Below are 105,772 nucleotides of genomic sequence, written 5' to 3'. Positions count from 1 at the left end.
CTTGTTCAGGCAGGCAATACATCACTTTTTTACGGAAATATTACCGGAACTTGCCGGGAGTCTGTCACGCCGTATTAATGACAATTTTCAGATTCTGAATCCTGCATCTTCAAGTTAAGTGGGTATATATCCTAATCGATTCAGTCAATTCAGTGTTTTTAATAAGTGATCAAATTAATTTTAATTTGTACTGATCTTTTTTCTATTTACGTTAACAATATTATCTTAATTCTATTAAAATAGTTCCTAATAAATTTTTTTCAACTTAATCTTATGTTTTGTATAATTTGGTGCATTGAATGATTTTGTAAATATTGAATAGGTCACATTTTGGATTAATATCATGTCGATTATTTAGAATAGATAGATAATTTTCATAATATTTTCCAAAATAAAATTTTCTATAATTAAATGTTTTATATTTAAAAATATTTAATGTTTTTAAATAATCTCAATTTGATATTAATATAAAGAAAATAAAATATAGCGTGATTTAATATTTATACATAATAAATACAAATAACGATTTCACTTTTAACAATGAAGTTCAGCGTTTGCCAATGAAAATTGCAGAAAATTAAATGAGATTATTCAATAAATAGGAAAAAGTGAGATTTATTATTTAGAGTGATAAATTGATGATAAAGATTATATCTGTTGTTTCAATCGTAAAGCAGTACCGTATATCAATTCTTTATCAGGTCAGTAAAGTAATTAATTTAAGCTCTGAATAGGGCGTTGGTAATCAGTTGTGATGGAAATGTTTTATAATTCTAATATATTAAAATATAATGAATTGTTTGGCACTGGTATGATGATTTGGGATAAATGGTTTTCTCGAATTTTTCCTGTGTAAAAACAAGATTAAGTAAAGTGATAATCGCTATTGAATAGTTTTCACTTGAAAAGGCTCTACTTGTTTCTCTAATCTAAGTAAATCATTGAGCTAGGGGACAATAAAGTCAATTTGTTACAAATAATCTCAATAGGCAGGGGTATTGTTATTGTCTGAAATTTAAGTGCATTCAGGTATAGTCAATTTTCTTAACTGGATAGTTAATTTTATATTAAGTTATTGTCAGATTGTTCACCTCTTTTGTTGTTTTGGGTTGTCGGTTTACTCTGGTTTTTAAAAGTTAAATTACGTCAAATTTTATTTTACATTTAAGTAAATAAATTTCTAGCGTTATTAATGAATAATTATTTATTTATTCGTTTCATCTATATGCAGCTGATTTAATTTATGCACTTTTTATTCGCTTTTTATTCATTAAAGGTGCATAAACTATGCATAAAAATACTTTTTGGAATTTTGAACGAGATCAAAAAGTGTTTTTTTTGTGTATAACTTGTGTTGACTTTGTTAAGGGTGGACAACAGTATCTGTCTAGTGGCTGTGCTGCCATTTTTGGGGAATGGTCATGGGATCAATAAGAATAATATTAAATAGATCCTGTAATTCTATTATTTTTAAGGATTTTTAGGTTTCAGTTTGGTAAACCTTTTTCTCGGCATACATTAATAAGTTGTGTCAGTGTGAGACGAAAAATGATGCGGGGCATATTACTTTCTCTCGTCCGTGTACTCTCTATTTTAAGGGGAAATGATCTATGTTAGAAAATATCCAAAGAAGTTGGTTTGATCACTATATGGTTCCTTGTTTCTCTCCTGCCAAGTTCATACCTGTTCGGGCCAAAGGTTCAAAAGTATGGGATCAGGATGGCAAGGAATATATCGATTTTTCAGGTGGAATTGCTGTTAATTCATTAGGGCATGCACATCCTGAATTAAAGGATGAATTAATTTCTCAGATTGAGAAAATATGGCATATAGGTAATGGTTATACTAATGAACCTGTCCTAAAGTTAGCAAAAAGACTTGTGGAAAGTACTTTTGCTGATAAAGCATTTTTCTGTAATTCAGGGGCGGAAGCTAACGAAGCAGCATTAAAGTTAGCCAGAAAGTATGCCTCTGATAAATATGGAAAAAATAAGAGTGAGATTATTTCATTTAAAGACTCTTTTCATGGGAGAACATTATTTACCGTTACAGTAGGTGGGCAGCCAAAATATTCACAAGATTATGCCCCCCTTCCGCAAGGAATTACCCATCTTCCTTATAATGATTTATCGGCAATTAGAGAACACATTTCTGAAAATACCTGTGCGGTTATTGTCGAACCTATTATCGGTGAGGCCGGTGTTATTCCCGCAGATCCTGCGTTCTTGCAGGAATTACGTACTTTGTGTGATCGTTTTCAAGCGTTGCTTATTTTTGATGAAGTTCAAACTGGGGTAGGTCGTACAGGATACCTTTATGCTTATCAGGAATATGGTATCGAACCTGATATTCTTACCAGTGCTAAAGGTCTCGGCGGCGGTTTTCCTATCGGCGCTATGTTAACAAAACAGCATATTGCAGAGGTTTTTCAACCTGGCACGCACGGTACCACGTTTGGCGGTAATCCTCTGGCGACAGCAGTTGCTAATAAGGTGCTTTCCATTGTTAATCAGGCGGAACTGCTCACCGGCGTTTTGCAACGTCATGATTACTTCATGGATAAATTATCGAAACTGAATCAGCGTCACCAAATATTCAGTTGTTTGCGGGGTAAAGGGCTGCTTTTAGGCGCTGAATTGGATAAGACTTGGCAGGGTAAGGCGAAGCAATTAACTAATTTGGCCGCAGAGGAGGGGTTAATTGCCTTGATCGCGGGTCCAGATGTATTGCGCTTTGCGCCGGCATTGAATATCGACTTTGCTGATATCGATGAAGGTCTGGTTCGTCTTGAAAGCGCCATCATGCGGTTTGTAGGTTAGTGGTAAGTTGAAGGTGACGTTATGATGCTTTTCCGAGCTGTCCGGCATAGTGACTTAAATGGGGTTCAGTCTTTATCTCAACGCGCGGGTATAGGTTTGACATCTTTTCCCAATAACCTGGAGCAATTACGCTCACGTATTGCGCGTAGCGTTGACACTTTTGATGGAAAGCTGACCAGATCTCAACAGGGATTCCTTTTTGTGCTGGAAGATACCAGTGTGAATCGGGTGGCGGGTGTCAGTGCCATCGAAGTGGCGGTTGGGTTGGAGGAGCCGTTTTATAACTTTCGGGTACAAAAAACCATTCGCTCATCACGTGAATTAGGGATTTATAAGTCTATTGAAGCGTTAACTTTGGAACAAGATCAGACCGGTAACAGTGAATTGTGTACCTTGTTCCTCGATCCAGAATATCAGAAGGGAAAAAATGGAACATTTCTCTCCAAAGCTCGTTTTCTTTTTATCGCCGCATTTAGGGATATTTTTTCTAAAATTATATTCGCTGAAATGCGGGGGGTTGCAGATGAGCAAGGAAATTCCCCTTTCTGGAATTCATTGGGACAACATTTTTTTGGCATTCCTTTTTCCCAGGCAGATTATTTAACCGGTATTGGATCGAAAACTTTTATTGCGGAGCTCATGCCGCTCCACCCTATTTATATATCCTTATTATCGGCTGAAGCGCAGAAGGTGATAGGGCAGGTCCATGAAAAGACCGTACCTGCCCGGGCGATTCTTGAAAAAGAAGGTCTTGCCTATCAAGGCCATATCGATATTTTTGATGGCGGCGCTTTATTACAGGCTGAGATTGATCGGATACGCGCGGTAAAAGAGAGTCGTCTCGTTTCGATTCGTGAAGCCGCATCAGTGACCAGAGATGATGGTGCTCCTTGCATCGTAGCCAATCAGCAGTTTAGTGAGTTTCGAGCGCTTTTATTGAATGTGGCGTGTGACAGTAATGAACTGTTTTTAACAACCGCAGAGATGGATGCACTTCAAGTAAGCGATGGGGAGCAGGTGCGATTGGTTAGTCTCTTTCCAAAGGAGAATTAAACATGAATTATAAAGCACATTACATTGGGGGAAGATGGATTGAGGGGCAGGGTGAGTCAATAACTAAATTTTCCCCAATAGATCAACAGATTCTGTGGCAAGCTAACAGTGCTGATGCTTCTCAAGTCAGAGCCGCTTGTCATGCTGCCCGTGAGGCGTTTTATGCCTGGTCGCATTTGCCCGCCAGTGAGCGGATTAAGGTCGTTCAGACGTTTGCGGCTTTGCTGAATGAGGAGAAAGAGACGCTTGCTCGGATTATCAGTCAGGAAACCAGTAAACCGTTATGGGAAACTCGGACTGAAATACAATCCATGATAGGTAAAGCGGCTATTTCTATCGAAGCGTGGGAACAGCGTACCGGTGAATCAGAAACGATTATGCCAGACGGCCGTGCCTTACTGCGTCACCGTCCTCACGGCGTAATGGCGGTTTTTGGTCCATATAACTTTCCCGGACATTTGCCTAATGGCCATATTATTCCTGCGTTTATTGCAGGTAATACGCTGGTGTTTAAACCGAGTGAATTGACGCCGATAACCGCAGAAGAGACGGTGAAACTATGGGAAAAAGCCGGTTTGCCCGCCGGTGTACTCAATCTGGTTCAGGGAGCGCGCAGTACCGGGACCGCATTGCTGGAGGATAAGCAGATTGATGGCGTACTGTTCACGGGGAGTGCCAATACGGGCTTTCACTTTCACCGTGTGCTTGGCGGTCAGCCAGAGAAGATGTTGGCGCTTGAAATGGGGGGAAACAATGCATTGATCGTTGATGCTTGCGACGATATTGATGCTGCTGTTTACACCATTGTGCAGTCAGCGTTTATCTCCGCCGGCCAACGTTGCACCTGTGCCCGCAGATTGTTGGTCAAAAATGGCGTGCATGGAGATGCGGTGATTAAGCGTTTGGTGGAGGTGACAGAGCGGATCGTACCATCTCATTGGGATGCCCAACCTCAACCGTTCATCGGTGGAGTCATTTCTTTACAGGCTGTGCAAAATCTATTGGAGGCCCAAGATCGGCTGCAAAAACTGGGAGGCATCTCTTTGGTCTCGCTGGAGCAATGTCAGCCGCAATCAACGTTTCTGACTCCAGGAATTATTGATGTTAGCCAAGTCGCTGATGTTCCTGATGAAGAGTATTTCGGGCCGCTGCTCATGCTTATGCGCTATGACACATTTGATGAAGCGCTGGCAATTGCCAATAACACCCGATTCGGCTTGGCTACCGGTTTAATTTCGCCGGATGCTTCCTTGTTCCAACGCCTGTCAGAAGAGGCCAGAGCGGGCATTGTGAACTGGAATAAGCCGTTAACTGGGGCTTCCAGTAAAGCGCCTTTCGGTGGCATTGGCGCGTCAGGAAACCACCGACCTAGTGCTTATTATGCGGCCGATTACTGTGCCTGGCCGATGGCATCTCTGGTTGCCGACGAACTTGTTTTACCTGAAACGCTTGCACCGGGGATTTACTTCCCTGATTAACCGTTTAACGGGAAAGGTTTTCAACTTATTTTTCAGGGGGATTTATGGTTGGTTTTGAAGCAAATTTTGATGGGTTAGTCGGCCTGACCCATCATTATGCGGGGCTTTCTGTAGGGAATAAGGCTTCGATTAATAATAAAGATAGCGTATCTAACCCGCGTAAAGCCGCGCTGCAAGGTGTGATGAAAATGAAAGCGCTGGCTGATGCGGGCTTTATTCAGGGAGTGCTTCCTCCGCAACAACGCCCTAATATCCCTGCCTTACGTAATTTAGGTTTTGTCGGCAGTGATGAGCAGATACTGCATAAAGCAGCCAAGTATTCTCCGGTGTTATTATCAAAACTGAGTTCTGCTTCATCAATGTGGACAGCAAATGCGGCAACCGTGTCGCCTTCGGCGGATAGCGCTGATCAGCGAGTTCATTTCACGGTAGCAAATTTAAATAACAAATTGCACCGTTCGCTGGAAGTAGAAACCACAGCCGCCGCATTAAAAGCTACGTTTGCTGATCAAAATTATTTTGTCCATCATCACGCGCTTCCACAACATGGAGATTTTGGTGATGAAGGAGCGGCAAACCATAATCGCCTTGGCGGTGATTATGATACTCCGGGCGTACAGGTGTTTGTTTATGGCCGTAGTGCATTTCGCGGCGGCCCGGTGCCTAAACGTTATCCTGCGCGGCAAACATTGGAAGCCAGCGAAGCGATTGCGCGGTTGCATCAGCTTAATCCGGCGCAAACCGTTTTTGTTCAGCAAAACCCGGTTGCCATTGATAGTGGTGTTTTCCATAACGATGTGATTGCGGTCAGTAACCGAAATGTCCTTTTTCATCACCAATATGCTTATCTTAATCAATCTCAGGCACTGGCCGAAATTAAGCAGAAACTGGCGGTATTGGGACAGGATTTTGTCTCAATTGAGGTGCTGTCTGAGCAGATCAGCATTAAAGATGCGGTTGATTCTTATCTCTTTAATAGTCAGTTACTGAGTAAAACCGATGGAAAAATGGTGATTGTTGTTCCTGAAGAGTGCCGTCAACACGCTGCCGTTTGGACCTGTTTACAGTCACTGATTACGCAAGCTTCTTCACCGATTAATGAAGTCCGCGTTTTTAATCTGCGGGAAAGTATGCGCAATGGCGGCGGCCCGGCCTGCTTGCGTCTGAGGGTGGTACTAAACGATGCTGAATTTCGTGCTGTTAATCCTGCAACATTGCTGAATACGCTGCTCTACGAGCGCCTGATCAAATGGATAGAGCGCCATTATCGTGATGAATTGTGTGCCAGTGATCTGGCTGATCCCCAATTACTTCGTGAAGTTTATACCGCTCTGGATGAGCTCACGCAGATTCTGAATTTAGGATCAATCTATGAATTTCAGCGCTAAATTGGAGCAGATATGGATCTGTTAACGTTATTGCTCGAAAAAAAACTTGCCGACCACCTGACATTTCCAGAAACCATGAATGCGCATTGGTTGGCAGAAGGGGTACTGCAACTGATTCCCCATGAAAGGGGAAATCGGTCGCTGGTGATTTCTGCCGGTATTCACGGTAATGAAACTGCGCCCATTGAAATATTGATCCAGTTACTCGCTCAGTTGGCGGATGGCACATTAACGCTAAAAAATAACTTGTTGATCATCTTCGGTAATTTGCCTGCAATGCGTGCGAATCGACGTTATTTACATCATGATTTGAATCGCATGTTCGGTGGTCGTTACCTGGGTTTTCCGTTGGGAAATGAGCGATCACGTGCGGCTGAACTTGAAGATGTTGTGAATCGTTTTTTTGCTGAACCTTCGGTGTCGTCGACAAATATTCGCTGGCATATTGATCTACATACCGCTATCCGCGCTTCTCACCATGAGCAATTCGCCTTGCTGCCTGCCAAGAGCACGTCCTTTTCTGCTGAGTTTATGCAATGGTTGCATGACAGCGATATTGATGCGCTGGTTTACCATCGAGAGAAAACCGGGACTTTCAGCCACTTTCTGAGTGAAAAGTTTGGGGCGGATAGCTGTACGATGGAGATGGGTAAAGCACTGCCTTTTGGGGAAAATGATTTAACCAGATTTCAAAAAATTACGGATGCTCTTTATGGTTTAATCTCTTTATCGCAAATAACAGCACGCATTAAATCTGAACTGAAACATTATCAGGTAATTGATTCTATTATTAAGAGTGATAATAGTTTTCAACTTCATATACCCACAGACACCCTGAATTTTACTGAATTGCCAGAAGGATTTGAAATTGCCAGCCAACATGATCGTCATTGGAAAATTAAATTTCCGGCGAAGTTTATTTTATTTCCTAATGCTGAGGTTGCTAATGGATTACGAGCAGGATTGTTACTTGCTTTAAATAAAAAATAATTAAATAAATAAGGCATTATTCCATTTTTTTCCTGAAGCCGTGGTAACTTCTTATTGAGAAAGATTTAGCAGTCAACTGCTGATTTAATGACGGACGGGTACAATCATGATAAAAAATAATAAAACTCAACAAAACCTTTCGGCAGAGAAATTTGCTGATACACAAACGCTTCATAGAGGGCTAAGTGCGCGTCATATTCAATTGATTTCCATTGGTGGTGCTATTGGCACAGGTTTATTTATGGGATCAGGAAAAACCATTGCCGTATCGGGTACATCGATCATTATTACCTATGCGATTGTTGGTTTTTTTGTCTATATGGTAATGCGGGCAATGGGAGAATTGCTCCTGACTAAACTGAATTATCGTTCTTTTGCTGATTTCGTATCCGATTATTTAGGTACCAAAGCCAGTTTTTTTCTCGGTTGGACTTACTGGATGAGTTGGATTGTCTCTTGTATTGCTGATGTTGTTGTGTGTGGCGGGTACATTCAATATTGGTTTCCCGGCGTCTCTCTTTGGGTGCCGGCATTTTTAACACTAGGCTTACTGGGTACTTGTAATCTGCTTTCTGTCCGCTTATTTGGCGAAGCTGAATTCTGGTTCGCTATGATTAAAGTCGTTGCGATTTTAGCGTTGATTATTATTGGTGTTGGTATGGTGATGGTAGGTTGGCAATCACCGGATGGTATGATCGCTTCTGTGAATAATTTAACTGATCCATCGGTATTTCTACCAAATGGTATTTTTGGTTTTTTTGCTGGTTTCCAAATAGCGATTTTTTCTTTTACCGGTGTTGAGTTAGTTGGCACGATGACGGCAGAAACCAAAGATCCGGAAAAGATATTGCCGAAAGCCATTAATAATATCCCGATAAGAATTATTATTTTCTATATTTTCTCTATGTTGAGCATTATTGCGGTCACTTCCTGGGGGCGAATTTCAGCGGAAGTCAGCCCTTTTGTGACGCTATTTGCCTTGGCTGGTCTGCCTGCCGCCGCCGCAGTGGTGAATTTTGTTGCATTAACGTCGGCAATGTCCTCTGCTAATAGTGGATTATATGCTTGTACACGTATGCTTTATGGTTTATCAACGGAAAAGAATGCCCACCGGAAATTTAAAATTCTTTCTCGCAATACCGCGATTCCTGTACATAGTCTGATATTTTCTTGTTTCTGTATGGTGGTCGGTACGTCACTTTTATTTATCGTACCGAATGTCATGCAGCTATTTACTATTGTATCAACCGTTGCTTCGATTATGGTGATTTATAGCTGGTGTGTGATTCTGATTGCCTATTTGGTTTATCGTAAGAATTATCCTGATGTGCATAAACGTTCAATCTTTAAGATGCCTTTAGGGGTGTTAATGACTTGGATAACCCTGACTTTTTTCATTTTTACCATAGTGGTAATGGTTTTTGACCCGGATACATTGGTCGCACTTTGTGGTACGCCTTTATGGTTTATTTTGTTAAGTATTTTATGGCGCGTAAAAAAGAGGAATGAGGCACAGGAAGAACAACGTTATCAGATATCACAAGAGAATTTTCGTTCGTAGGTAGGAATGAAGAAATAACGGATTGAAACAGAGAGAAAAATGGTTTCAATGGTGATCTCATATTAGCTGAAACGGCTCATTTGATTGCATGATATTCAACGGATACCAAACAATTACCTCAGATGATAATCAAATCGTTTAGCGGGCAGGGGGTTGCCTTTGCGGATATTTTAGTCAAAGTTGAGTTATTTCTTTTGACCTATTTCCGATTGAGAATTTGTTAAGCCAATTGGTTTACACCTGCCGAGTGTTTAACCCTTTCAGTGTCAAATAGGCTTCCATGCGACGTGCATTATTTTTAGCATTGGATATTCATCGCCTCGGTGCTTTATATTAAATTTTCAATTAAATTTATTGATGATTTATTTTATTTTTCATCAAATTTTTTAATTTATTTTGAATTCTTCACCGATAATGTTCGATAGATAGGCTGGACGCCTGTCATAAAAAACATCACGCAAAATGATGTCAATAATTAACGTAAGGCAACAGCATGGCGTGGCTTAAATATGAGCATAATAATAGGTTTGTAAAATGTAATTGTTTAGATATAGTTGGCTGTTATTATTGATTTTATTCTGGTGCATAGACTTCTGGCTGAAATAGAATTGATGGGAATCATGATATCGGCAGCATTGATATTTGGCTATTCAATGACCGTTTTAGTCAATGCTTTTGGTCTCTCTACAGCAAGGATATACAACATTAATCTGGACTATTAGTGTATATAAAATAGTACAGGATATAGATTTATAATTAATATTATTAATTGTTGTATGATAGATTGTATGTAAATATATAATCTATTATCAATTGTCAGTCGATAATTGATAACTGTTGTGTGGGAGGATGTTCATAGTGAGTGAAATTCAGCTTTCCACCAGGAAAGTTGAAATGAGTTATACAGTTTCCATAACTATAATACAGCCTTTAAATTTCTTATAAAATCAATAATATAAATATAGGCGCATATGCAGCAAATTAACATCTCAAACAGCCATCGTCTGGTTAAATCCGAGGCTGAGCTACTCGATCTTATTCTCGCCGAAGTCACTAATACTCCACATTCGGATCTTGTCATTATGGCAGGGCATTTCATGCTCTTCCTTGACGAAGACCAGGGACGCCTCGTACCGGGGGTTATTGAAGAAAATAGTTCGCCCATGCGAGAGAAAATTGAGCGACGCGTAGGAATCTTTCCAGGATATACTTGGGAACTTGGCGTTCGAATCGCAGAGCAGCTTGATCCCCAGTTCGAAGCGATTAAATTTCTGTTGCTTATCAACGATTGGCAATATGTTTCGCGCGATAATGGGCCTGCATCCGAATTAAGACGTATCTTCTACGAACAATTCTCCGCGCTTCCGGCCTCATACCAATCTGTCTTGGAGCGCAGCGGACAATTCTCTGAACAAAACATGCTTGCAAGCCGCAAGCACCCTATTGCCTACCCGGAAACTTGGCTGAAATATCGGTTCCAGAAAAGCGCCGATAAGTTGGTCAAAGCGGGGCTTTTAAATCGCCGTGTTCTCGACAACGGTCCTGATGCCGGAACTGAAATTTCTCTTGTGGACGAAAACGGCGACTATCGGCCTCTTATTACCTGTGGTGTTACCGGATGTGCGGGAGAGATCACGGAGATGATCTCCGAGGTCTACAACGCGCAACATCGCCTTCTGGTGATTTTTGCCCCCGGCGAATGTTTCCAACCGGTCAAAACGGGAGTAAGTACCGCTCTCTCTCTGTATGGGCTTTCGGGCATGAAGGTAATTGTTGCAGATCCAGGTGGAAGCGGAGAGATGCAGCAGCAAGAAATCTACTCGAAGCTCGTTAACGTTGCCGTCTTCACTTCCTGATGGGGAGTCGTTATGAATGCCAATGAAAACCCGGCTGGCACAATCTATCTGGATCATTGTGCCACGACACCATGTTTTCCAGAGGTCGTCGACATCATGCGATTCTATATGGAACATGAATTCGGCAATCCTTCTTCTGCCCATGTGATGGGGCGTCGTGCCCGGCATGCGATTGATAACGCAGCCCAACAAGTTGCGTCTCTCATCGGTGCTCGCCCAGAGGAGATCGTCTTCACATCGGGCGCTACAGAAGCCAACAACATCGCTCTTTTTTCGAGTTTTGCTCACAACGAATGCGCTCCTGCGGGGGCGCTACTTTGCCCCATCGACCACAAATCTGTGTTGCTCGTCGGTAAAGAGTTGGCTCGTCGGGGGCTTGCTGTCGAGTATCTTCCGGTTGCCGCCAATGGTCGGGTACAACCGGAAGATATCATGACTAGACTGACCGCCGACACCCGTATCGTCAGCGTTGCCCATGTGAATTCCGAACTAGGCACCGTTCAGCCGGTGGATGAAATCGCCGCGATCACACGACAGTCAGGTGCTTGGCTACATGTGGATGCCGTCCAGTCTGTCGGCAAAATTCCCATGAACGTCAAGAAAGCAGGAATTGATATGCTTTCGTTTTCTGCCCACAAAATGCGGGGACCGAAAGGGATTGGCGCGCTCTTCGTCGATGCACGTATTGCGGCGCGTTTGAGGCCCTTCATCTATGGCGGCGGTCAGAATTATTTGCGTAGCGGCACTTTGCCAACGCCGTTGATTGTAGGATTTGGCTTTGCATGCCAGATGGTTCAGTCAGCCCTCATGCAACGTCAAGCAAAAGTCACTGCATTGAGAGACTATTTCATCACTCGTCTGCATCAAAGAGTGCCGGACGCGGTGTTGAATACCGATCTCTCTTGCAGTTCTCCATACATCGTGAACGTTCAGTTCAAAGGTATCGCTTCGGAGGCGCTAATATCCGGGTTGCATCAGGTGGCTATATCGTCCGGTTCAGCCTGCAACTCCGCGGAACTACAGCCTTCGCACGTGCTCACAGGCATTGGTTTGAGCTCGGCTCAGGCTAATGCGTCGGTTCGGTTCTGTTTTGATCCGGATCTCGATAATGCGATACTGGACACCGCAATTGAACACTTCGTCTTCCGATTAAATTCTATTCGCTAGGAGCATTATCTATGACTATGCAAACTTCCTCCGCAAGCCCTGGCTCTGGTTTTTACGAGCGGGCTTTCGGTAGTTTCTCTGCACAAGCGGTATCAGAGGTACGCAAAGAGACCTATGGCGAAGACCTGGGGCAGAACAACTGGTCCTCTGCTGATGAGTTTAGAAAGTTCTCCCAATGGCTTCAATTATCTGACTGCTCTCATGTGCTGGATGTATGCAGTGGGTCTGGAGGGCCGGCTCTGTTTTTGGCAAGGACCAACGGCTGTAGCGTGACGGGGGTTGACATTAATCCTCAGGGCCTCCTTACCGCCCGGCAACTTGCGGCAGATTTCGGACTGCAAGATCGGAGCAACTTCGTTGACAGTGATGTTCGTCAGCCTCTGCCATTTCCCGACGGCGCCTTTGACGCTCTATGGTGTATTGACTCTGTAATTCATATTCCGGATCGGTTGGCTTTGCTGCGTGAGTGGTACCGGTTACTGAAGCCAGGCGGACGGTTCTTGTATACTGATCCTACCTTGGTAACGGGCATGCTCAGTAAAGAAGAGATAATGATACGTGGCATGCCAGGTTATTTTCTCTATAGCCCAGTTGGATTGAACGAGCGCCTGATCAGTGAGGCGGGTCTTTGCCTCGAAATGCAAGTGGACCTTACACAAAGTGTTGTTGAACTTAGTGAACGCTGGCGTGCTGGGCGTAAGAAACGAAAGGAGCAGTTTATCGCAATAGAGGGTGAAGAGGCGTTTGAACGTATGCAGAACTTCTTATCCACCACTCAGTTAGTCTCAATCGAACGCAGGCTGTCGCGCGTGGCCTTTGTTGGTTATCGTCCGTGACTGTTCCTTGTTTGATTGAGTAGATTAGGTATCCTACCTCTTTTATCTTCACTATTGCCGGGCTGGATGCCCGGTTTAATCGTTCTGATTGGCGCCTGATTTATTTAAATAAAAAAGAATATTTTCGTTGAGAGATATATTATAAAGAGAAATAAATAATTATTGATATTTATTATCAGCGAAACTTTCTTGAATTATGGCGATGTCATTACAATAATCAAAAAATATTCTTTAGATTATTATGGCATAAAAATATAATGATTATTTAATTGTATATATAATATTGTAAGAATTCTCAGGTTGTTAATTATATAGGTGATTGAAATTATTTTATTTTTACTCTCTGCTAACTTATTTTAATGTTTAAACTAAATTTTTATTCATTATATAGGCGTTTGTCTTTTTTGATTTAATAACCTATTTTTATTTAAGTTGGAAAATAACAAGATAAACTTATTAAACCAAATGGTTTATATTGTAATGTTATTTTGTTGTTAAGTTTTTATTTATAGCAGGATTGTGAATTAAGTTATTATTTCCGTTAAGGATTATATATACCTTATAGATTTCAAGATGCATCGCGACGGCAAGGGAACGAGTCCCCGGGAGCATAGATAACTCTGTTACCGGGGTGAGCGAGTGCAGCCAACAAAGAGGCAACTTGAAAGATGACGGGTATATACCAAACTAATCCTTAATATTCACATGGTTGCTCTCTTTTTAGCATCTAAATGTTTTATAGCTTTGGTGTTTTTTCTTGATTAAAGCTTATTGTCTTTGCTGGAGGATATAACGAGTATAACTCGATAGAATGTTAAAGGAATAAATGTAAATTGCATAAAGAACTCTATTAGATAACAAAGAAAATTTTCATTGAGAAATATTTTTCAAAAGAAATATTTTCATATAACTATTGTTTTTTCTTATATGTCGTTACTATATTTTTTTGTAGATATTCTAATGGCATATTTTTTAATTTAATTATATTGGAATTTGTTTTTGTTTTTTATAGTGAAGTAATTTACCTTATTTAAGGCGAGTAATAACAATGAAGATAAATACAACGGGCTAATTTATTATATTATCTGTAATGGTATTCTTTAATCAATATATGATGATAAAATCTATTTCAATTTAATCAGGTACCAAAACCATAAATAAAGCAAGGATAAAAATATGAGTTTTAATAAAAAGGTTTTACTTATTTCCCCGCTTTTATTAGCGATGAGTAGTGTTAGTATGGCATGTATGAAAGATCCGGAGAACATTAGAAATCAGGTAAAAGATGCAATAACTGCAAATGGATTGGCAAAAACCAAAGTAATGTCTTTATACACAAATTGTGTTCTTAGAGTTAAAGACAACACACCAAATAAACTTACGCTAAAGAGTAGTAAAACCTCAAATAGTGATAATGAGGCAGAAAAATCGATGTACTGGTATCGAGGAATGGAGATAAAGGAATATCAAACATTTGATAAGAATAGGAACGAGAAAATTTCTTGCGTTCAAGAAAACAGTTTCTGTGGAATTGCGCCTCAATTCACTTACTCGCAAAGTTATCTAACGAATAAAAAGCCAGGTGTTGTTATTGAATTTAAGACGGAAAAGGCTGGTTGGTTATATAATGACTTTACAACTAAAAATGGATGTAAGACTAAAGCTGAAGGTGGAGGAACATACGGGCTTGGTGTAACAGGAACATCGGCAAGTTGTAATTCTGCATATAAGCAACGCGGAATAGGAAATATATTTAATGGGTGGTTATCAAAGAATAAAGTACAAGCCCAGGTCGCGTATGTATTATTACAGAAAAAGAAAAAATAGGCTTCTATGTGCTGAAACTATACCCTATGGATTTCAAGATGCATTGCGGCGGCAAGGGAGCGAATCCCCGGGAGCATATCCTTACTTTTACTTAAGGAAGGAAATAATAATCGATTGAATTAAATGATTTATATTGTAATGCTCTATTGTTATTAATTTATTGTTTATGCCGTAAATTATATGTTAACTTAATAATAACGAAATTTATTTTTGTTCCATTTATTACAAAATAATAAATAAAACAAGGAGAGAAATATGAGTTTGAATAAAAAAGTTTTCCTTATTGCACCGTTTTTATTAGCAATGAGTAGTTTCAGTATGGCATGTATGCAAGATCCAGAAAATATTAGAAATCAGGTAAAAGACGCAATAGATTATAATGGATTGAGTAAGACTAAAGTGATGTCTATGTATGGAAATTGCAAACTTAAAGCGAATGTGAAAAATTTTGAAAAGAGAAGTGACATTGAGTTAAATAATACTTTTATTAATAATCAGGATGATGAGGCTGCGACAGCAAAGTATTGGTATAGAGGGATGGGAAAAGATGAATATATATTATTAGACCGCAATGGATATAATGCAATCCCTTGTGTTACAGAGGCGAGCTATTGTGGAATTACACCTCAATATACTTATGCAAAAACATATCCGACAAGTGAAAAGCCTAAAATTACTATAGAGTTCAGTACAGAAGGATCTGGTTGGTTATATAACGAATTTACAACTCAACATCAGTGTCAAATTAAAGCGGAAGGGGGAGGTTCATATGGGCTTGGCAGAACAGGAACATCGGGTGATAGAGTGAGTAGCTGTAAGCCTGCTGAATATAGGGTAGGGGTTGAATTTAACAGATGGTTATCAGGACATAAAATACAAGCTCAAGTTTCTTATGTATTGCTACCGAAAAAACCAAAAAAATAGGATTTAACATCTATTCTGTTACCCTGTAATTATCAACCTTAAATTTTTGCAGATAAATATAAAGTGCCGCAATATGCGGCACGATTAAATTTCTGATTTATTTTGCGAAATGTATCTCAATAGCACTTTTAGCATCTTGCCAGGCTTCTTCAAGTGTATCTCCAGCAAAATAACAGCCGGGTACATCAGAAAACCAGCATCTTTCCGGGAATAAAAAGAAAATAAAAAGGCTGAATCCAGTGAAGTACAGGATTCAGCCTTTATCAGTCATTAATCTGCTACGGATAAGAAGCGGTTACGCTTCCCCTTGTGCTGATTGAATCGCAGTCAGTGCGACAGTGTAAACAATATCGTCTACCAAAGCGCCACGGGACAGGTCGTTAACAGGTTTACGCATACCTTGCAGCATTGGTCCGATTGAAACCAGATCCGCAGAACGTTGTACTGCTTTATAGGTGGTGTTGCCGGTGTTCAGATCAGGGAAGATGAACACGGTAGCTTGACCGGCAACCGGTGAGTTTGGTGCTTTGGATTTCGCTACGTCTGCCATGATTGCGGCGTCATATTGCAATGGGCCATCAATGATCAGATCTGGACGTTTTTCCTGCGCCAAACGCGTTGCTTCACGCACTTTCTCAACATCACTGCCTGCACCGGAGTTGCCGGTAGAGTAGGAGATCATGGCAACACGCGGTTCGATACCGAATGCTTTAGCTGAATCCGCCGATTGAATAGCGATTTCAGACAGTTGTTCAGCAGTCGGATCTGGGTTGATTGCACAGTCACCATAAACCAGAACCTGTTCCGGCAGCAGCATAAAGAATACGGATGATACCAATGAGCTACCCGGCGCAGTTTTGATTAACTGCAATGGTGGGCGGATGGTGTTTGCCGTGGTGTGTACCGCACCGGATACCAAACCATCAACTTCGCCCTGTTCCAGCATCAACGTACCCAGAACAACGTTGTCTTCCAGTTGTTCACGTGCAACGACTTCGGTCATGCCTTTGTTTTTACGCAGTTCAACCAGACGTGGGACATAACGCTCACGTACAGCAACGGGATCAACCATTTCAATACCCGCACCCAGCTCTACCCCTTGAGCAGCGGCAACCCGACGAATCTCTTCTGGATCACCCAGTAGAACGCATTGCGCGATACCGCGATCAGCACAGATAGATGCCGCTTTCACAGTACGAGGTTCGTCGCCTTCCGGCAGAACAATGCGTTTGCCTGCTTTACGCGCCAGTTCTGTTAATTGATAACGGAATGCGGGTGGAGAGAGACGGTGTGGGCGTTCAGAGTTCGCTGTCAGGGAGTCGATCCACTCTTTGTTAATATGGTGTGCGACGTAGTTTTGTAGCTTCTCGATGCGTTCATGGTCATCTGCCGGTACTTCCAGACTGAAACTTTGCAGGCTCAGGGAAGTCTGCCAGGTGTTGGTATCAACCATAAAGACTGGCAGGCCAGTGTTGAAAGCACGTTCACACAATTGCTTAATCGGCTCATCGATGGCGTAGCCGCCAGTCAGCAGAATTGCTCCGATTTCAACGCCATTCATCGCCGCCAGACAGGCTGAAACCAGAACATCAGGACGATCAGCAGAAGTGACCAGCAGAGAACCGGGACGGAAGTGCTCTAACATGTGTGGAATGCTGCGTGCACAGAAAGTCACGGATTTCACACGACGAGTTTTGATCGCGCCTTCGTTGATAATACGGGCGTTCAGGTGTTTTGCCATATCGATTGCACGAGTTGCAATCAGGTCAAAACTCCACGGAATGCAACCCAGGATTGGCAATGGGCTATTTTTAAACAGCGTGTTCGGATCGATGTTAGATGTGGTGGCTTTTGAGGATTCATCAAAGATCTCTGACAGATCCGGACGGGTACGGCCTTGATCGTCAACCGGCGCATTCAGTTTGTTAATAATAACACCGGTGATATTCTGGTTTTTGCTGCCGCCAAATTCAGCACGCGCCAGTTCAACACGCTCTTTCAACTGTTCTGGTGAATCGTTACCTAACGCTAATACGAATACGATTTCAGCGTTCAGCGTTTTGGCAATTTCATAGTTGAGAGATTGGGCGAATGAATGCTTGCGGGTTGGAACCAGACCTTCAATCAGAATGACTTCTGCGTCTTTGGTGTTTTCGTGGTAAAGGGCCACGATTTTTTCCATCAGTACATCTTTCTGATTGGTTGTCAGCAAAGATTCCACATGCGCCATGTCCAGCGGTTCAGCGGTCTTTATGCTGGAATGAGAGCGGATGATTGTCGTGGTTTGATCTTGGGTGCCACAGCAACGGGATTGGGCGATGGGTTTGAAAACACTCAGGCTAACGCCTTTTTGCTCCATTGAGCGGATTACACCTAAACTAACACTGGTCAAACCGACGCTGGTGCTAGTAGGGATCAACATAATTGTACGGGACACGGAAACCTCTTTACGGTTGCTCGTTGGTCAAAAAATAGTACCGCCAGCGGTGGCTGGCGGTTGGTCAAATTATTACGCAGTCAGACGCGCTGCATCTTGAGCGATCACTAATTCTTCATTGGTTGGGATCACCAAAGCAAGACGGCTGTTGTCGGTAGTGATAGCACCGGATTTACCGAAGCGAGCGGCCAGGTTACGGTCGTGATCGTATTCGAAACCTAACAGAGCCAGTTTTTTCAGTACCAGCTCACGAACCAGTGCGGAGTTTTCACCAATACCACCGGTAAAGATAATGGCATCCAAACGGCCTTCCATCAGCGCGGAATAAGAGCCAACGTATTTAGCCAGACGGTGGCAGTAAACATCCATAGCGCGTTTAGCGTCGTCTTTGGTTTCATAGTTATCTTCTATGTAACGGCAGTCACTGGTGACTTCGGTCAGACCGAGTAAGCCAGATTCTTTGGTCAACAGTTTGTTGATTTGTTCAACGCTCATGCCCAGTGAATCATGCAGGTGGAAAATGATAGCCGGATCGATGTCACCGCTGCGGGTTCCCATTACCAGACCTTCCAGAGGCGTCAATCCCATAGAGGTGTCAACACACTGACCATTAACAATAGCAGAGATAGAGCCGCCATTACCCAGATGGCAGACGATAACGTTCAGCTCTTCAACTGGTTTGTTGAGCGTTTTTGCCGCTTCACGAGAAACGAAGAAGTGGCTGGTTCCATGTGCGCCATAGCGACGAATACCGTGCTCTTTGTACAGGTTGTATGGCAGGGCATACAGGTAAGCCTCTTCTGGCATGGTCTGATGGAACGCGGTGTCGAATACGGCAACGTTTTTGTCAGCCAGGTGTGGGAACCCTTTTTTCGCTTCTTCGATGCCAATCAGGTGAGCCGGGTTGTGCAATGGGGCGAATGGAACCGCATCTTTAATCCCCTGAATCACTTCATCGTTGATGGTGACGGATGCTGTGAATTTTTCACCGCCGTGAACAATACGGTGGCCGATTGCGGTGATTTGATCAGAAAGTTCTGGTTTTTCCGCCAGAATAGTATTAACAATAAAGTTCAATGCTTCACTGTGGGCTGCACCAGCACCTAAAGCGGCTTCATGTTTTGCGCCATCCATTTTCCACTTAATGCGGGCTTCCGGCAGGTTAAAACATTCAGCTAGACCAGAAAGATATTCTTCACCGTTAGCAGGATCGATGATAGCAAATTTCAGAGAAGAGCTACCGCAATTGAGGACCAGTACCAGCTTACTTGACATGGAAATACCTATATCGTGTTTGTCATTGAGTCTTACAGATAAGACATGTGATTAATAAAACGTCAATTACTTATTAGCGTAGCGCGTAAGGTGATGACATTAAATGATTAACATCATGCTAAATGCAAAGGGCATGATGATAAGGTTTCGATTTTCAAAAACCCTTTTTGCCAGCCATGATGTTAATAGATAGCGTGATTTGTTAACAAAATGAACCTAAATGCAGTAAAAAAGGTAAAATGTGTCGCTTTACTGCTGTGTATAACACAAAAGTGAATGTAGGATACCGATAGCCAGCAGTAAAGACAAAATATACTTAATCCTACAAAAAATATTTTATCATTTACAATGTTTTTTTAAAAAATATGTTTTTAATTGATCGAGGTCATGATGAGCGCAATACCTCCCACCAGTAATGGATGGATGAGAAAGATGCAACTGGGACAGCAATACATGAAAACTTGGCCGATTGAGAAACAATTGGCGCCCATGTTTCCCGAAAACCGAATTATTAAGGCGACCCGTTTTGGTATCCGGTTTATGCCGCCGTTGGCTATTTTTACTTTGACGTGGCAAATCGCACTGGGTGGTCAGCTTGGCCCGGCGGTGGCGACGGCACTGTTTGCCTGTAGTTTACCGATGCAAGGGTTATGGTGGTTGGGGAAACGGGCATCAACGCCGTTACCGGCGGCATTGCTGAAATGGTTTCATGAAATCCGTGATAAATTTGCCGCAGCCGGTATCGCAATGGTACCTGTGCAGCAAACACCAACTTATCAATCTCTCGCAGAATTGTTGAAACGCGCATTTAAACAACTCGATCGTTCGTTTCTCGATGATATCTGAGCCAGGGGAAACTCGTTGTTAGATTATTGCCGTCAATGTACTGGAAAATCAGAAATGATGATTTATGACGAAAAGTGGACACATTGTTGATCGCAACTGGAGATTTTCCCTCAATAAAATGGTCTACTAGCCAAGTTTTCGATACTAACATCTTCTTCTTTGTTGATAGAGGCCATTTTGAATAGCGAACTCTTGTGGGTATTGACCCTGCTGTTGATAGCTATTGTTCTTTTTACCACCAATAAACTACGCATGGATATTGTTGCATTATTGGTGATTATCGCATTTGTCATGAGTGGAACGTTGACGCTTGGTGAAGCGACCAGCGGTTTCAGCGATCCCAATGTGTTGCTGATTGCTGCCCTGTTTGTTATTGGTGAAGGATTGGTAAGGACTGGCGTTGCTTATCAAATGGGGGACTGGTTGGTAAGGGTTGCCGGAAACAGCGAAACCAAAATGTTGGCGTTACTGATGATGACGGTGGCGGGGCTTGGTGCTTTTATGAGTTCTACGGGGGTAGTCGCAATTTTTATTCCTGTGGTGCTTAGTGTGGCGGCAAGAATGAAAATTTCGCCGGGGCGGTTGATGATGCCTTTGAGTTTTGCCGGGCTTATCAGTGGCATGATGACATTGGTAGCGACGCCGCCCAATATGGTGGTTAACAGTGAGTTGATACGGGAAGGGCTTCCCGGTTTCAAATTTTTCTCTATTACTCCGATTGGTATTTTGATTCTGTTCGCCGGTATTGGTTATATGCTGATTGCTCGCCATTGGTTGGGAAATAACCAATCGGATAAAGGTCATGACAAATGGAATCGCCGCACTTTCCGTGACCTTATCCGCGACTATAAATTATCAGGTCGCGCGCGTCGTCTGGCGATCCGCCCAGGTTCCCCGCTGATTGGTCTTTCTCTTGATGAGTCAAATTTGCGTGCCCGCTATGGGGCTAATGTCGTTGGTATTGAGCGTTGGCGACGTTTCCGGCGTGTTATGGTCAGTGCAATGGGCAACACCGAATTGAGAGCACGGGATGTGTTGCTGGTTGATATGTCAGACAGTGAAGTGGATCTGCGTGAGTTTTGCAGTGAGCAATTATTAGAGCCGATGGTGCTGCGCGGAGAGTATTTCTCTGAACAATCTCGTAATGTGGGGATGGCGGAAGTCTCTCTGATCCCGGAGTCAGATTTATTGGGTAAGTCGCTGCGGGAAATATGTTTTCGTACCTGCTATGGCTTGAATGTTGTAGGTATTCGACGTGATGGCCAATCGTTGTCGGGTAAACTGGTCGATGAGCCGCTGCAACTAGGCGACATTTTGCTGGTTATTGGCGACTGGAAACTGATCCGTGTCCTGAAAACCAAAATGCGTGATTTTATTGTCCTTAATTTGCCGGTTGAGATTGAAGAGGTGGCCCCGGCAACGTCTCAAGCGCCACATGCGCTTTTGAGTTTGGCGCTGATGGTAGCCATGATGCTTACCGATGAAGTACCCAATGTGATTGCCGCATTGATAGCTTGTCTGTTGATGGGAAAATTCCGCTGTATTGATATGGAAAGTGCTTACCGCTCTATTCATTGGCCCAGTATTATCCTGATTGTCGGGATGATGCCATTTGCATTGGCATTACAGAAAACCGGCGGGATTGATCTGATTGTTCGTGGCCTGATGGATATTGCCGGTGATATGGGACCGAGAGTAATGCTGGTATGCCTGTTTGTACTTTGTGCGGTAATCGGTTTGTTTATTTCTAATACGGCAACGGCGGTATTAATGGCGCCGATAGCCATTGCTGCCGCCCGTGAAATGGCAGTTTCTCCGATGCCATTTGCTATGATTATTGGCGTGGCGGCTTCCGCCGCATTTATGACCCCGGTTTCATCTCCAGTGAATACGCTGGTTCTTGGCCCCGGTGGTTATAAGTTTTCCGATTTTGTCCGTTTGGGCGTGCCATTTACCCTGCTGGTAATGGTGATAAGTGTGTTGGTCATCCCTTGGTTGTTTCCATTTTAATGTGGAATATCAAGGCTAATTTCATCTAGTGACAAGCTGAACCCCGGTACAAAAACTTTCATAAAGTAATCCATCTCCTGGCTGTGACGATCAGCCAGGGTTTTTTCAAGCCGGGCTTTCGCCAGATTGAATTCATGGTTCCCTGCCGATAACTCTTCCAGACATTTCAGATAAGCGCACAGGGAATCGGCCTGCTTAATGATAAAAGTTTCTTCTGTTGTATGCTGACTGTCATCCAGAATTGGGCGGAAATCCTCTTGCAGCTCTTCGGGCAGCATTTCCAATAATTTCTTCTGCGCGATTCTTTCTATCTTTTTGTATTCCCGTGCGATATGTGGATTGTGATATTTGACCGGGGTGGGTAAATCTCCGGTGATAACTTCGCTGGCGTCGTGATACATAGCCAGCAACGCAATGCGTTCAGCATTCACATTGCCGCCAAATTTGCGGTTTTTGATAATGGCTAAGGCGTGTGCGATAAAAGCGACCTGTAGACTGTGTTCAGACACATTTTCCGTACGTACATTGCGCATCAGAGGCCAACGATTAATCAATTTCAAACGGGAGAGGTGGGCAAAAAAGTGGCTCATAATTATCTCTTACAGTAAACATTGCTGTTATTGTGAGCGGTGGGTGGGGTGAAGTAAACCTTAAAATCGTTTCTTATTTTTAGCCCTTGGTTTTATAGGGAAATCTGCTACTTACCTTGTACACATTAAAATGGGTATCCAAACTGGATAGCTGGGGGGTATATGGTTAATTTACATTTACCATTAACTGGCAATGTTATAATCGTAATGGATATATTTTTTAAAAGAAATTTATTTATCCATTCCATTCTATATACAATTTATATACAAAAATTTCATATAATTTACAATAGCTTATTATTTATTCAGGCGTTCTCTTTTCTCAAGTTTAAGAAATGCAATGTTTAATTCTTTTGTATCTTGCTAGTGCCTTATATAATCACCGCAAGAGTCCCCTCTAAAATAAAAAAATGAGTTTGTGTTACCGGTAAAAAATGAAAATTTATTGGTCTTATTTTGCCGAGAGTCATCATTTGGTATCAATAAAGAAAGCTATGGAAATGGTTATCCAGAGTTTCTCTCTGACAGGTGAGGTTTTCCGCAGTGAGGAAAAAACGGGCAGACTCGGTTTATCGAGCAGGTTAGATTTATCGGGCGGGTTAGATTATCGGGATAGAAGAAATAGGTTTTCTTCTACACCGATAGCACGCATGTATGAATAATCTCCGTTATCAGTAATCTCTTGCTGTGAACGGAGATTATTTTACTGATGATATTTGCCAATAAATCGAGCGAATTTCTGAATTGCCATCTCCAGTTCATCAAGCCTTGGCAGTGTCACGATGCGGAAATGGTCAGGTTCCGGCCAGTTAAATGCGGTTCCTTGCACTAACAAAACCTTCTCTTGTAATAAAAGGTCAAGCACCATCTTTTGGTCATCGTGAACATTAAAGCGCTTCGTATCAATTTTGGGAAACATATATAAAGCGCCTTTAGGTTTTACGCAGGAAACGCCGGGGATTTGATTAATTAATTCCCATGCTCGGTTACGCTGCTCATACAAACGACCACCTGGTAAAATGAATTCACTGATACTTTGATAACCACCTAAGGCAGTTTGAATAGCGTGTTGCATTGGCACATTGGCGCATAAACGCATTGATGCCAGCATCTCTAAACCTTCAATATAGCTCTTAGCGTGTTTCTTCGGGCCGTTTAATACCATCCAGCCTTGACGAAAACCTGCTACCCGATATGTTTTGGATAGCCCGTTAAATGTTACCGTTAACAGATCAGGGGCCAGTGCGGCAATTGAATGATGCTCTGCATCGTCATATAAGATTTTGTCGTAAATCTCATCAGCAAAAATAATCAAATTGTGTTGACGGGCTATTTCAACAACTTCCAATAGCAATTCTTTGCTATATACAGCACCCGTTGGATTATTAGGGTTAATAATCACGATCCCACGTGTACGAGGCGTAATTTTGTTGCGGATATCGTTTAAGTCAGGAAACCAATCTGCCCCTTCATCACACATATAATGTACGGCTTTGCCGCTGGAAAGTGAAACTGCCGCCGTCCAGAGAGGATAATCAGGCGCAGGAACCAGCATTTCATCACCGGTATTCAGCAATGCTTGCATTGCCTGAACGATTAATTCAGAAACGCCATTGCCGATATAAATATCTTCAACGGTTACGTCCATCATATTCCGGGCTTGATAATGTTGCATGATAGCTTTGCGTGCAGAATACAGACCTTTCGAATCTGAATAACCCTGCGCGGTTGGTAAGTTACGGATAACATCTACCAAGATTTCATCTGGCGCTTCAAAACCAAAGGGGGCTGGATTACCAATATTTAATTTGAGGACTTTATTACCTTCTTCTTCAAGGCGTTTCGCTTCCTTGAGTACGGGGCCGCGGATGTCATAACAAACATTATCCAATTTGCTGGATTTTTTAACTGCTAGCATAGAGAGTCTTACCTTATCTTGGCAAAAAAAGGGGGCGCCTGGCACATAGCGTGTAACATTTAATGTACTCTTCCCGCTGAATGTTTTGAAGATGCCTTGATATATTTGGTTAAAATGGTTGTTTTAGTAGGGAAGTTGTTGTTTGAGTGTCTTTTTATGCAAATTATGTTAGCGTTAAATTCTGAATTTAATCATAAGATCAAATTTATAATCTGAATTGTAGGTGTTTTCTAGTGTGGAAATGGAGGGTTTTTAATGCGATAACGGCTTGATGACCCCATTTTGGGGAGAAAGTGAGCATAGTTCAATTTGTCAATAAAAATTGTTGTGTTTGTATAATTTATTCTTATGTATAAGATTTGCCTTGAATTGGCAATTCAGAACTATATATTTTAGAAAGATCGAACAATATTTTTGATCATTTCTGGAAACTAGTTGTAAATTTATCTGAATAGGATTATTAAACATTAGTGATATTGTAGATTTTTACTTTATATTTAGTTTTTCTGATATAACTTATGTTATTCTTTGACGTGAGTCAGAAAACAAAATAACCAAACTAGAAATCACATATAGGGTGTTGTAAATAGGGATTGTCCTCAATTTATTTAGGAATCCGAGTAACTTTTGCTAACGAAGAGGAGAAAATAAAACCCGCAATGGGTTCAATAGGTAAAAAAACAGCAGTAAATCTTTGCCCTATTTAATAGAGTAGAGTACTGTCTAAGCGATGTTAATTTAATTTGATAGTGCTTACGTAAAAACACCAGGTTAGTTAGTAATTAAAATCAAAAAAAAGTGATGAATAAACAATGATAAATGCAAATCGTCCGATAATGAATCTCGATCTCGATCTGCTAAGAACTTTTGTTGCTGTTGCTGATTTAAATACTTTTGCAGCAGCAGCAGCAGCAGTATGCAGAACGCAATCGGCTGTAAGTCAGCAAATGCAACGTTTGGAGCAGTTGGTAGGCAGAGAGCTGTTTGCCCGCCACGGCCGTAATAAGCTTCTTACAGAGCATGGTCTTCAACTTCTTGGTTATGCAAGACAAATTCTGCGCGCTAACGATGATGCCAGCGCATCATTGACCTATAGCGATGCAGAAGGCGAACTAAGAATCGGTGCATCCGACGATACGGTGGATACACTGCTCCCTTTCTTGTTGAATCGCATCGCTTCTGTTTATCCGCGGATGGCAATAGATGTCCGTATAAAGCGTACTCAATTTATTGAAAGTATGCTGGATAGCCATGAGATCGATTTGGCGCTCACAACCGCGAAGATCAGTCATCATCCAAGGACTGTTCTGCGCTCAACACCGGTATTATGGCATTGCGCCCCTGATTTTCAGCTACAACCAAATGAACCTGTGCCACTGGTTGTGATGGATGAAACCAATCCATTCCGCCAGTTGGCATTGGATACGTTGGATGAGGTGGGAGTATCGTGGCGGATTGCTTATGAAGCCGCTTCTCTGTCGGCAGTTCGCACGGCAGTGAATGCAGAAGTCGGTATTACTGCCCGTCCTCTGGAAATGCAAAATGCCGATCTGCGTATTTTAGGGGAGAGTGAAGGGCTTCCTCGTTTGCCTGAAACCCAGTTCTCTCTTTATAGACATAGTAATGAACAAAATGAATCTGTTCTGACGGTTTTTAGTGCTATAGAGAATAAGAAAACGCCATACACGATATCGGGTGTTCCAGAAGAACTTCCTGATGATGACGATATTATTGATGAGTAATATCTGAAACAGTTGTCTTTGCTAATACCTCCATTATGGACGGAAGGAGGTATTAGCTCCCTGGATATATTTATAAGTAATCATCAACTAAATTCATCTTATTTTGTTGTTATCGTAATCATTAAATATACGGTGGCATTTTTCTTAACACCCCCTGATTTGGTTAACAAATTGTTATATTGTTAACAAAGTAATAATTCGCTGAATTGATGAAATAAGAATTTCTGTAGTGAACGGGAACTTTTCTTGTCGCTAATGGATAAAAAATATAATTTCTTCAGATTTGAATGAATTATCATCAGCAGTAAAATTTTTTTCTGTCAAATTGTGTACTTGATCAAAGAAATACTCCCTATGTAGCAGTGGAAAGGCAGGTTTTTCCTGAGATAATGATGTAGTAAAAGCGAGTTATCGGTTAGACTAGTTTCCGCCACTGTTCGCATGCCAGTTAACTGACACGTTTTAGCAGTGTGGCAGCACGATCCGTTAAGACTAAGTTTGTTGTTTGTAAATAAATGTTAGATTAATTTTGTCATAACAGACAAAATATTGTTGAGAGGAGTAAAAACCAAGAAGATTCACTCCATCAATCATTGATTAACAGTGTTTCAGATTTGGTTATTACCCCTTCCCTTGAATCGATGTGGTGCAACACTGCCAGACAAAAGAGCAGACACTTTTGACACCACTTTTGATGAGTAAGCAATGAGTATGTCAACATCCACTGAACTCTTTGCCCATCACTGGGCATTCGCGGTATTTCTTTTAGGTGCTTTCGGTCTGTGTGCTTTGATGCTGTTAGGGGCATTTTTCTTGGGCGGAAGAGCGAAAGCCCGGGCAAAACATGTCCCTTATGAATCCGGTATTGATTCTGTCGGTAGTGCTCGTCTCCGTATGTCGGCCAAGTTCTATCTGGTCGCTATGTTCTTTGTCATCTTCGATGTTGAAGCGTTGTTTTTATATGCATGGTCAGTTTCTATCAAAGAGAGTGGCTGGTTAGGCTTTATCGAAGCAAGCATTTTCATTTTGGTGTTACTCGCAGGCTTGTTTTATCTGGTGCGTATTGGGGCGCTGAATTGGACGCCATCTCGTTCAAGCCGCCAGGTAAGTAAACCAAGTGTTGTGATTAACATTAACAATAGTCATCCGCAGTAATAGCGAGGCATTTAAAGATGGATTATACGCTCACCCGCATAGATCCGAACGGTGAGAATGACCGTTATCCCCTGCAAAAACAGGAAATTGTCGCAGACCCACTGGAGCAGCATGTCCATCGTAGTGTTTACATGGGCAAATTGGAGCATGCTCTGCATGATATGGTGAACTGGGGACGTAAAAACTCCCTTTGGCCCTACAACTTTGGTCTTTCCTGCTGTTATGTGGAAATGGCCACATCATTTACCGCTGTTCATGATGTCGCTCGTTTTGGCGCTGAAGTTTTACGTGCATCACCCCGCCAGGCGGATTTTATGGTGGTTGCTGGAACTTGTTTTACCAAAATGGCGCCGGTTATTCAGCGCCTGTATGACCAGATGCTTGAGCCGAAATGGGTTATCTCTATGGGAGCCTGCGCCAACTCTGGTGGTATGTACGATATTTACTCTGTAGTTCAAGGCGTCGATAAGTTTATCCCCGTTGATGTTTATATTCCTGGCTGTCCTCCCCGTCCTGAAGCTTATATGCAAGCTCTGTTGCTGTTACAGGAATCGATCGGCAAAGAGCGTCGCCCGCTGTCTTGGGTGGTAGGAGATCAAGGGGTTTACCGTGCCAATATGCAGTCAGAAAGAGAACGTAAGCACGGGGAACGTATTGCAGTGAAAAATCTGCGTACGCCAGACGAAGTTTAGAATCTGTCTTTTAGGCAGTAGGCGTGATTCAAAGTAGCCTAATGAATGTAACCAGAGCAATGTGTTGCGATACTAATCCTGATCAAAACGAACACTGATCAAAGCGTTGTGGTGAAAAATGATGATAGATCAGATAGCGCAAGAAAGCGCCCGGCCTGCGTGGCAAACTCACGACCATCTTGATGATCCGGTTGTGGGCGAGCTGCGTAACCACTTTGGCCCGGATGCCTTTACTGTTCAGCCAACCCGTACTGGTATGCCGGTTGTTTGGGTGAAGCGTGAACAATTATTGGAAGTAATGACGTTCCTGAAGAAGCTGCCTAAACCTTATGTCATGCTGTTTGATTTGCATGGCATGGATGAGCGCCAGCGTACTCACCGCCAGGGTCTGCCAGAGGCAGATTTTTCTGTGTTTTATCACCTGCTTTCTATTGAGCGTAACCGCGATGTTATGTTGAAGGTTGCACTGAGTGAAAAAGACCTGAATCTCCCGACTGCAACTCCTCTGTTCCCAAATGCCAACTGGTATGAGCGTGAAACATGGGAAATGTTTGGCATTGTCTTTAACGGCCATCCAAACCTGCGTCGTATTATGTTGCCGCCGACTTGGGAAGGGCATCCGTTGCGGAAGGATTATCCCGCTCGTGCGACGGAATTTGATCCTTTCGAACTGACCAGACAGAAAGAAGATCTGGAAATGGAAGCGCTGACTTTCAAACCAGAAGAGTGGGGAATGAAACGAGGCACCGAGAATGAGGACTTTATGTTCCTTAACCTGGGTCCTAACCATCCCTCTTCTCATGGTGCATTCCGTATCATTCTGCAACTGGATGGCGAAGAGATTGTCGATTGTGTCCCGGATATTGGTTATCACCATCGTGGCGCGGAGAAGATGGGAGAGCGCCAATCTTGGCACAGTTATATTCCCTATACAGACCGTATTGAATACTTAGGCGGTTGTGTTAACGAGATGCCTTATGTGCTGGCGGTGGAGAAACTGGCGGGAATTGAAGTGCCTGACCGGGTAAAAACCATCCGCGTTATGTTGTCGGAATTGTTCCGCATTAACAGCCATCTACTCTACATCTCGACTTTCATTCAGGACGTTGGCGGGATGACGCCGGTATTCTTCGCCTTTACTGACCGCCAGAAAGTGTACGATCTGGTAGAGGCGATTACCGGTTTCCGTATGCACCCGGCGTGGTTCCGCATTGGCGGTGTTGCTCATGACTTGCCGCGTGGTTGGGATAGATTATTGCGCGATTTCCTGAACTGGATGCCTAAACGTCTTGATTCCTACGTGAAAGCAGCGCTGAAAAACAGCATCCTGAAAGGCCGTTCTATCGGGGTTGCCGCGTATAATTCCAAACAAGCCCTTGAGTGGGGCACCACTGGAGCGGGTTTGCGGGCAACAGGTATCGCGTTTGATGTGCGTAAATGGCGCCCATACTCCGGCTATGAAAATTTCGATTTCGACGTGCCGATTGGTAATAACGGCGACTGTTATGACCGCGTGATGTTGAAAGTGGAAGAAGTGCGTCAGAGTTTGCGGATCTTGAAACAGTGTCTGGATAATATGCCTGAAGGTCCATTCAAAGCCGATCACCCACTGACGACGCCACCACCCAAAGAGCGTACTTTGCAGCATATTGAGACCATGATTAACCACTTTTTGCAAGTGTCATGGGGGCCAGTAATGCCGGCAAATGAATCTTTCCAAATGATTGAGGCCACCAAAGGCATCAACAGCTATTACCTCACCAGCGACGGCAGTACTGTGAGTTACCGTACCCGCGTCCGTACACCGAGTTATCCGCATTTGCAGCAGATCCCATCGGTAATCCGCGGTAGCTTGGTTTCTGACCTGATCGTGTATCTGGGCAGTATCGATTTTGTTATGTCTGATGTGGATCGCTAACTATGCAAAGTGAAATTAACGCGAGTGCTCAACAAGCGCGCCTTGATGTGGTTAACGTAACAGAGTCTCAGGCAAAAGCAGATTTTGTGCTGAGTACCGAAGAGCACGATGCTATTGAGCACGAAAAACACCACTACGAAGATCCGCGCGCTGCTTCAATAGAAGCATTGAAAATTGTACAGAAACATCGTGGTTGGGTGCCGGATGGCGCCATTTACGCGATTGCTGATGTGCTTGGTATTCCCGCTAGTGATGTGGAAGGTGTGGCAACATTCTACAGCCAGATTTATCGTCAACCTGTGGGCCGCCATATTATTCGTTATTGTGACAGCGTGGTTTGTCATATTACCGGTTATCAGGATGTCCAGGCTGCGATTGAAAAACATCTGAATATCTGTCCGGGGCAGACGACGAAAGATGGGCGTTTTACGCTGTTGCCAACCTGTTGTCTGGGTAACTGTGATAAAGGCCCGACCATGATGATCGATGACGATACGCACAGTTCTGTCAGACCTGAAGAGATTGAAAAGTTACTGGAGCAGTATCCATGACAGCATATTCAGGAATAAAAGAAATTATTCGGACTGAGGAGAATCATCCTCTTACCTGGCGTTTACGGGATGATAAACAACCGGTATGGCTGGATGAGTACCGTAGTAAAAGTGGTTATCGTGGCGCTGAAAAAGCGTTGAAAAGCATGTCTCCAGATGAAGTGGTTTCTCTGGTCAAAGACGCCGGGTTGAAAGGTCGTGGCGGCGCAGGTTTTTCTACTGGTTTGAAGTGGAGCCTGATGCCCAAAGATGAAAGCATGAATATCCGTTATCTGCTATGTAACGCAGATGAAATGGAGCCGGGTACCTACAAAGATCGTTTGCTGATGGAGCAACTTCCTCACTTGCTGGTGGAAGGGATGTTGATCAGCGCCTTTGCCTTGAAAGCTTATCGTGGCTATATCTTCCTGCGTGGTGAATATGTGGAAGCGGCTGTGCATCTGCGTAAGGCTATCGAAGAAGCTAAGGCAGCGGGTTTGTTGGGTAAAAACATTATGGGCAGCGGCTTTGATTTTGAGTTGTTTGTTCATACCGGCGCAGGGCGTTATATCTGCGGTGAAGAAACCGCGCTGATTAACTCACTGGAAGGCCGTCGAGCAAATCCTCGCTCGAAACCGCCATTTCCAGCCACTTCCGGCGCATGGGGTAAGCCTACTTGCGTCAACAACGTTGAAACCTTGTGCAACGTTCCTTCAATTCTCGAATACGGTAAAGAGTGGTATATCGGCCTGAGTGCAGGCAAGAGTAAAGATGCCGGCACTAAACTGATGGGGTTCTCCGGTCGGGTGAAAAACCCGGGTTTGTGGGAGTTGCCATTTGGTACGACTGCCCGTGAAATTCTTGAAGATTATGCTGGCGGTATGCGTGACGGCTTGAAATTCAAAGCATGGCAGCCAGGTGGGGCGGGGACTGATTTCCTGACCGCTGAGCATTTGGATCTGCCAATGGATTTCGAAAATATCGCTAAAGCGGGCAGCCGCTTGGGTACTGCCTTGGCAATGGCGGTTGACCATGAAATTAATATGGTTTCTTTAACCCGGAATCTTGAAGAGTTCTTTGCCCGTGAATCTTGCGGCTGGTGTACGCCATGCCGTGACGGGTTGCCGTGGAGCGTGAAAATCCTGCGTGCAATAGAGCGTGGGGAAGGGCAACCGGGGGATATTGAAACGTTGGAACAGCTCTGTCGCTTCCTTGGGCCAGGTAATACATTCTGTGCTCACGCACCAGGGGCCGTGGAACCACTACAGAGTGCCATCAAATATTTCCGTGATGAATTCGAAGCTGGAATTGTCACCAAAGACTATGGGAACACCCATTTCATTGCGGGTATCCAGTCAAACCTGTTGAAACAGCGTTGGTAATGGATTCTTCACGAAATTAGCAGAATTTTTGATTAACACTTGCTGAAAAGCAGGTCATTTGGAAGCATGCTGACTATGGCTACGATACATGTAGACGGCAAAAAATATGATGTAGACGGGGCTGATAACCTGTTACAAGCCTGCCTCTCTTTGGGGTTGGATATTCCTTATTTTTGCTGGCATCCAGCGCTTGGAAGCGTTGGCGCTTGCCGCCAGTGTGCGGTGAAGCAATATCAAAATGCGGATGATACGCGCGGTCGTCTGATAATGTCCTGTATGACTCCGGCAGCGGATGGCACTTTCATCTCGATTGATGATGAAGAGGCTAAAAAGTTCCGTGAGAGTGTGGTTGAGTGGTTGATGACTAACCATCCGCACGATTGCCCGGTGTGTGAAGAAGGGGGCAACTGCCACTTGCAGGATATGACCGTGATGACCGGTCATACATTCCGTAAATACCGTTTCACTAAGCGTACTCATAACAATCAGGAATTGGGGCCGTTTATTTCTCATGAAATGAACCGCTGTATTGCCTGTTATCGTTGTGTGCGTTACTACAAAGATTATGCCGACGGCACTGATTTTGGTGTCTATGGCGCTCACGATAATATCTATTTTGGTCGCCCTGAAAGCGGAACGCTGGAAAGTGAGTTCTCCGGTAACTTGGTAGAAATCTGTCCAACTGGGGTATTTACTGATAAAACCCACTCTGAACGTTATAACCGCAAATGGGATATGCAGTTTGCGCCAAGTATTTGCCAACAGTGCAGCATTGGTTGCAACACCAGCCCAGGAGAGCGTTATGGTGAATTACGCCGTATCGAGAACCGTTATAACGGGACAGTAAACCACTACTTTATGTGTGACCGCGGTCGTTTCGGTTACGGTTATGTCAATCGTAAAGATCGCCCTCGTCAGCCACAGCAATTGCGTGGTGATCATTGGATCTCGCTTAACGCTGAACAGGCGATGCAGGGTGGGGCGGATATTTTACGTCAGGCGAAAAATGCCATCGGTATCGGTTCCCCACGCGCCAGCCTGGAAAGTAACTTTGCATTGCGTGAACTGGTGGGCGCGGAAAACTTCTATAGTGGGATTGCCGCGGCTGAACAACAACGCCTTGATATGATGTTGGAAATTCTTCAACAGGGTGGCGTTTATACACCGTCGCTGCGTGAAATTGAAAGCTATGATGCGGTACTGATTTTAGGTGAAGATTTAACGCAAACCGGCGCCCGGATGGCATTGGCGGTTCGTCAGGCGGTGAAGGGCAAAGCCCGCGAAATGGCGGCCGCTCAGAAGGTTGCTGATTGGCAAATTGCTGCGGTGATGAATATTGGTCAGCGTGCGAAATATCCCCTGTTTGTTACCAATGTAGATGATACTCGTCTGGATGATATCGCCGCGTGGAATTATCGAGCGCCGGTTGATGATCAGGCGCGTTTTGGTTTTGCAATCGCTCATGCATTGGATAACACTGCGCCAGCAGTCGAGAATTTGCCTGACGAACTGAAAGCTAAAGTGGAAATGGTGGCGCAAGCATTGATTGGCGCGAAGAAACCACTGATTATCAGCGGCAGTAACGTCGGTAGTGATGCGATTATTCAAGCCGCAGCTAATGTTGCCTGGGCACTGAAAGACCGAGGTTCAGATGTCGGTTTGTCGTTTGTGGCAATCTATGCGAATAGTATTGGATTGGCAATGATGGAAGCTCAGCCGCTGGATGTTGCGCTGCAACGGATAAGCAGTGGTGAATCTGATACGGCTATCGTGATGGAAAATGATCTCTATCGGCATGCCGCGGCAGATAAGGTAGATGATGCACTGAACAAGCTGAAAAACTTGGTTGTAGTTGATCATCAACGCACTGCCATCATGGATAAAGCCCATTTGATTCTTCCAGCTTCCAGCTTTGCAGAAAGTGACGGTACGCTGGTAAATCAGGAAGGCCGGGCGCAGCGTTATTTCCAAGTTTTCGAACCCTCTTTCTATGACAAATCGGTGGTGATGCTGGAGAGTTGGCGTTGGTTGCACTCCTTGCACGCAACTTATACTGAACGCCATTTAGATTGGACGCAGCTTGACCATGTTATTGATGCCTGTGTTGAAACAATGCCGCAGCTTAAAGGCATTGTTGATGCAGCGCCTGATTCCACATTCCGTATTCGTGGTCAGAAACTGGCCCGTTCACCGCACCGTTACAGTGGTCGTACTGCAATGTTGGCTAATCTCAGCGTACATGAGCCACGTCAGCCGCAGGATGTCGATTCGCCATTTGCTTTCTCAATGGAAGGCAACAATAGTCCAAATGCCTATCGTCAGCAGGTGCCGTTTGCATGGGCGCCGGGCTGGAACTCACCGCAAGCTTGGAACAAATTCCAGGCCGAGGTAGGCGGTCATCTGCGCTTTGGCGATCCTGGTGTGCGTCTGATTGAAACCACTGACGGTGGTCTGAACTATTTTGATCAGATCCCGACAGCCTTTACTGCACAAAATAACCAATGGACAGTGGCTCCTTACCACCATTTGTTTGGTAGTGAAGAGTTAACTCAGCGTTCTGATGTGATTCAGGAACGTATGCCGGAGCCTTATGTGATGCTCAATAGCAAAGATGCGGATCAATTGGGTGTGAAAACGGGTTCTGTTCTGGAGTTTGATTGTTTTGGTCAGCAACTGCGTCTGGCGGTTCGTCTGAGTGAAAATCTTGCTCAAGGGCAGATTGGTTTGCCAATGGGAATGCCGGGTATTCCTCCAGTATTGGCCGGTGTTTCCGTGAATAATTTGCGGGAGGTTGCATAATGAGTTGGTTAACCCCCGAAATTATTGATGTGCTGATCGCTGTTCTCAAGGCTGTGGTGATCCTGGTAGTGGTGGTTATCTGTGGGGCATTGATGAGCTTTGGCGAACGTCGTTTGCTAGGGCTGTTTCAAAACCGTTATGGACCAAACCGTGTAGGTTGGGGTGGGTCGTTACAGATCGTCGCTGACATGATCAAAATGTTCTTCAAAGAGGACTGGGTGCCACGGTTTGCCGACAGAATGATCTTTACCTTGGCGCCGGTGATTGGCTTCGTGTCTCTGTTGCTGGCATTTGCCATTGTGCCGATTACGCCGACTTGGATGGCTGCTGATCTGAACATCGGTATTTTGTTCTTTATGATGATGGCGGGTCTGGCTGTCTATGCGGTGCTGTTTGCTGGATGGTCAAGTAACAACAAATACTCGTTACTGGGTGCAATGCGTGCTTCTGCGCAGACACTGAGTTACGAAGTGTTTATTGGCCTCTCTTTTATGGGCGTTGTTGCTCAGGCAGATTCTTTCAATATGGTGGATATCGTCAATGCACAGGAGCATATGTGGAATGTCATTCCTCAGTTCTTTGGCTTCTTGACTTTTGCTATCGCGGGTGTGGCGGTGTGTCACCGTCATCCATTTGACCAGCCGGAAGCAGAACAGGAGCTGGCTGACGGCTATCATATTGAATATTCCGGTATGAAATTCGGTCTGTTCTTCGTTGGTGAATATATCGGTATTGTTACGGTTTCTGCCCTGATTGTGACAATGTTCTTTGGTGGCTGGCATGGTCCGTTCTTGCCGCCGTTTGTCTGGTTTGCGTTGAAAACGGCATTCTTCATGGTGATGTTCATCCTGATACGCGCCTCTTTACCACGTCCGCGTTATGACCAGGTGATGGCGTTTGGCTGGAAAGTCTGTCTGCCGCTGACCTTACTTAACCTGCTGGCGACTGCGGCAGTGATTTTGTACAACGCTCAATAAGGGGGGAATGAACCATGACATTGAAAGAGTTAGTGGTTGGTTTTGCCACCCAGGTACGCAGTATTTGGATGATTGGCTTGCACGCCTTTCATAAGCGCGAAACCCAAATGTATCCAGAGGAACCGGTTTATCTGCCGCCCCGTTACCGTGGCCGTATTGTGCTGACGCGCGATCCGGACGGTGAAGAGCGTTGTGTTGCTTGTAACCTGTGTGCGGCGGTTTGCCCGGTGGGATGTATCTCACTGCAAAAAGCTGAACATAAAGATGGTCGTTGGTATCCAGAATTTTTCCGCGTTAACTTCTCACGTTGTATTTTCTGTGGCTTATGTGAAGAAGCTTGCCCGACTACTGCGATCCAATTAACGCCGGATTTTGAAATGGGGGAATTTAAGCGCCAGGATCTGGTGTATGAAAAAGAGGACCTGACAATTTCAGGTCCGGGTAAATATCCTGATTATAACTTTTACCGTAAGACAGGTATGGCGATTGATGGCAAATCGAAAGGTGAAGCCGACAATGAAGCGAAACCTATCGACGTTAAAAGCCTGTTGCCGTAAGGAGCGATATTCATGGAATTTACGTTTTATACTGCCGGGCTGATTGCCATATTGGCAACTATCAGGGTGATTACCCATACCAATCCGATACACGCGCTTTTGTATCTGATTGTCTCTCTGCTGGCGCTTTCAGCGGTGTTTTTTTCGCTTGGCGCTTATTTTGCCGGTGCGCTAGAGATCATCGTCTACGCCGGGGCCATTATGGTGCTGTTCGTTTTCGTGGTGATGATGCTTAACCTTGGCAAATCTGTTGTTGAACAAGAGCGTGTTTGGTTGAAACCGAGGACTTGGATTGGTCCGGGGATACTGTCAGCCGTGCTACTTGTTGTGCTGGTGTATACCATTATCAATGTTTCTCATGGCGATATTGCTGACAATATCACGGGTGAAGTTATCAGTGCTAAAGAAGTGGGTATCAGTTTGTTTGGCCCGTATGTATTGGCCGTTGAACTGGCTTCTTTGCTATTACTTGCCGGTATGGTGGTGGCGTATCACATAGGCCGTGAGCATAAACAAGGTGAAGTGCTCAGCAACCGAAATGCGGAGGAACAACCATGATACCTCTTCAACATGGACTGATTTTGGCGGCAATTCTATTTGTGTTGGGCCTGACCGGGCTCATCATTCGCCGTAATCTGTTGTTTATGTTAATTGGGCTTGAAGTGATGATTAATGCTGCGGCTTTGGCTTTTGTTGTGGTAGGCAGCTATTGGGGCCAGCCGGATGGTCAGGTGATGTTTATTTTGGCTATCAGCTTGGCGGCGGCAGAGGCGAGTATTGGCTTGGCGCTGTTATTGCAGCTCTATCGTCGTCGCCAGAATCTGAATATTGATACAGTCAGTGAGATGCGCGGATGAACTTACTCTATTTAACAATTCTGCTGCCACTGCTGGGATTTTTGCTGTTGGCATTTTCCCGTGGCCGCTGGTCTGAAAATACATCAGCTACCATCGGGATTAGTTCTGTTGGTTTGGCTGCGTTGGCGACCTTATGGGTTGCTATCGATTTTAACAGTCAGAATGGTGCGGGTGATCTGGTTTACAGTCAGAACTTATGGAACTGGATGGAGGTTGGCAATTTCAGTATCCCATTCACTCTGGTGCTTGATGGTTTATCGCTTACCATGTTGAGTGTGGTGACTGGCGTTGGTTTCCTGATCCATATGTATGCCTCGTGGTATATGCGTGGGGAAGAGGGTTATTCCCGTTTCTTCGCTTATACCAACCTGTTTATTGCCAGCATGGTGATATTGGTTCTGGCAGATAACATGATGCTGATGTATCTCGGTTGGGAAGGGGTAGGGCTGTGCAGTTATCTGCTAATTGGCTTCTATTATACCAACCCGGCGAATGGCGCTGCGGCAATGAAAGCCTTTGTTGTTACCCGTGTGGGTGACGTCTTCCTGGCTATCGGCATGTTCATTCTGTATGACAATCTGGGGACGTTGAACTTCCGCGAGTTGGCGATTTTGGCGCCGCAGCATCTGGAAGCGGGTTCTTCGGTGATTACTTGGGCAACCCTGATGTTGTTGGGGGGAGCGGTAGGTAAATCAGCTCAATTGCCGTTGCAAACTTGGTTGGCCGATGCGATGGCCGGTCCGACGCCGGTTTCCGCGCTGATTCATGCTGCAACGATGGTGACTGCCGGGGTTTACTTGGTTGCACGCAGTCACGGCCTATTCCTGATGGCGCCGGAAATCCTGCAACTGGTTGGCACTATCGGCGCTATCACGCTGGTGTTGGCTGGTTTTGCCGCGTTAGTGCAAACCGATATTAAGCGTGTATTGGCTTACTCAACCATGAGCCAGATTGGCTACATGTTCTTAGCATTGGGGGTTCAGGCGTGGGATGCAGCAATTTTCCACCTGATGACTCACGCTTTCTTTAAGGCGCTGTTGTTCCTGGCATCGGGTTCCGTCATTCTGGCCTGCCACCACGAGCAGAATATTTTCAAAATGGGTGGATTGCGTAAATCCATTCCATTGGTTTATGTCTGCTTTTTGGTGGGCGGCGCGGCGTTATCCGCGTTGCCAATCGTCACTGCGGGTTTCTACAGTAAAGATGAAATTCTGTGGGGAGCGATGTCACATGGTCATATCAACCTAATGCTGGCTGGTCTGGCGGGGGCATTTATGACTTCCTTGTATACCTTCCGCATGATTTTCATCGTATTCCACGGTGAGGCGAAAACAAAAGCCCATCCTGTCAAAGGTATTACCCATCATTTTCCGTTACTGGTATTGCTGGTGCTTTCCACCTTTGTGGGCGCACTGATTGTGCCGCCATTGGCGGGTGTGCTGCCGGGAAGCCATGCAACGGATCACACAGGCAAAATGACCCTGGAAGTGGTTTCTGGCGTGGTCGCTGTAGCGGGTATTTTGTTGGCAATGGCACTGTATCTGGGTAAACGTCAGTTAGTGAATGGTGTGGCACGAAGTGCTCCGGGGCGTTTCTTCTCCGTATGGTGGTTTAATGCTTGGGGTTTTGATGTTCTCTATGACTGGGTATTTGTTAAGCCGTTCAAGAACATTACGCATGTATTGCGAAACGATCCGCTAAATTCACTGATGAATATTCCTGCGGTCTTATCACGCTGGAGTAACAAAGGTCTTAGCCTGAGTGAAAATGGACAGGTCCGTTGGTACGTTGCCTCTATGGGGTTGGGTGCAGTGCTGGTTTTAGCTCTGCTGCTACTGGTTTAATTTAAGGGATACATTGCGCCATGCTATTACCTTGGCTAATTCTTATGCCCTTCATCGGTGGCCTGTTGAGTTGGCAGGCTGAACGCTTCGGTACCCGTGTACCGCGTTGGATCGCGTTAATCTCGATGGGGTTGACTCTGGTGCTCTCTCTGCAACTGTGGTTGCAGGGGGACTACACCTTGGCTAATCCACAAGGGATCCCACAATGGCAAGAGGAATTTCTTATGCCGTGGATCCCACGTTTTGGTATCAGTATTCACCTTGCTTTGGATGGCTTATCACTGCTGATGGTGGTGTTGACCGCACTACTGGGGCTGATGGCTATTCTCTGTTCATGGACGGAAAATCAGCCATATCAGGGCTTTTTCCACTTGAACCTGCTGTGGATCTTGGGTGGTGTGATGGGGGTGTTCCTCGCTATCGACATGTTCCTGTTTTTCTTCTTCTGGGAAATGATGTTGGTACCGATGTACTTCCTGATTGCACTTTGGGGGCACAGAGGCTCAGGCGGTAAGACTCGTATCACTGCGGCTACCAAGTTTTTCATTTACACCCAGGCGAGTGGCTTGGTGATGTTAATTGCGATTATGGCGCTGGTATTGGTTCACTATAACGGGACAGGCGAGTGGACATTCAGCTATCAAAAACTGCTGAATACACCAATGTCACATACCGTCCAATACTTGCTGATGCTCGGTTTCTTCATTGCATTTGCTGTAAAAATGCCGGTTGTGCCTTTACATGGGTGGTTGCCTGATGCGCACAGTCAGGCGCCAACAGCGGGTTCGGTTGATCTGGCGGGTATCTTGCTGAAAACCGCCGGGTATGGTCTGTTGCGTTTCGCTTTGCCACTGTTCCCGGAAGCTTCTCATGAGTTCACGCCGATTGCGATGTGGTTCGGTGTGCTCGGGATCTTCTATGGCGCATGGATGGCATTCAGCCAGACAGATATCAAACGCTTGATTGCTTACACCAGTATCTCCCATATGGGGTTTGTGTTAATCGCGATCTATTCTGGCAGTCAGCTTGCTTACCAAGGGGCAATTATTCAGATGATTGCTCATGGTCTGTCAGCCGCAGGTCTGTTTATTCTCTGTGGACAGCTTTATGAGCGCTTACATACCCGTGATATGAATCTCATGGGCGGCTTATGGAAACGTGTGCAGTTCTTGCCTGCGTTATCGCTCTCCTTTGCTGTTGCGACACTGGGGATGCCGGGGACCGGTAACTTCGTCGGTGAATTTATGATCCTGTTTGGTAGTTTTAGTGAATTTCCGTTAATTATAACGATTTCTGTATTTGGTCTGGTCTTCGCCTCTGTTTATGCCCTGTATATGATGCAGCGTGCTTACTACGGTGAGGCAAAATCAGATGAACCACTAAGACGGATGGATATGCGAGAAGTATCCATTGTAATGGTGCTGTTGATATTACTGGTGGTGATGGGTTTCTACCCACAACCTATCCTTGATACTTCAGCGGCAGCGATGGATAACATCCAGACCTGGTATTCAGCTTCAATTTCAACTACAAGGCCGTAATTCGCCATGACAATAACTCCTCAACAACTGATCGCGCTGTTACCGCTGTTGATCGTCGGATTGACGGTAGTGGTTGTGATGCTGTCCATTGCGTGGCGACGCGATCACTTTATTAACACCACTCTGACCGTGGTAGGTTTGAATCTGGCTCTGCTGTCTCTCTATTTTGTCGGACAGCAAGAAGCGATGGATGTCACTCCACTGGTTCATGTGGATCGCTATGCTATGCTCTATATCGGTCTCGTGCTGGTTGCGAGCCTGGCAACGACGACTTTCGCCTATTCTTGGTTAGAAAATTATCCAGATAACAAAGAAGAGTTCTATTTGCTGGTGCTAATTGCGACAGTGGGCGGGATTCTTCTGGCTTGTGCAAACCACCTGGCATCATTGTTTATCGGTATTGAGTTATTAACTTTGCCGTTGTTTGGTTTGATTGGTTATGCATATCGCCAGAAACGCTCTCTGGAAGCGGCTATTAAGTATATGCTGCTGTCTGCGGCAGCCTCTTCTTTCATGCTGTTTGGTATAGCGTTGTTATATGCGGAATCAGGCGATCTCTCTTTTGCTGCACTGGGGCATCGCTTGTCTGACAGCTATATCTATCAACCTTTGATACTGTCAGGCTTGGGTATGCTGGTTGTTGGCCTTGGCTTCAAATTATCACTGGTGCCTTTCCATCTCTGGACCCCGGACGTTTATCAGGGCGCGCCTGCTCCGGTCTCTACCTTTCTGGCGACAGCTAGCAAGATAGCGATTTTCGCAGTAGTGGTGCGTTTGTTTGTTGAAGCGCCAATGGCGGATAGCGAAGCATTGCGCACGGTATTAACCGTTATTGCGATTGCCTCTATGCTGTTCGGTAACTTGATGGCGCTGACTCAGACAAATATCAAACGTCTGCTTGGTTACTCTTCTATTGCTCACCTGGGTTATTTGCTGGTGGCGCTGGTGGCGGTACAGAATCACCAGCTTTCAGAAGAAACAGTCGGTATCTATCTGGCAGGTTATCTGTTTAGCAGTATCGGCGCATTTGGCGTTGTTAGCCTCATGTCCAGCCCATATAAAGGACCGGATGCAGATTCCCTCTACTCATACCGTGGCCTGTTTTGGCATAAACCGATTCTGTCTGCGGTGATGACCGTGATGATGTTGTCACTGGCGGGGATCCCAATGACGTTTGGCTTTATTGGTAAGTTCTACGTCATTGTGTTGGGTGTAAAAGCGGAACTGTGGTGGCTGACGGGAGCTGTGGTTGTGGGTAGCGCTATCGGTTTGTATTACTACCTGCGAGTGATGGTTAGTCTGTACCTGCCTGCGCCGAAGGCTCTTAACCGTGACACACCAAGGAACTGGGCATCGACTGCCGGCGGGATCGTTGTTCTGGTTTCCGCATTATTGGTATTAGCGCTAGGTATCTGGCCTCAACCGCTGATTGATGTGATACAGCAAGCGAAAATTATTCTCTAAATAGCCAGTCAGTTGTACGGATTATTTGGAATATAAAAACCCGGTAAGATTATCCTTACCGGGTTATTGCAAGCTGTTGATTCAGAGGACAAGCTATATCTATTTCAGCAGAATCCCGTTGTATTGTGATTCCAGATTGTCAAGGTAGCCTAGCTGATCGTGTATGAGTTTAGTCAGGCTTTGCTGACGGGTTTGATCGTCTATGGTCTCCTGTAATTGGCTGGCAAAGATGCTCCATACTTGTTCCAGTTTAGTTGCCTGGAGTAATAGGGTAGTGCGTTCTTTGTCGATTTGATGCACATCAGCGATACCGGCAATCCGTTGTTCTACGCCTTTTAACTGAGTTTTTAAATCGTCGCAATCTTCGGTTAATTGAGCGATCTGTTTATCCAATTTGATTCTGGCATCAGCTAGCTCAACATACTTTAGCCCGGTGGAGATATTGGTCAGAATCTTTTTAGTGATCTCAATTCCTTGTTTGATCGCTTGTTTGATCAATTCTTTTTTAGGGCTAGACAGATTCAGTTTGTCCAGTTCACTGACATCGGGAATATAGTCCTTAAACATATCGGCCAGATTATATTGACGGATAATATTTTGGCTTTCGATGAGCTTGTCGCGATCTGGGATTAATTTGGCCTTATCCTGCTCTTTCTGCGTAATATCGGCTTGCAGCTCTTCTTTTTTTTCCTGTTCTTCTTTCAGGCGCTCTTCCAGACGTTCTAAAATAACAACATTCTGAACATCAGCAATTTTGCTGGTCATTATATTAGCTTCTTCGTGGAAGCTGGAAATGACGTTTTTAACATCTTTATTCAAATTGCGTACTTGTTCTGAACGTGCTTCCAACAGGGTTTTGCGTGTCTCGTCATCCAATTCGGAATTTTCCAGAGCAGCATCAATTTCGATGATGGTCTGGAAATAGTCTTGAGGCGGAAGTTGCCTCAGAACAGTTTGTAGATGAGGTACAGAGGCGCGAGCGGCTTCGTCGATATCTCGACTGTATAAGCTTATGCGCAGAGTTTTTTCCTGGATGATTTCAATGCCTGATTTTTGCTGGTGTGTTAAACGCCAGATGTTTTTCACCGCTTGACTCAAAGTTTTTACGCTAATTTCTGGATAAGTAATAGTTTTCTGAGGGAAAGTAATGACTTCAGTCATTTTAATACTCCTTTTTTCTATAGTCCTATGTAATACGGGGAACGATTAGTTATAGCGATGTTTGTATTCTTTCAATGCTTCATCGAAAACTTTGACTAATTGTCTAGCGGAACCTTCCACCTCTTTCCAAGGGTTTATGACTTGCTGGAATTTAGTGATAAAAGAGGTCAGATTCAGTGCATCATTAATTTGGGTGAATTTGTCTTTAGAAGCGCTGATTTGGGTCAGCATGGATTGCCACATGTAATCCAAATGGTTCAGAGCCACTTCTGCATCCAACAAACGGGTATCAATGTCGCTAAAATCAAGAGATAAATTAGTAATAGATTTTTGTAGTGCGCGTTTACCTTTGATACTCTCTTCCAGGCTGCGTACTTCTTCGATCAGCATATTTTTTCGTTTTCGCACTTCCTCAGCTCTGGAACCAAAGATGCCGCCAGTAATAGCGAGGCCGATCAACCCTCCTGCGATACCGGAGAAAGCCAAGCCTACGAATCTATCGTAGTCTTTCTTGAGTTGAGTAATTTCTTCTTTTTTCTCAGTGATTTTATCGTCCAGATCTCCGATGCTGACCGACATCTTATTGTCTCTCATCAGCTTGCGCTTATTTTCAACTTGTGGTTGTAAACCCAGAGCGATACTGCCGTTTGACAATCTGCCACCAATGAGTTTTAGCTTGAAATCAGATACTTCGGTTTTGACCTTTTCAGTTTTCTCCCGCTGTTTCGTAATATCATTTTTCATAGTGTCAAGGATTTCCCCCAGAACAGATGAGACTTCTCTATCTTCATGGGTATAGGTGATCTCGGCGAGTTGTCTATTCGATATCCCTCCTAATCTCCTCTTTATGCGTGTGATAATTGGCATTTCATTAATGATACTAATGATATTCTCACCCGTTTCGGTGATTTGTTTGCCAACAACTTCTAGGTCCATGCTCTGTTGCAGAATATCGTTTTCCACATCGCTCCAGCTAAACGAGTGAGTGCGGATTTCTTCAAACAAGGAGTGAATATCTTCTGGTTTTAATCCGGCGATATCGATCTTTTGATAACCCAAGTAGCTCTTTACTTCCTCAAGATTGAAAGGGAGTGATAAACCTTTCTTAACATACAATTTGATATTAATCAGGTCTTCTTTAGTAAATATTCCTCCGGGGCGGGCAACACCTTCTTGTTTACCAGTCAGTAATTGCAAGGTAGCCGAGGGAATATCTGTTTCGTTCAGTGTTTTTTCCGCTGGAAGTTGAGCTAATAACATATATTTCTCCATTAATGGTTCTTGCTTTATTGAAAAATTATTAAATACATCAAGGCACAACCGAACGTCATAATACTCATATTGTTAAATTAACGTTGTGTTTTTTATTGAATAATCTGAATTAAAAATACATATATTTCCGCGAGTAATTGTTGAAAAAATAGTTTTATTCATGAGTTTTATTAAATAATTTTTTGCATTGCAATTAATCTTAAATAAAATTATTTATGGTTTTTGTATATCTAATATATGGAATTAAATAATATGAATTTTTATTATTTTAATCATTAAATGTAATAATGATTTTTTATTTCTCTTTTTTATATGGTTTGAAATTTCATTTTTTAATTGATGTTAAGATGGTAAATATAAGTTGCTTTGATATTGTTTTTTTAAAATTTGTTTTAAAACAATTGGTTGTGTTAATTTTTTGGTATGGGATTATATGGTTTTTACCTTATTGATTTAAAAGGTGGATAATATGGTATTTTTATAAAGAATAAGTTAGATGTTTTTTAATTTGTCATTTATGGCATGTTTAAAAAAATAGATGGAATCGTAATCTATTTTTTAATGTCATTGAACAAAGGTTTTTGTTATTTTTAGTTCTATATTTTAATTAAAGTATTAATTGTTTATATGATAATTCAAATTAACAAGCAATGAGATTTTTGAATAGTTCTATTTGGTTGTTGTGAAAATAAGATATGATTTTTTGAAGAATAAGTATTTATTTCTTTGTTTATAATAACGCTATTTATTTAGTAGATTTTTCGTAGTAAATAAAAGAGTCGTTTTTTATAAATTGCATCGTGAAAATTGATCATACTCATGAACTTGGTATTCGTTATCTGAAGGACAAAACTTCTGATTTAGCCTGTTTAAGTATTGAGATAATAGCATTCCGCTAACGGAATCGAACAATCATAGTTACATAAATAATCAGGGCTTTAATTATTATTAATGCTCCGTATAATCCTACTTTTTATCACGTCTTTTGGGGCAGAAGTGGTGAATCGAATTGCTAATGTTGTCGCTGATATATGTAAAACACTGAATAATGAACAAGTTAGCGAAATTGGTATTCAACAGATTTCATTTCCTCTGCCAGCAGGTTGCAGCACCTACTGGCTGGAATGGCTGGCAGTTCAGTCTCATTATCCGCAGTTCTATTGGCATCATAGAGAGGGCCATGAAGAGGTCGCTGCTTGTGGGCAAATCCATCTTTTCAGTGATATCGCTTTAGCCGAAAACTTTTTACACAGAAACAGTCAGTTTCCACAGATACGGATTTGGGGGCTGAATGCCTGGGATCGGATTCAACCCGCTCGTATTACGCAATCCGAAGTAGGAGAAGCGGGTTATCTGTTTTTACCTCGTATCGAATTACGCCGCTGTCGTGACGAAAGCTGGTTGTATTTAAATATAGCTGGCCGACAGGATGTAAGAAATGCACAGGAATTTTTGCAACAGTTAGTTCCGCACCGGGAATTCTCTGCATTACAAGCGGTGGTCGTGAACGCGGAAAATGTGCCAGAGCGTGCTCAATGGTGTGACTTGATTGAGCAGGCTTTGGACACTATCACCCATCGTAAGATGGAAAAGGTAGTGATGGCGCGTAAGACGCAACTAATACTGAGTGAATCTTTAGCGGCTGCACAGTTTATGGCAGCGAGTCGCCAGATAAATCACCGTTGTTATCATTTTATGCTGGCTTTTAATCGGCACGAGGCATTTTTGGCGTCTTCACCAGAACGGCTTTACTACCGTAAGCAGACTCAGCTTTATACAGAAGCGCTGGCGGGGACGGTTGCCAATTCTGATGATGCTCAGCAAGCCGAAAAATTGGGGCAATGGCTGCTAAGTGATAAAAAAAATCAGCATGAAAATTTGCTGGTTGTTGATGATATTTGCCAGCGTCTTCAAGGAGCTGTGGTTTCTGTCGATGTGGCTCCGCCAGATGTGATTCGTTTGCGAAAAGTCCAGCATTTACGCCGCCGGATTCAGGGAAAATTAAAGAATGCCCGTGATAGTGATTGTTTGCATCGTTTACAACCAACGGCGGCTGTTGCTGGATTACCTCGTGAAACGGCACGTGATTTTATTCGTGATAGCGAACCATTCAATCGTGACTGGTATGCGGGTTCCGCAGGATATCTTTCCTGTGAACAGAGTGAATTTGCGGTTTCCCTACGTTGCGCAGAAATTAACGACAATTTACTTTCACTGTATGCTGGTGCCGGGATTGTGATGGGTTCTGATCCACAACAAGAGTGGATAGAAATAGAAAATAAAGCTGCTGGGCTGCGCACTTTACTGAAAGGTGGTTAATGAAAACAATCTCCGATTAAATGGCAATTCATTGAACTAGGATAAAGAAATAATTATTTGTGCCGTTAGGCTAATAGTCAGCTTTTATAGAAATTCTCTGAGTAAACTATGTCAAACAGCGCATTTAACCGCCGCTGGGCGGAACTTTTATTGGAAGCACTTACCCGTCATGGATTACGTCATGTTTGCATTGCACCCGGTTCACGTTCCACGCCTTTGACAATAGCTGCCGCAGCAAATAACAAACTGATTTGTCATACTCATTTTGACGAACGTGGATTAGGGCATCTGGCACTGGGATTATCCAAAGCAAGCAGAGAGCCGGTTGCCGTTGTCGTTACTTCTGGAACCGCAGTGGCGAATCTCTATCCTTCATTAATTGAGGCCAGTTTAACGGGTGAACGAGTGGTTTTCCTTACGGCTGATCGACCGCCAGAATTGATGGACTGTGGCGCGAATCAGGCTATTCGTCAGAATGGTATTTTTGCTTCTCACCCATGCCAAACAATCTCTTTGCCAAGACCGACTGTAGATATACCGGCAAGTTGGTTGGTTTCTGTCATAGATCACAATATGGCGAATTTGCGGCATGGGGCCTTGCATATTAATTGCCCATTTGCTGAACCATTATATGGTAATGAAGAGCCTACTTATGAGGAGTGGCAGCAGCAGTTAGGCGAGTGGTGGAAGAGTAACGAACCTTGGTTGAGCCAGCCAGTCGCTAATGTTGTGGCAGAAGTGCCGGATTGGAACTATTGGCAACAGAAAAAAGGCGTTGTATTGGCTGGTCGAATGAGTGCCGAAGAGGGAGTTAACGTTGCTAAATGGGCAAAAGCATTGGGCTGGCCGCTGATTGGCAATGTGCTTTCACAAACTGGGCAGCCATTGCCTTGTGCCGATTTATGGCTGGATAATCCTCATGTGCAGAAGATCTTAGCGCAGGCGCAACTGGTAGTGCAGTTTGGTTTCAGTCTGGTAGGGAAACGTTTGTTACAGTGGCAGGCGAAATGCCAGCCGCAGGAGTTTTGGATTATTGATCCGATGCCAGGCCGGCTTGATCCTACCAATCATCGTGGCAAAAAATTGACCTGCCATATTGCTGACTGGTTACTGGCTCATCCCGTACAGTCGCGTGTACCGTGGGCACAATCGCATACACCGTGGGCAGAAGAGCTTATTGTCTGGTCAGAAAAAGCGGTTAACTGCGTCAGAACAGAGTTGGCAGGGAAATTCGGTGAAGCAACGGTGGCCTATCGATTGCGTGAATTACTGCCTGAACGGGGGCAGTTGTTTGTCGGTAACAGTCTGATTATTCGTTTGATAGATGCATTGGGGCAACTACCGGCAGGGTATCCAGTTTACAGTAATCGGGGCGCTAGCGGCATTGATGGATTAATCTCCACTGCGGCGGGTGTGCAACGGGCGACAGCAAAACCCACTTTGGTTGTCATCGGTGATTTATCGGCGCTTTATGATCTCAATAGTTTGGCACTGTTGCGTCATCCTTCCTCACCAATCGTGTTAATAGTGGTAAATAATAACGGCGGACAGATTTTCTCTTTACTACCAACCCCGGAAGAAGCGAGACAACGTTTTTACTGTATGCCTCAGCAGGTTAATTTTGAGCATGCTGCGGCGATGTTCGGCTTGAAATATACCAGCCCACAAAGTTGGATGGAGTTACAACAAAATATTGAGCAGGCATGGCAACAAAATGAAACCACACTGATTGAGCTAAAAGTACCGGAGAAAGAAGGGGCTGAATGTTTGCAACAACTGTTAAAACAGGCGGCAATGTTGTGAGTCTGGCTTGTCGCAAGTTCAACGGTTACAACGACCGCCCTTGGCTGGTGTGGTTGCATGGATTATTGGGCTGTGGTGATGAATGGTTGCCGTTAGTGAATCTGTGTGCTCAATATCCCTCATTGGTCATCGATCTGCCCGGTCACGGTGATTCCACTGACATGCAGGTAAAAGATCTTATGGATATGAGTTGCCTTTTATCTGAAACATTAGCAGAACAGCGAATTAGTCAATACTGGCTGATTGGCTACTCCTTAGGGGGCCGTATTGCTATGTATCATGCCTGTTATGGTGATATTCGGGGATTATGCGGGTTACTGATTGAAGGAGGAAATCCTGGGTTATTTTCCCAACAGGATCGGAATAATCGTCTCGAACACGATAGAAATTGGGCCGGACGTTTTCGTTCTCAGCCGATTGAACAGGTTTTATCTGATTGGTATCAGCAGCCGGTTTTTTCTGATCTATTGCCTGAACAGCGTCAGCAACTGATCAAAGTACGCCGTCATAATAATGGCAATGGTGTAGCTAATATGCTGGAAAGTACTTCACTTGGATTTCAACCCTGGTTAGTCCCGGTACTGCAACAATTGAAGTTACCTTTTGTTTATCTGTGTGGTGAAAATGATAAGAAATTTCAGCAATTGGCAAAACATTGCACTTTGCCGCTGCAAACTATTCCAGGTGTTGGGCATAATGCTCACCGGGCGAATGCAGAGGTGTTTGCCACGGTAGTAAACCATTTTTTATCACTCTTTAATAAGGAATACGAATATGATTTACCCGAGCGAAGAAGAACTTTATTCCCCAATCATATGGCAGGATTGCTCCGACGGGTTTGAAGATATTTTTTATCACAAATCCACCGATGGTATGGCTAAAATCACCATTAATCGCCCGCAAGTACGTAATGCGTTCCGGCCATTGACGGTTAAAGAGATGATGCAGGCGCTGGATGATGCCCGTTATGATGACAATATCGGTGTGATTATCCTGACGGGGATGGGTGAAAAAGCTTTTTGTGCTGGTGGTGATCAAAAAGTCCGTGGCGATCATGGTGGTTATAAAGATGACAACGGCATGCATCATCTGAATGTCTTGGATTTCCAGCGCCAGATTCGCACTTGTCCAAAACCTGTCGTTGCTATGGTTGCTGGATATGCGATTGGTGGTGGTCATGTACTGCATTTGGTGTGCGATCTGACTATTGCTGCTGACAACGCTATTTTCGGTCAGACTGGGCCTAAAGTGGGTTCTTTTGACGGCGGTTGGGGGGCATCTTATATGGCTCGAATTGTTGGTCAGAAAAAAGCCCGCGAAATCTGGTTCTTGTGTCGTCAATATGATGCTAAACAAGCGTTGGAAATGGGGTTGGTTAATACAGTTGTGCCTTATGCGGATCTGGAAAAAGAGACCGTTCGCTGGTGTCGTGAAATGCTGAAAAATAGCCCGATGGCTCTGCGTTGCTTAAAAGCGGCTCTAAATGCGGATTGTGATGGCCAATCTGGATTGCAGGAGCTGGCAGGTAACGCCACCATGCTTTTCTATATGACAGAAGAAGGCCAGGAGGGACGTAATGCATTTGTTGAGAAACGCCAGCCTGATTTCAGTAAATTTAAACGTAACCCATAATGCGTACTGCAACTTTATACCGGTTCAGATTGCCAATGGAGGCAGGAGTTATCCTGCGATATCAGCGGCTTAAAACTCGTGATGGTTTTTTGGTTCACTTACAGGAACATGGTCAACAGGGATGGGGTGAAATTGCACCACTACCGGAATTCAGCAAAGAAACGGTTGAACAGGCCGGTGAAGCCGCGGTGACATGGCTTAAACAGTGGCGCCTTGGCGCTGAACCTGATGAAAGTAAATTACCTTCTGTCGCATTTGGGATTAGCTGCGCATTAGCTGAATTGCAGGGTAAATTACCGGAAGAGGCTGACTACCGGAAAGCGCCACTGTGTAATGGCGATCCTGATGAACTGATTGTTCGTCTCAGTAACATGAGTGGTCAAAAAGTTGCCAAAGTGAAAATCGGGCTGTATGAAGCTGTACGTGATGGCATGGTCGTTAACGTTTTGCTGGAAGCGGTGCCGGATTTGTCTTTGCGGCTGGATGCTAACCGCAGTTGGAGCCGTGCTAAAGCGGACAGTTTCGCTAAGTATGTCAATCCTGATTACCGCCACCGAATTGCCTTTTTGGAAGAACCTTGTCAAACCCCGGGAGAATCGCTCTCTTTTGCCCGTGATACAGGGATCGCCATTGCATGGGATGAAAGCGTTCGTGATGAAGGTTTTGAGGTAGAGGCACAAGCAGGGGTGACTGCTATTGTGATTAAACCCACTTTGATAGGAAGCCTTTCCCGTTGCTGTCAGTTGATTTCAGCCGCGCACAATGCTGGATTAGAGGCGGTGATCAGCTCCAGTATTGAAACCAGCTTCGGTTTGACTCAGCTTGCCCGTATTGCTCATTGGCTGACGCCAGCGACTATTCCTGGACTGGATACGCTGGAATTGATTCAGTCTCAGTTGGTGCGCCGTTGGCCGGGCAGCACGATGCCAGTAACAAGATTGGACGAGTTAGAAATCGCATGGCGCAGTTAAATCCATTTTCCCAGTGGCCGTGGCGCTACTGGGCATCGTTTAGCCCTGAAAATATTGCTGTTAAGTTGTGTGATCGTTCCCTAACCTGGCATCAATTAGTTATCTCTTTGGATACCATAGCGGCCAATTTTCGCCAACAGGGGGTAGTTGAAGGTAGTGGCGTAATGCTGCGAGGAAAGAACAGCGAAGAGATGTTGTTTTGTTATCTTGCGGCGCTACAGTGTGGTGCGCGGGTATTGCCACTGAATCCTCAATTGCCTGAAATGCTCTTGGCTGAATTACTGCCGCATTTGAATATCGATTTTGTGGCTGATTTTTGTGGTGACAACTTGCCTGTGGTGGATGCCAGATCCCTCGATTGGCAAAGTGAACCATTAAATTCTGATGATAATTCAGTGGCATGGGATGCTATGCGCCCGGTCAGTATGATACTGACCTCTGGCTCTTCTGGATTGCCTAAAGCGGCTGTTCACTCGATTTATGCTCATCTTGCCAGTGCGCAAGATGTACTTTCAGCAATCAATTTTCAGCAGCAAGATAGCTGGCTGCTCTCATTGCCGTTGTTTCATGTATCGGGCCAGGGGATCATTTGGCGCTGGTTAATGCAAGGGGCCTCCTTGGTGCTAGGAAATAGCAATCTGTTGGATCACGCTTTAGCGGATTATACTCACGCATCATTGGTTCCGACGCAGCTTTGGCGACTACTGGAGCAGTCACAAAATCAGTCACTGAATTTGAAAGAAGTTCTGTTGGGGGGATCAATGATCCCCATTGAATTGACTCAAAGGGCGGAGCAGCAAGGTATTCGTTGTTGGTGTAGTTATGGTTTGACCGAATTGGCTTCAACAGTATGCATTAAACGGGCAGATGATTTTCCCGGTGTCGGTAATCCCTTACCGGGCAAAGAAATTCGGCTGATAAATGAGGAAATTCAGATTCGTTCTGGCAGTCTTGCCAATGGATATTGGCTGGATGGAAAATTACAGCCATTGACTGATAGTGATGGTTGGTTTCATACCCGTGATCGAGGAGTGATACAAAATGGTGAGTTGCGTATCCTTGGTCGGATGGATAATCAATTTTTCAGTGGTGGAGAAGGGATTCAGCCGGAGGATATTGAACGGGTGATTAACACCCATCCGCAGGTTGCACAAAACTTTATTGTTCCCGTCCCCGATTCTGAATTTGGTTATCGCCCTGTCGCGGTGATAGACAGTAATTTATCTGAGGTTATTGATACATTACCTGAATGGTTGATTGGTAAACTGGCTTCTTTCCAGCGTCCGGTAGCTTACTATCTGTTGCCTCAACAATTTAAAAATAACGGCGTTAAAATTTCCCGTCAGCAAATTAAGAAGTGGGTGTTGGATTTGCCAAGTTTATATTGAGTTATTTTGATTTGTTTTCGTACTGCCCATTATTTATCGTGTAATAATGGGCAGAGATGGTTAAAAAACTGTGTTGTTAGACATTATCCTTTCATTTTTTTCAGCGCGTTTTCAACACCGGCGCCATATTCAGGGTGAACTTTTCTAAATAGCTCAACCTGACGACGTTGAGTATCTTCATGTGCGTGTGACAGTTCACTGGCGATACGATCAAACATACGTTGGTGTTCTTTACTGTTTATCAACATAAACAGTTTACGAGGCTGGCTGAAATAATCTTCATCTTGACGATGGTTCCAGTGGTCGGCGTCTCCTTCTAAAGACAATGATGGATGTTTGAATTCAGGTTGTTCCTGGAACAATCCTGCATTGTTTGGTTCATAAGTCACCGTGTTTCCACTGTTGCCATCGACACGCATTGCCCCATCACGGTGGTAATTATGGAACGGACAGCGAGGGGTATTGACCGGAATTTGATGGTGGTTAACGCCAAGACGGTAACGCTGAGCATCACCATAAGAGAACAGACGGCCTTGTAACATCTTATCAGGGGAGAAACTGATGCCTGGCACGACATTAGCGGGGTTGAAAGCAGCCTGTTCAACATCTGAGAAATAGTTATCAGGGTTACGGTTTAGCTCGAAATAACCGACATCAATCATTGGGTAATCGCCGTGAGGCCATACTTTGGTCAAATCAAATGGGTTGTACGGTAACAGATTAGCTTCTTTCTCTGGCATGATTTGGACTTTTAATTTCCAGCGTGGATAATCTCCTTGTTCAATTGCTGTAAACAAGTCACGTTGAGAACTTTCACGATCTTTACCTACCAGCGCTTCTGCCTCTTCGTCCATCAGATTTTTAATGCCTTGCTGACAGCGGAAATGGAATTTCACCCAGAAACGTTCATTATCTGCGTTGATAAAGCTGAAAGCATGGCTACCAAAACCGTGCATATGACGGAAAGATTTAGGTACGCCACGATCACTGAAATCAATGGTTAATTGGTGCAGTGTTTCAGGTTGATGAGAGAAGAAATCCCATTTATAGGCAGGATTACGTAAATTAGTGTGGGGATCGCGTTTAACAACATGGTTAAGATCTGGGAACTTCAGTGGATCGCGAAGATAGAATATAGGGGTGTTATTGCCGACTAAATCCCAGTTACCTTCTTCAGTATAGAACTTAAGCGCAAAACCACGAATGTCACGTTCAGCATCTGCTGCGCCGCGCTCACCGGCGACGGTTGAGAAACGGGCAAACATCTCGGTTTTTTTGCCTATTTCAGAAAAAATCTTAGCTCGGGTGTATTTAGTAATATCGTGAGTCACCACAAAAATGCCATGAGCACCAGAACCTTTGGCATGCATACGGCGTTCTGGGATCACTTCACGATCAAAATGGGCAAGCTTTTCTAAGAACCAAACATCTTGTAACAACATAGGACCACGTTGACCCGCAGTCATGACATTATTGTTGTCAACGACAGGGGCGCCAGCATTCGTTGTAAGTCCTCTCTTTTTCATCACACTTCTCCTGTTTTACATGAAAAAAAACAGCGGAATCGCTGATTAAGAAAAATGTTCTGGTCAAATGGCGAAATGCAAATATTGTGTTTTTTTATAATTTATTTATTATTTTCTGATTTACTATTTAATACGAAATTATTTATATAGCTAATTATTAAGTACATGAAATGAAGAATTCACACATATTTAGTAAGTATAGATGATTCATTTCTTTTTGTTGTCTATCGGTTTAGCTGTATTTGCGTAAGATGTGTAACATTAAGTAAATAAAGAGGAAATGTAATGAAGATTTATCTTGCTGCGGTAGCAACCAGTTTGTTGTTCATGGCTGAGTCTGCGAATGCGATTTCCGTGAATGTTCAGGTTGGTCGTCATTTCACCAACACTTCTGCGGCAATTGGTGATAACAGTGCCGGGTTATCTTTCAATGGCAACTGGGCACGCAGTGATCATAACGGGCAGTTGGGAAGTTTGGGAACCGCATTTAGCCTGCCTGTCGGCCCATTGACGGCCAGCATTGGCGGTAAGGCTCTCTATTTATCCCCTAAAGATGGGAAAAATGGTGAGGCATTAGCAGCGGGTGTGGGGTTGAGTTGGACTGTTATGCCCTCTTTAGCTCTGTACGGTGAAGCTTACGGCGCGCCATCCAGATTAACTTCGGGTATTGATTCTTATGTTGAGGCTGTGGGTGGCTTACGTTTTACCGTATTTAAGCCGTTGACGGTGGATGCTGGTTATCGGGTTATGAACATGAGAGGGAAAGAGGGGAATAGAGATAACAAATTGGCTGATGGATTTTATATCGGTGCCGGTTTGAATTTCTAATTTACTTTTTGCGTGTTGTCCGCACCATTTCTGATGCGGACAGTTTCGACTGCTAATTAACCCACTTCTGGCAGTAAACCACTGACAATACCTATTTGGATGGCAATGACCGTAATTCCGCAAAGAAATATCAGAACCAAAGCGGGTTTTCCGCCTTTTACCCGATAGGCTTTTTGCTCAATTTGACGGCTGCGCCATGCCAGCATGGAAGGCAGTAACAAGGCGAGAATGGACAGTGCTACCGCGGCGAAAGTTAACGCCATAACAAAGTTTGGATAGTACAAGGAGCAAAGTAGTGGTGGAACAAAAGTAATGATGCCGGTTTGCAGGCGGCCTGTCGCGTTATTACGGCGTTTGAACAGATCTGCCATGTAATCAAACAAACCTAAGGAAACGCCAAGAAATGAGGTTGCCAATGCCAAATCGGCAAACAGACGGACAGCAAGCTCTACACGAGGCGTCGCGACAACCTCTCTCACCGCTTTTAACAGCCCATTCAGCCCTGATTGCTCCGCTAAGATCCCGACAAAAGTATGAGAAGAGATAGCGCCCAGAGTGGCTAATTGCCATAAAATATAGGCAGTCAGCGGGATAGCACTGCCGATAACAAATATTTTGCGTAACTTACGGGTATCGCCTCCCATATAATTCACGATACTTGGCACACTGCCGTGAAAACCAAAAGAGGTGAATACCACGGGAATAGCCGATAATACCAAACCTTGTTCCAAAGGCATTGACATCAAGTTAGTACTTTTGATGTGGGGCATCATGACGGTCAGCATAATAACCAGGAAAATGATTTTTGCAGTAAATAGCAGGCGGTTAATCATATCGACAGATTGAGTACCGATAGTGACAACACAACCTGCGACAAGGGTGAAAATCAGTACGCCAAATGAAACAGATATGGGTTTACCCAGCCATGAAGAGAGGCTGTCTGACAGCAACTCACCGGCACCACTGATATAAGCGGTTGTCAGGGCATACATGAGGAAGAGCATACTGAAACCGGTGAGCCATTGGCCTCCTCGACCAAGATAACGTTTTGCCAGCGTTCCCAGACCCGTATCAGCCGGGCTGTATTGATAAACTTCCACCAGCAATAAAGCGGTATAGCTCATCAAAACCCAAAGAGCGACTAACATCACAAAGGTTGTTCCAAAACCGACACCGGCTGCTGCCAGCGGCATCGCCAGCATTCCTGCGCCAATTGTCGTGCCCGCTACGATAAAAATACTGCCAAGAGTACGATTCTTCACGCTTTCCCCTAGTTTCTGAACTGATTGAAATCATTATGGAAAGGCAGGCTAAAGGATTAATTTATTTATGTCAAATTAAGGTTACACTTAGTGTAAATAAATAATTACAATTGTGTTTTTGCATGATCCTAAATTATGCATTTCATTAAATATAAAAAGTTATTTATTCTATTGAGTATTTAAAAAAACAGACTTTATTCACACTTAAATAATATAATTTTTTATTTTCATCTGGATTACCAATTAAAATAAGGCGTTATTCATTATTTTAACAATTAACGCATGGTGAAATAAAAATTATCAATGGAAAAAATAACTGTTTGTTTTAGGAAAATCTGCCTTAAACTCCGACCAATGCGAGTCTGTCACGAAAGTTATCCCTTACTTAGTTAAGATCTGGGTTCCTATTCCAAGCTCAGATCCTCTATAACTACATTCTTACGAATTCCTACGACAACTGATGCTTTCCGTTCACACCGGTCGTCAGTTTGTCACCGCTCAGCACCAACCAACCTGTACTGAGAAACCCTACTACCTGAAATAATTCTGGGAACGCATTGCATTTATTGTTTCTGATATGCTTGATGAGTAGTAGGATTGGGTACCTTTCGAACGTAATTACGTCTCATCAGGCAGAGCCCCGATTCCCTGTGTTTCATGATGGGGATCCTGCTTTATGGAATTATGAGAGGGATCCGTTCTCTTCGAAGATTTGAACGGTTGGTACCTCTGGATTTGGGATGTATCTTTGTGAGTCATGGCATCACATTTGATCACGCCAGACACGGACGTTTCATCTATCAACATCAATTCACGCTGATGGATTGGTTTTTTGAGGAGTTAGCTTCATCCGTGTTATATCACGGTCAATCCAGTGTCTCATGTCTTGCGGGTGATGGAACAGTGATAGAAGCGGCGTGTTTTCATTATCATCTCCTGACTCAGGAAGCGATTTTGCGAGAAAAAAAGACTTGGCTATTGCTCTCGGCAATCACAAAAAGAAGATAAAATAAAACAATTGGAGCAGTCTGCTGTTTTCCTACAAATTCGACAAAAAAATCGTGAAAAAGAAGGAAAAGCAGCCAGTCAATGATGTATCAACCCGACAGAGTAGGAGGCCATGGTTCAGCGACTCAAGCAGGATCGGGGATTTTCCAGTGCGTATAAACCTTCAGTTTTAGTCAGTCAGGCCCGAGTTATTGTTGCTCAGACCGCAGATCCTTCCAATAAAACACGGATTATAGTGGATTGACTGGTTCAACATTATCGGCTATCAGAGGGGTATCCCAAACCCCTTTTACTGGATACGGGTTGTTTTCATGACGAGGTTATTTCTGGGACTGAAAAATATCAAATTCTGTTGTTCTGCCCTGAAGACAATGGGTACCAGAGTCTAGGAAAAATCTCCCCAAAATCGCAGTTTATTTATCACGAGGAAAAAGACCTTTATATCTGCCCAGCCAATGACCGATTACGTCATGTTAGTGCAGTAAAACCTTCCGAAAAGAGCTGTGGGCATTGGGTCTATACCGGACTTGTGCTGATTGCAAGAAAAAAGAAAAATGTACGTAGGTAAAAATGGCAGAAAAATCAAACAATGCCCGAAGGACGAAGCGCGGTATAAACTCCGTACACGTATGACCAGGTCTGAGTCAAAGAAGGTGATTGTAGAGCTGGTGTTTTCTGCATTATGCGGTATCTAGGGACGGATGTGTTTTCGGAGTAGAGGCTTATCAGCAGTTATAGTGGAATTGACCTTGTGTGCCATGGAATATAACTTATCAAGGGCAGTTGCCCTGATATTATGGGTGATTTTTAGCTATTATGGGCTGTCAGTATTAATAACAGGCGATAAATCTCTGTGGGCTTATTTTCACTCTTAAAAGAAATGCCGACCTTTTGCGACAGCCTCGATAGGGGATAGGGAGCAGTCACTTGAGTTCATTGTGGTTAAACATGAAATTACTTAACGTTGATGAAATTTGAAATAATCTATGTAAAGTAGACTATTCCCGCGTGAGAGCATGATAGCCTCTGCAATTATTTATATAATAAAATAAGGAAAAAAGACAATGAAATACAATTTTAAATCTGCCATTTATAATATCCTTAGCCTACTAGCAACAATAATAGTTACATATCTTTCCTCAGTATCATTCATAAACAACAACAACATTGCGGATATTATACTTGCCGTAATGTCCTTTTTCGGGTTTAGATCAATATTAAAATTTTTGTTTACTATCAAATGATAAAGATTTATATTCCAAAATTAGAATAACATAGTAATGGAGGACATTTAGCATGAAAATACTTGATTTTAAAGAAATTGAATTAGTATCAGGAGGCGGGGGAGCTCCAGCATCGGTAGGTAATGCCGCAGGTGTTGCTGCTATTGCTGGTGCTATAGCTGGGATACCTGGAGGGCCTGCTGGTGTTGCCATTGGAGCTGCTATAGGCGCTATAGGGGTAGCAGCTGGCTCTACCGTACCATCAGGAGGCGGTAATACAGGAAGTTTTGATTATGATCCACGATATGATTGGCCTGGGACTGAAAGTAGGTATAATAGATTTAGCTAAACTCTAACAATTAAATGAAGAGTACATATACAATTGTATTCTTCATTTGTGACTTTTCAGACCTCGACTGACAGTTTTATATATATTTAACAGGTATTAGTTGAGGTTAATATGAACAAGTAAAGAAGAACAGGAGACTAGAAGAAAGCTCAAAATATTGGCTCATGCTCAAGAAGGCAATAATGTCAGTAAGACTTGCCGTTATTGTGGGAGCTCTCAGGATAATTTTATAAGTCGGCACTGTACCCAACGCTGAGGCAGATCGATCGCAAACTCGTGTTATGGCTGACCCGCAAACATAAGCGTCTCCATGGCCATCGACGACGTGCCAGCCACTGGCTGGCGAGGGTGGTGTGGAAGGAAACGAAGTTGTTTGCCCACTGGCCGCTACTATGGGGCTGAGGGATCCCCAGAAAAATGAGACAGTCATAGCATGATGTGATCTACTGGTTCTTTCCATAATTCAATGAGATCACCGTTATGTCTGTACATAAAGTATGCCAGAACTTTTTCCAGGACGTTTTAGCTCCGTTTCACAAATATCGGCAACAAGCTCTGCTTGATGCAACAACGGCGTTAATCAATGGGGCATCTCTGACGCTGACCAGTATCGAACGTTTTCTGCCCGGACCGGCTCAGGTCAAAAACAAGATAAAAAGGGTTGATCGCCTATTAGGAAATACATCTCTTCACAACGATATTCCTGAGATTTTTAATAATATTACCGCCATGACAACTCGCCAGTTGCCTCTTTGCGTTATTTCTGTGGACTGGAGTGGTTATCCATCGCAGGAGTATCATGTGCTTCGTGCCAGCCTCCTTTGCGCCGGTCGGGCAATTCCGTTATTGAGTTGGGTTGTATCCTCGGAAAAACAAAATAACACCTTGATACAAAATCAGTTTCTTGATTCCCTCGTTAAAGCCGTCTCTTCCGATGCCAGAGTCATCATCGTCACAGACGCAGGATTTCAGAGTCCATGGTTTCGACATATTGCCTCATTGGGCTGGGATTTTATTGGGCGTATCAGGAATAACGTTCAATTTCACCTGGCAGATAGTCCTGAAATATGGCTGAAAATCTCTGACTGTCCTGGGACAATAACGCCGAAATACATGGGGGCGGGAACGTTGGTCAAAGAAAAGAAAAACCGTATTAATGGTCATTTTTATACATACAAGAAATTACCTAAAGGGCGGAAAAGTCAACGTTCAAAAGGCAGGCCAATGTATACTAAAACAGACAACGAGTATCGGCAGTCAGCAAAAGAAGCTTGGCTTATTTTCAGTAGTACAGACGATTTAAAGCCACGGGAGATCATCAAGTTATACAGTCGTCGCATGCAGATAGAGCAAAACTTCCGCGATGAAAAAAGTGAGCGTTTCGGATTTGGTCTTCGTGCCAGCCATAGTCGCTCTGCGGGTAGAATGTGGGTACTGAGCCTACTGGCAACACTGAGCACAATCGTCCTGTGGCTTATTGGTTATCACGCGGAGAATAAGGGATTACATTTGAGATATCAGGCCAACAGTATCAAATCACGGCGGGTCATCTCATATCTGACGTTAGCGGAGAATGTCTTACGACACTCCCCACTGATTTTAAAGCGAATATCACTGAATGATGCTCTTAACCACTTAACAAGGGTCTACCGCAATATGGTGCTGGTTTATTAGCGCCGATTTGTGGGGATCCCTCAGTACTATGGGGGCGGGCTTCAATGAGAAGAGCCGGATGAGCTGAGAGGTTCACGTCCGATTCCGTGAGCACCTGAGGGGGAGGTTCCCTCGGGTGACTCGACGTCTGGTTCACTGTCAGAATGAAGCTCAGGCCAGAGAAATACGGAAAATACTGGAACGACGTTTCAGTGAGTGTGGACTGGAACTGCACCCGGACAAAACCCGGATTGCCTACTGCAAGGATGGGGACCGAAAAGGCCGGTATGAACACATCAGTTTCGATTTCCTTGGATACACATTCAGGCCAAGATTGGTGAAAAACCGCAAAAGGAGCAGCCTGTTTGTGAGTTTTACGCCAGCAGTCAGCAAAACGGCGCAAAAGGCCATGAGATTCAAAATTCGCAAGTTGAAGATCCGAATGCGGACAGAACTGAACTTAACACAGATGGCAAACTGGCTAAATCCCATGATAAGTGGATGGTTGATCTATTACTTTTATTTGCCGGAAAGTCACTATGTTCATACCTGAGCCTGTCATTAAACGTCTTGATCACCTGGGACTTATCGCCGCTTTCTGTCATGAAGCCGGATTACCCCGTATGATTGATGCCATTATCCCAAAATACGCAGAGCATACTGTTTCTCGCGATGAGCCTCAACGGGCTGGGATTTCACAGCCGGACACTCCATATGTTTTCCGGGTTTTTCAGGCATAAGCCTATTGAACGCTTGATGGGTCCCGGTATTGACGCAGAACATCTCAATGACGATGTCCTCGGCCGTACACTGGATGCTTTATATGAGGCTGGCGTATCGGAGGTTTATCAGGTGCTTGCTGAGCAGGTTATTGATAAATTAGGAATAAAATCGGATTCTGTGCATCTTGATATCACGAGTTTCCACGTGGATGGGGAGTACAAGTCATCGCCCGATGAGGAGACTCAGCGCATTGAACTGACGCGGGGTTACAGTCGTGACCACCGGCCCGACCTCAATCAGGTTATCCTTGAGCTGATTTGTGAAAATCAGGCGGGGATACCGGTTTACATGCAGGCGGTGAGTGGGAATACCAACGATGCCAAAGCGTTCGCAGAAGTCACAAAACACCATATTAGTTGTCTGAAAGCGGCGCAAAACAGCCGCTATTTTGTCGCGGACGCCGCGCTGTATAGTGAAGCGACAATATCTTCTCTTCATCAATAAAAACAACGCCTTATTACCCGCGTACCGTTAACGGTTAAGGAAGCTAAACAGCAGCTGTGGAACGTGAGTACCCGCCAGCTACAGCCTTTTACCGAAGGTTACGCGGGATGCTGGATTGAATCCCATTATGGCGGGGTTCCGCAACACTGGTTACTGCTCAGCAGTACGGCTGCCGCGCAACGTGAAGCACAGGTTTTCGCGAAAAACACCCTGAAATTAACGGAAAAAGAGCTGAAATTGTTTGAAAAATTGTGCAAAAAAGCGTTTGCCTGCAAGGAGGATGCGTTACATGCCCTGCGTGATTTTGAATCCGTCTGCCAGTTTCTCGCTGCTGATGCTCCGGAGGCGAAGGAAATCGTGACTTATCAGGGGTGTGGACGTCCGGCAAAAAATCAACGCGCTCAGATTCATTATCAGCTATCGGGCCGGGCTTACAGCCAGCTGGATAAAGCCACCGATGCCAGACTCCAGGTGGGGATGTTTATTCTCGCCACCAACGACATGGACGAGGAAGCCCTTGATATGGAAACTTTGCTGGCCAATTACAAAGCCCAGCAAAAGGTTGGGCGGGGCTTCCGGTTTCTGAAAAGCCCGGAGTTCCTGACCTCTTCCATGTATCTGAAAAAATCGGAACGCATCGAAGCTTTATTGATGGTGATGACGTGCAGTTTAATGGTTTATGCTGCGCTGGAACATAAAATTCGCAGCGGATTGAAACAAAATGAAAATGCGGCATTTTACCCGGATATGAAAAACCGGCAGACACAATCGCCCACCGCCCGTTGGGTATTTTTAACCTTTGAAGGGATTAATACCTTCGAATTTCAAGAGAATCGAAGGGTAACGGGTATACAACCGTACCAAAGTGACCTGTTGAAAATATTGGGTCAATTGTATGAGTCTTTTTATTCCTGAATTGGGTGCGGAATGTCGGGTATAAGGTATTCAGGTAACTCAACAAAGCATTAGTGCGCTGGGCCAGACGAAAGTACAAGGCATTGAGAGGCATAAAACCCAGGCTTCAAAACTGCTTCAAAGGATTGCAAAGCAGCATCAGGGGTTGTTTGCCCATTGGCGGGCAGGAATGACAGGCACGTTTGCTTGATGGGAGCGGTATGAGTCGAGAGGCTCACGTACCGTTCTGCGAGAAGCTGCGGGGGCAGTTCCCGCGGTCTACTCAACCGATTAATGGGCAATTAAAAACCTTTTCTCCAATAGAGCATTCTCACCACCGAAGTATAAAAGGATTTATGTTGACTGTTTTAAGCGGTTTGATTGCTTATTGTCTTAAATGGAAGAAGCCATCACTGAAAGTTTTTTGTTCGGAAGACGATTTTTCAGTGACGGCTTAAACAGAATTCGGATTAATTAACCTCAGCTTCGTTTAAAAATAGCGATATCACAATCCCGTAAATTCAAGCTCGGTTTTTTAGGTTAGAATGTATAAGCAATTAGGCCAGCGACGATTTCCAATAAAAAACCGAGCTGACTGCGGTGTCTTGAATGCGCTATTTGAGAAATATTTTTAAGCTGATCCATGACCGTTTCTATCAAAAATCGCCTTCTTAACATCAGCTTATCCCAGAGAGATGATTCTTTTGCCTTCATGTCATTACGGACATGAGTGATTAACGTTATTCCTTCTGCTTCCAGTTCATCGCACAAAGCCTGCGACAAATATCCTTTATCGCCATATAAACATCCGGTTAACCCTTGTACCAGCGCTTTGACGGGATGGCGATCATACTTATTTCCTGAGGTCAACTTCACTGCCAGAAGTTCACCACAATCATTGATAACCCGATGAAGTTTAAAGCCATAAAACCATATATGGACGCCCCCGGTTGTGCAAGCATTGAATCGATACGGTTTGCTACCATATATCCGGCGTCATAAAGGACTTATTTGCCTGCGCCATGATGTCATCCGCACCCTGTTTCCTTATCATCCAGCATCGGTATGTGACTACCTGGGTTTTACTCAGGTTATTGCAGGGTCGATAGCCGTTTTTTCATCAGTGTTTGCAAACTCGGTTAAAGCGTCTGTTTCGATTTACTTCATTCAATTAATGGATAGCAAAAGCTTTTTTCATATTAAAATCAACCTCATCCGTCAGAATGCGCCAAATAATTCGGGTCAGCTTGTTAGCTAAAGCAACCACAGCTTTCATGGCGCCACATCGGGTAATCAACGTTCTTAGCCACTCGCCTAAAGGGTCATCCCGTTTTTGTACGCCCTGCATCATCGCGCGGGCACCATGAATAATTAACGTTCGGAGATGACGGTTGCCCTGTTTGTTCAGGGAAGAGAGACGGCTTTTCCCGCCCGAACTGTGTTGCTGGGGAACCAAACCACACCAGGCTGATAGTTGCCGGCCATTAGCAAATTGGGATGCGTTGACGTCACTCACGAAAGCCGCCGCAATAAGGGGACCGACACCGGGAATAGTCAGCAAGTGCCCATACCCTGGTTGCTGACGGGACAGTGCCATAATTTCGTTATCCATTTCATGAATGCTGACGTTTAAATCCCGCAGATCTTCCCACAGCGTATGCAATAAACGGCGCAACACACAAGACAGGGGGTTATCGCCTTCCTCCAGAATATCAGGCAGGTGCTGTTGGAGTTTCTGAATACCCACCGGCACAATGATTCCCTGTTCAGCGAGAAAGGCCCTGATTTGATTAGCAAGGGCGGTACGCTGTTCCACCATGAGCTGCCGGGCACTGCGCAGTGCTTTGATATCTTGCTGTTCTACGGTTTTGATGGGAACAAAATGGAGACCGGGTCGACAGCCGTTTCACAGATAGCCAGCGCATCATTAGCATCGTTTTTTTGATGATGGCTGAAAGCTTTTACATGCTGGGTGGGAATAATCCGGACATGATAGCCCATAGATTGTAACGTCCGGCCCCAATAATGAGAAGTAGCACAGGCTTCCATAGCTATGAGCGTTTCAGGTGGAAAAGTCCGTATGGTATCAAGAAATTTTTGTCGGGGAATTTTTCGATTCGAAGCAATAGACCCGTCTTCCATCCAGACACAAACTTGAAAAACGTTTTTAGCGAGGTCAATCCCCACCACTTTGATCATATTCATGAGATGTTCTCCCAAAATTCAGTGTATCGGAAAAAAATGACACTCTTTACCGCTGAAAAAGGGGACGTCCATCACATCAGCCAGTACTCGTTTTCCCTCGCTGTGCGACGCCCTGAAATACGCGATGACGGGGAATACGGAGATTGTGGCAAACAGCAATTTGGGTTGAATCAATAAAAGCGATCCCCTGGGTTTCAGCCTTGCGTGACGAAAGAAAAGCACAGAGAGGAATGAGAGCGCCCTTTGCTTCAAGGTTAACATCCGGGTGTAGCTGACCAACTGGGGAAAATCGGCTTGAAGATAGTGTTTAACATGCTGAATATAAAACGTTTTAAAATCATGATAATGGCTCGTGTGGAATAAAATGAGTATCGTCATGACTTCACTGAGAGAAAGGGAAGCTTCGCGGCAATGTTTGAACAAGTCATTTTCAATTAACTGTTGATGCCAGAGAGGAATAAATTTTTGGCAAAAATCATCGACGCAGCAGTAAAGTTCTTCTAAATTAAACAGGCCTGAGGATCTCCACGATTTTGTTTTCTTTGATAAAAACTTTGATCGTGCCTCAGGCACTTAGTTCCCTTCTTAAGCAAACCTCAGGTTAATTATATCGTAAAAAAATTCCCTTTCAGAATCAAAATAATCTGTACAGATAATGGTCACGAATTTCAATCTAAATTCCATTGGCATCGTGAGTATTTGGAGCTTGAACTCGTGTATATCAGATCTGCCTGCACCAATTTAAATGGGAAATTTGAGCGTTTCCATCTTACCAATAACCGACAAGCAAGAGTTTTACCCATTACTGAACTATAAGAGGATGTAGATTTAGAAGCCAAATTGGCTGAATGGGAGGCGTTTTACAACTATCACAGGCCATACAATGGCTTGAAATGTAAAACGCCTTATTAGACCCTTGTTGAGAAAATGACTTAAAAATGCTCTGTCAATCGAACGCAGAGATTACACACTTAAATTCATAATCTGATAACTTTATCAGCCGAATTTATCGTCGAATCCCTGTGTGCAATTATTACTCTTGTTATATTCATTTTGCTTATTGCTTGGTTTACAAAGAACTCACTTTCTTTATCAAGATGACTTGTCGCTTCATCCATGAAAAGAATTCTTGGTCTTCTGTACAGCGCTCTTGCAATAAAAATACGTTGCCTTTGACCACCTGAAAGGCCTTCTCCCAGTTCTCCGATAATCGTTTCGAATCCCATCGGCATTTTAATAATATCATTGTGAATATAACTTGCTTTTGTACATTCTATAAGCCATTCTTCATCTGTTACTGATTGAAACCCGCAGATATTTTCTTTGATTGAACCAGAAAAAAGTTTATCTTCTTGCATAACACAGGATATCATACGTTGGTAGTTATTAATTCCAAGTGAAAATATATCAGAGCCGTCCACTAAGACTTTACCAGATGACGGTTCAAATAATCCGCAAAGCACTTTCATTAAAGTTGTCTTTCCTACTCCTGAAGGACCGGTAATAGCCACACTTTCACCGGGCGCTATAGAGATGTTTAGGTCCGTAAATACTGGGTATGACTGGCGGTCATATCGGTAGCTTAACCCCTTTATTTCAAGAGATACTGGTTGCATCATGGAGACATATGGTACTTCCGGTTTCCTTTTTTCCTTTCTGCTCAGAGCAATATCAGATATACGTTCATTATGCATGTTCAGCATCCTTAACTGAAGCAACATTCCGGTCAACGAGGCTATCCGCTCGGAGAATTGGCTTCTAAATGTCCCAAAAGCTACAAACATACCTATTGTCATCTGGTTATCGATGATGAGGTTGGCACCTAGCCATAAAATTATCACTTGGTCGCAGGCTGAGATGAATGTGTTCAAACCGCCGAATAGCATATCCATCTTTGTGAGCTTTATGCTTGAATTTGCCTTATCTATTATTAGGTTAAGCCAATTATTTCCTCTTAATTCTGCCATTCCCTGCGTTTTTACTGTAGATATCCCGTAAAGAGTTTCCATAAAATACGAATTGGCTCTGGCATCTCGGACTAATACTTCTTCTGACAGCTGACGATAATATGTGTAAGTAGATAGACGAATAATCACATACAGTGCTGTAAAACCAATAACAAACCAAGTCAGATAACCACCGTATAATATCATCATAATCAACACACCGGTGACCATAATGCTGTCCATAATAACTCCAACAACATTAGTAGTGAATGTGGATCTCAGAACCTCAAGAGAACCGAACCGAGATTGAATATCACCCAGCTTTCGCTTTTCAAAATAGTCTAGAGGAAGACGCATCAAGTGTGAGAAAAGCCCGGATTTCCACTGGATATCAATCAGTGTTCCCATTACAAGCAATGACCAAGCTCTCCCCATACTTACCACCGCCCGTAGTAGAATAAAAAACAATAATCCAATACAAATCAGTGTTAGCAGTCCATTGTCTTCTGAGGGGATAACATGATCCATAACCAGCTGTGTACTTACAGGCATCAGTAGATTTATAGATTCGATAATTAAAGACAGACAAAAGATTTTCACCAAGGAACTTTGTATGCCTTGAACTCCTCGGATGAGCTTCCTTAAATTCACCCTCTTCCGAACGGTTTGTACCTTAAAATCGTTTCCGGGCCATACTTCCATTGCTACCCCAGTGAAGTGCCGGGATATTTCAGCTAGACTGATAATTCGATGTCCTTGAGCTGGATCGTGAATTATAAAGCGGTTGGTTTTTATGCCGACTAATACTACGAAATGGTTAAAATTCCAGTGAAGAATACACGGGGTTTTTAGGGAACTTAGTTCGTCTATATCTAGAGACAGAGGTCTTGTCATCATGTCAAGTTGGGCTGCAATTTCTGCTATACCACGAAGAGTTGCACCACGCGGTGAGATGTTAAATCTTTGTCGGAGAGAAAACAGATCAATATTCTTCCCGTAGAAAGCGCATATCATCGATAGACAGGCTAATCCGCATTCCGCAGATTCAGTCTGAAGTATCTGTGGGACGCGTTTTTTTGATGATACGTTGAGATTTTTTATGATGTGTCTGAAGGTATTTTTAATCACGGATCGATCCTGCGATACTGTTTTTCATATCGTAAAATGGAGAAAACATCCACTGGTATAACTTTCTGTTTTCGAGAAAAATAGTAACTTTCGCTTTCATCCCACTTTCTATTCTCAATACCTTACCATTATAGAATAAGTTGTTTTTTTTCGGTCGCACTAAAACCTTATAATAAGTAGAGTTATTTGTTGATAAACTTTTTGGTGCCCCTGGGTAAGTCATCATTTCCTGAACTGATGCAGGAGTCTTGGATATAACCTCTATTTCACCTGAGAATTGACCAAATTTTTCAACAGGAAAAGCCTCATATCTTATATTAACATTACCTCCCGGTGATATATAAGGAACAGCATCATTAGGAACCCAGATAACAAGATAATGTTTCTTCACATCGTTTGGCCTAATTTGCATTAGGCTGTCACCTAAATTTACCATCTGTCCTTCAGTCACACTTAATGAATCCACTTTGCCATCTGAAGGAGATTTAACAACAATATACTCACCTGCATCAGTATTAGTTAATTCTTTCTGTAACTCATATTTTTGCAACTCCATTTGATAAATACGACTATCAAATTCTGCTGACTGTGTCTGAATTTGTCCATCAATATTGATAATTTGAAGTGCATTCTGTTCGTTCTGGCTACCCAAACTTAACAGATTATTTTGCTGTTGGTAATAGAGGGCTACTTGGTTAGTTAGTTGATCTTTGGTTATCAGCCCCTTTTTCTGATAAACTTCATAATGTTCCATGTTACTTTTCATTAAGTTAACACCCTCCGTGGCTTTTTTAATAATTTCAGAAGATCTATTAAAAGCCTTAATATACTGGCTTTTCTGTTTTTCTAGGTATCCTATTGTATTTTCCTTGTTGACTTCTAACTTGGATATAATTTTCTCTATGTTCTCAATCTGACTTTTGATGTCTCTACGTTGGTTATTGCTAACAACTCCTTTTTTAGTAGTTTTACTTACATCAATCTGATAGATTTCCTGCCCTTTTTTTACAACCTGTCCTTCAGATAGAAACTTATTTATAACGAACCCTTGCGACGTAGAATAAACACTTATAGCTCTAGGATATGTGATTATTTCGCCATTAACATTGATTCTTCTGGTATAGCTTCCTAAAATAATAAAGGCAAGGATAATGGTGATGAAAAAAATACAAATTGCTACAATTAGCCAAGCAGGGATCCCGGGGAGCAGAAGAGCTCGACCGTTCCATTTAGCTTTTTGATTATCAATCGCTTCCTGTCGAAAAATCATCTGCACATCCATCTCTAAAATCTATATACTATATAAAGAATAAAATTTACCATAACATTCATTTTACTACACTATCGGACAGGGTTTTAATCCCAGTTTTAGGGTGTAAATGTTAAGACCCTTGCAGAACCCGCCCTTGAAACTGGGCAGATAATCTTACGTGTTGCTTATCTACAGAAATCCAAGATAATCGTAGGTGGTGATCGGAGACGCAAATTTTTGCGGTGTTGTGAGGAGCTGAACAAGCCGCTCTAGGCACACTAGGTGTTTAGTCCCAGATTTTTTTGTCACCAGAAATTTGGTGAATTGATCATCAAACACACAACATTTATAATCAATATATATCAACATTAAAGGCATTAAGAATATGAAGAGGCAGGTTTGATATCTACATTGACATTTAACCTGAAAGATAAGCAGGTTTTTCTGCCTTTGTTGAAAGCAACTGCTTACTTGCAAAGTCTGAATGAGTACACGCGAAAGTTGTTATCTGAAGCTATCGCTCATCGTGTTGCTAAGGGGAGTGGTGAATTGTTTTCAAATTCAGTACGCATAAGAGAATTAGCCAATGACAACATTAAATATTGCATGAGGATAAAAGAAGCAATACGTATCGTTCTGTCATCTGATAATCTGAGTAAGAATTTTCCAGATCCGTCTGAGCGAGAAATATTTCGGGTGAATATTGTGAAGTTCGGTCGAGAAATAGCGAACTCTGAATATACTGCGTGTGATATTCTTTCGGCTATTGAACAAAGCCTGCCTCCGACAAAGACATATCATCCTGATAATTTACCTACTTCTAGAGAAATTAAATTGATGATATCGGCAGAACATAAAAACCTTGGTCTGCTTTAAAAATAAATACTAAAGCTCAATCTCAATATCACTGAGTGGATGACAGCAGCAGGGTAAAATTTCGCCTTCATTAACAAAAGCCAGCGGTTTGCGCCGATAACCGACTTTTCCTTTTATCAATCTGACACGGCAAGAGCCGCAATAACCTTCGCGGCACTGGTATTCAGCTTGAACTCTGCCTTGTTCCAGCGCCTCTAGCAGACTGTTATGCAACTTGGGAGAGCTGTAGATATGATAACCCTGCATACCATGCAGGGTTACTTTATAGCTTGTCATCAGAGTTCAAAATCACTCAGGTCATCAGGGTTAACTTCAGCATCAATCTGACCAACCAGATAGGAACTGACTTCAACTTCTTGCGGCGCGACTTGAACGTTATCAGACACCAGCCAGGCGTTAATCCACGGAATCGGGTTAGAGCGCGTTTCAAATGGCAGTTTCAGCCCGACAGCCTGCATACGGATGTTGGTAATGTACTCAACATATTGACACAGAATATCTTTGTTCAAGCCAATCATGGAACCTTCGCTGAACAGGTAGTCTGCCCACTCTTTTTCTTGTTCCGCCGCCTGAACGAACAGGTCATAGCACTGTTGTTCACACTCTTTGGCGATTTCTGCCATTTCTGGATCGTCTTGACCAGAGCGCAGCAGATTCAGCATATGTTGTGTGCCGGTCAGATGTAGTGCTTCGTCACGGGCGATCAATTTGATGATTTTTGCATTACCTTCCATCAATTCGCGTTCAGCAAAGGCAAATGAACAGGCAAAACTGACGTAAAAGCGGATCGCTTCCAGCGCGTTAACGCTCATCAGGCACAGATACAATTGCTTTTTCAGTTCACGCAGGCTAACGGTGATGGTTTTACCGGCAATTTGATGCGTGCCTTCACCAAATAGCTGGTAGTGATTAGTCATCTCAATCAGATCATCGTAATAAGCGGAAATGTCTTTCGCCCGTTTTAGAATCTCTTCATTGGTGACAATATCATCAAACACAACCGCCGGATCGTTGACGATATTCCGAATGATGTGAGTGTAAGAACGTGAATGAATCGTTTCAGAAAAAGACCAAGTTTCAACCCAGGTTTCCAGCTCAGGGATGGAGATCAAGGGCAGAAAAGCCACGTTCGGGCTGCGGCCCTGAATAGAGTCCAGCAGCGTTTGATATTTTAAGTTACTGATAAAAATATGCTTTTCATGGTCAGGCAGCGCATTGTAGTCAATGCGGTCGCGAGACACGTCAACTTCTTCCGGGCGCCAGAAGAAAGAGAGCTGTTTTTCGATCAATTTCTCAAAAATCGGATACTTTTGTTGGTCATAACGGGCTACGTTTACTGGCTGACCAAAAAACATTGGTTCCTGTAACTGATCGTTTTTGACTTGTGAAAAAGTGGTATAGGCCATAACTTCCTCAAATTAAATCTTACACGCGCCGCCTTCACAATCGGAATCAGCAGATTCCACGACTTCTTCCAGGTCATCCTGAACGTCTTCCGCACCATCACGGGTATTGTGGTAATACAGAGTTTTCACGCCATATTTGTAAGCGAGCAGCAAATCTTTCAGCAGTTGATTCATCGGCACTTTTCCGCTTGGGAAATGTGTCGGATCGTAGTTGGTGTTGGCAGAGATCGACTGGTCGATAAATTTCTGCATGATGCCAACCAACTGCAAGTAGCCGTCATTGCCCGGCATTTGCCACAAGAGTTCGTAAGCGCTTTTCAGACGCTCATATTCCGGGACAACTTGGCGTAAAATGCCATCTTTTGATGCTTTGATGCTGATGTAGCCACGAGGCGGTTCAATACCGTTGGTGGCGTTAGAGATCTGGGAAGAGGTCTCTGACGGCATCAAAGAAGATAAGGTTGAGTTGCGCAGACCATACTGTTTGATCTCGTTGCGCAATGTTTCCCAGTCATAGTGCAGCGGTTCATTGGTCAATGTATCCAGCGCTTTTTTATAGGTATCGATAGGTAGGATACCTTTAGAATAGGTGGTTTCTTTAAACCACGGGCAAGCGCCTTGCTCTTTCGCCAGTTCATTAGAGGCTTTCAACAGGTAATACTGAATAGCTTCAAATGTTTTGTGAGTCAGGTTGTTCGCGCTGCCATCGGAATAACGCACGCCATTTTTTGCCAGATAGTAAGCATAGTTGATAACACCAATGCCTAATGTACGGCGACCCATTGCCCCTTGTTTCGCTGCAAGGATAGGGTAGTCCTGATAATCGAGCAGGGCATCAAGGGCACGGACCGCCAGAATCGCCAGTTCTTCCAGCTCATCAAGATTTTCAATTGCCCCCAGGTTGAATGCGGACAAGGTACACAGCGCGATTTCACCATTTTTATCATTGATATCATTTAATGGCTTGGTTGGCAGTGCAATTTCCAGACACAGATTTGATTGGCGCACTGGGGCGACTAAAGGATCAAATGGGCTGTGCGTGTTGCAGTGGTCTACGTTCTGAATATAGATACGGCCGGTAGAAGCACGTTCTTGCATCATCAGGGAGAAGAGCTCAACCGCTTTCAGACGTTGCTGACGGATATTGCTGTCTTGCTCATATTTGGTGTACAAGCGCTCAAATTCATCCTGATCGGCAAAGAAGGCATCATATAGCCCTGGAACATCGGATGGGCTGAACAGGGTAATCTCTTCACCTTTGATCAGACGCTCGTACATCAGTTTGTTAAGTTGTACGCCGTAGTCCATGTGACGAACTCGGTTCCCTTCAACGCCACGGTTGTTTTTCAGTACCAACAGGCTTTCAACTTCCAGATGCCACAATGGGTAGAACAGTGTAGCGGCACCACCACGAACGCCTCCTTGAGAACAGGATTTGACAGCGGTTTGGAAATGCTTATAAAAAGGAATACAGCCGGTATGGAAGGCTTCGCCATTACGGATTGGGCTTCCCAGGGCGCGAATACGGCCCGCATTGATACCAATGCCAGCACGTTGAGAAACGTATTTCACAATAGCGCTAGAAGTCGCGTTAATGGAATCTAGGCTATCGTCACATTCAATCAGCACGCAGGAGCTGAATTGACGGGTAGGGGTGCGTACACCTGCCATGATCGGGGTTGGCAGAGAAATTTTAAACGTCGAAGCTGCGTCGTAAAAACGGCGAATGTAGTCCAGACGCGTCTCTTTCGGATAACCGGAGAATAGGCAAGCCGCTACCAGAATATAGAGAAATTGGGCGCTTTCATAAATTTCACCGGTAACACGATTTTGAACCAGATATTTACCTTCAAGCTGTTTGACCGCCGCATAAGAAAAGTTCATATCACGCCAATGGTCAATAAAATCGTCCATTTGCTCGAATTCTTCTTGCGAGTAGTCTGCAAGCAAGTGCTTATCATATTTGCCCATTTCTACCATGCGGGATACATGGTCATAGAGTGCCGGCGGCTCGAATTGACCATAGGCTTTTTTACGCAGATTGAAAATTGCCAAACGGGCGGCTAGATATTGATAGTCAGGCGCGTCACCGGAGATAAGATCAGCGGCAGCTTTAATCATTGTCTCATGAATATCTGAGGTTCTGATGCCATCGTAAAATTGGATTTGGGACCGCAGTTCTACTTGTGATACCGAGACATTTTTCAGTCCATCGGCTGCCCAGTTAACAACCCGGTGGATTTTCTCAAGGTCAATTCGTTCTTTGTGGCCATCACGCTTTGTTACTAGCAGACTATGGTTCATGGACAGGCATACCTTACATTTACTTTCAAATTCGCTCCCACCTGCTTTGTGTCTTTGACTTAGACCAAAACATAACCCTCTCAGTGGCGAAAAAACCAACGAGAGAGTAGTGGTAATGGAATGTTAAGGAACACAATATGTAGGGGGTACACTAAATAATGACAACAAGATAATGTTAAAAGCGGCTTTTATCAAGTGCACAAAAATACGGATTCTTGTGGATAACTTGAGGACTAAAATTTATTAAAAAGCCGGAAGCCTGCATCATTACTAGCGGTTGCTCTGACAGAAACACCGGCAAAAATGAGTGAAAAAATTCCTGAAAATATGATTTATTTGCCGATTTATTAATCTGTCAGATGAATATGTCAGACATACTGAGTGTGTAACATATAATTGACGTCTACATTATAACCAAGGTTAAATTTATCTGTTAGTGGGTTGTAGTGCAGACCGATAATATGCTTTTCCCGCAGAGGTGTGCTGTCAATCCAGCCTATTAACTCTGACGGCCGGATAAATTTCTTCGCATCATGGGTTCCCTTTGGTACCATTTTTAGAATGTATTCCGCGCCGATTACCGCCATAAGCCAGGCTTTTTTGTTGCGGTTAATGGTAGAAAAAAAGACGTGTCCGCCGGGTTTCACCAACTGAGCGCAAGCACGGACAACCGATTGTGGATCTGGCACATGTTCCAGCATTTCCATACAGGTGACGATATCATAAGCTTGTGGATATTTTTCGGCGTGGCTTTCTACTGTTTCCTGTACATAAGTCACGGGGATACCTGTTTCAAGGGCGTGCAGTCTGGCAACTTGAAGCGGTTCCGTACCCATATCCAGCCCGGTTACTTCTGCCCCTTCCCGGGCCATACTTTCTGACAAAATACCGCCGCCACAGCCCACATCTAAGACTTTTTTACCGAAAATGCCGCCAGAACGCTGCAAAATATAGTTCAAGCGTAGCGGGTTAATTCGGTGCAGTGGCTGAAATTCACCTTCCAAATCCCACCAGCGAGAAGCAATCGCTTCAAATTTCTCTATTTCCTGTTGATCAACATTGTTTGAGGTGGAAGGGGTTTTGATGTTCATCAGCGGTTGTCGCTCCTTAAACTTTCTTTAAACAGGCGGATTCACTCCGTTCTGCCAGGGTTCACTCAGTTCTGAGTCAGTTCTGAAATAGTATACACGGCTTAATTTTTAAATACCCGTATCTGATTTTTATAAAACTGTTGGTTTGTGGTATAGTTCTAAACCTTTGAATTCGGAATGTATGAGGGATAGTGGGCTCCATGAGCGACATTGCCAGAGAAATCACCCCGGTCAATATCGAAGAAGAGCTGAAGAGCTCATATCTGGATTATGCGATGTCTGTAATTGTCGGGCGTGCACTACCAGATGTTCGAGACGGACTAAAGCCGGTACACCGTCGCGTACTTTATGCCATGAGTGTATTGGGAAATGATTGGAATAAACCCTACAAGAAGTCTGCCCGTGTTGTCGGGGACGTCATCGGTAAATACCACCCACATGGGGATAGCGCAGTCTACGATACGATTGTTCGTATGGCTCAGCCGTTTTCCCTGCGCTATATGTTGGTTGATGGTCAGGGTAACTTTGGTTCAGTCGATGGAGACTCAGCCGCCGCTATGCGTTACACCGAAGTGCGTATGGCGAAAGTTGCCCATGAACTGCTAGCGGATCTGGAGAAAGAGACGGTCGATTTTGTGCCAAACTATGATGGTACAGAACAGATCCCGGAAGTGATGCCAACGAAAGTACCAAACCTGCTGATTAACGGCTCTTCTGGTATCGCAGTGGGTATGGCAACTAACATTCCTCCTCATAACTTATCCGAAGTTATTGATGGTTGTCTGGCTTATATTGAAGATGAAAACATCAGCATTGAAGGGCTGATGCAGTATATTCCCGGCCCAGATTTCCCGACCGCTGCGATTATTAATGGTCGTCGCGGTATTCAGGAGGCTTATCGGACTGGTCGCGGTAAAATTTATATTCGTGCCCGTGCGGAAATTGAAGTTGATGAGAAGAATGGCCGTGAAACTATTTTAGTGCACGAAATCCCTTATCAGGTCAATAAAGCCCGTCTGATTGAAAAAATTGCCGAATTGGTGAAAGAGAAGCGCATCGAAGGGATCAGCGCACTGCGTGACGAATCAGATAAAGACGGCATGCGGATCGTGATTGAAGTGAAGCGGGATGCGGTGGGGGAAGTGGTTCTGAATAACCTCTACTCTCTGACTCAACTTCAAGTCTCCTTTGGTATCAACATGGTGGCTCTGCATCAGGGGCAGCCGAAGCTACTGAATCTGAAAGATATTATTTCAGCTTTCGTATGCCACCGTCGTGAAGTGGTCACTCGTCGTACCATCTTTGAATTACGTAAAGCGCGTGAACGGGCCCATATTCTTGAAGCATTAGCTGTCGCACTGGCGAATATTGATCCTATCATCGAACTTATCCGTCTTGCTCCGACGCCAGCCGAGGCAAAAGCTGCATTAGTTGCTAAGCCGTGGGAATTAGGCAGTGTTGCTGCCATGCTGGAACGTGCCGGTGATGACGCCGCTCGTCCAGAATGGCTGGAACCACAATATGGCGTGCATGAGGGTAAATATTATCTGACCGAACAACAGGCTCAGGCCATTCTGGATCTGCGTTTGCAGAAACTGACTGGTTTGGAGCATGAAAAACTGCTGGATGAATACCGTGAATTGCTGACATTAATCGGCGAGTTGCTGTTCATTCTGGAAAATCCTGAGCGCTTGATGGAAGTGATCCGTGAAGAGTTGTTGGCAATTAAGTCGCAATACAGCGATGCCCGCCGTACTGAAATCACGGAAAATACGGCTGATATCAATATTGAAGATTTAATTAATCAGGAAGATGTTGTTGTTACGTTGTCACATCAAGGGTATGTCAAATACCAGCCGTTATCTGACTATGAAGCGCAGCGCCGTGGTGGTAAAGGTAAATCCGCAGCGCGTATTAAAGAAGAAGATTTTATTGACAAGTTGTTGGTTGCCAATACTCACGATACGATCCTCTGCTTCTCCAGCCGTGGCCGCTTGTACTGGATGAAGGTTTATCAATTACCGGAGGCTAGCCGTGGTGCGCGTGGTCGTCCGATTGTTAACCTGTTGCCGCTAGAGCAAAATGAGCGCATTACGGCGATTCTGCCGGTGCGTGAATATGAAGAAGGGCTGTATGTCTTTATGGCTACGGCCAGTGGGACCGTGAAGAAAACCGCGTTGCAAGATTTCAGCCGTCCGCGCAGTGCCGGTATTCTCGCTGTTAATCTCAATGAAGGTGATGAACTGATCGGCGTTGACCTGACTGACGGTAATAACGAAGTTATGTTGTTCTCCGCGGAAGGGAAGGTTGTTCGTTTTGAAGAGGAAGCTGTTCGTTCAATGGGGCGTACAGCTACCGGTGTACGTGGTATCAAACTGAGTGGTGAAGATAAAGTTGTTTCTCTGATTATCCCACGTGGAGAAGGAGAAATTCTGACTGTCACTGAAAACGGTTATGGCAAACGTACCGCTGAAAACGAATATCCAATCAAATCCCGTGCAACGCAGGGGGTTATCTCGATTAAAGTCAGCGAACGTAATGGTAACGTGATCGGTGCGATTCAGGTTGAACCAACCGATCAGATCATGATGATTACTGATGCTGGTACGTTAGTGCGTACAAGGGTATCTGAAGTCAGCGTTGTTGGCCGCAATACCCAAGGTGTAACACTTATTCGTACCGCTGAAGATGAGAAAGTTGTCGGTTTACAGCGGGTTGCTGAGCCTGAAGATGATGAAGAGGGGCTGGCGGCAGAAGGGGAAGAATCAAAAAGTGATAACACCGATTTACCTGATGCTAACAGCAGCGAGTCAGTTGATCCGGTTTAAGTGAAGATATTTTTTACTTAATCAAGAAACAGGTACTTCGGTGCCTGTTTTTTTAAAGGGATTTTTATTGATATTGAAATATGCGATCGATGGATCTTTGTAATCTTTAAACTCTGGTATATCTTGTTGTTAAGGACGTTGAATGATGCCGGTTTTTATTAGGTAACCTTTTGAGATATCTTTCTTCTTTTCGTACATCGCTAAAAATATCCCGTTATCTTTTCCGGGTGCTTGGCTTAATGTTGTGGGCGTTAGGCGCTTTATTAACAGCTTTTTACCTGGTTAATATCTTTAATGAAGTCAAGTCGGATATTCGGCAAGAATACAATGCTAATTATGATTCCACACTCTCTTATGTGCGTCATACAGCAAGTATTCTACGTGATATCCAATATATGACAGAGAAGCATTTACTGAATTCTAATGGAAAAAATGCTATTTTTGATTTTCCACATAATAGCCCGGCGTTTTCTTATCATCCTCTGAACCAAAGCGCTGACTGTCGTACTTTTCGCAACAACACTCATAGCTATTTAAATTCGTTGAATAACCTTATCTTCTATTGGAAAGATAATCTTGCGGCGCCTCAGGGGTTGAATCAGGTTTTTCTGGTGGGTACACAAAGTATGTGTATGGTGAATTTTTCTATCCGTAATACCTCGACTGACCCTGATACATTGAAAAAAATAGTTTATGAAAATTCACGCAGACTTATCAGCCTGAAAGAGCAAGGTAAAGAACGAAATGTTTATTGGGTTATACCTGGCGCAAGATCGGATAGCGGTCATCTCTATGTATTGGCGCCGGTATATGTCAATGGTCAGATGGTTGCAATGATAGGCATTGAACAATTCATCAGATTGGACTCTTTTATTCAAAGGCAAGATCGCCCAATTTCAATAACGTTATTGAATCGCAGTAATCAGCCTGTGTTGCACTATCCAGCAAATGACGACTATAAACTTCATTATGCTGATTATCAGTTAGAAGCGCCTTATTTTGGCTATGATGATAATTTTGCTGATTTACTGTTAAAACGCCGGTTAATGCCATCTTCATTCAGCATCATCTATGCACTTCCACTGAAAACTATTTTTGAGGGTTTTAAACTACAGATTATTAGCAGTATTGTGCTTAATGTGTTATCTGCCTTTGTCATCATTGTTCTGGTATATCTGTTTGAGCGAAAGATGTTTGCTCCGGCGGAAGAGAATGCAATTCGGCTAGAAGAACATGAGCAATTTAATCATAAAATTGTCGCTTCAGCACCGGTTGGGATCAGTATATTACGGGTCAGTGATGGCAGTAATATACTGAGTAATGAGCTGGCCCATAATTATTTAAGAATGCTAACCCATGAAGATCGGGAACGCATTATTCATATTATTTGTGACAGAACCAGCAGTTATGTTGATGTTGTCACCAGTAATCACCATCACCTACAAATCAGTTTTGTTCATTCCCGTTACAGGAATGAAGAGGTGGCGATTTGTGTTTTGGTTGATATTAGCGTCCGTGTACGGATGGAAAAATCATTACAGGAGATGGCGCTGGCATCGGAACAGGCTAACTATTCTAAATCTATGTTTTTAGCTACCGTCAGTCACGAATTGAGAACGCCGCTTTACGGTATTATTGGCAACCTGGAGTTATTACAGGCGCATTCGTTGCCTGCTGAATCTATTCGTTTGTTATCAACAATGAATAATTCTTCAGCGTTGTTGCTAAAAATTATCAGTGATATTCTCGACTTCTCAAAAATTGAATCTAAACAGCTTAAAATTGAGTCTAGAGAATTTTCCTGTCAGGAAGTTATCTCTCATGTTATTTCTAACTATCTGCCGTTAGTGGTGAAAAAAACGTTGACCTTGTATTGCTATATTGAACCGGATGTACCGGATTATATCTGCAATGATCCGGTTCGATTACAACAAGTTATATCTAATCTGTTAAATAATGCGATTAAATTCACTAATACCGGATGTGTGGTTATACATGTGATGATTGATAGAGATTATTTATACGTCAGAATAAAGGATACGGGCGTCGGTATTTCTGATAAAGCGCTTGTTCAGTTGTTTGATCCATTTTTCCAGATCATGCCCAATACGGAAAACTCATCTCAGGGAACGGGCCTTGGTCTGGCGATTTGTGAAAAACTTATCAATCTGATGGATGGTGATATTGAAGTTATTTCACAACCACAGATAGGGAGTATGTTTTCTATTCGCTTACCTTTATATGGTGCGAAATATGGGCTAAAAACTCAGTTGATAAATGAACATCAGCGAAAAATCATCTTGGCTATACGTAATCTTTACCTGGAGGAATTTTTACAGCGTTTTCTGGTTCATCATGGCTTACACACTATTTTATATAGTGGGCAAAGCACAGATGGTAGTGAAATTATTATCAGTGATTTCACGGATGCCGTGACTTCCCCGGTATATGGTTATATTGAGTTATCGACGGACTATATTGGCTCGCCGGAGCAAATCAGAGAAAACTATTGGTTACACAACTCTTACCATTTACATGATTTGCCGGTAATGATTGAGCGGCTGATTTCACCAAATCATAGTGTGGTATTAAATACTGCCCTACCTGTTTTTCAGGCAAATACTCGGTTTAATACTATTATGGTTCTGGTGGTGGATGATCATCCTATCAACCGCCGTTTATTGGCCGATCAATTGAAATCTATCGGTTTTCAAACAGCAATGGCAAATGATGGATTAGATGCGTTGGAGTATTTGAAAAAAGGAGGGATTGATATCATTCTGACGGATGTCAATATGCCCAATATGGATGGTTATGCGTTAACAATGTACTTACGGAATGATGGGTGTAAGCTGCCGATTATTGGTATTACGGCAAATGCATTGGCAGAAGAAAAACAGCGCTGTATTGATGCAGGAATGAATGATTGTTTGTCTAAACCGGTTTCTTTGGTGACGCTTAGACAGGTGCTGACGGAAATGATTTAAAACGATAATTTATAAAACAATGACTTATAAAATAATGCCCGGTACAAACAGATAGTTACCGGGCATCAGGACGACTTTCATATTAAAATAACGAGCGGTATCTACTGAACATTATCGTTTGTATCGATAGTGACAGAAGCAAGGTAATTAAGTAATGCAATATCGTTATTTACTCCCAGTTTTACCATAGCTGATTTTTTCTGGCTGCTGATAGTCTTGACACTGCGTTTCAGTTTTTTGGCAATATCTGTCACCAAAAAGCCCTGGGCAAATAGACGTATAACTTCACTCTCTTTTTGTGATAATGGCTTATCTCCGTAGGGGGCTTTCGTCACTTTTTTCAACAGCTCAGAAACGCTGTCTGGCATAAATCTTTCCCCTTCTTTCAGGGCCGTCAATACATCAGGTAAATCTGTTGGTGCTCCTTGTTTTAAGACAATGCCTTCAATATCAAGTTCGAGTACAGCACTTAAGATTGCTGGATTATTGTTCATGGTTAAAACAATGATTGATAGTCTGGGATAATGGCGTTTGATGTATTTAATCAAATTGATTCCATCGCCGTATATGTCGCCAGGCATAGACAGATCAGTGATCAATACGTTTGCTTTAATACAGGACAGATTGTTGATCAATGTGGTCGAGTCTTCCGACTCAGCGACAACGTTGATCCATTCAAGCCGCTCAAGTGATTTGCGGATGCCAAACAGGACAATTGGATGATCATCAGCAATAATGACGTTAAGGTTATTCATCTATTAGTTACCCTGCTGCAATAGCCTTTTGGTGAAGGACTCAATACGGCTAATGCTATTCTTAATCTCTATTTCGTTACTGTCTGTTATGTGTTGTTCCAGTGTTTCGCAAGAAAGTTTGAGGAGTTCTAGGTCTAACATAGCAAAGACGCCTTTCAGGCGATGTGCTGTCTGCGAAAGCGATATCAGATCATATTGTTCTATATCAGTATACAGCTTATTAATATCTATCGGTACTGTCTCGACAAATAATTGTCGGTAATCGCTATCAATCAGCTGTTTTTGATAACTATTTATGACATTGCCAAAATCGTAATCACTGCTTTCATCGTTAAATGCTGGCATTTCAGCATTTGCATTAAACTCGTTAAAACTGAAACTTCTCTCAATTAATAACGAAATGGCATTGATAACCGCTTCACCCAGATTGTAGTTACACCTAATATAGTCAGGTTTTATCTGCTCAAAACCGGCCAGATTATCAACCAGTAATATAGTCGATTTTGCCAAATCGTAGTGTTTATCAGTCAACATGATATCGTATTCTCGATTCATATTTTCTTGCTTTTTATCGAAGTAAACAGCGCCATAATGATGCAGATGATTTTGCACAATCTTACGGATCTCCGTATTGCTGATATCCAGCAAGGCAGTAATGTCTTCCAGTAGCGGCGGGCATTGGTCTTGGCCGATGATTAAGGGCAGACTGATAGCATAGTGCGTACCCAAGTGGGGTTTGCTGTTTATTGTAAAATGACCATTTAATTTTCTACATAATTGGTTACATAGATAAAAGGTCAGTCCTGAATTGGATTGATATCTATCACCTGTGGCTTTGCTTAAAAATGGATAATTCAAATTTGTTAAATCTGTTGAATTAAGTCCAGCCCCTGTATCTATAATTTCGATTTGAATGTGTTCTTTGTATTCCTGAGAATAATTAACGATAAGAGATATTTTGCCATAAGATGTGAGTGTGATTGCGTAATTGACTAACATCAGGATGATCTTACTGATGGCAGTACTATCGCCAATAAATAGTGATTCAGGATTAATATTACAATGATAATAATAATTTAATCCTTTATTATTCATCTTAGGAAACACCTTTTTAATAATATCTTCTAAAATGACTGATAATGAAAACGATTCATTTTTTGCTTGCCATTCACCTGATTCTAATTCATTGAGTAATGAAATATTCTCGATCCAGTCGGATATATATTCGGATTTAGTTAATAAATTATCGACGATACGAACACTATTTTCTTCTGTGAGAATTTGTTTCAGTTGGTAAGCGATATGATCTAATTCCTTTATTGGTTGTTTTAACTCAGAACGAATGTTGGTCAACATAAAACGCCGAGCTTGTACACTCTTATCGTGTTCCAGATGAGCAAGTTGTAAACGCCTGCTAATTAATGCTTCCTGATCTTTATCTTGCAGTAAAAACAGATAAGTTTCTGGCAACAAGCGAATGCTGGACATTTTAATTTCGTAGACTGAATCATCAATTGATGTTTGAATGACACCATGATGTTGCTTTGCCATCATCTTAATTTTATTTAAATCGACATTCGGCAACAGATGATCGGCAAGGTTATTGCACATAATTATTTGATTTATCGAGAAATCGTAAATCAGTAGGCCAACCGGGATATTAGAGATAATATCGTGGCTTAACGCATCCTTGACTTGTAATTCGTGACTCATAAGGGCGTTTGGAGCGATATATTTTCTACGAATGTAGATAAGCCCACCTAAAGAGAGGATAATAAATACGGAATCAGCCAGTAACAACCAGATGTTTCTGTATAACAAATCGATTAGCAAATCTTTGAGTGATATCCGATACAACAGTTTGTATTGTGTGCCTTTGAGTGATTGAGAAAATTCGAGCCAGAAACCATTCTGTGAGATATTAACTTTATTGATTTCATGAGGGGGTTGTTCGTCATCTGACAATAAACTGAAATTTGCTGCTGCCATATCAATAGGAAGAAGATGGCAAATAGGCAAATCGAAAGCGATAACTGTTGCCAATTGACCCGGTGAATTGAATGTTGCCCGGTAAGTATAAAAATAGATATTTGCGCCATTTAACTTACGGATTGATGAAATATTTTCCCGTTCATCTAACGCGGTGGATTGCATCAGCATTTCTGAACGTTTTGATTCGGCGGTAAGTGTTAGATAACTTTCTTTAAATCTCAATTCTGGTTTAAGAATAGAATGAGTTGTTATCAGAAACAGACTGTTGTCTTTACCATTCAGATAGTACATGGAGTTGTATTCATTGCGAGTGCCCCACAAAATTTCCATATAATTGGAGAGGCGTTGTGCCAACTCTACACTTGCAGCGCTATGATGACCAAAAATAATCGTGTCGATAGTTTGATAACGATTCTCAAGCCAGTAAACATCAGGTCGTAACTTCATCGGTGTGACGAATTCTTGTGGTCTAAAAGATGAACTATTGGCTTGTTTAAAGATAGAGTTAGCGTGGTAACGATAATCTTCTATCTGTAATACTATTTTGGTTGCAACACTATTTAGTGCATACTTTTTCCCCATTAGCCAGGCATTGAAGTAGTTATAACTGTATAAAAACAGAGAAACAAAAAGCAGAATAATGAACAGACCGTAGTAACGGTTTATGGTTGATGAATTAATAGAAAATTGTTTGTTATACATTCGTTGAGTAAAAGCCTTAATAATTGCTTGGCTGTTTAGCGAGCTCGTTAAATTGGTGAATCTCATGATTCGATCTATTTGGGCTAATTTTAGCAGGATTGGGGCTGGAAAGGATATTGTAGATTGAGGATTGAGCGAACAGTAAAAAAATCATAGAATTTTTACGATAGAGACTAGACATATTATCATGTTAGGAGCATAATCCCGCGTCATGGAAGGATGGCCGAGCGGTCGAAGGCAGCGGTCTTGAAAACCGCCGATGGGAAACCATCCTAGAGTTCGAATCTCTATCCTTCCGCCAAATAGTGACCCTACGCACAGAAAGTGCGTAGGGTTTTTTTCATTTCCATATGCCATTCAGATAATAATTAATCCATTTTCATGACCATAAGATGGCCATTCATAGAGGCACTGCCATCTGGGCCTTTTTCATAAGCAAAAGTTCCCGTATTGTTATAAGGTGCTCCCCAACTGTTAATTGATCCCACCATAGGAAAAGTGTAAATGGTAGCGCCGTTCAGGGTTATAAAATTCCTCACCGCTAATTGATATACACCCGGAAAACCGTATTCGGTAGACGTCATAAATGATGTCCGATGTAAGCCGGTGGCACTTGAGGATACAGAAAGAGTGCAGTCAACCAGGACCAGATAAATACCCCCTGGCAATTGCAGATATTTGTCATATGTAATGATAGAGCCAGGAATAGAACCGCTATATGCCAGGGACATATCCAGGCGGTAATAGCTACCTTCATCGATACCTTTACCATTATTCGGTTGGGCAGTATGCCCAATTTCCCAACGCATATAAGGACGGGTAGCGGTTTGCGCGACAAACAACCCATTATCACTGCCTGCTTTTAATATGTTGTTTGCTTCTGTAGAAATGGCAATTGAATTTGCCCCAACGGCATCACCTGTCGGTAATGGGGCGTGGATATTATTTTCAAGAGAAACAATCGGTTTACGTATAGCCATATTTTTTATTCCTGTTATTGTCAGCATTTTAATGTATATCACAGGTCATTGGTGCGGGTTTATTCATCTATTGAACGATAAATGACGGGGGATGAAAGTACGCAGCCCGGTTGACCAGAAATCTATCAAGCTTCAACTATAAGTATATGCTGTGGCTTTTGGGGGCGAGTTGTGTCTGCAATTGTGATTTATGGTGTGTCCACGATTTATTGACAAGAATGGTTTTTCAGGACGGATTCTTGTTCAATAAAACCGTGGAAATGATAGGAAATTAAACTTTTTTAATTGGATTTGAACAGCATAGTTACAGCGGTTACGAACATAATGACAGCCGCACCTTTGAATAAAATCCGTTGTGCTCGTTGGCTTGATAACAGATGTCGAATACTGAGAGCACCGAGAATAAATACAGCCCCTACGCTGAATAAGACAAGAACTGTCAATGGTACTAACATGAGCCCCCAGTTTTGCAACGAGATAGATTCCATGTTAATGACCAAAGGTAATAGTGCGAGATAGAAGGCAATCGTTTTAGGGTTACTTAGCGTCAGAGTGAGACCAGATAACCATGCCGCAGCCAACTCCTTTTTCTTAATTGGTTGGTCTTCACCAATGGATTGATGATCGGCAAACCAGAACTGCCACGCCAGATAACCCAAATACAATGCGGCACCCCATCTTACCACAGCAAATAAGGTGTCAAAACTGTGCGCGATAATAGACAAGCCAAAAACAGCAAAGGACAAATAAGTTAGATCACCTATAATCAGGCCAAACAACACACTAAATCCCGCTAATGCGCCACTACTCACACTTCTGGCAACCAATGCTGCCATTCCCGGGCCTGGTATCGCCGCAGCAACAGTCAGTGCTGCTGTATAGGTTACTATTTGTGACACTTCTAGCATATCTTTCCTCTCAAAATAACACTTTGAAGTAACAGAACATAAAAATGTCACTTGCGTATGCAAGTGACAAATAACGGCTTTTTAGTATAGACAATAACGACATTTTTCTAATGCTGAACGTCTTAAGTCTGGCATATTTTCATCCAAAACAGTTAAGACATTTTTATTAGTTGTCGAATGACCTCCCGAGAAAATACCATATCTTGAACAGCCAAACCAACGGATTGAAAGATAGTTACACCCTGATCGCACAAATTGGAATGAGATTGAGAAACGGTACCAATTTCTATTCCAATGTCTGACCCATTAATAATACCTTTCTCCCTTGCCTTAATAACAGATTGAGAGGCGGCAAGTACCGATTCATTGGAATCAGTGAATAGGGTTGTATTGCTATACATATCTTCGCTAAGTTCCTGAAACCCCAGGGCCGAAGCGCCAATGGCATTGACATGACATTTAACCGGTAACTCTTTTCTATTGAGTATCGGGGCACGCGATGCTGTGGTTGTGCAAATGATGTCACTATTGAGTACAGCCTCAGCAGGTGAGGCTTTGATCGAAATGGGAAGATTGAGTGTTTTATCACACCATGTGACAAATTCCCGGCATCTCTCTGCATTACGACCCCATAAAGTGACTTCTTTAATCGGGCGCACATATAACATGGCTTGCAAATGTGCTTTTGCTTGTAAGCCAGTGCCAAGTATCGCCAACCGGCTGGCATCCTTTGCGGCAAGCAGATGGGTTGCATAGGCAGAAGCGGCGGCTGTGCGAATTTCTGTGATAGCGCCGGCATCTACCGCTGCAATCCCTGAAACACCTGGCTCGTCGTAAACCAACACACTACCGATGTGTGAAGGTTTATCGCTGTTGCTTTGAAACCTTACGACTACCGACTTTAACCCAAACCCTTTGTATGGCCCTTCCTTAATATAAATCGGCATAGTGCCCATTAAGCCGTCTTCGCCTTTAACGATATTGCGTAAAGGTTGTTCTACTTTTTTCTCCGATTGCAATTTAAATGCTATTTCACTTAGCTTAAGACTAAGTTCCATCGTCAAATAACGTGCAACGGTTTCTTTATCGACATAAAGCATATTGATGCCTTTCAATATCAGTTAAAGTTCGTCCAGCTTGAATTTATCATCAATTTCAGTTCCGGCAATACTATTGAGAATTGTCGACATATTCTTTTGAGAAACCCCTAACACAACGTCTAACATACTCTGTTTGCTGAAACCACGGCTTAAAAATAGATCAATAGCACTTCTTTTCAATTGTCCCCGGCAGTAAATAACCTCTCTGGTAAATTCACGCAGTGCCAATAATCGTGGAGAGAGATCGTCGGTTTTTTCAATCAATGCCTTAACCGTTTTTTTGTCCACGCCATTATGAATTGCAATATAAGCGTGTGCTTGAATTGTATAATTACAACCATTTTCTATGCCGGTTGTAATCCACACCACAGCTTTTTCCTCTTCATTTAGTGAACTATCAATAAATAAATCGTGTGCTCGTTGGTAAGCGGCTAATAGTGAAGGGGATTCTGACATATAACCACTTTGGTTAGGTATCCAGCCGAAGTCATTAATAGAGCTTTGAAGTAATTTTTTACTTTTTTCAGGTGTGGTAGCAATAGTGTGTAGTGTAAGTAAAGACATAATAACCTCTATATATTTGCCTATTTTAAAGCAACATTAGCTTTTAGGCGGCTGTAAATACTGACCAAAGCATTTGAATTGGTCGAATATGAGAAATAAATTTTAAATTGTGTAATTTTGCCGCCACTTCTGTCGTGAGTGCGGCATCTACTTCTGAATTGGCGACTGCTTTTGCCGCTGAACTGGTTGAATCTTTAAAAATGATATCTGCAATTTTTAGATTATCAGGCAACAACTCTGGGATTAAAGCTTTTGGCGCCGGATGGGTTGCAATGACGATATTATCTTTAGTTAATTCATCACGAATAGCGATACCGTAATTAGGCGTGTAGTTTAAAAATGCGGATGACAAGTTAAACCTGTTATCCATATAAAACTCACTGATATTATAATAAGCATTGGCTACCACCAATGCCTGACAGTGATTTAAAATAATTTGATTACTTGCTTCTTCGTAAGTACTACATAAAACCACTTGGTAACTTTTGGCGACGTTATTTTTGATAGCAAATTCACCAAAACGAATAGCGGATTGTTCGCTACTTGTACCTGATGGGCCTAAGGTAGCAATATTTAGAACATCAAATGTATCTTTGTAGAAACTAAAAAAAACACATTCCATGATGTCTCTCCTGGAATTACACTAATAAACCGGATTTAACCAATGTGAAAATTTATCTATTCTGCCTCTGATTATTTCTTGATAATCTTTGGCAATAACATTGGCTATAGAATCTTCTTTTTGTCTATATGACACATTGTCTATTTGCGAAACAATTGATATTTCAAGGCCAGTACCTGTTAAAAAGCAGGCATCTGCTTCATAGAGATCCTTTTGTTGAATTTCTGACTCAATGCAGGGAATATTGCGGAATTTACAAATATCGAAAACAGATTGTCTGGTTATTCCATTGAGTATGCCAGCGCTAAGCGATGGTGTAATAACGCAATTATCCTTAACAATAAAAACATTTGATGTACTTGCTTCTGCGCACATGCCTTGTTCATTCAACATGATAGCATCATCAAATCCATTTTCTTTGGCATCTTCATGAGCAAGCGCGGAATTAACATAAGTGCCGGTAATTTTGGCCGATGATGGAATTGCCGCATTTGATACACGTCGCCATTTTGAAATAAGGCATTTAAAATCTGTTTTTTTAGCGTAAGCGCCCATAGGTAAAGCGTTAATACAGAGGGTTGAATTTACGCCGCTTAGCTTAACGCCAAATTTTTCACCCGGCATTAACGACTTTTTAAGTGCTAATGGCCTGATATAAATATCTTGTTTGAAACCATTTTTAATGATGATATTTTTAGTAATGTCGGTTAGCTCCTGACTGGTATAGGGCAATTCGATTTTTAATGTTTTAGCTGATTGGATTAACCGTTCATAGTGCTCATGCACTCTAAATAGATTCAGTTGGTTATTGTCTTGATCCCAATAAGCTCGAATCCCTTCAAATATACCGGTGCCATAATTTAACGCTTGGGTATTGGCAAGAAAGGTCGCATTGCTAAAATTGAGATATTCCCCATCTAGAAATACGATCCAATCTTTGTTAACTGGGCTAACGATATTGTTTGTCATTTAGTTGCCCTCTTTTTCATGATCTCTAAAGCTGAATTTCGTTCAATATTATTGGTATCATCTCTCAAATCATGGATACGTGCGGCTTTCCAGCTTACCATTGCCGCGGTTCCAATAAGCCCGCCAACATCTCCTACATGGATGTCGACATTCATATTGAATTTGGATTCCATTTTTTGCTTTATCTTACTAATGAGTGACGCATCATTTAATTCGTCACATGGCTCTAAGGTGATCTTAAGCTCATCTGTACCGGCTGTATTATTGATTTCAATAAAATATTCAAAACAATATTCAAGTTCTTCAAAGATGGCATTTTCAATATCAAAAGCATATACATTAGCATTGTTTAATACTAATACATCTTTTACTCTACCGATGGGTTCTATTTCCCATTGATTTAAGCCTATTGCTTTACACCGAACCATATCCCCGGTTTTGTATCGAATCAGCGGTTTATTCCCTTTATACAAATGGGTAATCACTAATTCACCAGCAACGTGATTATCACCAACATTGAGTTTTTGCTGAGTAAAAGGGCAAATGAGTTCGTAATAATTGTTATATGGAATAGTAATAAGCTTATTAGTATCGTTACAAGCTGCCAGAATTGACGTTTCTTGTGAGGCATACATGCAGTTGTAAATTTTAGCGCCCCAATTCCGAGATAGATTCCTTAATCTATTTGGCGTAATAAGTTCGCCAAGGACTAAGATGATCTCGATACCTAATTCTTTTGCGTCACATGCATTGTTCCGGCAATATTTTAGCAACTCAGCGGCGACCGCAGGTGTGCAAACTAAAGCGGTTATTTTCAGATCTTGTATCAGTCTGAGTACTCTGTGCATGCCAACAACGGGCGAACGAGGCCACATTTTGATAACGGTATGCCCTAAACTGCGAAATACATCCTCAAAGGTATCTCCAGTGGAGTGCAATTCCGTTGGACCCATCACGCCAATAATGTGTTGTTTACCTTCCTGATTGAAAATAGACTCATATTGCAAGGTCAGGAAGCTGTTATTGACTAAAGAATCTGTTTCATTGCGAGGACAAGGCGTTGATGGCCCAGTTGTTCCTGTGGTTTCATAATATATCCAAGCATGACTCAAGCTATCTGACGATATCGTATTTCCTGCCTTACTTAAGTCTAATTTTGTGGTAAAGGGCAGTTTTTCAACAAATGAGGATAAATTATCATCATCATTTGGGTTTATTGCGTTTAGACGATCTTGGTAGAACGTTGAACCATTCTTCGTATAGTTTATGATTTCTTTCAATTTTTCATATTGTATTTTTTCCAATGCGGGGATATCTATCTCGCCAGACAGATATCTTTTTAATTCGGTAAGGTACTTCAGTCCTAATTCATGAAGATCAGTTCTAAAAATGGAATACATATATGCTACCTGGTTATTTATAAAGTGGTAAGTTGCCAGTGAGTTTATTGATCTCTTTCTTTGGTCCAACTATGCCGATTCCTGATAACTTCAATTCATCGGAATGCTCAGCAGATAATTTTCCTTCGTATTCCTCATATGTTCTGCATGATTGCGCTAAACAGGAAAAAGGGCTCAATTTAAAATTATCGTTAGATTTTAATTCATTATGAATAGCATCTAGTACATCATGGCTTGCTTTCAAAATAGGCAAAGGCGTTTTAATGACACCGGGATAACAAATGCTATCTTTACTAAAGACATCATGCCCTACAATGCCGTTAATATTTCTACCAATTGAAACACTAATGACGCTCAGTGCATTCATGGCTAACCCAAGAGGCAGACTATCAGCGATAACGACGACACTTTTATGTAGGTTTTCGTCAAACTTCATACGACTTTCCTATTAATTGAGTGAAATTTATCAACTTATTTACATCGATAATAATATCAGAGACTGTCCATGTACTTATTTCTTTCCACAGCACTACGCCTTTTATATGATCGGGATGATGCATATATATGTTCAGGTCTTCGTAACTTTCAAAGTAACCAATTAAACTAAAGTCAACTGATTGTTTTCTATCAACCGTACTGCGACCACAAAACCATCCTTTTATTTCACTTATCTCATTTATATGATTTAAAGTCACCTTCTCGGCTAATATAGCTTTTTCACTATCCCAGCTTATTCCATCCTTGAAGGTAAATAAGACTTGATGTGCAATTAAGTTATTTTTGCCCAACATAATTTACCTCATAATCAATAATTTTGAGTTATAATAACCTATAGAAATGATTTAACTTACACCTAATATTAGCGCATACCTGGTTTAGTTTTTTTGATTTGCGTCTAATTTAAATATCACATTGCATTTATAGCAGTCAACTATTTCCCAGTGGTAATAATTCAAAGTAAAGTGGAAAAATTGTGATTCTGACAATGAGATAATGATAAAAAAGCTATTATGGCTTACCTCTTGAATGTTTAAATTTTTCCACTGCTCTTGAACGACAAGGTTGCTTTATGAGCAGTGGTTATTTTCTGATAGGCCGCAACGATCATAAAACATTTTGTTAGTATTTCTGATTTGTCAGTAAATGAGCGATTTTTTGATGTTAAAAATAACCAGATCGTCGGTTGTATCATAATAAGGAATTAAAGCATTTTGAGGATTTGCGGCAGTAGTCTTGCGTTAGTAGGACTTCAAATCATGGTATGCCGTTGCGCATGTCACTAATGATAGGTGTTTTGGTAATATTTTTAAATAATCTATTATTTATGCTTGATTGTTTGCATTGGGTTGTAATATACTGCGCTCGCTTTCAGGGGCTAGCCCTAAAGTACGCCGGCTTAGCTCAGTTGGTAGAGCAACTGACTTGTAATCAGTAGGTCACCAGTTCGATTCCGGTAGCCGGCACCAAATCAATAAGAAGCCGTTACCTTTTCAGAAGGTAACGGCTTTTTTCTTGCCATCATTTCAGATAATGCTGTTTGTATATCCAGTGAATTTTGTTATTTTCTATTATGATTTCCAGCTTAAATTGGTGCGTGAATTTATCGTATAGTTAAACTCATCGTCAGGAAGATCGAATGAAACAGAGTGACTAAAAATAAAATATATCAGACTTTCGGATAATGTGGATTTATTTTCACTTGTAAAAACTAACAGAGAAAAATATTAGCATTTTGGGTATCAAAAAAATATTTGCTATCGGCATGTATCCATCTATTGGTCTGGCGAGAGCTGAAAATAAGATGGGATAGGGTAGAAAATAGCAGAAGATATTGATGTTGTAACAGAGTATTAAATAAAAGCAATTTCAGATCAGAAGAGTATTTTTGTTAACTATTTACTGAATAGCATGAGTTTAAAAATCTCATTGTTCAGAAGAGAATATATCTGACAGTGTTAAAACTTTTCACGTAGATATTTACCTGATAATCGGTAATTTATCGCTAGCAACATTAATTCTGTGGATATCTTAAATGTCTGGTCTAATCTGATGGAGATATTTGGAATAGGATTGTTGCGATCTCACATTTGCACCAGTTTGTTGTCTATCACCATGTAAACAAGCTGATTTCTGGGCTTTCAACATAGGTGTGGGAACCACTCTTAATCGGCATTTTATGACGGGTTTCAAAGTCGATTAAAAATATTTTTTACACTTAAATATCCATGAGATAAAAAATTTGTGCTATTTTTTATTTAATGCATTTTTCATCTCATAATAAAAAGGGGGTGTTATGTTGCTTGAAAATTCTTGATCAATAATAAAGAACATGCGTGTTGCTTTAGGCGCTAAGCGTTTTAAAGGAAGGTACATTAGAGGATTAAATGAAGATTATAAATTTGTATAATAAATACGTAGATGAGGAAGAGAAACACTTTATGGTCATCCGTATTAATAACGATATTTATGTGTTTTCCTCTGAAACTAAGCTTGGTCTAGAATAGGGATTTTTTACGATTTTTATTTAATAGACTAAGTAAACAGATATATTTAAACGACGTAGTTACGTAGCAGAGAGACACAAAAATAGAGAATGAGAAATTTGTTATAATGCCGAATGCATGGATGCATGAGACCATCATGAAAATAATTTTTACTACTATTTGTTACTAAAAGTTAAGGTCAAAATATATGCGCAATATTCAACAAGTTTTAGAGTGTTGGGGCGGTTGGGTTGATGATGCTACAGGCGTTAATTGGCCACCGATCGCTGCTGGATTTAAAGGTCTGATTGCGTCAACTCGTTCATTACGCCCTTCCTGCTGTGATAACGATGGCTTGATCATCGATGCTTGTATCGCAAAGTTACAGACGGTAGGGAAATCTGAAGAAATTGAAGTTTTATTTATGTACTACGCTTTAGGGCTTTCCAAACGGTCCATCGCGCGTTTAATTAAAGTGCCTGATATTGAAGTACGTTCCCGGTTGCAAAAGGGAGAAAGTTTTGTTCAAGGATGTTTGGCTATGCTTGATATTAAGTTAGAAATGGATGATGAAGTACAAAAACACAAAAAGCTTGTGCGTACGCAAAAAACTATGGTAGTGTATTAATCAGTTAAAGTTGCGAATAAGCCCTGATAGAAATATCGGGGCTTTTTTCGTTTGGATATTGCAGGGCAATGGGGGGAAATTAGGATTTAAGCCATCAAATTCGGTCTAAAAAATTCCTGTTATCCGATTCAACTCTATTTGGTATGAGTGAACCTTAAGTATCTTCTTAATTGCACTCCGATAAATAAGTAAAAATTTAAATCATAATTGTCGAAGGTCGCACAGTGTTGCGGCCTTTTTCGTATTTTTCGTCGCGAATCGCTTACGCATATTTTTTTACCTTTTTCGCGGTCGGTATCCCTATTGAATCAATCATCACTTGGTGTTGGGAACTCAGCCTTCAACAGAGCTTAGTTTATCCAGGCACAAGGTGAGTTATTGCTGTTTGATGGAGGTATTTTTGATGAGCAACGGTAGTGATAAAGCTGGTTGGTTAACACCTGTCACATCTGGGCCTGAGTACGATGATGAGTTGGAGCACATATTGAGTCGTTGGCTGGGAGGTGTTTCTGGTTTGCCTGACGATAAAGTGCGTTCTCAGTGGATATCAGCACAACTGTCTCAGTTACCGGCAGATGATGATTGGTGTGATTTTGTTATCACGGATTTTATTTCGGATGCCTCGCCTGCTTTTGAGAAACAGACTGATGAAGGAACCAAGTTATGGCGTCATGAAGAAATTGTGTGCTTGATTTCCTTTTATGGCCCGAATAGCCAGCGGTACGGTGCTCGTTTTCGTGACGGGGTGGCGGTCAGTCAGAACAATGACGAATTAGAACGTTTCGGTCTTTCAGTAGACAAACTCAGTCGGCTGACTTCTTTACCGGAACTTATCAATAACCAGAGGGTGCGTCGTTATGACATGACGATCACCTTGCGGCGAAAAGTGGTGCGTGAATACGGTGTTAAATCACTGGTGGAAGCGCCTGTCAAATTCTTAGGAGATTAAATTATGCAGGGTTTACCTGTTTCAAACATTATCAATGTTACGTTGAATATGGCTCCTCATGCGGCTCAGTCCCGGAACTTTGGTGCGTTACTGATCATCGGTGCAAGCAACGTGATCAACCCTCACGAGCGTTTGCGCCGGTATTCGGATATCGATAGTGTCGGTGCTGATTTTGGATTGAGTTCACCAGAATATCAGGCCGCAGCGCTTTATTATTCCCAGTCACCCCGTCCGGTTGATTTATATATTGGTCGGTGGGCTAAGGACAACGTGGTCTCTTCTTTACAAGGGGCAGTATTGACTAAGCAGCAGCAAATTATTAACAAATTTACTGCCGTCGCCGATGGCTCTTTTAAATTAACGATTAACGGTAAAGAGACGGTATACAGTGGCATCGATTTGAGTAAAGAGAGCAATCTTAATGGTGTGGCCCAACGGGTGGCGGATAAGTTGAAAGATTGTTCAGTCACATATGATAGCTCCTCTTCGCGTTTCGCTGTTATGCCGAATTCTGTCGGTGCGGTTGGCTATGTTTCACCGGCAACGACGGGAACTTATATTGGTGATTTATTAAAGCTGGATGAAATATCGGGAGCTACCGCTATCGAATCTACCAAAGCAGAAACCATTGCTGAGGCGGTGGCAGCATTGGGATCGGTATCCAGCGGCTGGTATGGATTGGTTATCGCTGATGACTCTCTGACGGATGAAGATATTCTCTCTGTTGCTGATTACATTGAGTCCGCATCTGTTTCCCGCATCTATGGACATACAGTGCAAAAAGCGGATGTCTTGGATGCTGATGTTAAAACTGATATCGGCTCAAAATTAAAAGAGAGAAACTATCGACGTACACTTTGGCAATATTCAACCGGTAAATCCTACACTGTTGCTTCTCTATTTGGACGTATGTTTACGGTCAATTTCAACGGTAATAACACCACCATTACTCTGAAATTTAAACAGGAACCTGCTGTAACCGCAGAAAACCTCACCGCAACGCAAGCCAATGTGTTGAAAGGGATAAATGGTAATGTTTTTGTTAAATACAGCAATGATACGGCCATTATTCAGGAAGGCGTCATGGCGAATGGGGATTTCATTGATGAGCGCCACGGTCTGGATTGGTTGCAGAACTACGTTCAGAACAATCTTTATAACTTGCTTTACACCAGTACCAGCAAGATCCCACAGACTGATGAAGGTGTCACACGATTAATCACCAACATTGAACAGTCACTTTCTCAGGCGGTGACAAACGGATTAATCGCTCATGGCGTATGGGGTGGCGATCCAATTGGCGCATTGGATACGGGTGCAACATTAACCAAAGGTTATTACGTTTACGCACCGCCAATTGCGACACAGGCACAGGCTGATAGGGAAGCACGAAAAGCACCGGTTATTCAGTGTGCGATTAAATTAGCAGGCGCTGTTCACTACGCTGATGTCATTATTAATGTAAACAGATAAGGGTTGAAAATGGCTACATATTCTTTTCTTGATGTTTCTGCTTCTATTACTGGAGTCGGTGGCTCTTTTGATCTTGGCAACGGCGCCGCTCTCTCGGATGAGGGAATTACCGTCACCATGTTGGAGAGTAAAAACACCATGACCACCGGTGCAGATGGGGAAGTCATGCATTCATTGCATGCAACCAAGTCAGGAACTATCACGGTGAATTTACTTAAGACCAGTTCAGTAAACGCCAAATTGAACGCGATGCTTAGTGCGCAATCACTTTCATCGGCGGCATGGGGTAATAACGTGATTGTTATTCGCAATAAACAAAGTAACGACATTGCTGTTGCCCGTTCCGTTGCCTTTCAGAAACAACCGGATTTGCAGAATAGCAAAGCAGGTAATACCGTTGCCTGGGTATTTGATTGCGGAAAAATCGACATTATGTTAGGCACATTCTAACCAGCTTACTTCACAACCATTTAAATCACCTTTAAATCTGCCGCAGCATTTGTCTCTATTTTTACATCGGACTTATGCTGCGGTAGTTTGAGCGAGCTTGAGGATAAGTGATCATGGAATTTGAAATTGATGGCAAAAAATATCGCAGTGGTAAACTAAACGCTTTTCAACAACAGGATTTAGCAGTGGCTTTGGCGCCGGCTATTCCGGCACTTGGGCCGCTGATGAAAAAGATCGTGACAGCTAAAAGTGATGATGGGATAGCGGGCTTTGAAGAAGTGCTCCCTTATTTGGTGGAATCCATCAACGCGTTAGGAAAATCAAACCGACATGAAATTAATGATATTTGCTTATCGGTGGTTTCTCGTGAACAAAATGGTATCTGGAGTCGGATTTATGAACCTGATGGACAGGTATTGATGTTCGATGACATCAACGGCTTCGAACTGCTGAAAATTGTCGGTTTTATTATTCGAGACGCATTGGGAAATTTTTTTCCCGCCCCATTAGAGAACGCAGTGTAATTCCAGGACAAGTCAGTTTAAATTTTGAAACCCTCCCGAAAGGGCGTGATTATCTGTTACGCCCGGTCATTGCGGGCATGTGCCGTTATGAATCGTTGAAAAATAGCGTTCTTGATCTGGCTGATATTGCATTGATGAATGATGCCCTTGATGTTAAATCGGAAAATGAGGCCATGATAGAGAGGTGGCGAAATGAGCAATGACATTGAAACAACTAAAGATTTCTTGGGATCGCTTAAGTTTGATGTTGATGAAGCCGGACAGCGTAAATTTATGGCTGTTATTACCGAAGTCACGGCTAATGTTCTCAAAATGGGGGAGGAAATTAAAAACGCAGCACTAGAGGTTATTAATTTCACCACTCAAGTTGCTAACGGATTGGATAAACTTTACTGGCAGTCACAGAAAACAGGTGCAACGGCTGAAAAAATTAAAGCCATTGGTTATGCCGTCAGTCAAGCAGGCGGAAGTGTTGAAGGGTTTAATCAATCTCTTGAGGGTGTTGCCAATTTCCTACATAAAAATCCAGGTGGTGAAGGATTATTGCGGAACATTGGCGTTCAAACCCGAGATGTAAATGGCAACCTTCGGGATACAGCATCTTTGGTGGCGCAGGTGGGTGAACAGTTATCGAAAATGCCGATGGATCGAGCTAATCGATACGCCCGCAAACTGGGTATTGATGAAAGTACCTTGATGGCTATGCGTCGTGGGATTGGTCAATATGTCTCTGAATATCAGGACATGACGAAAACCATAGGTTATAACCCGACTAAAGCAACACAGCAATCTCACCAATTTATAGCGCGCATGAATGCTTTAGATAATTTGTTTGGGATGATAAAAGAAAAAATAGGTGCGGATTTGGCGGGGGGATTGACTGGGCAAGTCGAATCATTTCAACAAACTATCCTGCGTAATTTCCCTGGAATAGAAAAGGTTATTACTCGTGTAATGAATGTCATATTGAATCTGGCTGATGACATAACATTATTGGTCAGTCGCGTCGGTGAAGCGATTAGTGATTTAATTGGCTGGTGGGACAGACTGGATGGCGGTACAAAAACGCTTATTAAAGCACTAGGCGGCTTACTATTTGCGTGGAAAATCTTAAATACAGCCTTCATGACTTCGCCGATAGGGATGATTACTGCACTGTCAGCGGCGTTGCTCTTGCTTTATGAAGACTATAAGGTTTGGAAAGAGGGCGGTAAGCATTTTATTGATTGGGATAAATGGAAACCCTCTATTAATGAATTCCTTAAAGCCATTGAAAAAATCTCTAGTTGGATAAATCAGGGTGCTAAGGCCGTTGGTGGTTGGAAAAATGTATTAAAGGGATTTGCGACCTTCATTGCAGTGACATGGGCTGCGAAGATGATCAAAGGAATATCCAGTGTGACAAGTGCGATTCTTAATTTGGCTAAAGTGTCAAAATCTGTCTCCAGAGGTGGAATGTTAGGTAAAGCGGGCGTTGCAGGGGCAGTTGCTGTTGTATCAGAGCCATATATTGATAAAGCACTTAATCGGACTTTTGGTGGATATGACTACTTTCAGCGAATTAGGACCGCGAAAACTTGGCATGATTTTTGTGCTGCTCTGATTGGGGAAGGTAATGCTTATTGGGATGAAAAAGGGAATTGGGTAGATAAACGTGAAGAAAGTACCCTTCCGAAAGGACATTCTCAATTTGCAGCAGATACTCCTGGTAATGCTCCTATAGTCATGCAAAAGTCAGATAAAGCGGTAACAGATGGACAAAATAATCAGCCAGTTAATAAAGATAATCCTAAAGTCAGCATGATGAAATTGGCTAATTCTGATGTGATACAAAGATTGATTGATAACATGATGGTGGGGGCAAGTAGTAATAATCCTTATTTATCAGAGCATACCAAAACAGCGATTATCGGAGTGCCATCGTCAGCGAATAAACCAACAAAACTGGTTGGACATTTAAATCATGTCGCTCACTCTTTGCAGAATATTTCCATTGATCACCGAATGATCAACGGTGCGGTGACAAACATCAACAGTATGATGAATCATCAGAAACTTACACCCGCTTTATTACATTGTGCGCCAATATCTGCCAGCAATAATATGAAGGGAATAGGAGAAGTCAATTATTATATTGAAGTCAACGGTGTTGAATCCCCTAGAGAAGCAGCAAGACTAACCGGAGAAACGGTAGAACGTACTTACAGTATGCTGCTTAGAAATATGCAAACACAGGTGAAATAACAATGGATATATTATCAGTTATGTTTTCTCAGCAAAAGAGAAAGATAGGTGTTATTGTACCGAGTGTCGTTATTTCAGAAACCCATACCGATGTATCGAATATCACTGATCATCCGGTTCAGCAGGGGGTGACATTCAGTGATCATGCTTATGACAACCCATCAGAAGTGAGAATGGATTTAGGTTTCGCGGGTGGTGGTTCGCTGCTTGATATTATTGATACAACAAAGGTATTTGATATATCTACCGGACTGAGCCTTGGAACCAGTCCGCGTGATATATATCAACAGTTACTTGACCTGAGAGCATCACATAAACCGTTTGATGTCGTAACGGGGAAGCGCTTATATAAAAATATGTTGATTAAAGATATCAGTGTCACAACAGATAAAACCAGTGAAAATGTTCTATCGGTGGTTTTAAACCTACGTGAAATTGTTATTGTTGAAACATCACCGAATAAGGCCGCTCCGGCGGACAATATGAAAAATCCTGAAGATACAGCACCTGTAGTTAATATGGGAGCTAAAGTTACGGTGAAGCCATCAATGCCAAAAATTATTCTTGATTTTATTATAGAGCGAGGTAAGAAATGGCTAGGGTTGTAGAAATTCCTTTATCACCTCAAAATCAGCAATTCGATATTCAGCTAAATGGCATTAACTATAAAATGAGATTAATGTGGCGTGATATTGCGGGTTGGATTTTGGATATTATGACGCCGGACAGTGAATTTATCGTCACAGGTTTTCCGTTGGTTTTTGGGGTTGACTTACTGGAACAATATCGTCATCTTGGTTTTAACGGCTCATTAATTTTTTATGGTGATATAAATCAGGAGAAACCTTTCAGGAATAATCTTGGTAAAGAGGACAGGTTATACTTTGTAGTAAGTTAACTTGATGAGAGTAACATATAATTTCAAAGTGGTTATGATAAAAAATTGTGCCCAATAACGAGAATGGCTATCATTTGCAATGACGATATAAAATTTTGTTATAAAAATAATAGATAGGCCTGTTAGTGTGATATGACGATTATCCTTAATAAAAAGTGCTAGAGAGACTCCCTGAGAGGTACATATGAAAGAGCAAAGCGTATCCAAGAAAGAAGTCAGGTTCGATACAAGAGGTGTATTTGTAAGAATGGGTGCGGCTGTTGATATTTTGAAGAAAGCAGCTCCAGACGCTTTTGAATGCAAGGTTGCATGTTGTGAACAGCAGGGAAAATTGCGCGGTAGTAGTAAAAAAGCGGTAGCATAAATTTTTATAATATGTCTCTTTGGGGAGATAAGATTTTTGGCAGCAGGAAGTCAAGTACAGTAAAGAGGTGATGACACTCCTTATTAGTGGGCATTAGTAATAGTGCCCTTTGTCGTTTATAAGCCTGAAATTTTTAGTTTCACATGATTTATTACATACGCCGCTTAATTGCGGTTCTTTTATTTCTATTAATTAGGTGAATTATGTCAAAACAATGGATAAGAGAATGCCACCTTATCGTTGTAGACAAAGATGGCGAAAAAGTAAATTTATCAGACCTGAAAATCACATTTAACATTAGCAGAACGGAATCTTCCAATCTTGCTACCGGTATTTTTACTATATATAACCTCAATAACGAAACCAGTAATAAATTACGTAAAAATGAATTTAAAAAGATTAAATTTGTGGCGGGTTACAAGGAGAACTCAGGACAAATATTCTCAGGCCAAATTCAGTACACGTATGTAAAAAGAGACAACGCAACGGATACTTGTGTTGTGATTCATGCAGCGGACGGGGATGAAGCACATAATTACGCGACCGTGAATACCACCATTGCGGCTGGGTATTCGCAAGCAGATTTAGATCATTTGCTAATGCGTGATATTGCCAAATATGGCATTACGGCAGGTCTACGCCCTGAATTCAGTAAATCAGCATCACCCAGGGGAAAAGTGCTTTTTGGCATGCACCGCAATGAAGTTTCTAATCTGGCAAAACAATGTGATGCTAATTGGCGCTATGAAGATAACAAGCTACATATTGTACCCAAAAATAAATACTTAACTGAAGCCATTGTCCTTACATCAAAAACAGGTCTTATTGGTATGCCTGAACAAACTATTGGCTCAGGTATTAACGTTAAATGCTTAATTAATCCGAATATCCGCCCGGGTGCATTAATCCGACTGGATAATCGCTCAATCAAACCGGTTGATCCGGCGACTAAACAAGCTGCTCAGTCTGGCGATCATAAGGATGCAAAAACACAACCGGCAATGTTGGACGCTGACGGTGATTACATTGCCTTCAATGTGGAGTACTCCGGCGATACCCGCGAAACAGAGTGGTACATGACAATAATGTGTATCGCCAAGAGTGATCATACTTTGCTGAATCAATCAACTCACAAGAAGGATAAGGCAGAGAGCGAATGATAAACACTGACGAACGACTCAATAGACCCGAAGCGGTCTTTTTTGCTATGCAAGAAATGATTAGCGCTGGATTGTATGTCTCTTTGCCTTGCATTATTCAATCATTTGATGCTGATGCGGTAACAGTTACCGCGCAACCGGCCATCAGATGGAAAATCAGGCAAAAAGATGGGGAGCTGGAATCGGTATCCTTGCCGCTATTAGTGGATGTGCCGGTTATATTCCCAAGGGGAGGTGGCGTAACGTTAACCTTCCCGGTAAGAGCCGGTGATGAATGCTTAGTCGTATTTGCTGATCGTTGCATCGATTATTGGTGGCAATCTGGCGGAGTACAAGAGCCGGTGGACCCCAGGCAGCATAACTTATCCGATGGATTTGCGATTGTTGGCCCACAATCTCAGCAGCAAAAAATAACTAATATCAGCACTCACACCGCGCAACTGAGAAGTGATGATGGTGCGGCGTATATCGAACTCGATCCCAACAGCCATAACATCACGGTTATCACACCGGCAAAACTTATCGCTACAGCTAATGGCAGCACTGAAATTACTTCACCTGACATCATCCTAAATGGCAACGTCACCATTAACGGCAACTTATCACAGGGCATGGGCGCTGGTGGCGGCGCCGCAACCATGCAAGGCCCAGTCACGGTGAGTAATGATGTGACAGCGGCAGGGATTAGCCTTAAAAACCATGTACATAGTGGTGTGCAATCAGGCGGCGGCAAGACGGGGAAACCTCAATGAGATATCGAAGAGAAATTGACAACGACTATGTATTTGGTCGTGGAGAGGCGGGTTTTCTTATCAATTCACCGGAAGCGGTCGCACAAGCGGTGAAAACTCGCCTGATGCTGCGTAGTGGAGAATGGTTTCTTGATAACCGAGAGGGGACAGATTACGACAGCGTATTGGGTAAAGGCACATCGGGTTTTTATGACCTGATTATTAGACAGCGAATACTGCAAACGCCGGGTGTAGAGCGCATTACCCAATACCGCAGTGCAAGAAACCCTGAAACAAGAAAAATCACCATTACAGTCACGATTGACACGATTTATGGCCAGACAGGAGTAACTGCTGATGTATGAAAGTATTATCAACACCATGTTACCTGCTATTGATAAAAATGGGATCAATGCTCCTGATTATCAAACCATCTTGAATAGCTGGAAGACGATATTCAGGGATATTTATGGGGACGATATTTACATTGAATCTGACAGTAAAGACGGTGTTTTTTTATCGTTGATAGCATACGTTATTCACGGTTGTAATAACGCAACCATTGCCTCCTATAACTCATTTAGCCCGACAACCGCGGTGGGTGAAGGGCTTTCCCGTAATGTCAAAATCAACGGCATCACCAGAAAAAGCTCTAGTAACTCAACGGTGGATGTTTTGGTTACAGGTCGAGCGGGTACGGTTATCCGCAACGCTTCCGTCCGGGATGATGCGGGAAACACTTGGTCGCTACCGGATGAAGTGATTATAGACACACACGGGCAAGCAATTGTGACGGCGGTTTGTCAAAAATCGGGCGCTATTGGCGCATTGCCTCACACGGTTAACCAAATTGCTACGCCGACATTGGGCTGGCAAACCGTGACGAACCCGGTTGCTGCTACACTTGGTCGGGGAATTGAAACCGATATAGAGCTGAGAATACGGCAAGCGGTTTCCGTTGCGCTGCCTTCGAGAACCATTATGGATGGACTGGTGGGGGCAATTGCCAACCTGCATGGGGTTTCACGTTACCGGGGATATGACAACGACTCGGACAAAACGGATGAGAACGGCATACCTGCTCATAGCATTGCACTTGTCATTGATGGTGGAGACTCGAAAGAGATTGCTCGGACCATCCTGATAAAGAAAACGCCGGGTATACCGACATTTGGCACCACCTCTGAAACGATTACCGATGATTATGGCAATAAAAAAACGATTAACTTCTATCGCCCTACACTGGTGCCAATTTACGTTGAAATACACATTAAACCCTTTATCGGATATACATCAGATATTGGCAATAATATTCGTAACGAAATATCTAACTATATAAAATCCCTTTATATCGGTGATGGAATATATGTTACGCGCTTATTTGTACCGGCAAATTTATGCAACAAAAACGGTGGACAGACATATGAAGTACTATCTGTGACAGTGGGAAAATCAGCATCGACAACCGGAACGGCGAACATTGACATCGCATTTAATCAAGCTCCGACGTGTTCACCTGAAAATATTAAAATAGTAACGGTGCTCGAATGAACAAATATATGAAATTGATTCCTGCATATCACATGGAAGGTAAAAAATATGTCAGGACGCTTGAAGCTGTGACTGATATTTTCAACCAGAATGCGCTGACAACAGATTTACTAATTAGCAGTTTTGACCTTGATAAAGCGGTGGGCAAACAGCTTGATATTATTGGAGAATGGGTAGGAAGAAATCGAATGATCCAAACCCCAATTGAATCCTATTACTTCTCCTTTGATATTACTGACTTGGGATTTGATAGTGGTCAATGGAAAGGGCGGTTTGACAGTGATAAAAGTTATATCAAACTGGATGACGATAATTATCGGATCGTCATCAAAGCCAAAATAGGCGCAAATAACTGGGATGGAACGGCTGGGTCACTTAATAACATCCTGAGTTTTATTCATTCAAATAATGGCCTATCGGTATCCTTCGAAGATAACTTGGATATGTCATTCACAGTAACTATTAAAGGTAAATCAATCAGTACGATAACGAAAGAAATCATCCATCAGGGTTATCTCTCACTTAAACCTATGGGTATAACGGTTAATTACCATATAGTGGAGGGTTAGAAATGGCTAAAAGTGATTTTAAAGCATTTGCCATTGGTGAAAACGCGAATACTTTATCACAAGAAGAATATGAAAGTTCAGATTTTATTGAGGAGGGTTTTAAATCAGGAATAGCAAGGAGTGAGCGCTTAAATAAAGTTTGGCGCCAATCTTCGGTTATTGCTGCCGTAATTGGGAAATATATTGCGGAAAAAACTGGTGAAGACGTTATGGATGATGGTGATCTGGAGAAACTCGTAGCGCAATTGGATTTAGCATTAAAACATAAAATTACTACGGAAATCCCTGATGCTTCACTGACGCAGAAGGGCATATCGCAACTCAACAGTGCGACAAATTCGGACAGAGAAGATCAAGCGGCAACGCCGAAAGCGGTTCACGATGTTAGAAAAATTGCTGAGAGCAAATTGAGTGGTGTTTCTGATGCCTCATTGACTCAGAAAGGGATTATACAACTGAGTAGTGCGACAAATAGCACAAGTGAAACCTTAGCTGCGACGCCAAAAGCAATTAAGGAAGCATACGATTTTGCAAATACGGCAAATGTAGCAGCTAAAAATGCTCATGATGAAGCAAACAGGGCTACAGATAATGCTAATAGCAGATTGGCAAAAAACCAAAATGGCGCAGATATCCCTAATAAAAGTGAGTTTATAAAAAACCTTGGTTTGATGGAAACGGTGAATTTGGCGAAAAGTGCTGTGCCAAATAGTCGGAAAATTAATGGGAAACCTTTGACTGGGGATGTCAGTTTGAATGCCGGGGATGTGGGGGCCGTATCGGC

Annotated in this window: 86 protein-coding genes, 2 tRNA genes and 7 pseudogenes; 66 read left to right on the top strand and 29 right to left on the bottom strand. The window is 42.8% G+C overall.

Translation table 11 applies throughout. From position 1 onward, the window contains the following. The 13 genes and pseudogenes from EAE90_RS13015 to EAE90_RS12960 all read left to right on the top strand — a co-directional run. Nucleotides 1–118, top strand: a pseudogene (locus EAE90_RS13015) (IS630 family transposase); the annotation flags it as partial. A 1,492-nt stretch (nucleotides 119–1,610) separates the two neighbouring features. Next, nucleotides 1,611–2,819: an aspartate aminotransferase family protein gene (gene astC, locus EAE90_RS13010; RefSeq protein WP_214053843.1), complete on the top strand. Its 1,209-nt coding sequence runs from the start codon at nucleotides 1,611–1,613 to the stop codon at nucleotides 2,817–2,819. Nucleotides 2,820–2,843: 24 nt separating this feature from the next. After that, nucleotides 2,844–3,872 carry an arginine N-succinyltransferase gene (gene astA / locus EAE90_RS13005; protein ID WP_246550688.1) on the top strand — a complete coding sequence of 343 codons (1,029 nt, stop codon included), beginning with the start codon at nucleotides 2,844–2,846 and terminating at the stop codon, nucleotides 3,870–3,872. Between the two features lie 2 nt (nucleotides 3,873–3,874). Further along, nucleotides 3,875–5,350: a succinylglutamate-semialdehyde dehydrogenase gene (astD, locus tag EAE90_RS13000; RefSeq protein WP_214053841.1), complete on the top strand. Its 1,476-nt coding sequence runs from the start codon at nucleotides 3,875–3,877 to the stop codon at nucleotides 5,348–5,350. A gap of 44 nt (nucleotides 5,351–5,394) precedes the next feature. Next, nucleotides 5,395–6,738 carry an N-succinylarginine dihydrolase gene (gene astB, locus EAE90_RS12995; RefSeq protein WP_214053840.1) on the top strand — a complete coding sequence of 448 codons (1,344 nt, stop codon included), beginning with the start codon at nucleotides 5,395–5,397 and terminating at the stop codon, nucleotides 6,736–6,738. 12 nt (nucleotides 6,739–6,750) lie between these two features. Further along, nucleotides 6,751–7,728 (top strand): succinylglutamate desuccinylase, encoded by a 978-nt coding sequence (astE, locus tag EAE90_RS12990; RefSeq protein WP_214053839.1) that lies wholly within the window; start codon nucleotides 6,751–6,753, stop codon nucleotides 7,726–7,728. A gap of 106 nt (nucleotides 7,729–7,834) precedes the next feature. Continuing rightward, nucleotides 7,835–9,289 carry an amino acid permease gene (locus EAE90_RS12985; RefSeq protein ID WP_214053838.1) on the top strand — a complete coding sequence of 485 codons (1,455 nt, stop codon included), beginning with the start codon at nucleotides 7,835–7,837 and terminating at the stop codon, nucleotides 9,287–9,289. A 971-nt stretch (nucleotides 9,290–10,260) separates the two neighbouring features. Next, nucleotides 10,261–11,145, top strand: coding sequence for an LPD16 domain-containing protein (locus tag EAE90_RS12980; protein WP_214053837.1), 885 nt, complete (start codon nucleotides 10,261–10,263; stop codon nucleotides 11,143–11,145). 12 nt (nucleotides 11,146–11,157) lie between these two features. Then, entirely contained in the window at nucleotides 11,158–12,312 is a 1,155-nt protein-coding gene (locus EAE90_RS12975; protein WP_214053836.1) for a cysteine desulfurase family protein, read from the top strand. A gap of 114 nt (nucleotides 12,313–12,426) precedes the next feature. After that, nucleotides 12,427–12,585 carry a hypothetical protein gene (locus EAE90_RS23830; RefSeq protein WP_246550690.1) on the top strand — a complete coding sequence of 53 codons (159 nt, stop codon included), beginning with the start codon at nucleotides 12,427–12,429 and terminating at the stop codon, nucleotides 12,583–12,585. Further along, a complete protein-coding gene (locus EAE90_RS12970; RefSeq protein ID WP_339921391.1) occupies nucleotides 12,558–13,148 on the top strand; it encodes a methyltransferase domain-containing protein in 591 nt (196 codons plus the stop codon). The genes EAE90_RS23830 and EAE90_RS12970 overlap by 28 nt, the downstream gene beginning before the upstream one ends. A gap of 1,176 nt (nucleotides 13,149–14,324) precedes the next feature. After that, a complete protein-coding gene (locus EAE90_RS12965) occupies nucleotides 14,325–14,975 on the top strand; it encodes a hypothetical protein (protein WP_214053834.1) in 651 nt (216 codons plus the stop codon). A 255-nt stretch (nucleotides 14,976–15,230) separates the two neighbouring features. After that, nucleotides 15,231–15,899 (top strand): hypothetical protein, encoded by a 669-nt coding sequence (locus EAE90_RS12960; protein WP_214053833.1) that lies wholly within the window; start codon nucleotides 15,231–15,233, stop codon nucleotides 15,897–15,899. Nucleotides 15,900–16,005: 106 nt separating this feature from the next. Here EAE90_RS12960 and EAE90_RS12955 read toward each other — a convergent pair. The 3 genes and pseudogenes from EAE90_RS12955 to ackA form a co-directional block, all read right to left on the bottom strand. Next, nucleotides 16,006–16,122: pseudogene (locus EAE90_RS12955) on the bottom strand (type II toxin-antitoxin system HicB family antitoxin); the annotation flags it as partial. A gap of 72 nt (nucleotides 16,123–16,194) precedes the next feature. Next, the gene (pta, locus tag EAE90_RS12950; RefSeq protein ID WP_214053848.1) at nucleotides 16,195–18,321 is read right to left on the bottom strand and encodes a phosphate acetyltransferase; all 2,127 of its coding nucleotides are present in this window, start codon (nucleotides 18,319–18,321) and stop codon (nucleotides 16,195–16,197) included. Nucleotides 18,322–18,408: 87 nt separating this feature from the next. Beyond that, the gene (gene ackA, locus EAE90_RS12945; RefSeq protein ID WP_214053832.1) at nucleotides 18,409–19,611 is read right to left on the bottom strand and encodes an acetate kinase; all 1,203 of its coding nucleotides are present in this window, start codon (nucleotides 19,609–19,611) and stop codon (nucleotides 18,409–18,411) included. Between the two features lie 390 nt (nucleotides 19,612–20,001). On the opposite strand from ackA, the gene yfbV reads away from it, so the two are divergent. Together yfbV and EAE90_RS12935 are read left to right on the top strand one after the other, a co-directional pair. Then, complete coding sequence (yfbV, locus tag EAE90_RS12940; RefSeq protein ID WP_214053847.1) at nucleotides 20,002–20,457, top strand: terminus macrodomain insulation protein YfbV; 456 nt, start codon at nucleotides 20,002–20,004, stop codon at nucleotides 20,455–20,457. A 177-nt stretch (nucleotides 20,458–20,634) separates the two neighbouring features. Continuing rightward, entirely contained in the window at nucleotides 20,635–22,467 is a 1,833-nt protein-coding gene (locus EAE90_RS12935) for an SLC13 family permease (protein ID WP_214053831.1), read from the top strand. On the opposite strand, the gene yfbR is transcribed toward EAE90_RS12935, so the two are convergent. Continuing rightward, nucleotides 22,464–23,057: a 5'-deoxynucleotidase gene (gene yfbR / locus EAE90_RS12930; RefSeq protein WP_214053830.1), complete on the bottom strand. Its 594-nt coding sequence runs from the start codon at nucleotides 23,055–23,057 to the stop codon at nucleotides 22,464–22,466. The genes EAE90_RS12935 and yfbR overlap by 4 nt on opposite strands. Before the next feature lie 434 nt (nucleotides 23,058–23,491). Between yfbR and EAE90_RS12925 the strand changes: the two genes are divergently transcribed. After that, the gene (locus tag EAE90_RS12925) at nucleotides 23,492–23,719 is read left to right on the top strand and encodes a hypothetical protein (protein ID WP_214053829.1); all 228 of its coding nucleotides are present in this window, start codon (nucleotides 23,492–23,494) and stop codon (nucleotides 23,717–23,719) included. Between the two features lie 41 nt (nucleotides 23,720–23,760). On the opposite strand, the gene EAE90_RS12920 is transcribed toward EAE90_RS12925, so the two are convergent. Beyond that, complete coding sequence (locus tag EAE90_RS12920; RefSeq protein ID WP_214053828.1) at nucleotides 23,761–24,975, bottom strand: pyridoxal phosphate-dependent aminotransferase; 1,215 nt, start codon at nucleotides 24,973–24,975, stop codon at nucleotides 23,761–23,763. Nucleotides 24,976–25,787: 812 nt separating this feature from the next. Between EAE90_RS12920 and hexA the strand changes: the two genes are divergently transcribed. From hexA to nuoN, 14 genes are all read left to right on the top strand, one after another. Beyond that, a complete protein-coding gene (gene hexA, locus EAE90_RS12915; RefSeq protein WP_036781377.1) occupies nucleotides 25,788–26,717 on the top strand; it encodes a transcriptional regulator HexA in 930 nt (309 codons plus the stop codon). A gap of 705 nt (nucleotides 26,718–27,422) precedes the next feature. Then, nucleotides 27,423–27,872 carry an NADH-quinone oxidoreductase subunit A gene (locus tag EAE90_RS12910; protein ID WP_011147306.1) on the top strand — a complete coding sequence of 150 codons (450 nt, stop codon included), beginning with the start codon at nucleotides 27,423–27,425 and terminating at the stop codon, nucleotides 27,870–27,872. 17 nt (nucleotides 27,873–27,889) lie between these two features. Continuing rightward, a complete protein-coding gene (locus EAE90_RS12905; RefSeq protein ID WP_011147305.1) occupies nucleotides 27,890–28,564 on the top strand; it encodes a NuoB/complex I 20 kDa subunit family protein in 675 nt (224 codons plus the stop codon). 118 nt (nucleotides 28,565–28,682) lie between these two features. Then, on the top strand, nucleotides 28,683–30,482 hold the full coding sequence (gene nuoC / locus EAE90_RS12900) for an NADH-quinone oxidoreductase subunit C/D (protein ID WP_214053827.1): 1,800 nt from the start codon (nucleotides 28,683–28,685) through the stop codon (nucleotides 30,480–30,482). A 2-nt stretch (nucleotides 30,483–30,484) separates the two neighbouring features. Next, nucleotides 30,485–31,033, top strand: a complete 549-nt coding sequence (gene nuoE, locus EAE90_RS12895; RefSeq protein WP_011147303.1) for an NADH-quinone oxidoreductase subunit NuoE — start codon at nucleotides 30,485–30,487, stop codon at nucleotides 31,031–31,033. After that, nucleotides 31,030–32,394 (top strand): NADH-quinone oxidoreductase subunit NuoF, encoded by a 1,365-nt coding sequence (gene nuoF, locus EAE90_RS12890; RefSeq protein ID WP_214053826.1) that lies wholly within the window; start codon nucleotides 31,030–31,032, stop codon nucleotides 32,392–32,394. The genes nuoE and nuoF overlap by 4 nt, the downstream gene beginning before the upstream one ends. Before the next feature lie 75 nt (nucleotides 32,395–32,469). Continuing rightward, a complete protein-coding gene (nuoG, locus tag EAE90_RS12885; protein WP_214053825.1) occupies nucleotides 32,470–35,193 on the top strand; it encodes an NADH-quinone oxidoreductase subunit NuoG in 2,724 nt (907 codons plus the stop codon). Continuing rightward, entirely contained in the window at nucleotides 35,193–36,170 is a 978-nt protein-coding gene (nuoH, locus tag EAE90_RS12880) for an NADH-quinone oxidoreductase subunit NuoH (protein ID WP_214053824.1), read from the top strand. Before nuoG ends, nuoH begins: the two co-directional genes overlap by 1 nt. 14 nt (nucleotides 36,171–36,184) lie before the next feature. Further along, nucleotides 36,185–36,727 carry an NADH-quinone oxidoreductase subunit NuoI gene (gene nuoI / locus EAE90_RS12875; protein WP_036781362.1) on the top strand — a complete coding sequence of 181 codons (543 nt, stop codon included), beginning with the start codon at nucleotides 36,185–36,187 and terminating at the stop codon, nucleotides 36,725–36,727. Between the two features lie 12 nt (nucleotides 36,728–36,739). Continuing rightward, nucleotides 36,740–37,285 carry an NADH-quinone oxidoreductase subunit J gene (gene nuoJ / locus EAE90_RS12870; RefSeq protein WP_036781359.1) on the top strand — a complete coding sequence of 182 codons (546 nt, stop codon included), beginning with the start codon at nucleotides 36,740–36,742 and terminating at the stop codon, nucleotides 37,283–37,285. Further along, nucleotides 37,282–37,584, top strand: a complete 303-nt coding sequence (gene nuoK, locus EAE90_RS12865; RefSeq protein ID WP_011147297.1) for an NADH-quinone oxidoreductase subunit NuoK — start codon at nucleotides 37,282–37,284, stop codon at nucleotides 37,582–37,584. The genes nuoJ and nuoK overlap by 4 nt, the downstream gene beginning before the upstream one ends. Further along, nucleotides 37,581–39,428, top strand: a complete 1,848-nt coding sequence (nuoL, locus tag EAE90_RS12860; RefSeq protein ID WP_214053823.1) for an NADH-quinone oxidoreductase subunit L — start codon at nucleotides 37,581–37,583, stop codon at nucleotides 39,426–39,428. Before nuoK ends, nuoL begins: the two co-directional genes overlap by 4 nt. A 20-nt stretch (nucleotides 39,429–39,448) precedes the next feature. After that, nucleotides 39,449–40,969 carry an NADH-quinone oxidoreductase subunit M gene (gene nuoM, locus EAE90_RS12855; RefSeq protein WP_214053822.1) on the top strand — a complete coding sequence of 507 codons (1,521 nt, stop codon included), beginning with the start codon at nucleotides 39,449–39,451 and terminating at the stop codon, nucleotides 40,967–40,969. 6 nt (nucleotides 40,970–40,975) lie between these two features. Next, a complete protein-coding gene (gene nuoN / locus EAE90_RS12850) occupies nucleotides 40,976–42,433 on the top strand; it encodes an NADH-quinone oxidoreductase subunit NuoN (RefSeq protein ID WP_036811909.1) in 1,458 nt (485 codons plus the stop codon). 99 nt (nucleotides 42,434–42,532) lie between these two features. Here nuoN and EAE90_RS12845 read toward each other — a convergent pair whose 3' ends face one another. Both EAE90_RS12845 and EAE90_RS12840 read right to left on the bottom strand, forming a co-directional pair. After that, the gene (locus EAE90_RS12845; RefSeq protein WP_214053821.1) at nucleotides 42,533–43,594 is read right to left on the bottom strand and encodes an alpha-xenorhabdolysin family binary toxin subunit B; all 1,062 of its coding nucleotides are present in this window, start codon (nucleotides 43,592–43,594) and stop codon (nucleotides 42,533–42,535) included. 45 nt (nucleotides 43,595–43,639) lie between these two features. Continuing rightward, nucleotides 43,640–44,866 carry an alpha-xenorhabdolysin family binary toxin subunit A gene (locus tag EAE90_RS12840; protein ID WP_214053820.1) on the bottom strand — a complete coding sequence of 409 codons (1,227 nt, stop codon included), beginning with the start codon at nucleotides 44,864–44,866 and terminating at the stop codon, nucleotides 43,640–43,642. Nucleotides 44,867–45,865: 999 nt separating this feature from the next. Here EAE90_RS12840 and menF point away from each other — a divergent pair. From menF to menE, 6 genes are all read left to right on the top strand, one after another. Further along, a complete protein-coding gene (gene menF / locus EAE90_RS12835; protein WP_214053819.1) occupies nucleotides 45,866–47,185 on the top strand; it encodes an isochorismate synthase MenF in 1,320 nt (439 codons plus the stop codon). 108 nt (nucleotides 47,186–47,293) lie between these two features. Beyond that, the gene (menD, locus tag EAE90_RS12830; RefSeq protein WP_214053818.1) at nucleotides 47,294–48,988 is read left to right on the top strand and encodes a 2-succinyl-5-enolpyruvyl-6-hydroxy-3-cyclohexene-1-carboxylic-acid synthase; all 1,695 of its coding nucleotides are present in this window, start codon (nucleotides 47,294–47,296) and stop codon (nucleotides 48,986–48,988) included. Continuing rightward, nucleotides 48,949–49,830: a 2-succinyl-6-hydroxy-2,4-cyclohexadiene-1-carboxylate synthase gene (gene menH, locus EAE90_RS12825; RefSeq protein WP_246550679.1), complete on the top strand. Its 882-nt coding sequence runs from the start codon at nucleotides 48,949–48,951 to the stop codon at nucleotides 49,828–49,830. The genes menD and menH overlap by 40 nt, the downstream gene beginning before the upstream one ends. After that, a complete protein-coding gene (gene menB / locus EAE90_RS12820) occupies nucleotides 49,763–50,620 on the top strand; it encodes a 1,4-dihydroxy-2-naphthoyl-CoA synthase (RefSeq protein WP_036783069.1) in 858 nt (285 codons plus the stop codon). The genes menH and menB overlap by 68 nt, the downstream gene beginning before the upstream one ends. Further along, a complete protein-coding gene (menC, locus tag EAE90_RS12815) occupies nucleotides 50,620–51,591 on the top strand; it encodes an o-succinylbenzoate synthase (protein ID WP_214053817.1) in 972 nt (323 codons plus the stop codon). The genes menB and menC overlap by 1 nt, the downstream gene beginning before the upstream one ends. After that, on the top strand, nucleotides 51,579–52,979 hold the full coding sequence (gene menE, locus EAE90_RS12810; RefSeq protein ID WP_214053816.1) for an o-succinylbenzoate--CoA ligase: 1,401 nt from the start codon (nucleotides 51,579–51,581) through the stop codon (nucleotides 52,977–52,979). The genes menC and menE overlap by 13 nt, the downstream gene beginning before the upstream one ends. 83 nt (nucleotides 52,980–53,062) lie before the next feature. On the opposite strand, the gene EAE90_RS12805 is transcribed toward menE, so the two are convergent. Then, nucleotides 53,063–54,505 carry a catalase gene (locus EAE90_RS12805; protein WP_214053815.1) on the bottom strand — a complete coding sequence of 481 codons (1,443 nt, stop codon included), beginning with the start codon at nucleotides 54,503–54,505 and terminating at the stop codon, nucleotides 53,063–53,065. Between the two features lie 285 nt (nucleotides 54,506–54,790). Between EAE90_RS12805 and EAE90_RS12800 the strand changes: the two genes are divergently transcribed. Continuing rightward, nucleotides 54,791–55,333 carry a YfaZ family outer membrane protein gene (locus EAE90_RS12800; RefSeq protein WP_214053814.1) on the top strand — a complete coding sequence of 181 codons (543 nt, stop codon included), beginning with the start codon at nucleotides 54,791–54,793 and terminating at the stop codon, nucleotides 55,331–55,333. Between the two features lie 56 nt (nucleotides 55,334–55,389). Here the strand turns inward: EAE90_RS12800 and tyrP are convergent, their stop codons facing one another. Beyond that, nucleotides 55,390–56,595, bottom strand: coding sequence for a tyrosine transporter TyrP (gene tyrP / locus EAE90_RS12795; protein ID WP_214053813.1), 1,206 nt, complete (start codon nucleotides 56,593–56,595; stop codon nucleotides 55,390–55,392). Between the two features lie 750 nt (nucleotides 56,596–57,345). Here tyrP and EAE90_RS12790 point away from each other — a divergent pair. The 7 genes and pseudogenes from EAE90_RS12790 to EAE90_RS12765 form a co-directional block, all read left to right on the top strand. After that, nucleotides 57,346–57,603 (top strand): hypothetical protein, encoded by a 258-nt coding sequence (locus EAE90_RS12790; RefSeq protein WP_214053812.1) that lies wholly within the window; start codon nucleotides 57,346–57,348, stop codon nucleotides 57,601–57,603. A 112-nt stretch (nucleotides 57,604–57,715) separates the two neighbouring features. After that, a complete protein-coding gene (locus EAE90_RS24285; protein ID WP_281422338.1) occupies nucleotides 57,716–57,847 on the top strand; it encodes a hypothetical protein in 132 nt (43 codons plus the stop codon). A 1,052-nt stretch (nucleotides 57,848–58,899) separates the two neighbouring features. After that, the gene (locus EAE90_RS12785; protein ID WP_214053811.1) at nucleotides 58,900–59,175 is read left to right on the top strand and encodes a hypothetical protein; all 276 of its coding nucleotides are present in this window, start codon (nucleotides 58,900–58,902) and stop codon (nucleotides 59,173–59,175) included. A 480-nt stretch (nucleotides 59,176–59,655) separates the two neighbouring features. Continuing rightward, nucleotides 59,656–60,849 (top strand): IS4 family transposase, encoded by a 1,194-nt coding sequence (locus tag EAE90_RS12780; RefSeq protein ID WP_214053810.1) that lies wholly within the window; start codon nucleotides 59,656–59,658, stop codon nucleotides 60,847–60,849. A 115-nt stretch (nucleotides 60,850–60,964) separates the two neighbouring features. Further along, a complete protein-coding gene (locus EAE90_RS24480; protein ID WP_246550677.1) occupies nucleotides 60,965–61,381 on the top strand; it encodes a group II intron maturase-specific domain-containing protein in 417 nt (138 codons plus the stop codon). Further along, nucleotides 61,368–62,970 (top strand): annotated as a pseudogene (locus tag EAE90_RS12770) (IS1634 family transposase). Before EAE90_RS24480 ends, EAE90_RS12770 begins: the two are co-directional and overlap by 14 nt. A 263-nt stretch (nucleotides 62,971–63,233) precedes the next feature. Continuing rightward, nucleotides 63,234–63,407: pseudogene (locus EAE90_RS12765) on the top strand (IS982 family transposase); the annotation flags it as partial. Between the two features lie 82 nt (nucleotides 63,408–63,489). Here EAE90_RS12765 and EAE90_RS12760 read toward each other — a convergent pair. The 3 genes and pseudogenes from EAE90_RS12760 to EAE90_RS24700 form a co-directional block, all read right to left on the bottom strand. After that, on the bottom strand, nucleotides 63,490–63,939 hold the full coding sequence (locus EAE90_RS12760) for an IS982 family transposase (protein ID WP_339921399.1): 450 nt from the start codon (nucleotides 63,937–63,939) through the stop codon (nucleotides 63,490–63,492). A gap of 181 nt (nucleotides 63,940–64,120) precedes the next feature. Beyond that, nucleotides 64,121–65,154: pseudogene (locus EAE90_RS12755) on the bottom strand (IS110 family RNA-guided transposase). 79 nt (nucleotides 65,155–65,233) lie between these two features. Then, a pseudogene (locus tag EAE90_RS24700) lies at nucleotides 65,234–65,667 on the bottom strand (transposase); the annotation flags it as partial. A gap of 90 nt (nucleotides 65,668–65,757) precedes the next feature. On the opposite strand from EAE90_RS24700, the pseudogene EAE90_RS24695 reads away from it, so the two are divergent. Beyond that, nucleotides 65,758–66,066, top strand: a pseudogene (locus EAE90_RS24695) (integrase core domain-containing protein); the annotation flags it as partial. 65 nt (nucleotides 66,067–66,131) lie between these two features. On the opposite strand, the gene EAE90_RS12745 reads toward EAE90_RS24695, so the two are convergent. After that, a complete protein-coding gene (locus tag EAE90_RS12745) occupies nucleotides 66,132–68,228 on the bottom strand; it encodes a peptidase domain-containing ABC transporter (RefSeq protein WP_214053809.1) in 2,097 nt (698 codons plus the stop codon). Then, nucleotides 68,221–69,495, bottom strand: a complete 1,275-nt coding sequence (locus EAE90_RS12740; RefSeq protein ID WP_214053844.1) for an HlyD family secretion protein — start codon at nucleotides 69,493–69,495, stop codon at nucleotides 68,221–68,223. Before EAE90_RS12740 ends, EAE90_RS12745 begins: the two co-directional genes overlap by 8 nt. 384 nt (nucleotides 69,496–69,879) lie before the next feature. Here EAE90_RS12740 and EAE90_RS12735 point away from each other — a divergent pair, with 384 nt between their 5' ends. Then, complete coding sequence (locus EAE90_RS12735; RefSeq protein ID WP_214053808.1) at nucleotides 69,880–70,356, top strand: iron-sulfur cluster assembly scaffold protein SufA; 477 nt, start codon at nucleotides 69,880–69,882, stop codon at nucleotides 70,354–70,356. A 9-nt stretch (nucleotides 70,357–70,365) separates the two neighbouring features. Here the strand turns inward: EAE90_RS12735 and yfaE are convergent, their stop codons facing one another. The 4 genes from yfaE to ubiG form a co-directional block, all read right to left on the bottom strand. After that, nucleotides 70,366–70,632: a class I ribonucleotide reductase maintenance protein YfaE gene (gene yfaE / locus EAE90_RS12730; RefSeq protein WP_036781049.1), complete on the bottom strand. Its 267-nt coding sequence runs from the start codon at nucleotides 70,630–70,632 to the stop codon at nucleotides 70,366–70,368. Continuing rightward, nucleotides 70,632–71,762, bottom strand: a complete 1,131-nt coding sequence (nrdB, locus tag EAE90_RS12725; RefSeq protein ID WP_036781046.1) for a class Ia ribonucleoside-diphosphate reductase subunit beta — start codon at nucleotides 71,760–71,762, stop codon at nucleotides 70,632–70,634. The genes yfaE and nrdB overlap by 1 nt, the downstream gene beginning before the upstream one ends. A gap of 12 nt (nucleotides 71,763–71,774) precedes the next feature. After that, nucleotides 71,775–74,066: a class 1a ribonucleoside-diphosphate reductase subunit alpha gene (gene nrdA, locus EAE90_RS12720; RefSeq protein WP_214053807.1), complete on the bottom strand. Its 2,292-nt coding sequence runs from the start codon at nucleotides 74,064–74,066 to the stop codon at nucleotides 71,775–71,777. A 368-nt stretch (nucleotides 74,067–74,434) separates the two neighbouring features. Continuing rightward, complete coding sequence (gene ubiG / locus EAE90_RS12715) at nucleotides 74,435–75,157, bottom strand: bifunctional 2-polyprenyl-6-hydroxyphenol methylase/3-demethylubiquinol 3-O-methyltransferase UbiG (RefSeq protein WP_214053806.1); 723 nt, start codon at nucleotides 75,155–75,157, stop codon at nucleotides 74,435–74,437. A gap of 200 nt (nucleotides 75,158–75,357) precedes the next feature. Here ubiG and gyrA point away from each other — a divergent pair, with 200 nt between their 5' ends. Both gyrA and rcsC read left to right on the top strand, forming a co-directional pair. Beyond that, nucleotides 75,358–77,985 carry a DNA topoisomerase (ATP-hydrolyzing) subunit A gene (gene gyrA / locus EAE90_RS12710; RefSeq protein WP_214053805.1) on the top strand — a complete coding sequence of 876 codons (2,628 nt, stop codon included), beginning with the start codon at nucleotides 75,358–75,360 and terminating at the stop codon, nucleotides 77,983–77,985. 170 nt (nucleotides 77,986–78,155) lie between these two features. After that, the gene (gene rcsC, locus EAE90_RS12705; protein ID WP_214053804.1) at nucleotides 78,156–80,972 is read left to right on the top strand and encodes a two-component system sensor histidine kinase RcsC; all 2,817 of its coding nucleotides are present in this window, start codon (nucleotides 78,156–78,158) and stop codon (nucleotides 80,970–80,972) included. Between the two features lie 101 nt (nucleotides 80,973–81,073). On the opposite strand, the gene rcsB is transcribed toward rcsC, so the two are convergent. Together rcsB and rcsD are read right to left on the bottom strand one after the other, a co-directional pair. Further along, entirely contained in the window at nucleotides 81,074–81,727 is a 654-nt protein-coding gene (gene rcsB / locus EAE90_RS12700; RefSeq protein ID WP_036781035.1) for a response regulator transcription factor RcsB, read from the bottom strand. Nucleotides 81,728–81,730: 3 nt separating this feature from the next. Then, on the bottom strand, nucleotides 81,731–84,421 hold the full coding sequence (gene rcsD, locus EAE90_RS12695) for a phosphotransferase RcsD (protein ID WP_214053803.1): 2,691 nt from the start codon (nucleotides 84,419–84,421) through the stop codon (nucleotides 81,731–81,733). 213 nt (nucleotides 84,422–84,634) lie between these two features. Here rcsD and EAE90_RS12690 point away from each other — a divergent pair. Continuing rightward, nucleotides 84,635–84,722: transfer RNA gene (locus EAE90_RS12690), tRNA-Ser, on the top strand. Between the two features lie 67 nt (nucleotides 84,723–84,789). Here EAE90_RS12690 and EAE90_RS12685 read toward each other — a convergent pair. The 9 genes from EAE90_RS12685 to EAE90_RS12645 all read right to left on the bottom strand — a co-directional run bounded on the left by EAE90_RS12685 (nucleotide 84,790) and on the right by EAE90_RS12645 (nucleotide 91,755). Further along, a complete protein-coding gene (locus EAE90_RS12685; protein WP_214053802.1) occupies nucleotides 84,790–85,401 on the bottom strand; it encodes a hypothetical protein in 612 nt (203 codons plus the stop codon). A 281-nt stretch (nucleotides 85,402–85,682) separates the two neighbouring features. Further along, complete coding sequence (locus tag EAE90_RS12680; RefSeq protein ID WP_214053801.1) at nucleotides 85,683–86,309, bottom strand: LysE family translocator; 627 nt, start codon at nucleotides 86,307–86,309, stop codon at nucleotides 85,683–85,685. A 152-nt stretch (nucleotides 86,310–86,461) separates the two neighbouring features. After that, a complete protein-coding gene (locus EAE90_RS12675) occupies nucleotides 86,462–87,409 on the bottom strand; it encodes an ornithine cyclodeaminase family protein (RefSeq protein WP_036781028.1) in 948 nt (315 codons plus the stop codon). A 21-nt stretch (nucleotides 87,410–87,430) separates the two neighbouring features. Then, nucleotides 87,431–87,973, bottom strand: a complete 543-nt coding sequence (locus EAE90_RS12670; RefSeq protein ID WP_214053800.1) for a carboxymuconolactone decarboxylase family protein — start codon at nucleotides 87,971–87,973, stop codon at nucleotides 87,431–87,433. Between the two features lie 43 nt (nucleotides 87,974–88,016). After that, nucleotides 88,017–88,595 carry a prephenate decarboxylase gene (locus EAE90_RS12665; RefSeq protein ID WP_214053799.1) on the bottom strand — a complete coding sequence of 193 codons (579 nt, stop codon included), beginning with the start codon at nucleotides 88,593–88,595 and terminating at the stop codon, nucleotides 88,017–88,019. A gap of 21 nt (nucleotides 88,596–88,616) precedes the next feature. Next, the gene (locus tag EAE90_RS12660; RefSeq protein WP_214053798.1) at nucleotides 88,617–89,564 is read right to left on the bottom strand and encodes a branched-chain amino acid transaminase; all 948 of its coding nucleotides are present in this window, start codon (nucleotides 89,562–89,564) and stop codon (nucleotides 88,617–88,619) included. Beyond that, a complete protein-coding gene (locus EAE90_RS12655; RefSeq protein ID WP_214053797.1) occupies nucleotides 89,561–90,964 on the bottom strand; it encodes a phenylacetate--CoA ligase family protein in 1,404 nt (467 codons plus the stop codon). Before EAE90_RS12655 ends, EAE90_RS12660 begins: the two co-directional genes overlap by 4 nt. Nucleotides 90,965–90,977: 13 nt before the next feature. After that, nucleotides 90,978–91,400: a DUF2000 domain-containing protein gene (locus EAE90_RS12650; protein WP_214053796.1), complete on the bottom strand. Its 423-nt coding sequence runs from the start codon at nucleotides 91,398–91,400 to the stop codon at nucleotides 90,978–90,980. Further along, nucleotides 91,390–91,755: a Dabb family protein gene (locus tag EAE90_RS12645; protein ID WP_214053795.1), complete on the bottom strand. Its 366-nt coding sequence runs from the start codon at nucleotides 91,753–91,755 to the stop codon at nucleotides 91,390–91,392. The genes EAE90_RS12650 and EAE90_RS12645 overlap by 11 nt, the downstream gene beginning before the upstream one ends. A gap of 599 nt (nucleotides 91,756–92,354) precedes the next feature. Here EAE90_RS12645 and EAE90_RS12640 point away from each other — a divergent pair. The 17 genes from EAE90_RS12640 to EAE90_RS12565 all read left to right on the top strand — a co-directional run. Further along, nucleotides 92,355–92,430: transfer RNA gene (locus EAE90_RS12640), tRNA-Thr, on the top strand. 1,225 nt (nucleotides 92,431–93,655) lie between these two features. Then, nucleotides 93,656–94,075: an antiterminator Q family protein gene (locus tag EAE90_RS12635; RefSeq protein ID WP_036814949.1), complete on the top strand. Its 420-nt coding sequence runs from the start codon at nucleotides 93,656–93,658 to the stop codon at nucleotides 94,073–94,075. 400 nt (nucleotides 94,076–94,475) lie between these two features. Next, nucleotides 94,476–95,024 (top strand): phage neck terminator protein, encoded by a 549-nt coding sequence (locus tag EAE90_RS12630; protein WP_422615994.1) that lies wholly within the window; start codon nucleotides 94,476–94,478, stop codon nucleotides 95,022–95,024. 3 nt (nucleotides 95,025–95,027) lie between these two features. Then, nucleotides 95,028–96,497, top strand: a complete 1,470-nt coding sequence (locus EAE90_RS12625) for a DUF3383 domain-containing protein (RefSeq protein ID WP_214053793.1) — start codon at nucleotides 95,028–95,030, stop codon at nucleotides 96,495–96,497. A gap of 9 nt (nucleotides 96,498–96,506) precedes the next feature. Further along, entirely contained in the window at nucleotides 96,507–96,947 is a 441-nt protein-coding gene (locus EAE90_RS12620; RefSeq protein WP_214053792.1) for a DUF3277 family protein, read from the top strand. A 113-nt stretch (nucleotides 96,948–97,060) separates the two neighbouring features. Then, nucleotides 97,061–97,471 carry a phage tail assembly chaperone gene (locus tag EAE90_RS12615; RefSeq protein WP_036781004.1) on the top strand — a complete coding sequence of 137 codons (411 nt, stop codon included), beginning with the start codon at nucleotides 97,061–97,063 and terminating at the stop codon, nucleotides 97,469–97,471. A 77-nt stretch (nucleotides 97,472–97,548) separates the two neighbouring features. Then, nucleotides 97,549–97,674, top strand: coding sequence for a DUF6889 family protein (locus tag EAE90_RS24275; protein ID WP_255417038.1), 126 nt, complete (start codon nucleotides 97,549–97,551; stop codon nucleotides 97,672–97,674). After that, nucleotides 97,664–99,715: a phage tail tape measure protein gene (locus EAE90_RS12610; RefSeq protein ID WP_214053791.1), complete on the top strand. Its 2,052-nt coding sequence runs from the start codon at nucleotides 97,664–97,666 to the stop codon at nucleotides 99,713–99,715. Before EAE90_RS24275 ends, EAE90_RS12610 begins: the two co-directional genes overlap by 11 nt. A gap of 2 nt (nucleotides 99,716–99,717) precedes the next feature. Then, nucleotides 99,718–100,323 (top strand): phage baseplate protein, encoded by a 606-nt coding sequence (locus EAE90_RS12605; protein WP_214053790.1) that lies wholly within the window; start codon nucleotides 99,718–99,720, stop codon nucleotides 100,321–100,323. Then, on the top strand, nucleotides 100,308–100,613 hold the full coding sequence (locus EAE90_RS12600) for a phage baseplate plug family protein (RefSeq protein ID WP_214053789.1): 306 nt from the start codon (nucleotides 100,308–100,310) through the stop codon (nucleotides 100,611–100,613). Before EAE90_RS12605 ends, EAE90_RS12600 begins: the two co-directional genes overlap by 16 nt. 184 nt (nucleotides 100,614–100,797) lie before the next feature. Continuing rightward, complete coding sequence (locus EAE90_RS12595; protein WP_214053788.1) at nucleotides 100,798–100,977, top strand: hypothetical protein; 180 nt, start codon at nucleotides 100,798–100,800, stop codon at nucleotides 100,975–100,977. Nucleotides 100,978–101,180: 203 nt separating this feature from the next. Beyond that, nucleotides 101,181–102,137 carry a phage protein gene (locus tag EAE90_RS12590; protein ID WP_036780994.1) on the top strand — a complete coding sequence of 319 codons (957 nt, stop codon included), beginning with the start codon at nucleotides 101,181–101,183 and terminating at the stop codon, nucleotides 102,135–102,137. After that, nucleotides 102,134–102,889, top strand: a complete 756-nt coding sequence (locus tag EAE90_RS12585) for a phage baseplate assembly protein V (RefSeq protein WP_214053787.1) — start codon at nucleotides 102,134–102,136, stop codon at nucleotides 102,887–102,889. Before EAE90_RS12590 ends, EAE90_RS12585 begins: the two co-directional genes overlap by 4 nt. Continuing rightward, nucleotides 102,886–103,233 carry a contractile injection system sheath initiator gene (locus tag EAE90_RS12580; protein ID WP_036780989.1) on the top strand — a complete coding sequence of 116 codons (348 nt, stop codon included), beginning with the start codon at nucleotides 102,886–102,888 and terminating at the stop codon, nucleotides 103,231–103,233. Before EAE90_RS12585 ends, EAE90_RS12580 begins: the two co-directional genes overlap by 4 nt. Then, nucleotides 103,226–104,419, top strand: a complete 1,194-nt coding sequence (locus EAE90_RS12575) for a baseplate J/gp47 family protein (protein WP_214039864.1) — start codon at nucleotides 103,226–103,228, stop codon at nucleotides 104,417–104,419. Before EAE90_RS12580 ends, EAE90_RS12575 begins: the two co-directional genes overlap by 8 nt. Next, nucleotides 104,416–104,988 (top strand): DUF2612 domain-containing protein, encoded by a 573-nt coding sequence (locus EAE90_RS12570; RefSeq protein WP_214053786.1) that lies wholly within the window; start codon nucleotides 104,416–104,418, stop codon nucleotides 104,986–104,988. Before EAE90_RS12575 ends, EAE90_RS12570 begins: the two co-directional genes overlap by 4 nt. A 2-nt stretch (nucleotides 104,989–104,990) precedes the next feature. Further along, on the top strand, nucleotides 104,991–105,772 hold a 782-nt coding region (locus EAE90_RS12565), incomplete at its 3' end, for a tail fiber protein (protein ID WP_214053785.1).

Origin of the sequence: Photorhabdus caribbeanensis (assembly GCF_018448885.1) — a bacterium.
In the GTDB taxonomy this organism is placed as follows: Bacteria; Pseudomonadota; Gammaproteobacteria; order Enterobacterales; family Enterobacteriaceae; genus Photorhabdus; species Photorhabdus caribbeanensis.
Note: the sequence above shows the minus strand (reverse complement) of the source record. Positions and strands in the feature narration are given on the sequence as shown.

Coding starts and splice junctions, on each gene's coding strand:
- EAE90_RS12635 (WP_036814949.1), top strand. CDS start 93,656: ATGCGCAATATTCAACAAGTTTTAGAGTGTTGGGGCGGTTGGGTTGAT.
- EAE90_RS12655 (WP_214053797.1), bottom strand. CDS start 90,964: ATGTATTCCATTTTTAGAACTGATCTTCATGAATTAGGACTGAAGTAC.
- hexA (WP_036781377.1), top strand. CDS start 25,788: ATGATAAATGCAAATCGTCCGATAATGAATCTCGATCTCGATCTGCTA.
- menD (WP_214053818.1), top strand. CDS start 47,294: ATGTCAAACAGCGCATTTAACCGCCGCTGGGCGGAACTTTTATTGGAA.
- EAE90_RS12985 (WP_214053838.1), top strand. CDS start 7,835: ATGATAAAAAATAATAAAACTCAACAAAACCTTTCGGCAGAGAAATTT.
- yfaE (WP_036781049.1), bottom strand. CDS start 70,632: ATGACAAGCTATAAAGTAACCCTGCATGGTATGCAGGGTTATCATATC.
- EAE90_RS12840 (WP_214053820.1), bottom strand. CDS start 44,866: ATGGAGAAATATATGTTATTAGCTCAACTTCCAGCGGAAAAAACACTG.
- EAE90_RS24275 (WP_255417038.1), top strand. CDS start 97,549: ATGTGCCGTTATGAATCGTTGAAAAATAGCGTTCTTGATCTGGCTGAT.
- EAE90_RS12805 (WP_214053815.1), bottom strand. CDS start 54,505: ATGAAAAAGAGAGGACTTACAACGAATGCTGGCGCCCCTGTCGTTGAC.
- nuoM (WP_214053822.1), top strand. CDS start 39,449: ATGCTATTACCTTGGCTAATTCTTATGCCCTTCATCGGTGGCCTGTTG.
- nuoL (WP_214053823.1), top strand. CDS start 37,581: ATGAACTTACTCTATTTAACAATTCTGCTGCCACTGCTGGGATTTTTG.
- EAE90_RS12925 (WP_214053829.1), top strand. CDS start 23,492: ATGAAAATTTATTGGTCTTATTTTGCCGAGAGTCATCATTTGGTATCA.
- EAE90_RS12575 (WP_214039864.1), top strand. CDS start 103,226: ATGTATGAAAGTATTATCAACACCATGTTACCTGCTATTGATAAAAAT.
- EAE90_RS12975 (WP_214053836.1), top strand. CDS start 11,158: ATGAATGCCAATGAAAACCCGGCTGGCACAATCTATCTGGATCATTGT.
- EAE90_RS12645 (WP_214053795.1), bottom strand. CDS start 91,755: ATGTTGGGCAAAAATAACTTAATTGCACATCAAGTCTTATTTACCTTC.
- astD (WP_214053841.1), top strand. CDS start 3,875: ATGAATTATAAAGCACATTACATTGGGGGAAGATGGATTGAGGGGCAG.
- gyrA (WP_214053805.1), top strand. CDS start 75,358: ATGAGCGACATTGCCAGAGAAATCACCCCGGTCAATATCGAAGAAGAG.
- nuoE (WP_011147303.1), top strand. CDS start 30,485: ATGCAAAGTGAAATTAACGCGAGTGCTCAACAAGCGCGCCTTGATGTG.
- yfbR (WP_214053830.1), bottom strand. CDS start 23,057: ATGAGCCACTTTTTTGCCCACCTCTCCCGTTTGAAATTGATTAATCGT.
- EAE90_RS12660 (WP_214053798.1), bottom strand. CDS start 89,564: ATGACAAACAATATCGTTAGCCCAGTTAACAAAGATTGGATCGTATTT.
- EAE90_RS12920 (WP_214053828.1), bottom strand. CDS start 24,975: ATGCTAGCAGTTAAAAAATCCAGCAAATTGGATAATGTTTGTTATGAC.
- EAE90_RS12605 (WP_214053790.1), top strand. CDS start 99,718: ATGGATATATTATCAGTTATGTTTTCTCAGCAAAAGAGAAAGATAGGT.
- rcsD (WP_214053803.1), bottom strand. CDS start 84,421: ATGTATAACAAACAATTTTCTATTAATTCATCAACCATAAACCGTTAC.
- EAE90_RS12800 (WP_214053814.1), top strand. CDS start 54,791: ATGAAGATTTATCTTGCTGCGGTAGCAACCAGTTTGTTGTTCATGGCT.
- nuoG (WP_214053825.1), top strand. CDS start 32,470: ATGGCTACGATACATGTAGACGGCAAAAAATATGATGTAGACGGGGCT.
- astE (WP_214053839.1), top strand. CDS start 6,751: ATGGATCTGTTAACGTTATTGCTCGAAAAAAAACTTGCCGACCACCTG.
- EAE90_RS12980 (WP_214053837.1), top strand. CDS start 10,261: ATGCAGCAAATTAACATCTCAAACAGCCATCGTCTGGTTAAATCCGAG.
- EAE90_RS12610 (WP_214053791.1), top strand. CDS start 97,664: ATGAGCAATGACATTGAAACAACTAAAGATTTCTTGGGATCGCTTAAG.
- EAE90_RS12910 (WP_011147306.1), top strand. CDS start 27,423: ATGAGTATGTCAACATCCACTGAACTCTTTGCCCATCACTGGGCATTC.
- EAE90_RS12670 (WP_214053800.1), bottom strand. CDS start 87,973: ATGTCTTTACTTACACTACACACTATTGCTACCACACCTGAAAAAAGT.
- ackA (WP_214053832.1), bottom strand. CDS start 19,611: ATGTCAAGTAAGCTGGTACTGGTCCTCAATTGCGGTAGCTCTTCTCTG.
- EAE90_RS12845 (WP_214053821.1), bottom strand. CDS start 43,594: ATGACTGAAGTCATTACTTTCCCTCAGAAAACTATTACTTATCCAGAA.
- nuoJ (WP_036781359.1), top strand. CDS start 36,740: ATGGAATTTACGTTTTATACTGCCGGGCTGATTGCCATATTGGCAACT.
- EAE90_RS12650 (WP_214053796.1), bottom strand. CDS start 91,400: ATGAAGTTTGACGAAAACCTACATAAAAGTGTCGTCGTTATCGCTGAT.
- EAE90_RS12585 (WP_214053787.1), top strand. CDS start 102,134: ATGATAAACACTGACGAACGACTCAATAGACCCGAAGCGGTCTTTTTT.
- EAE90_RS12580 (WP_036780989.1), top strand. CDS start 102,886: ATGAGATATCGAAGAGAAATTGACAACGACTATGTATTTGGTCGTGGA.
- EAE90_RS12590 (WP_036780994.1), top strand. CDS start 101,181: ATGTCAAAACAATGGATAAGAGAATGCCACCTTATCGTTGTAGACAAA.
- EAE90_RS12780 (WP_214053810.1), top strand. CDS start 59,656: ATGTCTGTACATAAAGTATGCCAGAACTTTTTCCAGGACGTTTTAGCT.
- nrdA (WP_214053807.1), bottom strand. CDS start 74,066: ATGAACCATAGTCTGCTAGTAACAAAGCGTGATGGCCACAAAGAACGA.
- EAE90_RS12905 (WP_011147305.1), top strand. CDS start 27,890: ATGGATTATACGCTCACCCGCATAGATCCGAACGGTGAGAATGACCGT.
- nrdB (WP_036781046.1), bottom strand. CDS start 71,762: ATGGCCTATACCACTTTTTCACAAGTCAAAAACGATCAGTTACAGGAA.
- rcsB (WP_036781035.1), bottom strand. CDS start 81,727: ATGAATAACCTTAACGTCATTATTGCTGATGATCATCCAATTGTCCTG.
- EAE90_RS12595 (WP_214053788.1), top strand. CDS start 100,798: ATGAAAGAGCAAAGCGTATCCAAGAAAGAAGTCAGGTTCGATACAAGA.
- nuoN (WP_036811909.1), top strand. CDS start 40,976: ATGACAATAACTCCTCAACAACTGATCGCGCTGTTACCGCTGTTGATC.
- EAE90_RS24285 (WP_281422338.1), top strand. CDS start 57,716: ATGGTTCAGCGACTCAAGCAGGATCGGGGATTTTCCAGTGCGTATAAA.
- EAE90_RS12620 (WP_214053792.1), top strand. CDS start 96,507: ATGGCTACATATTCTTTTCTTGATGTTTCTGCTTCTATTACTGGAGTC.
- EAE90_RS12960 (WP_214053833.1), top strand. CDS start 15,231: ATGAGTTTGAATAAAAAAGTTTTCCTTATTGCACCGTTTTTATTAGCA.
- EAE90_RS12625 (WP_214053793.1), top strand. CDS start 95,028: ATGCAGGGTTTACCTGTTTCAAACATTATCAATGTTACGTTGAATATG.
- yfbV (WP_214053847.1), top strand. CDS start 20,002: ATGAGCGCAATACCTCCCACCAGTAATGGATGGATGAGAAAGATGCAA.
- menB (WP_036783069.1), top strand. CDS start 49,763: ATGATTTACCCGAGCGAAGAAGAACTTTATTCCCCAATCATATGGCAG.
- astB (WP_214053840.1), top strand. CDS start 5,395: ATGGTTGGTTTTGAAGCAAATTTTGATGGGTTAGTCGGCCTGACCCAT.
- EAE90_RS12665 (WP_214053799.1), bottom strand. CDS start 88,595: ATGGAATGTGTTTTTTTTAGTTTCTACAAAGATACATTTGATGTTCTA.
- menH (WP_246550679.1), top strand. CDS start 48,949: ATGTTTGCAACAACTGTTAAAACAGGCGGCAATGTTGTGAGTCTGGCT.
- EAE90_RS12570 (WP_214053786.1), top strand. CDS start 104,416: ATGAACAAATATATGAAATTGATTCCTGCATATCACATGGAAGGTAAA.
- astC (WP_214053843.1), top strand. CDS start 1,611: ATGTTAGAAAATATCCAAAGAAGTTGGTTTGATCACTATATGGTTCCT.
- EAE90_RS23830 (WP_246550690.1), top strand. CDS start 12,427: ATGGCGAAGACCTGGGGCAGAACAACTGGTCCTCTGCTGATGAGTTTA.
- ubiG (WP_214053806.1), bottom strand. CDS start 75,157: ATGAACATCAAAACCCCTTCCACCTCAAACAATGTTGATCAACAGGAA.
- EAE90_RS12685 (WP_214053802.1), bottom strand. CDS start 85,401: ATGGCTATACGTAAACCGATTGTTTCTCTTGAAAATAATATCCACGCC.
- EAE90_RS12615 (WP_036781004.1), top strand. CDS start 97,061: ATGGAATTTGAAATTGATGGCAAAAAATATCGCAGTGGTAAACTAAAC.
- nuoI (WP_036781362.1), top strand. CDS start 36,185: ATGACATTGAAAGAGTTAGTGGTTGGTTTTGCCACCCAGGTACGCAGT.
- EAE90_RS12965 (WP_214053834.1), top strand. CDS start 14,325: ATGAGTTTTAATAAAAAGGTTTTACTTATTTCCCCGCTTTTATTAGCG.
- nuoC (WP_214053827.1), top strand. CDS start 28,683: ATGATGATAGATCAGATAGCGCAAGAAAGCGCCCGGCCTGCGTGGCAA.
- nuoF (WP_214053826.1), top strand. CDS start 31,030: ATGACAGCATATTCAGGAATAAAAGAAATTATTCGGACTGAGGAGAAT.
- pta (WP_214053848.1), bottom strand. CDS start 18,321: ATGTTGATCCCTACTAGCACCAGCGTCGGTTTGACCAGTGTTAGTTTA.
- EAE90_RS12680 (WP_214053801.1), bottom strand. CDS start 86,309: ATGCTAGAAGTGTCACAAATAGTAACCTATACAGCAGCACTGACTGTT.
- menE (WP_214053816.1), top strand. CDS start 51,579: ATGGCGCAGTTAAATCCATTTTCCCAGTGGCCGTGGCGCTACTGGGCA.
- menC (WP_214053817.1), top strand. CDS start 50,620: ATGCGTACTGCAACTTTATACCGGTTCAGATTGCCAATGGAGGCAGGA.
- EAE90_RS12785 (WP_214053811.1), top strand. CDS start 58,900: ATGAAAATACTTGATTTTAAAGAAATTGAATTAGTATCAGGAGGCGGG.
- astA (WP_246550688.1), top strand. CDS start 2,844: ATGCTTTTCCGAGCTGTCCGGCATAGTGACTTAAATGGGGTTCAGTCT.
- EAE90_RS12675 (WP_036781028.1), bottom strand. CDS start 87,409: ATGCTTTATGTCGATAAAGAAACCGTTGCACGTTATTTGACGATGGAA.
- nuoH (WP_214053824.1), top strand. CDS start 35,193: ATGAGTTGGTTAACCCCCGAAATTATTGATGTGCTGATCGCTGTTCTC.
- EAE90_RS12600 (WP_214053789.1), top strand. CDS start 100,308: ATGGCTAGGGTTGTAGAAATTCCTTTATCACCTCAAAATCAGCAATTC.
- nuoK (WP_011147297.1), top strand. CDS start 37,282: ATGATACCTCTTCAACATGGACTGATTTTGGCGGCAATTCTATTTGTG.